The following is a 115,343-nucleotide window of genomic DNA, read 5'->3' as shown; positions in this document are numbered from 1 at the left end:
TAGCCAAGTTATTATCTCGCCCCCTCCATACTTTTTCTTCCATTGTAACCCATAGAAGGAGCGGAGGCATCCTGAACTTAGCTAGGCTATCACGGTCGCGGCAAACATATATATAGCAATAACAAACGATAGGGAGTGACTGTCGGGATGGCGATTAAACCACTGGCTCTGCAGCGGGGGGACACGGTCGGGATCGTTACGCTGGGAAGTCCGCTCGCGCCGGCGACGATTGACGCTCGGATCGCCTACTTGCAGTCGCTTGGTCTGAACGTCGTTGTCGGGCGGCATATCTACGACGAGAACGGTTTCCTGGCGGGAACTGCCCGCGAGAGAGCGGAGGATTTGATGAGCATGTTCGCCGACCCTAACGTGCGGCTTATTTTGCCGTCTCGCGGAGGAGTGGGCGTGGAAGGGATTTTGCCCTATCTGGATTTCGGGTTCATCCGCAGGCATCCGAAAATCGTAAGCGGCTACAGCGATATTACCGTTCTGCTGAACGCGCTGACGCAGCTGTCCGGAATCGTGACGCTGCACAGCCTGATGCTGATCGATTTCAGGCCGGATACGCCTCCGTACAATTTCGCGCAGTTTTTTACCGCTACGTCCCTGGAGGCAGTGCCGCGCGCGCTGGACAATCCTCCCGGCATACCGCTAGTTCCCAAAGTGCCCGGCAACGTTAGCGGTCCGATCGTCGGTGGCAACCTGACTTCTCTGACGGGCACGCTCGGAACGCCTTACGAGATCGATACGCGAGGCAAAATCCTGCTGCTGGAAGAGGTCCATGAGCCGGTGAATACGGTGTTTCGTTATCTGGAGCAGCTGCGACTTGCCGGAAAGTTCCGGGATTGCCGGGGCATCGTCATGGGCGAATGCACGGGGTGCCAGGACGCTTACGGCAAATCGTACGAGGACGTCATCAACGAGTTTGTCGTTCCGCTGGGCAAGCCGCTCGTAACGGGGCTGGCATCCGGTCACGGCATGTACAAGGCGGCCGTTCCGATCGGCGCCTTCGTGAATCTGAACGCGGACGAAGGAACGCTGACTTGGTTGGAGCCGGCAGTTGCCTATATATAACCTTTTGCATTTTGAAGCAAATAGAAATAAACTTAAGAGATGATATTTGCCTTGTCATCTTTTTAACGCATCAGGAAAGGGGAACACGCATGTCATTTGTCAGCGATATCCTGGAGTTCAACGACCAATTTGTAGATCAACGTCAGTACGAGCAATATTTAACGGATAAATTTCCGGAGAAGAAGGTAGCTATTCTAACCTGTATGGATACGCGGCTGGTCGAGCTGCTGCCCAAAGCGCTGAATCTGCGCAACGGCGATGCCAAGTTCATTAAGAACGCGGGCGCGGTACTGACGCAGCCGTTCGGAAGCGCCATGCGGAGCATTCTGATCGCCATTCACGAGATGGGAGCCAAGGAAGTGCTCGTAATCGGCCACCACGGCTGCGGCATGACGCAGCTCGATTCCGGAGCTCTGGTGAAGAAGTTCAAGGAGAACGGCATCTCGGATGTTGTGCTGGACACGCTCGAAAATTCGGGCATTCGGATGGAAAAGTTTCTGAAAGGCTTCGATAAGCCGGAGGACGGCGTTCGTCATAGCGTCGGCATGATCCGCCGCCACCCGTTGGTACCTTCGTTCGTGCCGGTGCACGGTTTCCTCATTCATCCGGAGACGGGCAAGCTGGAGTGGCTGATCAACGGCTACGAGCAAGCACAAGAGAAATAAAAGCTCTTCGGAAGCGGGCTTCGTCATTTGTTCAGAATTTGTTTATAGCCTTCTAGTATGATAGAGACAAAGTTCTCTACGTTCGGGAGGTTGAACAAAATGGCGAAAATTATGGTCGTCGACGATGCCGCGTTTTTGCGGGCGATGTTGAAGGATATTTTGGTAAAAGCGGGCCACGAGGTTGTGTCCGAGGCGGCGAACGGCATGGAAGCGGTGGACAAGTACAGAGCGCTGCGTCCCGATTTGGTGACGATGGACATTACGATGCCCGTCATGGAGGGCGTGGAGGCGCTGAAGGAAATTCGCAAGATCGATCCTTCCGCCAACGTCGTCATGTGCTCCGCCATGGGACAGAAAAATCTGATCATCGAAGCGATTCAAAGCGGGGCCAAAGATTTTATCGTGAAGCCGTTTCAGTCGAACCGGGTTCTCGAAGCGGTCTCGAAGGCCATCGGATAAGCCGGTCGTTCTGCCGCCGCACATAATTAGCCGCTCCTCATCGGGGAGCGGCTTTTCGATATTCGTTCGGCGTCATGCCCGCAATTCGCTTGAAGACGGAGAGGAACGAGGCGTTGTCCTTATAGCCGACCATTTCGGCGATGGATCCGATCTTGTGTCCGGTGCTTCGCAGCAGCTCGCAGCTTTTCTGAATCCGCAAAGCCTGAAGATAGCTATTGAACGATTGCTCGGTATGCTGTCTGAACAAGCGCTGCAAATGCCGCTCGCTCCAGCGGCTAAGCGTCGCCAATCGCTGCAGCGACAGCGGCTCGGCGAGATGCTGCTCCATGTAGGACAGAAGGTGATCGAACTGCGTCAGCTTGCGCGCCGAGGAGGAGGGGGCATGCTGCCGCAGCCTATGCACGACGATGAGAAGCTGGATCAGCATCGTGTCCAGATAGTCGGAAGACGCCGCCCTCGGCATGGAAAATTCGCGGTGCATCGCCAGCACCAGCCGCTCGATCGAATCGTCGGCATCGGACAAGTAAAAATAGGAAACGGAGCCGTCCCGAAGGTCGGAGATGAATTGTACCAGCTGCGTTTCCGAGACGAAGCCGGCAAGTCTTCCGAGCAGCGCAGGAGAGAAGACGCAGTTGTAGACGGTCAGCGGATGCTTGGCCACATCCACATAAGCGGGACGAAACACGTGCGGCACGCCGATCGGAATATGGAAGAGCTGACCCTTGCGAATCGGGTGAACCTGTCCGTCGATATGGTGGAAGCCGGTTCCTTCGGCAACGAAGGCGAATTCGATAAAGTCGTGGTCGTGCACCGGCGCCTCGAAGTCCTCGGACGCCCGATTGACATAGACGAGCCGGTCGTGGAGGAAGAAGTAGTCGCCCTTCAAAGTATGGATCGGATTCACGCAATCACCGCCTGCAAAATGTCCGAAAATCCCAATCGAAATGTCCGTTATACCCCGATACTTTTCTTGGGAACCATTATATCATAGAGGCAATTCGGCAGTAAGAGAGGAGTCGTGGTTTATCCATGTTGCAAGTTATCGAATTGCGTTGCGAGTACAAGCGGAATCCGCTCGGGATTGAGGTAAAGCGGCCGCGCATCAGTTGGAAGCTGAAGTCCGAGGCTAGGTCGATCGTTCAGAGCGCCTACGAGATCGAGGTTGCGGAGAGCGCGGACTTCGATTCGGCTATATGGGGCTCGGGGAAAATACAATCCGAACAGTCGCTGCACGTCGAGCTGGGCGATTTGGAGGTAGCGTCGCGCAAGCGTTATCATTACCGCGTCAGAGCGTGGAGCGCAAGCGGCGAAGCTTCGGAATGGTCGGAGGCGGCCTGGTTCGAGATGGGCATTCTGGACAAGAGCGAATGGGTCGCAAAATGGATCGGCGTCGTTAAATCGGAGGAGCAGTTGGCGGAGAAACCGGCTTCCTATGAGGAGCGGAGTCCGATGCTTCGCCGAAGCTTTGCGGTCGGTAAGGGCGTCAGACGCGCACGGGCATATGCCAGCGCTCTCGGCCTATATGAGCTGGAGCTGAACGGCACGCGGGTCGGAGACGAGTATTTTACTCCCGGCTGGACGAATTACGAGCACCGGATTCAGGTACAGGCCTACGACGTCACGGCGATGCTGAATGAGGGCGAGAACGCGATCGGCGCGATGCTGGGCAACGGATGGTACAAGGGCCCGTTGGCCTGGAAAGATCATTACTGTCTGTACGGAAACCGGCAGGCGCTGTTCCTGCAGCTGCACATCGAGTACGACGACGGCACGGAAGAGACGGTCGTTTCGGATGAAAGCTGGCGTACGGCGCCTAGCCAGATTCTGATGTCCGAAATTTATCACGGAGAGACTTACGACGCTCGCCTGGAGGTTCCCGGCTGGAGCGCGTCCGGCTTTGACGACGGCAAGTGGGAGGCGGTCGCCGTCGTGGAGCAGTCGAAGGACGTGCTGATCATGCAGGAGAACGATCCGGTACGCAAATTTGAGGAAATCAAGCCGATCGAGCTGATTAAGACTCCTCTTGGCGAAACCGTGCTCGATCTGGGGCAAAATATGGTCGGCTGGATGAAATTCACGGTAAAAGGCGAAGCCGGCACGGAAGTCGTGCTGCATCATGCGGAGGTTTTGGACAAGGAGGGCAACTTCTATATTACCAACCTGCGTGCGGCCAAACAGGAAATTCGCTACATCCTGAAGGGAGGAGAAGCGGAAACGTACGAACCGAGATTTTCCTTCCAAGGGTTCAGATACGTACGGCTGACCGGTTTCCCGGAGACGATTCGCTTGGAGGATTTCACCGGCATTGTGCTGCACAGCGACATGGCTCCGACCGGAAGCTTCGAATGCTCGGACCCGCTAGTTAATCAACTGCAGCACAACATCGAGTGGGGGCTGAAAGGCAATTTCCTCGATGTGCCGACGGATTGCCCTCAGCGCGACGAACGGCTCGGCTGGACGGGGGACGCACAGATGTTCATCCGCACGGCCGCATACTTGCGGAATGTCGCCCCGTTCTTTACGAAATGGAGCCGCGATTTGGCCACCGACCAACGCGAAGACGGCGGCGTTCCTTTCGTCATTCCGAACGTGCTGGACGAGAATTCCCACTCCTCCTCCGCTTGGGGAGACGCGGCGGTCATCTGCCCTTGGACGATCTATCTCTGCTATGGGGACAAAAGAATTTTGGAGGAGCAGTATGACAGCATGAAAGCCTGGGTAGAGTATATCCGCAAGCAGGGCGACAACGAGCTGCTGTGGAATACGGGCTTCCATTTCGGAGACTGGCTCGGTCTCGATTCCAAGCCGGACACCTATATTGGCGCGACCGACCGCGATTATATCGCTACGGCGTTTTACGCCTATTCCACATCGCTGCTGAGGAAGACGGCCGAGGCGCTCGGGAAGGAAGAGGACGCCGCCAAGTACGGCAAGCTGTACGAAGGAATCGTAGCGGCGTATTACGACGAGTTCGTAAGTCCGAACGGCAGGCTGACTGTACCGACCCAGACCGCTCAAGTGCTCGGCCTCGTGTTCGGCATTCTGGACGGGAAAGCGAAGGAACGCGCGGTTGCCAAGCTGATGGAGCTGATGGAGGAAAGCAAATTCCATTTGACGACGGGCTTTGTCGGCACGCCTTACTTGAACTTTGCGCTGACCGACAACGGTCACAACGACGCGGCTTACAAGCTGCTGTTCCAACAGGATTATCCTTCCTGGCTGTACCAGGTCACCAAAGGCGCGACGACGATCTGGGAGCACTGGGACGGCATCAAGGAGGACGGCTCGTTCTGGAGCGCGGATATGAATTCGTTTAACCATTACGCTTACGGAGCGATCGGCGATTGGCTGTATCGTCGCGTTGCCGGCATCGATATGGACGAACGGGTCGCGGGCTACAAGAAGATTCTCATCCGTCCGCAGCCGGGCGAAGGACTGGACTGGGCGGAAGCGCGCCTGGAAACGATGTACGGCGAAATTCGCAGCTGCTGGAAGCGTACGGACGACGGAATGACGCTCGAGGTAACGGTTCCGGCGAATACGACGGCGGAGATTTTGCTGCCCAACGCGACTCTCGAGACGGCGAGAGAGAACGGCTCGAAGCTGGATGCGGCCGATGGCGTTGCCGCCGTTCGGGAAGCGGAGAGCGGAGTGGAGCTGACGGTTGGCTCCGGGCAGTACAGCTTCAATTGGGCAGTAGCTCAGCCGCAAGCCGCCGAGTAGTTCGGGTCATATCTTTTCGGTGCGTCTTGGGCTGTAATCTGCATTGTTAGCATCATTATTTTCTTTGCCTTCATGAAACCTTCATCTAATGTTCATCATACCTTCATGCAGCTTCGGCTCCGTGATGGTATGATTTTTTTATTCTGGGATAACTTTAAGCGAACAACCTTGCCAAATGAAAATGAAAATGAACAACCTCTACTAAAGGATGTGTAAAGGATGCATAAAACAATCATTATCGGCACCGGCCCTGCGGGACTTACCGCGGCGATCTATCTGGCGCGCGCCAACCTGAACCCTCTGGTGATCGAGGGACCGGAGCCGGGCGGCCAATTGACGACAACGACGGAGGTCGAGAACTTCCCCGGTTTTCCGGAAGGCATTATGGGTCCTGAGCTGATGGATAACATGCGTAAGCAAGCGGAGCGCTTCGGCGCCGAATTCCGTTCGGGCTGGGTCAATAGCGTGGATATGTCGCAGCGTCCGTTTAAGCTGTCCGTGGAAGGAATGGGCGAGCTGACGGCGGAGACGCTCATTATTTCCACCGGCGCTTCGGCCAAATATTTGGGCATTCCGGGAGAGAAGGACAATGTCGGACGCGGCGTCAGCACATGCGCGACTTGTGACGGCTTCTTCTTCCGCGGCAAAAAAATCATTGTTGTCGGCGGCGGCGATTCGGCGATGGAAGAAGCCAACTTCCTGACCCGGTTCGCTTCGGAAGTCGTACTCGTCCATCGCCGGGAAGAGCTGCGCGCATCGAAAATTATGCAGGACCGCGCGCGCAACAATCCGAAAATCAGCTGGAGCCTGAACCGCACGCCGCTGGAAGTCGAAAGCGGTCCATTGGGCGTAACCGGCATGAAGGTCAGAAATAACGAAACGGGCGAAGTAGAGACGATCGCGACCGACGGACTGTTTGTGGCGATCGGCCATACGCCGAACACGAAGTTTCTCGGCGGCCAGCTGGAAACGGATGAAACCGGCTATCTGATCGTGAAGCCGGGCTCGACCGAGACGAACGTACCGGGCGTTTTCGCTTGCGGCGACGTGCAGGACAACAAGTATCGCCAAGCGATCAGCGCCGCGGGAACGGGCTGTATGGCCGCGCTGGATTGCGAACGCTTCTTGGAGAATGCCGAGTCTCACTAATCCATATTAAGGATCGGAGGGGGAGCGTTTGGCGTCTAAAAAAGCTTTGATCCTGGGAGCGAGCGGACTTGTCGGAGGGCAGCTGCTGCGGTTGCTGCTGGATGCGCCGGAATACGAACGCGTGACGGCTCTGGTGCGGCGTACGCTTGGGATTGAGCATGCCAAGCTGAACGAAGTTATCGTCAACTTCGACGCGCTGGACAACTATAGCGATCAGTTTCACGTTGAGGATGTCTTCAGCTGCCTTGGCACAACGATCAAGAAAGCCAAAACCCGCGAAGCGATGAATCGGATCGATTATACGTATCCGCTGGAGGCCGCCCGTCTAGCTAAACGAACGGGTGTCCGGCGTTTCCTTGCGGTCAGCTCGATGAGCGCCAATCCCGACTCCTCCATCTGGTACTCCCGCATGAAAGGCAACCTCGAGCGCGATCTCCGCCGCTTGGAGTTGCCTTCTCTTCGTTTGTTCCGGCCCTCTTTGCTGCTTGGTCAGCGTGGGGAATTTCGGTTTGGCGAGCATGCCGCGGCGTGGCTGATGCCCAAACTGGCCTTTCTGCTAGTGGGAAATCTGCGGAAATATCGGGCGATCGAGGGAGCCGTCGTGGCCAAGGCGATGTTTAGGGACGCCCAATTGTCGGAATCGGGCGTCCGTATTTATATGTCCGACGAAATCGCAAGGTTGGGCGATTGACCGCCTCTAACGGTTTGGCAGGCCGTTGTGCGGGCGAATTTGGGCGATTGACCGCCTCTAACGGTCTGGCAGGCCGTTGCGCGAGCGAATTTGGGCGGTTGACCGCCTCTAACGGTCTGGCAGACCGTTGTGCGGGCGAATTCGGGCGGTTGACCGCCTGTAACGGTCTGGCAGGCCGTTGCGGGAGCAAATTCGGGAGTTAGACCGCCTCTAACGGTCTGGCAGACCGTTGTGCGGGCGAATTCGGGCGGTTGACCACCTCTAACGGTCTGGCAGGCCGTTGCGCGAGCGAATTCGGGCAGTTGACCGATAATTAGTCAATCGTAGAAAAATTCGCTTTGCGCACTGTCACAAAATCGTCGGCCTCCTCGTTATATGAGCAACACATAACGAGGAGTGAACGCGATGGAGACCATGACATGCGTTGTCGTAGGCGGAGGTTATGCGGGGATTAATACGGTTAAGGCACTGCTGAAAGCTTCCCCCGCAGAGGCGGTCGGACGTCCGCTGCGTATCGTACTGATGGACAAGAATGCTTACCATCTGCGCAAGGTGCTGTTGTTCCGGGCTGCCGCCGGCGAGGAGGACATTACGATTCCGCTTTCGGAAATGTTTCCGAAAGGAGTAGAGCTGCTGCAGGCGGAAGCGACCGGAATCGAAAGCGTAGAAAAGCGGCTTAGATATAAGGATGCCCGAGGCGCCGAAGGGGAGATCGAATACGATTGGCTTGTGCTTGCGACCGGCAGCGTTGTCCGTCGGCCTAAGCCCGAGCAGGGAGGCATCGCCCTAAGCGGATTAAACGACGCGAAGCGCATTCGCGAGGCCTGGCAAAGCAATCTGCTTCAGGCGGCGGCTTCGAACGACCGGGCCGAGCAGGAAAAACGGATGACGATTGCAGTGGCCGGAGCGGGAATCAGCGGCATCGAGACGGCGGCCGAGCTGGCATATTACGTTCGCGCGGATGCCGAGCGGCTGGGGCTGGATGCGGGCAAAGTGCGGATCGTACTGTATAACAGCGAGAAACGTCTGTTTCCGACGGCTTCGGTAAAAGTCGGTCGCAAGTTGGAAAATGCGCTAACCGCCAAAGGAATAACGGTGCGGCACAGCGTCAAGGTACTGCGCGAAGAGGCCGGCAGATTGACGCTGGCCGACGGCCGCAGCGAACATGCGGGCTTGTGCATCTGGACGCTGGGGCTGCTGCCCAATCCGCGTTTGCGCGAGCTGGGCGTGCCTGTAACCTCGGACGGCCACATCGGGGTAGACGGCAGCTACCGGGTATCGGGGCTTCCCGGCGTATATGCGATCGGCGACAACGCGCGGATCGTCGATCCGGCAACCGGCCGCATCGACGGCAAAACGTGCAAGGAAGCGATCGGCCAAGCGCCGCGGCTGATCAAAGTCATGGCGGCGGATGCGGCGGGACGACCCGCGCCTGTTCACAAGTCTTACCTCGATCTGTTTTGCTTCGGCCTCGGACCCGAGCAAGGGCTGGTGTGGACGCGACAATGGGGACTCGATATTGTGGTGACCGGCAAGCTGGGCTGGAAGATCCGCAAGATGACATGGGATATGGCAAGCTTGATCAAATAACCCGGAGTGGGACTTGCGGCAGGCCAGGCGGAAACGGGGGGACGCATGCAGGAACTCTATGAGCAATACGGAAGACTGTTGTTTACGTTAGCTTACCAGCTGACGGGTACTGTGGCCGACGCCGAAGACGCGGTGCAGGACGTGTTCGTGAAAATATACGAGATTGACTCTGCGCGGCTGACGCAACCGAAAGCATACTTGTGCAAAATGGTGACGAACCGATGCCGGGATTTGCTTAAATCGGCACGCCGGCGCCGGGAGCAGTATTTTGGCGAATGGCTGCCGGAACCGATCCCGACGGAGAACGACAGTTCGCTGGAGGCGATTGTGAGGGGCGAACTCCTGTCGTATGCCATGCTGGTTCTGCTGGAGAAGCTGTCGCCTGCGGAGCGGGTTGTTTTCGTCCTTCGCGAGGCGATGGGGTTCGATTATGCGGCGATCGCCGAGATCGTCGATAAAAGCGAACCGGCTTGCCGCAAGCTGATCAGCCGGGCCCGCGGCAAGATGGGAGTTCCACCCGAGGAGCAGGTTCGGCCGGAGGCGGCAAGCGAACAATGGGTAAAGCGGTTTGTGTCGGCGCTGGAATCCGGTAACGCCGACACGGTCGTCGCTATGCTGGCGAGCGATGTGACGCTTGTGTCCGACGGCGGCGGCAAGGCGATAGCGGCCGTTCATCCGATTCGTTCTCCTGTATCCGTCGCCCGTTTTCTGCTTGGTATCGCCAATCAAATCGCTCATCCGGATAGCGGGATAACGTTCCGGCTGGCCGGGATCAACGGACAGGCGGGGCTCCTTTTCAGCTCGCCGACCGGACCGGACACGATCGTTCTTCTGCATCAGGAGAATGACAAGCTGCAAAATCTATATTTGATCCGCAACCCGGATAAGCTAGCGTCCTTCAATGATAAAAGTTGATGCCGCATCGTTAGCCGGATCGCCGACATACAGAAGGACCGCTTTCCGCCGACGAGGTCGGGGAAGCGGTCCTTCTGTTAATGCGAGCTCAACCTATTACGCATCGGCCAGACGATAGCCGGCGCCTCTTACGGTGGCGATATAGGTCGGCTGCTTCGGATCGTCGTCCAGCTTGCTGCGCAGGCTGCGAATATGAACGTCGATCGCGTTGCTGCCGCCGAAATACGTCTCGCCCCATACTTCGTTCATCAGCTCTTGGCGGGTCATCACCTTGCCTCCGGCGGCAAGAATCGAACGCAGCAGATCGTATTCGGTCTTGGTCAGCTCGATGCGCGAGCCTTGACGCGTCACGGTCATGCGATCGGGATCGAGGGAAATATCTTTAAACGACAGCAGCCGGGAAGGCTCTGCCGCTTTCGCATGTTGCACCGACAACAGTTGGATTTTGGAGATGACTTCGTCGATCGGGCCCGGCCAGACGACCGTCTCTTCCCCAGGGTACGCATCCGTCGTGCCGCTTACGAGAGCCAGTACGGGAGAGGAGCCGTCGGACGGCCAAGCGGCCGAAACCGAAGCCGGAGCTTCCACGGTGCGGTCGACTACGACGATGTTGCCTTGAATCATCGCAAGCAGCGGATCGTCGGCATGATGCAGAAGCAGGACGTCGTAGCATCTTCTGGCAAGCTCGGCGACAAGCGTTCTCAGCGCTGCCGGGCGAGGGCTGACGATCAGAATTCGATCTGTAATCTCGCAGTAATCGCCTTCGGCGGGCAGACTGTCGTCGGTCGTCAAACCGTCGGCCAGCACGGCTTCTTCAATCAGTGGGCGGATTTGTTCGCGCTGCTGCATGATTGGCACACTCCCTTAAACACATACTGCTCGTTCGTAATAGTGTAACCCGTCTGATCCGATATTTTCTCCAGCCACTCCGAAGGAGTCGGGACGAACACTTCGTCGACTTTGCCGCATTCGGTGCAGACGATGTGCTGGTGATCTTCGACGCGTGCGTCGTAGCGGCAGGCATCGCCCTCAAGCTTCAATTCCTGAATAAGGCCTTCGTCGGTCAAATATTTCAATGTATTGTACACGGTCGCATATGCGAAATGGTGTCCGCCGGCCTTTAATCTCCCGATAATGTCCGCTGCCGTAGGATGATCGTCGGACGCGGTCAGCAGATCGTAAATGGTTTTCCGCTGAACAGTCATCGCCCCCGCTTTCCTCATCTTCTTCATCCCCTTTATTTAGATTTAGTTTAAGTTTATCCAATAAGAGGATGGGTGTCAACAAGGCAAAAGGGGAGGGCAGGGGGTCGCAAACCTTAGCGCAAGATGAACCGAATCGGGAAAAAGACGGATTTTTAAACAGAATGGTCGGATTATCGTTCATCGATTATCCGATCTTTATTTTAAACTATGGAGGTAAGATAAAACTTTTTGTCAGACGAGGAGGTCGCGAGGATGGCGGGGCAATGGAAGTTTGATTTCGGAATCGGCGCGGCGGCGGACGGATATACGAAAATAACTGCAGACTGCGAATACGATCCCGAGCGAGGGTACGGCTTCACGGACTTATCGCGGGTAACCGCGCGAGACCGGAAAGCTCCGGGTGTGCTGAAGCGCGATTTGTGCATTCCCGTCGATACGACTTTCCGGGTGGACGTGCCGGACGGCATCACGGAACTTATCGCATCGGGCATCCGCTCATCCAGGCTTTGGCCGCTTGCGATGTATTTGAGATAACCGGGAATGCGAGGAAATGAGTCGGACTTGCTTTACAGCGCTTGCCCAGGATGTCATACTGTCTTGTACTTATTTCGATTGACGGAGAGGACGGCATCCGCCATGCAAAAAGGGTTTATCTCCTTTCGACATATGAAGATCAAAAACAAGCTGTCGCTCCTGTTTGCGCTCATTATTCTGGTTACGTTTTCATTTACGTTTCTGGTACAGCAATATGCCTTTTCCATCTATGATCGGCAGCTGTACGACAAATCGTCGCAAGTGCTCAACCTGTCCTCCGCAGCGATCGAAACGAAGCTTGGCCGCATCGAGCAGATGTCCTACGACATCATCGCGGACATTCAGCTGCAAAGTCAGCTCTTGGCCATTAAGAACGCGGACTCCGAATACGATAAGCATATTTTGAGGCAGAAGGTGATCGACCGGCTTCTGACGTACGCCGGCTCGGAGCCGTCGATCTACTCCATTCAGCTGATGGATTCTCATGGCAAAGAGAACAGCGTCGGCAACGTGACGGAGATAGAGGGAGAGAAGAGCGGACGGATTAAGGCGCTGACGAGCGAGGCGGAAGGAGACAACCTATGGATCTATCCCGACGAGCGAGATCCCGCGCTTATCTCCGCGAGGGAAATTCGCTCGTTCAATAATACGAACTTCGATCTGCAATATCTCGGAACGTTAGTGATTCGGATTAACATCGGGAAGATCGCCCAGCAATATTCTTCCGCGGAAGGAGATTTGATTCTCTTCTCCGGCGAAGAGGTGATTTATCCGAAGGAGCCATTGTTCGGCCTTGCGGAAGTGAATAGCTCCATCCGATCTCCCAAAGGCTATTTTACTCAGAAAATAGACGGCCATACGTATTTTATCTCCTATACGAGATCAGCCAACACGGGATGGACATACTTGAACATTACCCCTTTCAATCAAATTTTCGAACGGGTTATTTTCATTAAAGAGCTTGTCGTTATCGTGTTCGTGGGTATTTTCGCGCTTGTGATCCTGCTCGGAATCCGATTCTCCAGAAGCTTGACTCGTCCGATCGACGGCTTGATTGCCCGGATGAAGATGGCCGAGAAAGGGAACTTCGCCGGGGCGCACCTGCAAACGGTGGACGATTCCCCGATGTCCATGGACGAAATGGGGCTGCTGCACCGGACGTTCCGGCTGATGGTTGAAAGAATCAATACGCTAATTACAGAAAATTACGCTAACCAGCTGCTGATCAAGGAAACGGAGTTTAAGGCGCTTCAAGCGCAGATCAATCCCCATTTTCTCTACAACACGCTGGAATCGATCAACTGGATCGCGAAGGTGAACAAGCAAACGCAAATTTCGAACATGGTAGAATCGCTTGGCTTCTTGCTTCGCAATTCGATAAACATGAAGGAAGAGATTTTGACTCTCGAAGAAGAGCTTGAAGTCGTTAGAAGCTATGTGACGATTCAGAAGTACCGGTTCGACGAGAGGCTGGATTTCAGACTGGAAGTTCCCGAACGTTGGTTGTCCCGCAAGCTGCCGAAGCTGACGCTTCAGCCGATCTTGGAGAATGCGATCCAGTACGCTCTGGAACCGACGATCGGCACAAGCCGCATCGTCGTGCGCGCAGAGTTATCCGATGAAGGACTTATCCTTACGGTTGAAGATGACGGCCCCGGCATGCCGCAGGATACGCTGGCACAGCTGCGGAGCGGGGAAATGAAGGCCAAGGGCAAAGGAATCGGTTTGTTGAACATCGACGAGAGAATCAAAATTGCCTTCGGAGAGCCATACGGAATTCGCATAGACAGCGCTCCCGGAGCCGGTACACGGGTGAACGTCGTCCTGCCGCCGGAAGAGGAGGAGTAATCGGTGTACAAAGTAATGTTAGTAGACGACGAAAAAATCATTCTCGACGGCATCTCCCAGATGATAGACTGGGCATCGCTCGAAACACAGCTGATCGGCACGGCTTCGAACGGAGTGGACGCCTTCGAGAAAGTGAAAGAGCTGCAGCCGGATATCGTGGTTAGCGACATTCGCATGCCGGGCATGGACGGTCTTGAGCTCGTGGCGGCCGTTCACCGATCTTATCCAAGCATTCGGTTTGTGCTTCTCTCCGGCTTCGGAGAATTCGATTATGCCAGCCGCGCCATGCAATACGGCGTTAAGCACTATTTGTTGAAGCCGACCAACGAGAATAAAATCGCCGAAGCGCTGAAAGAGATCGTGACGGAGCTGGAATCGGACCAGCAACGGGAACGATTCGTCAGCACGATCAAGCAAGGGCTGCAAAAGGCGATCCCGCATGTGAAGCAGCAGGTGCTGAAGGAATTCGTTACGAACAAAACTTACGGGAGCAGAGATTGGGATTATTACCGCGAGCTGTTTCAATTCGAGTTCGAGAGTCCCGTCCGCTTGCTGCTGTTTCAACTTGAAGGAGCCGTGGAATTCGAGCACTTGTTTGCGATTAAGAACATTGCCGAGGATTTGTTGGACACGACGCTGCTCAGCACGACGATCGGCGATCATGTGCTCGTTCTTGTCGAAGATACGCTCGAGCTATCGGAGCTCTACCGGAGAATCCATGACATTCGGGATACGTTCCTGCGCTACTACAAGCTGGATGCGACAATCGCCTTGAGCGAGCCCGATGGCATTACCCAAGCGCGCAGTCTGTATCAGGAAACGCTGCAGAGCTTGAACTACCGTTTCTATCTTGGCGAAGGCGGGTTGATTACGCGCAAGGATACCGGAGCGAGGGGACCGGAGGCGACAGGGCATTTCGATTTCGAGGAAGAGAAGCTGACGATGCCGGTGCAGTCCGGCCATCGGGAAGAGGCGGAGCAGGCTTTATCGCAGCTTATGGATGAGCTCATGCGAGCCAAACTCGACATCCACGTCACCAAAACTTATGTCATACAGCAATTCGTATCGCTGCTGCGGCTCGGAGATCCGCAACAGATCAACCGCTACTACGGGCGTTTGTCCGAACTCGTAGGAATGAACACGCTGCAGGCAATTCAGGAGCTGCTTGAAAATACGGTCAGGGAGATCGTCCAATATCACTATGAACGCAACGTCGTCAAACATACGTCAATCGTCCGCAAGGTCATCGATATCGTGAACGAGCAGCTCGGCAACTCCGAATTGTCGCTTAATCAGGTGGCGGGAGAGATGCTGTACATGAACGCCGACTATCTCGGCAAGCTGTTCAAGAAGGAGACCGGAGAGAAGTTTTCGAACTATGTGGTCAAAGCGAGGGTGAAGAAAGCAACGGAGATGTGGGCCGCCAATCCGGAGATTAAAATTTTCGAGATGGCCGAAATGCTTGGCTTCGGAGATAATCCCCAGTACTTCAGCCAGGTGTTCAAGAAGCAGATGGGCTGCACGCCTTCCGAGTATGCCAAGCAGACGGACAACTCTGCTTTTTGAACAAACAGCACGGTTTTTTGGATTACGATTTCGATCCTACCCGATGATAATAAGAAATGTAAGCACTAACAATTTAATCAATCTCATAGGGGAGGATTTAGAAATGAAAAAAGCACTAACCGGCATCGTCCTGCTTGCTCTCATCATCAGCCTGATCGGCTGCGGCTCCGGCAACGACAAAGAAACGGCAAGCTCGGCTCCCGCATCGTCGCCTGCCGAGTCGAAGGACGCTTCCCCGTCCGCATCGGCCAGCGAAAGCAAAGATCCGGTGAAGCTGCGCGTCGCCTGGTGGGGCGGCCAAGCTCGTCATGACTACACGCTCAAGGTCATCGAGCTGTACGAATCTCTGAATCCTCACGTCACGATCGAGCCGGAATACGCCGCCTTCGACGACCACTGGAAGAAGCTCGCTCCTAACGCGGCTGCCGGCAATCTCCCGGACGTCATCCAAATGGACATTTCCTACCTGTCGCAATACGGCGGACGCGGTCAACTGGAAGATTTGACTACGTACACGCAGAACGGCACGATCGACGTCAGCTCGATCGGCGAAGCGTCGCTGTCCGGCGGCAAGCTCGGCGATCAGCTGTTCGCGATGAACCTCGGCTCCAACGCGCTGCTTGCCGTCGTAGACAAGGCGATGCTGGAAGCGGCGGGCGGCACGATGCCGGGCGAAGACTGGACCTGGGACGATTTCGCGAAGCTCGGCCCGGTCATGAAGTCGCAGGGCAAGCTGCTCATGGCCGACCTCCGTCACGACGTATTCTTCCCTTTCTATCTGAGAAGCAAAGGCCAGCATATGTACGCGGCCGACGGCAAAGGCTTGGGCTACGCCGACGATCAGCTGTTCATCGAGTTCTACACGAGATATCAGGACTGGTACAACAACGGCTATCTACTATCCCTCGACAAGTTGGCGCAGAAGAAGGGCACGCCGGAGGACGGCGAGCTTGAGCTGGGCAACGCGGTCAGCACTTGGGGCTGGTCGAACCAATATATTTTGTCCTCTACGGTGGCGAAGCGTCCGTTCGAGATTTTGCCGGTGCCGGGCTGGAACGAGAACAAGGCTTTGTTCCTGAAGCCGAGCATGTACTTCTCGATTGCCAAAAACTCCAAGGTGAAGGACGAAGCGGCGAAGTTCATCGATTTCTGGGTCAACAACATCGAAGCGAACAAAATTATCATGGGCGAGCGCGGCGTTCCGGTCTCCTCCAAGGTGAAGGAAGCGCTGAAGCCGGATCTGACGCCGGAGCAGGCGAAGGTGTTCGACTACGTCGCGTGGTCCGAGCAGAACAGCGGCCAGATGGATCCTCCGAATCCGGTAGGCGCGGTCGAGGTCGACAAGCTGCTTAAAGATACGGTCGAGCAAGTGCTGTACAAGAAACTGACCGTTGAAGAAGGCGCGGCCAAGTTCCGCGAGGAAGCGACGAAAATTCTCTCCAAAAACTAAATCGATTGCGTTTGATCGGGCTCGCGGCTTCCGCGGGCCCGGTTTGCTTTAAAATTTTCGTCATTCGGGAACCTTTTGCAAGCTGCGTTGTCTAACTTATCGAGGTGAGCGGAGTGGCGCACGATTATTTGAAATACGTATCCAGCATGCAGTCCGCTTCCCTGCAGGATCTGATGCGGGAATACGGGACGGAAGTATGGAATTACGCGTTTCTGTTGACGAAAAGCCGGCATGTGTCCGACGACATCGCGCAGGACGTGTTTTTACAGGCGTATCTTCACATTTCCTCCTTCCGAGGACAATCTTCGGTGCGGACGTGGCTTTTTACCATTACGCGCAACAGGGTCATTAACTATAAACGGTCCGCGTTTTTCCGCAAAGTGACGCTGCTCGATTTTCTCTATCAAGCGCCAAGCGTTCCTTCCGCGGAGGAGCAGTTTATGAAGCGTACATATACGGACTCGATCTGGGAATCGATCATGAAGCTTCCTCCGAAATACCGCGAAGTGCTCCTTATGGACGCTCAGTACGAAATGCCGCTGGCGGAGATTGCGCAATTGCTCCGCGTCTCGATCGGGACCGTAAAATCCAGATTGCACCGAGCCCGGGCCAAAATGAGGACGCTAATGGAGGAGGCTGAGAGCGTTGAAGGAAGCTAAACCGGAATGGTATGCGAGGTTAAAACGAGGTCCGTTCGAGGGAAACGTCTTCGATTCGGAGCTGCAGCGGGAAGTGGAGGCGCGTGCTCAGTCGGGGCAGAGTGGAAGAACGGGGAAGACGAGAAGGACGGGAAGAACGCGGCTGAATATAAGGGCGGTTTCTCTGGGCGCTGCGGCGGTCTTGCTCATCGTGTTGGCCGCTCTCGCGACGTCGGGAAGACCGTTCGATTCGGGCCGCCAGGCGAGCATCGGAGGCGGAGGCGAGGAGGAGTCGACAATATCGTTCGGGTATGCCATGGACCAGCTGCGGCTCGGGATGACGCAGGAGGAGGTTCTGCAAGCGCTCGGAGACGATTCTGTAGGCCTGTCTGTCCGTCGAGATTTTCCACAGGAGCATAGGGAGGATCCAAACGATATGTCGACGTGGAGCGCAGTCGATCTATGGCGTTACGACTTCGGCGTCCGGGACGGGTATGAGGTGCGACAGGGTAATGGAGTCGACAATCTTGAGGATGCCTTCGATCTCGACGGAATACGCAGCGGAGAGATCCAGGCGCAGTTGATCATTAATTGGAGGGACCGGAAGGTGGAGCGCGTCATCGCCAAAATGCGCTCCGGCGATGGGACAATCGGCACAACGCGTCTCGGGCCTGTCATCGAACACGATGCGCCTCTGGCGGCGGAGGAGCCGCCGGAAGCAGAGCCGAAGGCTTCCGATAGCTCGCCGGACCCGGAGCTGCCCGCGCCTAACGAGGGGATTCGGGCTGTCGGGAGCTCAGGTGCAGGACAATTCCAGCTGCGGCCGGTGAAATCCGGCGACGAGAGCGTTCAGACGCTTGGAGCGCCGAGCTGTCTCGGGCAGGAAACGGATGCCCACTTCTTCGGAGATTACGAGCTGTTTTTCCATCGACCCTCTGGCGAAGAGACGGTTGTGCAAAGCTTCGAACAACTGGAGATGATTTGGAAAGGGAACGATACCCTCGAGTTTAGGCAGCTGGAGTTTGCGGATATGGAGCTTTTTTTGTTCCTCCCTCGTTACACCGATTGCCACGCTCTGGAATTTTATGCTTACGGCGTCGACAAAGCGACCGGAGAAGCGTCGAATTATACGTTCAGGGACGGAGAGAACGATCTGCCCTATTGGAACACGTCCCCGCAGGAATTGCCGAAGGTTGAGGACGGCATGTTGGTCGTAGAAGGGGGGAGATGGGCCGGGCAAGACGGCGCGGTGCGCTATACTTTCGAGCCTGTTCCCGACAAACATCAGCTCCGATTGGCAGATGAAGAACGAATTCCTTGAAAGTTGAGGAGTTCGTTTTTTTTCTCGAAGTCGGCAAATTGAACAAAAACAACGGTTTTTTGCCTTCAGATGTGCGTTTTCGGGCTTCATAATAAGTATATAAGCAAACGTTTACTTAGGACGTGTATGCAAAATCTGCTGTCCTCGGAGTATGCATACACGCCCTGGCGTGGCTGCCGGTTGACCCGAGCGAGTCCGAACCCGATACTGCCCAAGGAGCTGAAGCCATGAAGCTGCGAGAGAACGACCACGTGGTGGGCTACGCGTTCGCCGCCCCGTTTATCCTGGGGTTCCTGCTGTTTATCGTTTATCCGGTTTTTTCATCCCTTTATTATTCGTTCACGAATTACAACCTGCTGGAGGCGCCGAGTTGGGTCGGCTTCGATAACTACGTCAAAATGTTCACCGACGACGAGAAGTACGCCAAGTCGATCTCCGTCACGCTGAATTACGTGCTCGCCAGCGTGCCGCTCAGACTGGCTTTCGCGCTTGGCGTGGCGATGCTGTTGAACAAGGCGATTGCGGGCATCGGGCTGTACCGTTCCGCATACTACCTTCCGTCACTCATCGGCGGCAGCGTGGCCGTCTCCATTCTGTGGTCGCAGGTGTTCGGCGACCAAGGGCTGGTCAATTCCGCGCTTGGCCTGATCGGTATCGAATCCAGCACCTCGTGGATCGGCAATCCCGGCACCGCGTTATGGACGCTGATCGCGCTATCCGTCTGGCAGTTCGGCTCCTCGATGCTCATTTTCCTGGCGGGACTCAAAAACATCCCGAAGGACTATTACGAGGCGGCCAGCGTAGACGGCGCGAACAAGGTTCGGCAGTTTTTCAAAATTACGCTGCCGCTGCTCAGCCCGATCATTCTGTTTAACCTGATTATGCAGACGATTTCCGCCTTTATGACATTTACGCCGGCCTACATCATCTCGCGTGGAGAAGGCGGTCCGCTTGACGAGACGCTGCTTTACTCCCTGTATCTGTACAAGCGGGCGTTCACATTTTACGAGATGGGCTATGCGTCGGCGATGGCTTGGGTGGCGCTGATCGCGATCGGCCTCGTGACGCTGCTGATTTTCCAGTCCTCGCGCTACTGGGTCCATTACGAATCGAAGGGGGACAGGTGACATGGCGATCTCGCGCAGACAATGGAAAACGATCTCCTATCATCTACTGGTCGGTTTTCTGGCGCTTGGCATGATCTACCCGATCCTGTGGCTGGTCGCCAGCTCGCTTAAGCCGAACGACGAAATTTTCACGACGGCGTACAGCTTAATCCCCAGCTCTCTGGAATGGGGCAACTACGCCTCCGGCTGGGCGGGCTTCGCCGGCAACTCCTTCGGTACGTTCTTCAAAAACTCGTTCATCATCGTCATCCTGTCGACGATCGGGGCGGTGTGCAGCTCGGCTCTGGTCGCTTACGCGTTTGCGCGGATTCCGTTTTTCGGTCGCGGCCTCTGGTTCGGGTGCATGATGCTGACGCTGATGCTGCCTCGCGACGTGACGATTATCCCGCAGTACATTATGTTTTCGGAGCTTGGCTGGCTGCAGTCGTTTAAGCCGCTGATCGTGCCGCAGTTTCTCGGCATCCCGTTTTTCATTTTCCTGATCATGCAGTTTATCCGGACGGTGCCCGCCGACCTCGACGAAGCGGCCAAAATCGACGGCTGCAGCAAATACGGCATTTTCTTTAAGGTCATTCTGCCGCTGATCGTTCCGGCGATGATGACGTCGGCGATCTTCTCCTTCTATTGGACGTGGGAGGACTTCATCCATCCGCTGCTGTACTTGAACCAGCCGGAGCTATACCCGGTGTCGCTGGCGCTCAAGCTGTTTCTGGACGGGGAGTCGCTCAACAACTGGGGCGGGATGTTCGCGATGTCGACGCTGTCGCTCGTACCGGTATTCGTTATTTTTTTCACCTTTCAGAAGTACATCGTCGAAGGCATCAGCACAAGCGGTTTGAAGGGGTAATCTACATTGGGAGGAGCAGAGGATATGCCGGCATTGCAGTTTAACGACGACGAAATCAGAGAGGTAATCGACCGGGTGGTCGAGCGGACGTTCCGCATGGATTTCAGTTGGGATTGGCCCGGAGGCGTGGCGTTCTACGGAGTATGCGAGGCTTACGCGGCTACGGGGAAAATGGAGTATCTGGAACGGGTCAAAGCCTGGGTCGATGAAAATAGGGAGGATGGCCTGCCGAAGCTGTCGGTCAACGGGGTGTCCGTCGGCCATTCCCTGCTCACGCTGTACGAGGCGACGAAGGAGGAACGATACATCGAGTCGGCGCAGGAGATGGCGGAGTTTCTGACGCACGACGCTCCGCGGTTCGGGGACGGCATCTTCCAGCACACCGTCAACTCGGAGACGTACAACTTCCCCGAGCAGGCGTGGGTGGATACGATGTTCATGGCGGGCTACTTTCTGCTGCGGATCGGCAAGCTGCTGGGCCGCGACGATTACTTCAACGACGGCTTGCGCCAGTACCACGGGCACGAGAACGTGCTGCAGGATTCGCGCACGAATCTGTATTACCACGGCTGGGACAACATCGCGGGCAATCATATGTCCGGCGTGCATTGGGCGCGCGGCAACTCTTGGGCGGCACTGACGATGACGCGGGCGCTGGACATTGTGCCGGTCGACCTGCCGAACTTCATGGTCATCGAAGGCTCGCTGCGCGATCAACTGAGCGCGCTCGCTCGGCTGCAGGACGAGTCGTCCGGCCTCTGGCACACGATCCTCGACGATCCGACCTCGCCGCTGGAGACGTCCGGCTCGGCCGGCATCGCCGCCGCGCTGCTGTCGAAGGGGCGACTGTACAACAAGATCACGCAGCGCTCCATCGACGGCATCCTTGCCCGCATCGCCGAGGACGGCACGGTAACCGGCGTATCCGCCGGAACGGCGGTCATGCAGAACGCCGACGGCTACAAGGGCGTGCCGGACAAGCGTATCCAGGGCTGGGGCCAGGGCTTGACGCTGGCTTTCCTCGCCGATGTTCTGAATGTGCGGAACAACCCGTATTGAGCGGGGAAGTGGCTGTCCCTAAACAGAGTTTGAAGCCGCTTTAGCGACATGCAATTCTTGACCTTGGTTTATTTGTACGGTTTCTCCTACAAACATTCATCGTTTGAGCCTGATCCGAGTTGCTCTGTACGATTTTTCGTACAAACGCCTGTCATTTGAGCTTGATTCGAGCTACATTGTACGAATTTCCGCCCTAACTTCTCTGCGTAAGCTGATATGAGCAAAGAGGTCCGCCGTAAAACTTGAAGTGCTTATGGAGCACGCCTTATTACGAGCGCGGAGAAATCATTAGACCGGACCCTGCTTCATCCGACGATTCGACCGGCTTTTCCCCTTTGCCGTCAAGAATAAGCTGCCCTTTGTTCTGAATGAGATCCAACGCTTCGGCGGCCGTTTGTTTGCCTTTTTCCGTTGCGGATAGCTCTGTCGAGATCAAGTTGGTAAGCTGCGTGAACATTTCGTTGGGGATTTTCTCGTAATCCCTGTAGACGGCATCTTCCTTGGGCGAGAGGGCGTAGAAGGCTTGCAAATTGCGTCCCTCTTCGTCGGAGACGAATTTCGTCCTGGCCATGAAGCTGCCCGGTCCCGCCTTTGATTTGACGCGGGCGAATTCGTCCCCGTTGACGTAAGTAATGAATTTCCACGCCGCCTCGATGTTCGGGGATTGGGCGTTGATGGCCAGAATCTGATCCACCGACGTCAAACTGCTGGAATTCGGGTTTTTCGGATCGACGGGTACAGTAACGAGGCCCCAATTTTTTACGGCTTTGTCCTTGAGCGCGGTTTGCGCTTCTTTAATCTGGGAGACCAAGTAGCTGCCGTCGATGGCCATGGCCGTTTTCCCGCTAATGAAAGGATCTTGCAGGAGGTAGTCCTCATAGGTTGTGAAGTTCTGCTCGTTCGGATTGCTAACGTACAGATAGCCGGCCTTCATTGCTTTGTCGGCCATTTCCACCGTCTGTTTCCACGAATCCGAATTCGCCGTCATCTTTTTGCCGGAGCCGTTGAAGTAGCTCAGATCGAGCGAGCCTCCGATCTGCCTGGTCAGGCTCGTCAAATCGGTCATATAGTCGGGCTTCAGGCCGTATATGCGTTCGCTCGATTCTCCGTCGGTCGGAAACCGGGCCGCCAGCTGCAACAGGCTCTCCCAACTCATGCGGTCCTCCGGCAGCGGAACTCCGTATTTCTGGAACAGGTCTTTATTGTAAAAGACGGCACGAGAATAAAATTCCGGAGCCAGCCCTTGCAGCTTGCCGTCGCTTAGCCCCTTTATGTAGTCCAAAATGCCTGGCGCGATGCCTTCGAGATCGAATTTATCCTTCGCGGCTCTCGCTTCGAGGTCGAACAGATAGCCTTCGCCCGCCAATTGTTTGTATTGAGGGCCGTTCAGCATTAACACGTCCGGTTTCTTCTCCTTGATGAATTTCACCATGGCGTCATTGTATGTCTCTCCGTTCTTGGGCTCGATGCCGTTCGTCGACACAACTTCGATTTCGATCTCCGGATGTATGGCCGAAAACAGCATTCCGTACTGATAATAAAATCCATCCTCCGAGTAGAACATCACCTTTACCGCCGTCGTCTCCTGCGTCTCCGCCTTCGGCGCCGCGCTGCAGCCCGCCAGCAACGACACTGCGAGGCCCAGCGACACCGCCATCTTTTTACTCATTGAATAACTCCCTCATTCCTATGTCGTTTCGTTCTACCTGAGTGTAGATGGGAAAGTTAAACAATTTCTCTATAATTCCTTAAGTTCTTCTTAATGTTTTTTATCGCAAGCTTAAATTTATTCGGCATTTCACGAATTCCCTCAATGCTCGAGTAACGAGGACGAGTTGCCAATCGCTGCCTCCTCCATGCATAATGGACGATAAGAGGTGAGGCGAGTGCTGCGGATTTTGGCCGTTATGGACGATGGACGACTCAGGGAGGACATTCCGCTGGAAGAGCTGACGAATGGGGATGTCAGTTGGTTCTGGGTCGATTTCGATTGTCCGAAGCCGGAGGAGATCGAGCTGCTGGACAGCTATTTTCATTTTCACCCTCTTGCGATCGAGGACTGCCAGCATTTGCTGCAGCGGCCAAAGGTGGACCATTACGAGGAGACGAATTTCTTCGTGCTGCATTCGCTGCATCCAGAGACGTTGATGGCGGAGGAGGTCGACTTTTTCCTCGGACCGAGAGGGATCGTCACGTTCCATCTTGCGCCTTCGCAGGAAGTCGAGGAAGCGTGGAAGCGTATGCTGGATCCCAATTTTCGCCGGGGAAGGGATCACAACTACGTGGCTTATCTGCTGATGGACAAGCTCGTGGACAATTTTTTTCCGACGCTGTACAAGATAGAGGATCAATTAAACGAGATTGAGGATCAGGGAGAAAACAGGGTCGACTTGCAGCGGATGACGGAGCAAATCTACGATATCCGGGCGGATCTGCTGCGCATTCGCCGAACGGTGATTCCGATGCGCGATCTGTTGTATCGGCTGCTCAATTCCGATAAAATTCCCGGAGTCAAAGAGCACCACGCTTATTTTACCGATATTTACGACCACCTGCTTAAACTTACCGAGATGATTGAATCCAATCGCGAGATGACGGCCGACCTCCGGGACAGCTACGATTCCTTGCGCTCCAATCGAATGAATTCGATCATGAAGACGCTCACGGTGATGACGACGATTTTCATGCCGCTTACATTTATTGCCGGAGTGTATGGGATGAACTTCGTTAACATGCCCGAGCTGGAGTGGAAGGCGGGCTATTACATCGTGATCGGAGTCATGTTGGCGCTTGGTCTCGGCATGTACGTTTGGTTCAAACGCAAAGGCTGGTTCGACTGAAAGGGGGAAAGGCCGTGAATCGGGAGCTGCAGCAATTCAAGGCGGAGTTCTTTAAGGCGCTTGCGCATCCGCTGCGCATTCGGATTCTGGAGGTGTTGTGCGAAGGGGAGAAAAACGTCAACGAAATCCAGGCGGTGCTCGGGCTCGAGGGATCGGCGGTGTCGCAGCAGTTAGCGGTGCTTCGCGCGAAAAACGTCGTTAGCGGCGTGAAGGACGGGACGAACGTCATCTACTCGCTGCGGGATCCGCTGATCCGCGAGCTGCTGGAAGTCGCCAAACATATCTTCGATAATCATCTTGTCGACGCGATTTCGCTGCTGGAGACGATCAGAAGCGAGTAAACGCGCGCTAAACGAGGCTAATCGCCGAACGGCGAACATGGCCTCGTTTTTTATATGCCGCAGCGGGTTAAACTCGCTTAAAACGGGGCAAATCCATTTTGACTTTCCTCGGCCAGACTCTTATATTCAATATATTCAAATAATCAAATATTCAAAGATAAGAAGGGTTGTAATGAAACTGCAAAGGTTGGGGAGATTTGCGGGTTACAATGTCGGTTCCTTGCGCCGCGATCTGCTTTCCGGGCTGATCGTCGGCATCGTCGCCATTCCGCTTGGCATGGCGTTCGCGATTGCGTCGGGCGTGAGCCCGCAATATGGGCTGTATACGACGATTGCGGCAGGCGTGCTGATCTCGCTGCTTGGAGGCTCGAGGTTTCAGATCGGCGGCCCGACGGGAGCGTTCGTGCCGGTGCTGCTAATGATCGTGCTGCATTACGGGTACGAAAATTTGCTGTTAGCCGGGATGATGGCGGGCGTCATGCTGCTGCTGATGGGGCTGTTCAAGCTGGGGGCGCTCATCCGCTATATCCCCAGGCCGGTGACGCTGGGGTTTACGGCAGGCATTGCAGTCATTATTTTCTCGGGTCAAATTCCCGGCTTTCTAGGGATGGAAGGGCTGGAAAAGCACGAGCGGTTCCTGCCGAATATGAAAGAGATCGCGACGAATCTGTCGCTGATCGACGGCTACAGCATTGCGACGGCGCTCGTCAGCCTGACGGTTATTTTACTTGTGTCGCGGTATGCGCCAAAGCTGCCTGCGTTGCTCGTCGGGCTGCTCTCGGCCACGCTGATCGCCAGTCTGCTGTTCGACGGAAGCGTGGCGACGATCGGGTCCGCTTACGGCGCGATTCCGAGCGAGCTGCCGGCCTTCCACATGCCGGAAATTACGCTTGAGCGCATCGAACAGCTGCTGTATCCGGCTTTTGTTATCGCGATGCTCGGCAGCATCGAGTCGCTCCTGTCCGCCGTCGTTGCGGACGAGATGACCGGAACCCGGCACGACAGCAATCGCGAGCTGATCGGCCAGGGCATCGCCAACGTCGTTACGCCGTTGTTCGGCGGCATCCCGGCGACGGGCGCGATCGCCAGAACGGCGACGAACATCAAGTCGGGAGCGGTTAGTCCCGTATCGGGCATCGTTCATGGCGTTGTCGTGCTCGCCGTACTGCTGCTGTTCGCGCCGCTTGCCTCCCGCATCCCGCTTGCCGGCATGGCTCCGGTGTTAATGGTCGTCGCATGGAAGATGAGCGAATATCGCAGCTTCGCGAAGCTGCTGCGCACGAAGACGGGCGATTCGCTTGTACTGGCCGCGACATTTCTGCTGACGGTGTTTATGGACCTGACGGCTGCCGTTACGGCGGGCCTTGTGTTGGCGGTCGTACTGTTCGTGAAGCGAATGGGCGGGATGATCAAGGTTGACAAGGTGCTGCCCGATCGAGTCGCCCGCCATGGCAAGGTAGCGCCCGAAGCGGTAACGGAGCAGCGGGATTGTCCGCAGATCCGCATTGCTACGGTGGAGGGCGCGCTGTTCTTCGGAGCGGCGGAGTCGTTCGGACGTGCGCTGCATGAAACGGTCAGACAGTCGCATCGCGTGCTGCTTATCCGAATGGGGAAGGTTCCGATGATCGATCTGACGGGGGAAGCCAATCTGGCCGCGCTTGTTGCGGAGTTTCGCAAGGTTGGCGGTGTCGTGCTCGTGTCCGGCATTCAGGAGCAACCGCGCGAGGTGCTGGAGAGGACGGGGCTCGCGGATATGATCAGGCGCGAGCGGTTTTTCTCGCATACGGGCGAGGCGATCGGCTATGCGCTGACTTGCCTGGACAAGGGAAGATGCGTCGGCTGCCGGCAGTTTGCTTTTCGCGAATGCGCGGAGCTGTCGGAAGAGCAGGCTGCACGCTCGGCAGGGAGCGTCGGCGCTCAGAACGCGGTGCGAATGATTTAAGTGCTGGAGTCGGAGTTTCTGAACGAATATATTTAAGCAGGGATGCCTCGAATAATGTTACCTTCTTTTTCCTCTGGAAGCACTGGAACTTCCGGAGGAAGAGGCCTCGTCCTTCTTCTTGGATTTGCCCGCCGCGCCAAGCAGCTTGGCCAGATAGCCGTTTTTTCGGGCTCGATTAGCGTTTGCGGCCGTCTCCTTTTCGGCATTTTCCGAATTGCCGCGATTGGAGTAGCCGATCATCTCCAGAGCTGCCGCAAGCATCTCAAAGTCCGGCCAATCTTCTCCATCCTCGTCAAGAGTGTCTTTGTCGGTAATGTCCAAGGCCGTCTCGTCTTTGCCGATGAACTCGGCGCTCATCCTCTCGGCAGGCATCCGTTTCCTCTTCTGTTCTTCCTCAACTTCCGTTTCGTTCTTCTCATTTTCGCTGCCGGGAAGGCGGCCGATGTATTGTCCGTTCGAATTGCGCGGCTCTTGGGCTCCCGACTGCTGCGGAATGAAGCCTCCCGATTCGTTTCCGGGGGCTGCTGCACCCGTTGAAGGGAATTGCTCGTAGGCTCCCCTGCGGCTCGGGCCGGACGACGGGTCCAGCTCTTCTGTCATCTGCTGCATGGCAGCCCCTTCGCTATACATGGCGCGGAGCATCTCTTGATTGCCGACGGAAGGCAGTATGGGCTGCTGCCGTTGTAGATGCAAGCCTACCGTAGGCGCATTTCTCTGCTGCCTGTGAGACCCGATCTTCGGCGATCCTCGGCTTCCGGTCACGGGCAGGCGGTCTGACACGGCATTGCTTCGATTACGCGTCATGGAAACCGTCTCCATTTTTCAGATATGCTTTCATCGTACTTTTTTTCGCGATTGTCCGCAATCTTTTTCAGGTGGAAGCAGTTCGGTATACCGTATGAATTGAAGGTACAGGAGCTAATTGCGTGGCAGGGGATGCAGCCTACGGTTCCACATTTTAAATACGGCGGATCTCCCGCTTTATTTTCGGCTGCTGGTCATATTCGGGGCGATTAAAGCGGCTTTCCCGGCTTATTTTTCGGAAAATCAGCTTTTCCCGTAATTAAAAAGGAGAATCCGCTTTATTTTCTGTGAAATAGAAGATTTATCCTATATAAGGCGGAGTTTCCGCTTTGTACATTTATCATGCCTCTGGATCATCTTGGCGAAGGTTTCTCTAAAATAAGTTTTGCTGCCTCTCAAATGTTGTCAGTCCGGCTGCTTCAGCATCGTATTGACATAGTAGAGGTTCTTTTCAGGCACAGAAGCTGTGGAAAGCCCGGGTCGAACGCCTACTTGTCCACACCCCCGTCGCCGCTTCGGCATAAGTAATAGGAGTTGCTGTCGGAACGTCGTCCGCATGGACGGGAGAGGGGGAGGCTAACCCTTGAAAGTCGTCATACTCGCCGGGGGCTACGGCACGAGAATCAGCGAAGAAACGGCGGTGCGGCCCAAGCCGCTCATCGAGATCGGGGACAAACCGATTTTGTGGCACATTATGAAAATTTATTCTCATTACGGGTTTTGCGACTTCGTGATCCCGCTTGGCTACAAGGGGGTTCTGATCAAAGAATATTTCGCCCACTACGATCTTCATGAATCGGACGTGACGTTCGACTTCTCGGCGGGGGGGAAAAGGCAGATACATCAGCGCTTGACCGACCCGTGGAAGGTGACGCTGGTCGATACCGGCAAAGACACGTCGACGGGCGGTCGAATCTCCCGACTCGGCGCCTACTTGGCGGACGGTCCGTTTATGTTGACTTACGGGGATGGGGTCAGCGACGTCGATCTGGCCGAGTTGGTGAAGTTTCATCGTTCGCACGGCAAACTGGCGACCGTGACCGCCGTGCAGCCGGGAGGAAGATTCGGAGCGCTGCGGCTGGGCAAGGAGGGGGTCGTGCAAGGCTTTCGGGAGAAGCCGAAGGGCGATGGCGGTTGGATGAACGGAGGTTTCTTCGTGTTCGAGCCGGAGGCGCTGGCTTACATGGGAGGAGACGATACGATGCTGGAACAGGAGCCGCTGGAAAGCTTGGCTCGAATAGACCAGCTTGTGGCTTACCGTCACGAAGGGTTCTGGCATCCCATGGACACGCTGCGGGATAAAATGACGTTGGAGACGCTGTGGAAAACCGGCGGCGCGCCGTGGAAGGTATGGCGGTCATGAAAGCGGCCAAGTACATCGTGGATTACTTGGTGCGGCAGGGCGTTACGCACGTGTTCGAGATGGCGGGCGGGGCGATCGCTCATCTGCTCGACGCACTGGCCGAACGCGAGGACATCGCGGCGGTGTCGATGCATCACGAGCAGGCGGCTGCGTTCGCCGCGGAGGGATATGCGCGAGCGAGCGGCAAAGTCGGCGTGGCGATGGCGACGAGCGGCCCGGGAGCGTTAAATCTACTGACGGGAATCGGCAGCTGTTATTTCGACTCCGTTCCTTGCGTATTCCTGACCGGGCAGGTGAACACCTACGAATTCAAGTTCGACGATCCGGTGCGTCAGAACGGTTTTCAGGAGACCGATATTGTGAGCGTTGCGCGCCCGTTGACAAAGTATGCGACATTGGTTACGAATGCGAGCAGGTTGCGCTTCGAGCTGGAGAAGGCGTGGGCGATCGCGCGATCGGGCCGGCCGGGGCCGGTGCTGCTCGACATCCCCATGAACGTGCAGCGCGAGGATGTCGATCCGGAGCTTATGGAAGGGTATTCGGATTTGGCTGAAGAAGAGGAAATCGGGTGTACGCTTTCGGTAGAGGAAGTAAGACAGGCTGCGGCAATGCTGCGCGGCGCATCGCGGCCAATGGTGCTTGTCGGCGGCGGCGTCCGTTCGGCAGGAGCAGTGCGAGAGCTGAGGGCATGGCTTGCCGAGACTGGAATTCCGGCTGTCTGTTCGCTAATGGGACTGGATGCGATCGAGACGGACTACGAGTGGAACTTGGGACTCATCGGTTCATACGGCCATCGATACGCCAATCTGGCCGTGGCCAACTGCGATTGCTTGCTTGTGCTCGGCTCCCGACTGGATACGCGGCAGACGGGTACGCGACCGGAAACTTTTGCCCGCGGGGCCAAAATCATTCAAGTGGAAATCGATCGGGCGGAGTTGGGCAGGAAGGTAAAGCTTGATTTGGCGATTCGCGGCCATCTGAAGCCTTTTATGAGCACGTTGGCAGCGGTATGGGGGGAGGAGGCGCAGAAGGGGGATTGGTTGCCCTGGAAAGACAGGCTAACGCGCTATCGAAAGAGATATCCGACTGGAACGTTTGGAGGATCGGGGAGCAAGATTGACTCGAGTCGGCTGATGAAAGCCTCGGATCGTGACATTGATCCGAATCGGCTGATGGAGCGTCTTGGGGAGGCGCTTGGCACGGATGCGGTCATTTGCCTGGACGTCGGGCAGCATCAGATGTGGGCGAGCCAGTCTCTACCGGTTGAAGGCGAAGCAAGGCTGCTGAACGCAGGCGGTATGGGGGCGATGGGTTTCGGTCTACCCGCCGCGATCGGTGCGGCGTTCGCCTTGCCCGGCAGAAGGATAGCGCTCGTGGCCGGGGACGGGGGGATGCAGGTCAACATTCAGGAGCTGCAGACGGTTGTTCATTGGCGGCTTCCGATTTCCGTCTTTGTGTTGAACAACCGTTCCCTGGGTATGGTGCGACAATTTCAGGATTTATATTTTGCGGGGCGGCAGGCCTCTACGGTATCCGGATACAGCTGCCCCGACTTTGTGAAGGTGGCTGAAGCCTACGGCGTTGCGGGGGCAAGGGCGGCCTCCTGGCCAGAGCTGAACCGGCTGCTGGAATCGTTGACTGCCGCGTGCATCGGCGATCCTTTTGTGGCGGAGATCGCCGTTTCTCCGAACGCAGCCGTACATCCGAAGCTCGGCGTAAGCCGCCCGATCGAGGATATGGAGCCGCTATTGAGCAGACGCGAGCTGCACCGTCAGATGATCGTGCCGCCCTTGGAGGAGCCGTAAGCCGGACTTCGGCTTACGGTTTTATTTTGGCTATTTCGTCAGGGGATAGTCCGGTCGCTCCGGCGATCGTGTCGATATCAACGCCAAGCTGCAGCAAGTTGCCGGCGACTTCGGTTTTGGCTTGCTGGACTCCGAGTTTTTTACCTTCTTGCAGGCCCTCTTTTTTTCCTTCTCGTCTTCCTCGCTTCAGCGCCTCGGGAATAAACGTCTTAATCATCTCGCTTACCTCCTTCTCCGTTTGCTTATATTCTCCGTAATGACGGTATAAGTAGTTCAGAATATTCCGCAGCACCTGCAAAATCTTATCCAAGTCTTCAAGCCGTAGCCGACGCTTCCTGCGCAACTCCCGAAGCACTTCCACTGTTTCCTCGATCGTCGCTTTAAGGTTCTCGAATTCTTGAGCGAACAGTCGTTGCTTCTCTTCTTCCGTCCGGCGGCTTGACGCAATGCGGCGCATCCGTTTGCGCGAGCGAAACACTTGCAGAGGCAGCAGCGCGAACAGCTTTCTCTCCTGCATGTCGCGGGGCGTCAGCGTCCAGAGCTTCAGCACGGGCACCGTGTACATGGTCTCCGTCTCGTCCGGCAGACGCAATCGGACGCGCAGCTCTTCGCCGATCGCTTTGTTTTGCTCCAGAAAAATCACGAGTTGCTTGGGGAAAGCGACCAGTTGCACGCCGTCCTCCGCCTTTCCTTCAGCTAGCTCCAACGCTTTCTCAAAGCCATATCTGAACATGCGGATGACCATCGACCTGCTGTTTAGTGTCTGAAACTCGACATGATAGTGAAAAACGCCGCGAATCGTATCCAGCTTCATAAACAGATCGCCGATGATGCGATTGTAATCGTCCGAATCGAATTTGGCGTTGCCGTAATGAATGGATTTTACGTCGGCTCTGGTAAAATTCTCGTCGAACAATCCGTTAAGCAGCTGCAACTGCAACTGCTTGGAGAGTCGGAACAGCACGCTCATCATCTGATCGAGCTTCAGCCGTTCCTTCTCATGCTGCTGCTTCTTATCTGGATTCTTTGCCTTCATTATACACCACATCCCTTCTGTTCCGCGATTGTTCGTCAACGCAAAGAAAGCACACCCCGAGCGCGTTGCCGCGCTATCGGAGTGTGCTTCACTCGTCGCCTTCATTTTAAACTCTGGATAAATTCACTATAGTCTATCCGCTTTAGCGAATCAAGCCGCGATTAATCGTTAAGTAGCGGCCTGCGAGTTCTCTGAACAGATCCTCCTGTTCGCGTCCGGAGAAGGCTTCCTTCGGAGCGATCCAGAATTGCGTCTGATCCAGGAAGAGGAAGTAGTACCGGTCCGTTTCGCATACTTTTCTAATGTCGTTCCAAGGAACGGTGTTGTCGAGATCGTCGGATTTCAGACGGAGCGAGCGCTCGTCCGCAGACAAGGTGAACGGCTTGGCGTAGCGCGCGTCGCTAGCGAATTTGTTCGGCTGGACATAGCATGTGATAAAGTAGAGCAAGGCCAGCAATACGAGCACGAGCAGGGCGATCCATAGCATGTTCAAGTTGGACTTGGTGAAGTAAAGGACAATCTCCAGCAGCACGATAGCCAGTCCGATTCCGTTCGAAACCCAAAATCGGAGCGAATGATGATGATAGTCGCGGATCGCTTTTGTCATATGCTCGCTGTATTTATACGTAATATCGACCAAAACGGTATTCCTCCCGAAAAAAAATTGCGGCTGCGGTCAGACTCAGGGCAACGAAGCTTTCGCTTCCTGCAGAGCGGCAATGATACGTTCCAGTTCCTCGCGTTCCTCAATTACGAGAGAGACGTATCGTTGACGATACCCGCTGCTCGACAGCTCGATGCGGACAAGTCGTTTGTCGCTGTCGGCGCTAATATCGATTTCTTCCGTCGAATAGACCATACGGCTTGCCACGGAACCGACCTCCGAATTCATAATACTAAACTATAGCACATTTTGCCCGAATAGACAGGTCTGAAATTGGTACGTACAAGTAGGGGCTTATGCTATAATGACTCTATGCAATAACGGATTGGCCGCTCAACGAGGAGGAACCGATAATCGTGCAATCGCCGAAGTATATACAGCTTAAAGAACAATTGCTGTCCTGGATCGCATCCGGACGATACCGCCCGGGGGACAAGCTACCGTCGGAAAACGAGCTTGCGGAGCAGTTCTCCTTAAGCCGTCAGACGGTAAGGCAATCGCTCGGAGAGCTTGTACAGGAAGGATGGCTGGCCCGCGAACAGGGCAAAGGAACTTTCGTCGGCAGGCAATCTCCGGAGCGGCGCGTATCGTCGGGCAATCGAACGGTCGGGATCATTACGACGTCGATCTCGGATTATATCTTTCCGTCCATCGTCCGGGGAGTGGAATCCGCGCTTAAGGATAGAGGCTATCGTTTGCTGCTTTCCAGCACCGATCATCGCAAAGACAGGGAGCGCGAATGTCTGGAAATGATGCTGGGCCATTCGGTGTGCGCGTTGATCGTGGAGCCGACCAAGAGCGCGGAGGGAAATCCGAATTTCGATAATTACATGGCGATCGAGGATCACGGCATTCCGATGCTGATGATCAACGAGCGGTATTCGGATTTGGACAACCCCAGCGTCAGGTTGGACGACGACGCAGGCGGTTATATGGCTGCGGATCACTTGCTTGGATTGGGGCATCGGCGGATCGCCGGTTTTTTCAAGACGGACGACATGCAGGGCGTTCGGCGAATGAAGGGATTTATTCGCGCTTGCCGGGATCGCAAGCTTCCAGCCGATGCGAGCCAGATCGTCAGATATTCGACCGAAGATAAAGGCGAACGGCCGCAGCGCATGCTCAGGGAAATGCTGCTGGCCGAGCAGAGACCGACGGCGATCGTGTGCTACAACGATCAAATGGCCGTATCGCTGCTCGATACGGTCAGAGAGCTTGGCCTAAGAGTTCCCGAGGATCTGTCCATGGTCGGCTACGACGATTCGTTCCTGGCGACGGCGACGGAAATTAAGCTGACGACGATCGAGCATCCGAAATCCGCACTGGGGGAGCGGGCGGCAAATCTGCTGATCTCCTTGCTGGAGGACGGCAAGCCTCTACCCGACAAGGACGTGCTGTATGCGCCAAAGCTAGTCGTTCGCCAATCCGTCTCGGAAAGACATTGACGGAGGATCTCGACACACCTGTACGTACAAGTGTATAATCTTTCTAGGGAGTTCAGGGTGGGGATTTTAATAAGCCTCGTCCTTCTTAGGGAGGAAGTGTTATCACTTGTTAGATCAACTTAAGGAACAGGTGTGTCGGGCCAATGCGGAGCTGCCGAAATACGGCCTGGTTACGTTCACTTGGGGAAATGTAAGCGGCTTCGATCGGGCGTCGGGCCTTATGGTCATTAAACCTAGCGGGGTTCCGTACGAAGAGCTGAAGCCGGAGCAGATGGTCGTCGTCGATTCGGACGGCCGCGTCGTTGAAGGCGACTTGCGCCCTTCCTCGGATACGCCGACGCATCTGGTGCTGTATCGGGCTTTTCCCAATGTGGGAGGCATCGTGCATACGCATTCCCCCTGGGCGACGATCTGGTCGCAGGCAGGGCAAGGAATTCCGGCGCTCGGAACGACGCAGGCCGACTATTTCTACGGGTCGATTCCTTGTACGCGGCAGATGACGGACGAGGAGATTGGCGGCGAATACGAGGCGGAGACGGGAAATGTGATTGTCGAAGCTTTCCGCGGCCTCGATCCCGATCGCATTCCCGGAGTGCTTGTGAACAGCCATGCGCCGTTCGCGTGGGGCCAGAATGCGATGAACGCCCTTCATAATGCCGTCGTATTGGAGGAAGTGGCGAAGATGGCCTACCACACTCGGCAGCTTAATGCGGGAGTCGCCCCGATGGGCCAGGCGCTGCTCGACAAGCATTACTTACGCAAGCATGGCGCGAATGCCTATTACGGCCAGACCGGAGATTCGCGCAGTTAGTCATCATCCTATTCTTTTGTCAGGAGGTTACTCATGAGCAAGAAATATGCGATTGGCGTCGATTACGGCACGCAGTCCGGACGAGCGGTGCTCGTCGATCTGTCTAACGGTCATGAAATCGCGGACCACGTTACTCCTTATCCTCACGGCGTTATCGACGAGAGGCTCCCGACTTCCGGCCTCGAGCTGGAGCATGATTGGGCGCTGCAGCATCCGGACGACTATCTGGAGGTGCTGCGCCGTTCCGTCCCGGAGGTGCTTCGGCAATCCGGAGTTTCGCCCGCCGATATCATCGGGCTTGGCATCGATTTTACGGCGTGCACGATGCTGCCCGTCGATGCGCAAGGAGTGCCGCTCTGTCTTAAGCCGGAGTGGAAGGACAATCCCCACGGGTGGGTAAAGCTGTGGAAGCACCATGCCGCGCAGGACGAGGCGGACCGCCTCAACGCAATCGCCGCCGAGCGCGGAGAGAAGTTTCTGCCGCGTTACGGAGGGAAAATATCGTCCGAATGGATGATTGCTAAAATCTGGCAAATCGTGAACGAAGCGCCTGAAGTGTATGAAGCGGCGGATTTGTTCACGGAAGCGACGGACTGGGTCGTATCCCGGTTGACCGGGCAATTCGCGCGCAACAGCTGCACGGCCGGCTACAAGGCGATCTGGCACAAACAGGACGGCTATCCGAGCAACGACTTCTTCAAGGCGCTCGATTCCCGTCTGGATAGATTGACGGAAACGAAGCTTCGCGGCGAGATTTTGCCGCTTGGCTCGAAAGCCGGCGAGCTGACGGAGGAGATGGCTAAGCTGATCGGCTTGAATGCGGGCACGGCCATCGCCGTCGGCAACGTCGACGCGCATGCCGCGGTGCCGGCTGTTGGCGTCGTTACGCCGGGCAAGCTGGTCATGGCGATGGGGACGTCGATCTGCCATATGCTGCTCGGTACGGAAGAAGTAGCGGTCGAGGGCATGTGCGGCGTTGTCGAAGACGGAATTATTCCGGGATATATGGGTTATGAGGCCGGCCAATCGGCGGTGGGCGATATTTTCGAATGGTTTGTGGAGGAAGCCGTTCCGGCTTATGTGAAGGAAGCGGCGGACAAAGAGGGCGTCGGCGTCCACCAATGGCTGACGGAACGCGCGTCCGCGTACAAACCGGGGGAGACGGGGCTGCTCGCTCTTGATTGGTGGAACGGCAATCGTTCCGTGCTGGTGGATACGAATCTGACCGGAGTGATCGTCGGCTACAGTCTGCTTACTAAGCCGGAGGAGGTTTACCGCACTTTGCTGGAGGCAACGGCGTACGGCACGCGCAAAATTATCGACGCCTTCCACAGCAACGGAGTTCCGGTGGAGGAAGTGTACGCTTGCGGCGGACTGCCGCAGCGCAATGCGCTGCTCATGCAGATCTATGCGGACGTGACCAACCGCGAGATTAAAGTTGCCGACTCCAAGCAGACGCCTGCGGTCGGAGCGGCGATGTTCGGCGCGGTCGCCGCCGGCAGCGCAAGAGGCGGATACGACAGCGTCGTCGACGCCGCGAAGGCGATGGCTCGGGTGCGTGAGGAATCGTTTAAGCCGATTCCGGAAAATGTGGCGGTGTATGAAAGGCTGTACCGCGAGTACAGCGAGCTGCACGATTATTTCGGACGCGGCTCTAACGACGTGATGAAGCGTTTGAAAGCTCTTAAAGATGAGGCATCTCGCTAAAGGCGGGCAGTTGTGAAGGAAGCCGTTGTCTTGTTGCGCTCAGCAACAAGACGGCGGCTTTTTTGGCATTCGCTATTTTTAATGTCCGCATCGCACAAAAACTTGACTCCTCTTTACAAATACTCGGCCGGATTTGATCGCTAAAATAGATTTATACGAAACAAGAAAAGGAGAGGTTATGTCGTGAATTCCCTGAAGCGCAAGTGGAAAATCTATGTCATCCAGCATTCTCACACGGATATCGGCTATACGCAAAGACAAGAGAAGATCGAGCAATACCAAGTAGATTTTATCAGACAAGCAGTGGCCGTCTGCAACGCATCCCATTCAGGAGATCGTCCGGAGTGGGAAGGATTCAAATGGACCTGCGAAACGTTCTGGGCGGTTGAGAAGTTTCTGGAGCAGGCAACCGAGGAAGAAAAAGAGCAGTTCGTCTCCGCCTTGCGCAGAGGCGATATTGAACTATCCGGCAGTTATCTCAACATGACGGAATTGATTGATTACGAACTGCTGGGCGTCATGCTTGCGAAAGCCGGGAAATTCGCAGAGCCTCTCGGACTGCAAGTGAGATCGGCCATGACAGCGGATATCAACGGCTATAGCTGGGGGTACTCGCAAGCGCTGGCGGATGCCGGCATTGAACATTTGCTATCGTGCATTCATACGCATCACGGGATGTTCGCCCTCGGCCGCAAGCAGTATCCGTTTTATTGGGAGACGCCCAAAGGAAATCGGATTCTCGTATGGAACGGCGAGCATTATATGGTGGGGAACGAGCTTGGCCTCAACCCCGATGCCACGTTGTCCTATACGATAAGAGACGAATGGTCCGTATGGGGCATAGCGAAAGACCATTGGACGCTTGCGGAAGCTCGAATTTCCCGTTATTTGGGGCAGCTTGAGCAAGAGGAGTATCCGTATGATTTTACTCTCGTGAACGTGATGGGGTTGCTCACGGATAACGCGCCGCCAAGCGGCAAGGTGATGAGCTTTATCAAGGAATGGAACCGGAAGCACGGAGATCAAGTCGAGATTGAGATGACGACGCTTAACCGTTATTTCGATTTATTGAAGCAGCGGCCGGAGACGATTCCCGTTTATCGCGGAGATTGGCCGGACTGGTGGTCCGACGGCGTTGCCTCGACCGCGATGCATACGCAAATCTTCAGAAACGCGCAGCGGACATTAAACGTTGTCAAAAATCTGGACCCGGATCGTAAAGTCGTCAAGCCGGATACGATCGCACAAGCGGAATATCAATTGATGATGTATGCCGAGCACACCTGGGGATACCATTCCTCTATCTCCGAGCCGTGGCATCCGATGGTGCAAGAGCTTGGGGTACGGAAGGAAGCCTACGCGGGCAATGCGAGCAGACTGGTCCATACCGCTTTGGACGATGTTCTGAAGCAGCGGGGAGACGCGTTGCTAAGACCGGATCGGGGCTTCGTCTATAAAGTCGTCAATCCCCACGATTTCCCTGTCGAGGATTTGGCATTTTTCTACCTGGAGGGACAATGGGAGGCCGATTGCTTCAGAGAGGGCTTTGAAGTTGTCGATGAACAGACAGGCACGGTCATCCCGCATCAGCAGGAGGAAGTTAGCAGAGGGTACCAAATTGCCGTTCAAGTCCAGCTTGAAGGAAAGGAAGAGAAAAGATTCTCGATTCGCAATGCCTCGAGCGCGAAGACGCGTACGACAAGCAGCACCCGATTATGCGGCTCCGACGGAATGTACGATATGGCCGACTTGATTCCCCTGGGTCTAAAGGAGCCTCTTCAGCTGGCAATAGCAGAAAACTACATTGAATCTCCGTTTGTGCGTATCGCGTGGAAGACGGGCGAGGGGATCGTTTCCTGGATCGACAAGCAATCGGGCAAGGATTGGATCGACCCCGCTCAAGCTTGCGGAGCGTTCACTCCTGTCTACGAAGTCACCCGCGGTGCGGCCGGAGATCAAATGAACGTTCGGAGAACGATGGGAAGAAATCGCAAAGGGATCGATGCCGAGCGCTCGATCGGGGTGTTGTCCGGCGTTAAACAAATCACGAACGGACCGATTTACGGTATCGTGGAATTGAAGTATCGCGTCCAAGGAATGAGTCATTATTCCCTGTTCCTTAAAGTTTACAGAGAGCAACCCCGCGTGGACGTGTCGGTTCGCATTCATAAGGACAGCGTCTGGGAGCCTGAGAACGTCTATGTGTCTCTGCCCTTTAACAAAGCGGACAACGGGGAGCTATGGTTTGAAAAAGCGGGAGCTAACGTAAGGCCGGGCAAGGATCAAATCCTGGGGACATGTACGGATTTTTACTGCATTCAGGAAGGACTGGCCTTGATTGCGCCTGACAACGGACTGCTGATCGCGACTCCGGATACGCCGTTAATGCAGATCGGGCCGCTCGAATACGGACAACGGCTTGTTCATGGACAGCAGCAAGAGAACGACCGGCAATCTTTATATGCATGGGTGCTCACGAATTATTGGGAGACGAACTTCAAAGCCACCCTCGGGGGATTTTACGAGTTCCGTTATATGCTGCAATGGGGCAGCTCGATTGACAGTGTGAAAAGAGCCGTTCAAATTTGCCGTAGCTTAAACACGGGGACGGTTGCGTACCGCACAAAATAACATTAGGAAAGCAAAAAGGGACCGGCACTCGTTGCTGGCTCCCTTTTTGCTGAATGGAATTGCAAAGCTAGAGAACCTTAAGCCTTGAATAAACAAGAGGGTTCAGAGGGCTAGCGGCTAATTCGCCCGGCTGGCAGCCCGGAAGCCAGTTTTTCAGATCGTTGCGGCGAGCGTTGCTGTCCGGTTCGGCGACTTGGGTTCCGTCTGCGAAATAGATGATCGTCATCACTTCGCGCATCGTCTCCGTCGGATTGCCCGGAGCGCTGTGCAGCGTCCAGCCGTAGTGGAAGGTGGCGTCTCCGGCGGCCATGGCGCCGTAGTTCACTTTCGGCAAGCCTTTGCCGTCCACGTACTGCTGCAAGGTTCGATGCGACTCGTCGGAAATTTCCAGCTTGCTGATATAACCTTGGCGATGGGAGCCGGAAGCGAACGTCATGGAGCCTACCGTTTCGGAAATCGGGACTAGCGGCATCCACATCGTAATCGTTTTGTCCGTATCGAGCGGCCAGTAAATTTGGTCTTGATGCCAGGGAGTATGGCCTCCTCCGGGTTCTTTGAAGAGCGCCTGATCGTGATAGACTCGAACGCCGTCGACCCCCATCAAATCCGCCGCAATTTTGGCAAACCGCTTCGCCAGAACGAAACGGAGCACCTCCTCGCTTTGCTGCCACAGATTCGCAATTTGAATAAAAGCTTTGCCGTAGGTATCGCGTTCCTGCACCGGTTTATCGTGGTAATTCAGCTTCTTCACCCAATAACTAATTAACGGTTCGTATACGTCGATTTCTTCGGGCTTCGCCACTGCGCGGAGATGAATGTGCCCGTTTTGCTGGAAAGCGCCGATTTGCTCTTTTGTCAAATGATACTGATCGTCAAGACCGGGTAGAGATGCAGGCTGCTCCGTCATCTCCGCATTCTTCTGATCGTTCATGTGGGAATTCTCCTTTGATTATAGTTGTTTATTTAATTATGATTATAGAAGAATTCCCCGGAATAGCTTTGCCTAAGTTGATTGAATGTTTGTCAAAAACAACTGTGTTTAGCCAACGGAGGAACGAATCCATGTACGATTTAGGAGAATTGATAGCGGAGAAACCGATCGTCCCTTACATTCGCGAATGCGACTATGCCGTTCGCAAGAGTTGGGTTATGCCGGAGCGCCGGCTGCTTGATTATTTGCTTGTATACGTTCAAGATGGCCGCTGTCGCTTCAAAGTGGACGGTATCGATTACAATTTCAGAGATGGCGATTTTTGCTTGATCCAACCGGGCAGCTTGAACCTGCTTGAAGGGCTTACGGATACGGTTACGCCGTTTGCCCATATGGACATTTTCTATCAGCCCGAACGGGAACAAAGCTTTCCTACCAGGGCTGGGCAAATCGATTTGTCCCCCTACTCGAATTTGCTGCAGCCGAGGTTGAATGACGTATACGGCATCGAAGTGCCCGTTAGACTCCAGCCGCAACATCCGGTCAAGTTCCGCGATACGTTCCTCCATTTAGTAGAATGTTGGCAGCACAGGGAGCCGCTGATGCAGCTCAAGGCTCAGCATGCGGCGACAGAGCTGGTTATGGCCGTAATCGAGGAGCATCAAGCAGTCCATCAGCCGATGCGCCCCTCACCGCAATCGTTTAATTGGATCATGCCTTATTTGTCGCTGCATCTCGACGAACCGTTGTCCATCCGCGAAATGGCCAAACGCGCCAACTTATCGCCATCCCGATTCAGCGCCTTGTTCAGGCAACGGTTCGGCATGGCTCCTTATCAATACTTGCTGGAATTGCGCGTAAGCCATGCGAAGGAACTTATTGAAACGACGGAGCTCTCGCAGGAAGAGATCGCCTCGTACTGCGGATTTGCGAATATTCATCATTTCTCCAAAGCGTTCAAGAAGAAGACGGGCAGACCGCCGGGGGCGTTCCGTCGTTTGCGCTAAACAGAGGGAAAGTGTAGCAGCAACAATAGCGACTGGTTCTAGGATGCTTGACCGCTCCTGCCGAAGAGAGCGATGATCAGGCATCGGCTTCAGCTGGCTCCAACAGGCTTTTCCTCCATACCGTCGGCGGCTTTCCGTAGTGTTTTCGAAAGACTTTGGAAAATTGCAGCGAATCCGTATACCCGACTGACCGGGCCAATTCCTCGATTTTCAAGTCATTTCTTCGCAGCAGCTCGCAAGCCATTTTCATTTTCTTAAAGCTCTCAATGATCTTTAGAAGGTACTCGCTTTACTCGTATTCGAACACCAACGGGAAGTCCGGTAGTACCGGATCAGGACATCGATTGCTTCGTCCGTCCGAAGGTAGGTAAGCGCCTCTGCTGCATAGGCCCGGACGTAACGATCTTTGCTATGGAGAGCGCGTTCCAACGAACGGACGACCTGCCCGGCATCGCCGTCTCTGCCGGTACGCAGCAAGGATAGTGCCGCCGTATAGCCGATCTTGTTCATAATATAGCTTTGATTGCTTATATCCTTGTCGTCCGGATTCGCAGCATTGTTTTCGCTAAGGAGAGAATCTTCCAATACTTTCGTCAAGGCGGGAACGACATGCCCTGAAGCATTGCCGATCATGCCCAATGCTTCGATCGCATTTCGGCGAACCCATTCGCTCCCATCCCGCAACCTGGCGATTAACGAGGGGACCGCCTCTCCGGCGGAAGCTCCGATCATGCCAAGCACGAACGCCGCTAGCGCCCTACGCTTGGCATCCTGATGTTCCAGAACTTGGAGCAATGCCGGCACGGCCCCCGCACCGGCTCCCTGCAACCCGTAAGCAGCCCGTTCGGCGACCAAAGTCGTTCCGCCAGCGATATGACCAATCAGTTCTTCGATCCCTGCGGGTCCCATGCGGCCAAGCGCGTGGGCGGCATTCAAGGCGGTCGTTTCCGCCGGATCGTTCAGAAGAAGTCCTAACTCGGAAGCGCAAGATGACGCAGCTTCTCCAAGCAGTCCCAGTTCGTCTGCGGCCCGCCCGCGAACGGCTGCATCCTCGGCTGCAAGCTCTCGCCGAGCATGCGACAAGCGGGTCGCGTCCGGCTGTTTGAATTCTTGTCTTGCTTTACGTTCTCCCCGGAGCCAATCCCATACGTCCTGCCAAAGGTTCAGATGGAGCGCGGGCGTACCTTCCGGGACAATCATCTCCTTGCTTTGATGGTTCCAGCTCGGATATTCCGGCTCATGAAGTCGGACAAACTGGAACTTCAGCATGTAGCGATCCAGGTCGGTCACATTAAGCGTTGCTTTATGCCACAAGTCGAAATGGACCAAAACCATCGTTCCCGCCTTGCCCGTCGGCAACAGCGTCTCGCCCCGATCGCCGATAAATTTCTCATAGTATTGCGTGCCCGGCATGATGGCTGTCGGACCCAGCTCTTCCGTAATGTCGTGGGTGTAATAGAAAATCATCGCCCACCATGGCCGGTGGCTGCGCATGGAGGACCAGTAACCGTCCTTGTGCCATTGTCCGCCGCCCGGCTGCTGGTTTTTCGGCTGGTTGTAATGACAGTGCCGGTGAGGATGCATATAGTAGTCGGGCCCCAGCACGCTGGTCAAGGCGCCTCGGACGACCGGCGTATCGAAAAATTGCTGAATGTCCGGAACACGCGGCAAAATGTTGTTGCCGGGGTTTCCCTCTTCGTGGAAAACATGATAAATTTCGTTCATGACGCCCTGATGAAGCTGAAGCGGCAACTCGTTCTGAAGCACGAGATAACCTTTGGCAATGAATTGCAACATTTGTTCATCCGTCAACAAATACTTGCTATCCAACATAGTTGACCTCCCCCTTAAATGCAGCTCATATTCAACAACATTGTAGCAAGCGGCGATTGTTGTGTATTTACAGAAGCGTCAGTAATTTATACAATCGTCCTATCAATTGTTCGAATATTTAGCTAGTGGAGGAGCGGTTGAGAGGATGGATTTCACCGGTTTTCACCCGTATGTGTATTACGCAACCCGGTATCCTTTTTCCAGAGGGCAGGCGAGCCGCAATCGGTTTTGCTATGCTTCCTCGCTCTATTTGATTAGCGAAGGCAAAGGTAATCTGCATACATCCGGGCGTTCTTATGAAGTGCTTCCCGGCTCCCTCGTTTACATGCAGGCGGGACAACCGCACGATTGGATGGCCGACAACCAAGAGCCGATGGTCCATGTCTGCTGTTATTTCGATTGGGCTTACATGGATCGACGGATCGTCTCTACCCACCCCAGCGTAATCTGCTACGACCAAGCTCAACTGCAACCGTCCTTAATCGGACCGGCATTTCCTCATTTTATCCCCGAACACATGAGAGTGGAAAAGCTGCGGACATGGATCGATATGTTCGAGAAATTTTATACGGATAACGAGTATACCAACGAGCGGACGTTCATGCGCAGCCTAAAGATCCAGAGTCGTTTTCAGCAGTTTATCGAGTATTTCCTCGCTTTTGCCCTTAAAGAGGAGCACATTCCCGATCCCCGCATGTACAAATTGCTTGAACGTTTGGAACAGGATTTGGTGCGGGGAAATCTGCAGCCTCTGGCAGTCTACTATAATGAACTGCACGTCAGCCGAGGCTACTTCTTCGAGCTGTTCAAGCAGGCAACTGGATTGCCACCCGTGCAGTATATCAACCAATATCGGATTAATCGCGCGAAGGACGATCTGAGCTTTACGAATCTGAGCGTCACAGAAATCGCAGAAAAGCACGGTTTCTCGTCTGTGCATTATTTTTCTAAGCTTTTTCGCCAGCTAAGCGGCAGATCGCCGCGAGAGTTTCGTACAGCTCCATATGAAGTGTAAGAAGTGCATATCTCACCTAGAGACCTAATCATGAACCACAACATTTCCAATGGATTGAAAGTTAGTCGGAAAATCGTACAAAGCAACTCAAATCAGGCGCAGACGACGGAGGTTTGTAGGGAAAATCGTACAAAGTAACTCGAATCAGGCGCAAACGGCGGAGGTTTGTAGGGGAAATCGTACAAATCGAACAAAATGAAGGGTTGTATGTCACTTGAGCGTCTTTGATGATTGTGCGTATATCTGCTGGTAATTAACTGAAAGCGTTATGGGTCGTGATTAGCCTAGAGACTGCCTCATGCGGCCCTGAAACGGGTACGTTGCATTTGTAATTAGGAAATATTCAATTTATACTAGGGCGTGTATGCAAACCCGCTCAGAGGTTTCTTTCACCGCCTTTTCGCCGCCTGCTGCGTCACTTTTGCTTGACGTACCTCCGGTACGCCTTCACAAAAGTTCCTTGCATGGAACGAAAATTCGGCCAAATCTACTATCCTCGGAGTATGCATATACGCCCTAGGAACCGATGAAATTGATTACGCTTTGCATACGAAGACGAATCGAAAGCAATCGATCTTATTCTAAAATCCGGCAGGGGGACTGAAATCATGGCAGTCAGAATGGGAAGCGGTACACATATCTATGAAGTCGCAGTTGGTTGGGCCAAGCTGCCGGACAACATTCGTTTAGGTTACACGCACGGCATCGTTACGGATTCCAAGGACAACGTCTACGTGTTTCATACGAATGCTCCTTCGATCGTGAAGTTCGACAAGAACGGTAACTACCTCTCATCTTGGGGGGAGCAGTTCGAAGGGGGCGCCCACGGTTTTCTGCTGCATGCGGAAGGCGGGACGGAATACTTATATGTGACAGACGTTAATCAAAGCTTGGTGGCGAAAATGACGCTCGACGGAGAAACGCTGTTAACGATACGCACACCGGATATGCCGGAAGTATACGACGAGGAACGCAAGTTTGTCCCGACGGATGTTGCCGTTGCGCCAAATGGCGATATCTATGTGGCGGACGGTTATGGCCAAAGCTGGATTCACCAATACAACGCATCAGGTGAGCGCATTCGTTCTTGGGGCGGCAAAGGAACGGAAGTCGGTAAGCTGGACTGCCCTCACGGCATATCAATCGATTTGCGTCACGAAGAACCGGAAATATACGTCGCAGACCGATCTAATCATCGGATTCAAGTGTTTACGCTGGAAGGGGAGCATAAGCGCTTTATCGACGAGAACATGGATATGCCCTGCAGCTTCTATTACTGGAATGATGAAGTCTATTTCCCGGATCTTCATAGCCGGATCACGATTCTCGATAGCCATGACAATTTGATCACGCATTTGGGAGAAGACTTGCAGGCAAAGAGCCAGCAAGGCTGGCCTAATGTTCGTCTAGACTACTTCCGCGACAACAGGTTCAGCTCGCCGCACGGCGTATGCGTGGATTCAGAAGGCAACGTACTTGTTGCCGAGTGGACCGAGTTTGGTCGTGTCACGAAATTGATTCGAATTCACTAGGCGCATTACGGCGTCTCTCTATTAAAGAAACAGGCCGCGAATCTCGATGCATGCGAGAGTCGCGGCCTGTTGGCTTTTAATAGAGCGGATACTGAACCTTGCCGTCCTCGCGGATGTATCGACACTAGAGAAATTCATAGATCGGACCGCGTCGAATATCGGGCGATTGCAAATCTTAAGAAAAAAATAAAAAAATGTCGAAATCTGATGCAACCTTTTCCTTTTTCGATTGTGTATATAGTGAACAACAACGAAAAGGGAAGGGTTGATGACGATGAGACAAAGCAAAATTAAGAAAGCAGCACAAGGTTTACTGGCGACGATTCTGGTTGCCGGCATCGCATTCGGGCCGTCTGGAGAAGCCGTCCGGGCCGCCGAGGCTCAATCCCCGGCAGCATCCGGAGTGATTGCGTTGACGTCTGCGCCTCCTATTGAACCATTTAGTGTATTTGATTCTACTCATTTGTATTTGGACAATGGAGTTAGTGTGATAACCCCAACTACTGGAAAAGTAACCGTATCTGCTACGACTACTGCATTAACAACGGTCGACTCGATCGGCATTATTTTTTACGTTGAAAAGTGGAACGGAAGCTCATGGGGAACAGTGGGATCCGGATCCACAATGGGAGGAAATTCGCAAGCCTACTACCACAATACGCTAAGCAAGACCGTTGACGCTGGCTACTACTATCGAGCTCGGACAATTCACTGGGTCATTCATAACGGCAAGTACGAACAAGGTGAAGTGATTACCAGTTCTGTCCTAGGAATATAATGGGTTTTATCGAAGATTGGATTAAGGCAACGAATCCTCAACCTAACGCAGAAGGAGTTCCCGAAGATACATTGATCGCGATTTCCTTCCATCAAGAGATCAATCGTAATACGCTCAATATGAGAAATGTTCTGATTCTGGATGGAAACAACGGCGGCCGTTTGATATCCAGCCGATTTTTATATCGCTATGAATCGGACAAGCGGACGTTGTTCATCTATCTGAAAGAAGAGTCGGAACGGCTAGGGGCGGGGAATGTGATTGAGGTCATATTGACAGGGAGAATCTCTAATATTAACCATAAAAAAATGGAGATTCCGTATCATCTGAGGTTCACTACAAAATGAACAACGGCGCCAGTGTCTGCGATAGACGGCGCCGTTCTTTTTTTTGCTACTTGCTGCGCATCCCTTCGTAAATTAGGGCAAGTTCTTCACCTGTGAATGTACCGCTTATAGCGAAGTGGATACCATTGGTAATTGTCTCCAACGTACTTGTTCCACCTTCTCCCGTTATGAGAATGGCTGGTTCATCATCTAGCTGCAAGCTTTGAACGGCTACGTTGTCCTGAATATTTTTGGCTCCTAAGCCCGCACCGGAACCGACCCTCTGCATAATGACGGATAAGCTGGAGTCTAGATTTGAGCGAAATCTGAAAATGGCATAATCGGACTTTTCCTTATCTTCGGAGAAGTACAGGGATGCATGATCAAATGAAAATCCCGCCGGAAGATAACCGAATGCCGGAGCGCGAAAAGACAACAGGCTGCTTGCTTGAGCTTCCGTAACGGTTGCTACGATAGTCGAATCGTTGAGTCTTTCGAAAGACAGTCCTTCCAAATGCGCCGGAGGGGGCAAAGTTTTCGCTTTGGAGGGCTCCGTCTCGTCGGACCGGCCGAAAATCAAGTTCATCAGTCCCGACGGATATTCTTTGATCGACGCGTAAATCGGTTCGATCGCTTTGACTGCGCGGTCATTGCCGAATAGGAGCGCTCCAAGCGACAGAGAACCCGCGACGATTGCCAGCTTGGACAGGATGGAGCGCATGCTCCTTCTGCGGCGTCTGGCGTTTAAGCGGCGCTGCACCTGCTGCCAGGAAGCTTGGTGATCGACGGTCAGATTGTCTTCGCCGGACTCGTGAGCGGCTTCAAACGCGGCGTCGAACAGCCGATCCATTTGCGCATTATTCATCGCGGTTCCCCCATTCCTTGAACAGTTTGCGTTTGAGGTAGCTTCGAGCCCGGTGCAGCTTAGTTTTGACTGCGATCTCCGTATCTTGAACCTCTAGTGCAATTTCCTTGTAAGAAAGACCCTTCTTCCATTTCAGTTCGATCAGCGTGCGCTGCTCGGGTTTCATTCCCATCAAATGCCGGGAAATTTGTTCTTCCAGCGATTTCGCTTCGACTTCCTGCTCGACCGATGCGGCCGCCGCGTGCATGTACGGTCCTCCGTCCCACGTGAGTTCGAGACTGATATCGTTTTTCCATTTTTTTTGCTTGCGTATGTAATTTATCGTCAAGTTTTTGGCAACAACCTTAATCCATGCCTTGATGTGCTCCTCGCTTTCAGCGGGCGGTGATTTGGCCAGCGTCTTCATGAACGCCTCTTGAATAATGTCCTCGGCAGAGGGATGGTCGTTGATCATATACATGATTGGCTTATATAGGAAATGGTAAAACTCACGATAGATTTCTTCTTGTAGCGCCGCGTTCAGCGTATGAAAACCCGGTCCGAGCAGAAGGAGCAAATTTCGTTGCATACGAGCTTCACCCTATTCCAACGTCATGATGTTAAACATCGGTCAACCCTTTTCCCTAAGTGTAGTCGAAATAAAGGGGCTAGAGAAGCTAATTTTGTAAGCAAAACGGTTGGAACGGGGCTTTGGGCCGGATATTTGTCTAATACTTGTCCCGATTTAATCCAAAAATTTACCTCCGATCCAAAAAAATCTTCTGATTGATAGGAGGATAGAGGGGGAGAGAGGAACTGTGAGGCTGCTGTCCTATAAGCGGAGTTGCATAATGGTCGTTAATTAAAGAGGTGTATATACCTCAGGACCTGATCATGATCTATAACACTTCCAGATAATTGCTAGATGGTACCGGTATAATCGTTGATGACGCTTTAGTGACATACAGTCCCTGATATTGATTTATACGTTTTTCCCTACAAAAGTTCGTCGTTTGAGCCTGAGTAGAGCAGCTTTGTATGGTTTTTCGGACAAAAGTCCGCGTTTCTCGCCTGATTCGAGCTGAGTTGTACGATTTTCCGAACAAAACAAACTTCCCTACGTAAACTTTTTTTGGGCAAATAGTTAGACTCGTAGTAAAGGTTAAATTTCCAGAAGACTGGAAGCGTTGTGGGACATGATTAGCCTGGAGACTGCCTCATACGCTCCTGAAACCTTGTCACGGGTTCACCCATTCAACTTTCAGGAGCGTATCGCATGGAGGGAAGTATATACACTTTCGCCTTGTTTATCGATTATCTTTCTGAGCGACTTAGTCGGCTTAGGGGCCAGCCCCGAAACGGGGATACAGCAAGGCTGCATATTCCGAACTACGGCGGAAGAATGCGGCGTGCTCGAACTGCAGGCCGATTCAGTCGTCTTACAGCGAATAAATGCGGCATGACGCGGCTGCAAGCCGACTGTATCGGCTTCGAACGGAAACGCATTTACTTCTGCGCGCAACTGCTCAGAGCGGAACCGGGATCGCGCCTGTCGAAGAATAATAGAGCTCCAAGCCGACGATGCTCCCCGGTTCGGCGGGAGAATCGAGCAGCGTCTGCGGTATGACCCGGCCGTTGTACCGAAGCCGGACTTCAACCGGACCGGAGATCGGGATGCCCGCGACATTGCGAATAAATCCGTTAGGCCCGAATTCGACAAGTCCGGTCGAGGCGAGCGCTTGACGAATCGTGATCCCCGGGTAGAACGGCGCATAGTTCGTGTAGTCGACCCTAGGGAAGGCGGTTCCCCCCGTAATCCGAACCGTCACGAACGCAGGAGGCACGGGTTGAGGCTGAGGACCCGGAATCGGAATCGGGATTGGAATGGGAATCGGGATCGGTCCAGGCCCCGGAAACGGTGGAAAAGGTCCGGGAAACGGTGGAAAGGGTCCCGGAAACGGCGGCGGAGGGGGCGGGAAAGGTCCGGGCCCGGGAAAGGGTGGCGGTGGCGGCGGGAATGGTCCGTGACCCGGTCCGCCTCCAGGGCCGTGACCCGGTCCGCCTCCAGGGCCGTGACCCGGTCCGCCTCCAGGGCCGTGACCCGGTCCGCCCCCGGGGCCGTGACCCGGTCCGCCTCCAGGGCCGTGACCCGGTCCGCCCCCGGGGCCGTGACCCGGTCCGCCCCCAGGACCGTGGCCCGGCCCGCCCCCAGGGCCGTGACCCGGCCCGCCAAGCAAGTTTCGTTCCTGCTCTTGCGGGAATACCCACCATGGAATCGGCCGGGTCGTACGAGGCTCCGTATCCTCATTCTGATGCAGATGCACAATTTCCTCTTTGTTGGTCTCTTTTTTATTCGTTTTGTTCACTGTGCTCTTGGAAAAGTTCGGCGCTGACAGCTTGGCCTTCGGATCAGCGGGCGCTTTGCGCAGCAGCGGCTTGACGTCCGTCGATCGTAATTTCGCCATTGTCGTTCCTCCTCGCTCTGGGCGTATGACGTTAATGCAGGATATGCGCCTACCTGATCGCGGGTGCAGATGCCATGTTTCGTTCTACTGCAAACCGTTCGTTAATTCGGGGGCAAGCCCCAAAAAAATGTAAAACGAATCCAGAAAAATTGTTGACAGAAGAGAAATGGCAGATTATATTCTAGATGAAAGCGCTTTTCTAAAATGTAACCCGTTTCACTAGAGATGATTAAGGATGCTTCTTTAGACAGCATCCTTGTTATTTCGACATAATGTAACCGGATTCATGAAACGGGTTTCATAAACGAAGGGTTTTAATAAAGGCAAGTACTTACGGGTTTCCTGCGTTCGGGAAAAAGGAGGAAAACGAATGTTGCCAAGCGTTGCTTCCGTTCAATTGTCTCAAGAGGCTCTCCGGATTCGCGGACAGGCGAAAATCGTCCTCTGCGCTTCCGTCTTTTACTTCCGAATCCCCCGAGAGCGGTGGGCGGAACGGTTGTCCGCGCTTCGGGCGCACGGGTACGAATGCGTCGACGTTTACTTTCCCTGGAACTATCACGAGGAGTCGGAAGGGGTATGGCGCTTCGACGGAAACCGTGATGCGGGCGCCTTTCTGGACGCCGTACGCGAAGCCGGTCTGCTTGCTGTCGCAAGACCGGGACCGTACATTTGCTCGGAATGGGACGGCGGCGGTCTTCCTGCTTATCTGCTGGCCGAAGAAGGCATTTGCTTAAGGGATAACGATCCCGTCTATCTTCGGCACGTCTCTCGCTGGTACGATCTTATCTTGCCCGTTATACGCGGACACCAGCTGTCCGAAGGGGGCCCGATCATCTGCGTGCAGTTGGAGAACGAGCTGGACTTCTACGGCTGCCAAGACCCTGCCGGCTACATAATGGAGCTGCGGGATATGGCTCTTGGGCACGGCATCGACGTGCCGCTCATCGCATGCGCCGGTCAAGGCGGATTGTTCGAGGCGACGGGCGATGCGCAAGGCGTCGTCCCGACATGCAACTTTTATCCGAACGACCGGGACCCAGAGTTTGAAGAGAAGGCGCTCGGATACCGGGAGCGGCTCGCAGAGCGGAACTATCCGCTGCTTGTGACCGAGACGAACCGTTCCCATTTCCTGCTGCGCAGGTTGCTGGGCTGCGGCGCCAAGATGCTCGGCCCGTACCTGCAGGTGTCGGGAACGGATTTCGGCTTCTCGAACGCGACAAATAATTGGGGAAATCCGCTTGCATTCCTGACCTCCGACTACGACTTTGGAGGAATGATCTCGCCCGAAGGCCGCATTCGTCCGGAGGCTTACGAAGGCCGGTTGCTCGGAAGGCTGATCGATGCGTACGGCGAATCGCTCGCAGAGGCGGTTCCGCTGAACGGAGCCTCGCCGTTCAGCTTGGGGGCAGGAGCGCCGAAAGCCGTGCTGAATCCCCGGGCGCTCCGGCTGAGCCGCGGAGGGCAGCTCGTATTTGTTCATCATGCAGGCGAGAGTACCGGAGATGAGGAAGAGGCGCGATATTCGCAAGTTCCGTTGCTTCTTCCCGACGGAAGGGAAACGGCGATCCGTCTGGCAGCTGGGCAGTCGGTCGCGCTGCCGGCGAACGTGCCGATCTCCGCATGGGGGACGCTGCTGCATGCGACAGCAGAGCTGTTTCTGCGACAGGAAGACGAGATGGGGCTTCTGATCGCATTCCATGCGGACGGATCGGGCGAACTGGCTTTCCGCGATTGCGTTGAACCCCTTGTCTGGGAGACGGAGGAAGTCGAGCTTGTGGAGGAGGAAGGCCGGATACGTTTTGCGTTCGGGGAGCGGAGACCGGCATGGATTCGCGCCAAGGCTCCGGACGGAGCTAGCTTGACGCTGGCGATCGTCGACAGGGCCACCGCTCTGGAGGTCGAGCGGATCAAGGCGAACGGAGAGATCGACACAAGGAAGCGCGAGCAATATGCCGACCAGCCTGTCGACACGCCCCTTCGGTGGACGGCGGTCCGGGTCGATCCTTCGGCGCCTCCCGGAGGAGCGGAATTCCGTTCCGTCCCGCATCTAAACTTCCTTGAAAAGCATGGCATCTACCGGGGCTATGCCTGGTATGAAGCCGAGCTCGGAAAAGCAGCCTCGGGCGAAAGCAAGGGCTGGTTGCTTCGCAGGGCGAGCGACGTTCTGTCGCTCTACGTCGACGGCGCGTATCGTGGAACTTACGTTCCCTGCGGCTCCGACCGCTACGTGGAATGGCCGGAAGCGGCGACTCGCAAGCTGACCGTCAGGGCGGAGATATGGGGGCATTCCAACTTCCACGACGTTCGCCAGCCCGGGCTCGATATCTCATCTTCGAAAGGGTTAAAGGACATCGTGTCCGTCGTCAGGGTTCATCGGCTGGGAGGCAACTGGCGCACGCGATACGTCAGAGGGGCGCAACGGGAACGGCTCGCCGAATGGGCAAGCGCGGAGCTGGACGACCGCTCATGGCCGATCTCCGGATTCGGGGGCTGGCTGTCAGCGGAGAGACCGGCGCTCGAATGCTTCAGACGTTCGTATCCGGCAGCGTCGGACGCGGATTCTTGGACGATTCACTTCCAGGGACTGCAGGGCCTTATTCGCCTTTTCGTGAACGGAGCCGACGCGGGAAAGGCCGATCCGTACGACCCCTATTTGGATATTACGCCGTATGTCGTTCCGGGCGAGGAAGCGCTGCTGGCGGTTTTCCTGGAGCGCACGACGGAAACCGGGGCGGGAGACGTGCTCGTCTATGAAGGCAACGCCGCCGGGAAGTGGCGGTTGGCCGCGGCAGGCGAGCCGGAGCTAGCGGCAGAAGCGCGCCTCCGATCCGCCGAAGCTTCGGGAGAAGCTGTCCGCTGGCCCTGCAAGTTAGAGCCTGGAGAGGTACGCTGGCTATTCGCGCCGATTCCCGCCGCTCCGAGCATCGAAGGCTGGCGCGTTATCGTTCACGGAACCGGCCTAAAGCTGAGCGTCCTGGTTGGCGAACGCCTCGTCTCGCGTCTGTGGCTCGAAGGCGGAGAGGAACGTCCGATCATGCGAGGGGGAGATGCGAGCTCGTTCTGGATTCCCGGTCCTTGGTTAGGCGACGGCGGTTCGGGGGAAAGGCTGTCGCTTCTGCTCGAGGCGGTCGATGCTCATGCGGCCGGCTTGCTTGAACGGCTCGATTTTATACCGGCCTGACCATTCCGGAGGAGGTGCCGCCGATGCTGTTACAACGGCTATGGACTCATCGCACGCTGCTGCTCATGTGTTGTCCCGCCATCGTATTCTTCCTCGTTTTTGCCTACTTGCCGATGCCGGGCCTGTACTTGGCTTTCATTAAGTACAACTACACCGACGGGATTTTCCGCAGTCCCTTTGTCGGATGGGAAAACTTCCGTTTTCTCGTCATTAACGGAGACTTGGCGCGTCTGACAATCAACACGATTTTATACAATCTGGCATTCATCCTGCTGGGCAACGCTTTGCAAGTATTCGTAGCGGTACTGCTCAACGAGCTGCGGAGAAAATGGTTCAAGAAAATCGCCCAGACGTTTCTCTTTCTGCCCTACTTCATCTCCGCCGTGCTCATCGGGCTGATCGCGTACAATTTTCTCAGCTATGACTACGGGGTGTTGAACAGCATTCTCGTTTCCCTAGGGCTTGATCCCGTCAAAACGTATTCCAATCCGCACATCTGGCCTTTCATCATCGTCATCGTATACCTATGGCAGACGACGGGCTACGGCTCGATCATTTACTTCGCGGCGATCATGGGCCTCGACCACGAGATCGTGGAGGCCTCGGAGATCGACGGAGCGAACGCGCTGCAGCGCATCGTTTACATCGTCCTTCCCTGGCTCAAGCCGACCTTCATCATCCTGCTTCTCTTCTCTCTCGGCGGCATCCTGAAGGGCAACTTCGGTCTTTTCTACAACCTCGTCGGAGCCAACAACACGATGCTGTACCCAACCACCGACATTATCGAAACCTACGTTTTCCGCTCGTTGATGAACAATTTCAACTTCTCCACGGGAAGCGCCGTCAGCCTGTACCAGTCCGTCTTCGGTTTCGTAATCGTCGTAACCTGCAACTGGGTCGTCCGTAAAACATCCCCGGACCATTCTTTGTTCTAGGAGGGCGAAAGTGATGGAACAAATCTCCCGAAGCATTCGCTCGGGCGCCTCGGAGCGCCTCGTCCGTCTCGTCGGCTATGTCTTTATCGGCGCATTCGCCCTCGCGTGCGTGCTGCCGTTCGTGCTCGTCCTAGGTACGTCGCTGACTACGGAACGTTCGATCCAGTCGAGCGGCTTCAATTTCTGGCCGAAGGACTTCACGCTGTTCGCGTATCGGATCGTCTTCGAAAACCCGAACCTCGTCATCGGCGCCTACATCGTAACGATTCTGCTCACCGCCGCCGGAACCGTAATCGGACTTTTCCTCGTTGCTATGACCGGGTATGCGCTGCAGCGGCCGGACTTTCCATACCGGAACCGAATTTCCTTCCTGATTTACTTCACGACTTTGTTTTCCGGAGGCCTCGTCCCGTTTTATCTGTTGATGACGCAGTATCTCGGTCTGAAGAACAATTACCTCTCAGTGCTGCTGCCCGGCCTGCTGACTCCGTTTCTTATCATCATGATGAAGGCGTTCGTACAGTCGATTCCGCATGCGATCACCGAATCCGCGAAGATTGACGGGGCGGGGGATTTCATGATTTTCCGCAAGCTGATTCTGCCGATGACGACTCCGGCTCTGGCCACGATTGGGCTGTTTATCGCGCTCGGCTACTGGAATGAATGGTACAACGCGATGCTGTTCCTGACCTCGGACGTGGAATACCGGCCTCTCCAGCTGTTTCTGTACAACGTGATCACGAGAGCGGATTTTATCCGCAACTCCTCGGCCGCTTCCAACGTTCCGCTACGCGACATGCCGCTCGAATCGATGAAGATGGCTACGGCGATCGTAGCTACGGGTCCCGTCATTCTGTTTTACCCGTTTGTGCAGAGGTATTTCATTAAAGGACTCACCGTCGGCGCGGTCAAAGGTTGAAAACCGCCCCGACGGCGGCAAGGCCGAAGCAAGGTGTGCCGGAGACGCCGTCAGGCGAAGCTCCTTCACATATTGGTGAAACCGGTTGCAGAAATGGCGTGGAAAATTCGAAGTTCTAGGGGAGGAAGAAGGATGTTCAGAAGCAAAAAGGTTCTGTTCGCGGTATTGTCGCTCGTTCTTGTCGTCGCTTTGGCCGCATGCAGCGGCGGGAAGGGAAACAACGGAAGCAAGGGAAGCGCCGAGTCGTCCGGCAGCCAATCGCCGTCCGCTGCAGCATCGACGGGGGACGGAGGCGTAGATACGTCGAAGTTCGTGAAAATCAGCTACCTGGTGCTAGGGGACAAACCGACCAACGGCCAATTCGAAAAAGTGTTCGAGAAGGTCAACCAGCTTATGCGGGAGAAAATAAATGCCGAACTGGAATGGAAATGGATCGAATGGGCGGACTGGCAGACGAAATACAACCTGACGCTCGCATCGGGGGAACCGATCGACCTGATCACGATAGCGACCGACTGGCTTGATACGTGGAACAACGCCCAGCGCGGCGCGTTTATGAATATCGACGATCTGCTGCCGACATACGCTCCCCGGACGTGGGAATCGATCCCTTCGGAGGATTGGGAGGAGAGCAAGTTCAACGGCAAGATCGTGCTAATACCCGAAAACGACTTTACCCAGTGGGTAAACCACGGCATCTATTATCGCGGCGATTGGGCAAAGGAGGCCGGGATCAACGAGCCGATCAAAGATTTCGAGATGCTTGGCAAGTACCTTCAGTACGTGAAGGACAGCAAAGAAGGCGTTGTGCCTTGGGATACGCAGTCGGGCGGCATCGGGCCCTACATCGGCTTCACGCAATCGTACATGGATATGCTGGAGCTGCCGATCGGCACCGGCTATATGCCGGTATTTCACGCCAAATCTTACGACGAGAAATATACCGCCACTAGTCCGATCTTCGACGACGTGTTCCTGAATATGGCGACGATGATGAAGGACTGGGCCGACAAAGGTTATTGGCGCGAAGACGTCCTGAACTACAAGGGGGATACGAGATCGCTGCTGAGAGCCGGATTGACCGGCACGGACCAGCATCATACCCAGACCTACGCTTCGCTGCGGGTAAACATGGATAAGGATCAGCCGGGCTCGGAGCTGCTCATGTTCCCGTTCTCCCGTACGCGCGGCAATCTTCCGGAGCTGTCCATTACCCATGGAGGCACTTCCGTTGGCGCGCACAGCAAAAATCCGGAAAGGGCGCTTATGGCGTATGACTTGATGCGCAACGATAAGGAAATCTATCAGCTGATCAACTTCGGACTGGAAGGAGTCCAATACGAGCTCAAGGACGGCAAAAGAGTGCTGCCGGCCGGCTACGACGAGGCCCGCGACGCCTATTACTCCGATTTCTGGGGCGGACGCGTCGATCGTTTCGAAATTCCTTCGGACACGGTGTGGGACGGCATCTCCACGCTATACCAGGAATACGACAGCTACAAGGAGCCTTACCCCTACGGCCGATTTATTTTCGACAAATCCAAGATCGACGCCGAGCTGACGGCCATCTCCCAGGTGACGGGAGAGTTGGGGCCGGCGATCCTCTGGGGCAAAGCCGGAGATCCGGCCAAGGCGGTGGAAGAATTCCGCGCCAAGCTGAAAGCCGCAGGGTACGACAAAGCGATTGAAGAAATTCAACGTCAGCTGGACGAATTCAAGAAGCAAATCGAATAAATCGAACGGCCGTTTCGTTCCCGGATTTTACTTTCCATTACTAGGAAGAAAATGCTATGATGAACGAAAAAGTCGGCTGTGCTAAGGATGGATGGTTTTGAAGCAGGTAACGATCTACGATATCGCCCATGAAGCAAGAGTCTCGGTCGCAACGGTGTCGCGAGTGCTTAACAACACCGCGCCAGTCAAGAGTGCGACTCGGGACAAAATTATGGAGCTGATTCACAAATACCAGTTCCAACCGAATGCCCTTGCCAGAAGCCTGTCGAAAAAAGAAACGGGAACGATCGGCGTCATCGTGCCGGACATTACGAATCCGTTTTTTCCGGAGGTGTTCTCGGGAATCGAGCAGGAAGCCAGGGACAAAGGATATACGTTCCTGCTGTGCGATACGACCGGCAGCTACGAGCGGGAGTCTCAGTATTTGAACATTTTGCGGGAGAAGCAGGTAGACGGCATTTTGTTTATGGGGGGGCGGATCAATCTGTCCCGCTGCAGTCCCGAGATGGCCGAGGAGGTGCGGGAGGCTGCGAGTCGCACGCCGCTCGTTCTCATTAACGGCAACCTGCCCGGAAACCCGCTGCATCGCGTGTATATCGACGAGACCAAAGGCGCCGAGATGGCGACCCGTTATCTGATCGGACTTGGACATCGGGAGATCGCGTTTATCGGCGGACACGACAATATGTCGACGACGGCGCAGAAGGTTCGAGCGTTCAAGAGGGTCATGCAGGAGAACGGCCTGGATATTCCCCGGGAGTGGGTGCTGAACGAGGATTTCTCGATCGAATCGGGGAAGCACCTTATGAAGCGTCTGCTGGAAGGGCTGCGCAGACCGACTGCGGTGTTTTGCGTGAACGATTTTACGGCGGTCGGGGCGGTGAAATCGGCGGCCAGGGCGGGCTATCGTATTCCGGAGGATCTATCGATCATCGGATTCGACGACATCCCGCTCGCCACCGCGATCAATCCGGAGCTGACGACGGTTTCTCAGAAGATGGAGACGCTCGGCCGGATGTCGGTCCAGGTGCTCCATAAGCTGATCGGCAAGGAGAAGGTCAAGAAGCAGACGGTTATCGAACCTGAGCTGATCATCCGTGAGAGTACGTCGCATCGTTGATTTTGAGGGGCGATGAGCCGAGTGTCGTCAACAGGTTAGCGCTACAACTTGGGCCTCTCCGCGAATCAGGCGACTAAGACGACTCAGGCGACTCAGATTGTATTTTTGGTAAAACCGAGGCTTGGGGCCGAGACTTCAGTGCCATCCGAGCTGTGGAGTGCGGGACGGGGGAGCGGAGGCCAAAAAAGTGCCTCGACTCAACCCGCGCCGGAGTGTGAAGGCCAAAAAAGTGCCCTGACGATGGCGGAATGGGGGAGCGGAGGCTAAAAAAGTGCCTCGACTCAACCCGCGCCGGAGTGGGAAGGCCAAAAAAGTGCCTTGACGGTGGCGGGATGGTGCAGCGGAGGCCAAAAAAGTGCCCTGACGATGGCGGAATGGGGGAGCGGAGGCCAAAAAAGTGCCATAATGTCCAACGACCGGGGACGCACCGTGCGCTTAACCTGAAAACATAGAGGATAAGCTTCCGGCTGCCCTCGAAGGGGCTGTCCCATAAGCAGAGTTGCTTTGAGAAGATCGATAGATAAAGCAAGGGGGATGTGCCTCCCTGGAGATTGCCTCATACGCTTCCGAAATTACCCTGTAACGGGTTTACCTATTCAGGTTTTAAGGAGCGTATAGCATCTGAAGGAGGTACACACCCCTTTGCGCCTTTATCAGCGATTATCTTCCAGGCAACTTGGTTGGCTTATGGGTCAGCCTTTTCGTTATTTCTTAAGAGCGAACGGGAATCGCGCCAGTTTCGGCAGGAGAGTCGGGCAGCGACTGCTTGATGCCCAGGCCGTTGTAACGAAGCCGGACTTCGATTCCTCCGATGATCGGGATGACCACGATATTGCGAATAGAGGCGTGAGGCAAGAATTCGACAAGACCGGTCGAGGCGAACGCTTGACGAAGGCCCCGTTTCCTCGGTTGGATGCAAATATCGGATCATGGAACAACAAAAACGGTTGAACCGGCGTCTAATAGATAAATAACGAAGTTAACTAGCTAGGGGAGTGGGGAAGTTGTTGAGAAGAATGGCCGGAATCGCAGGCTTGGCGGTCATTTTGTTCGGAGTTGCGGGAACGGGGCACGGACAGGGTCAAGCGATTGCCGCAGAGGCGGACGTTGCCTGGAAGTCGGCGACAGATCAAGTGTATCTCATAGAGGAGCAGGGGAAATATGGATTCATTAACGGCAGAGGCGAGATTGTGCTCGAGCCGGTGAACGACAGTCTTGTATACAATACGCAGACCGGGGGCTCCGTGTATTATGTCGAAGACGGCGCCGCGAGGAAGCAAACCTATTTCGACTTGACGGGTAAGAAGCTGTTCGAATGCGCGTTCAGGGCTTGCGGAATTCCGTCAGACGGATTGGCACTTTATATGGAGAAGGTTCAGACAGCCGACGGGACCGCCGCCACCCGGTACGGTTATATCGACATGCAGGGGAAAATAGCCGTTCAACCGATTTACCATAAAGCTTTCAATTTTTCCGAAGGTCTGGCTCGAGTGAATCAAGGGAAAGCCTCCGGGTATATCGATACGAAAGGCAAGCTGGTCACTCCCTATCGATTTAGCCAAACGTCAGACTTCTCCGAAGGAATGGCGGCTGTCAGCTTGACGGTAGGCGGCAAATACGGATATATCGACACTTCCGGCAAGCTCGTCATCCCTCCCCGATTCGACTACGCCACGCCTTTCTCCGACGGAGCGGCTGTCGTTAGCGTAAACGGCAAATACGGATATATCGATAAGACGGGCAAATACATTCAGAAGCCTCAGTTCACCATGGCGCAGCCTTTCTCCGAAGGGCTGGCATTCGTGGAGCGCAACGGGGGAAGGTTCTATATCAACAAGAAGGGCGAGAAGGTCATTCAAAATATTACAGCCGGAGGGCTGTTCTCCGGCGGTTTGGCCCCGGCCAGTCGCAGGTACACCTACGGCTATATCAATAAGTCCGGCACGTTCGTGATCAAGGATCAGTTCGAATGGGGCAACTCCTTCAAGGGAGATCTGGCGGAAGTCTATTTGCCCAGTTCCGAATCGCCGGGCTACGTGAGAGGATTTATCGACCGCAGCGGAACAATCGTATGGCCGCACGATTATAAGATTGGACAATAGTGGGAGAAAAAGAAAGCGGTAAAACGCTTTCTTTTTCTTATTGACAATTTGAATAGTCCCCGCTTATAGTTTAATTAAACGTTTAACCGAAGGGGGTCTGAGTGGGAGGAGATCATGAGGAAAATTACGATAAAAGACGTAGCCCGCAACGCCGGAGTATCCATCGCAGCCGTATCGTATGTCCTCAACGGCAAGGAGAGCAAAGTGTCGCAGGACACGATCGCGAGAATCCACGAATCGATCAAGGAACTGAACTACATTCCGAGCATTACGGCAAGGGGATTGGTCAAGAACACCTCGGAGCTGATTGGCGTCATCATTCCCCAGACAGAGGACCATAAGCAGCTTGTCTTCGAAAACCCGTTCTACAGCGAGATGATCAGCGCAATAGAAGCGGTTGTTCGGGAAGACGGTTACCACATCATCCTTGCGGGCGTCGACAAGGGTAAAACGTATCTCGATATTTCCACCTCGCGCAACTTGGACGGAGCCATCATTATGGGCATCTACTCCGAGCAGCTGTACGAAGAATGCAAGCAAGCGAACATCCCGATCGTGCTTATCGACAGCTATGTGAACGACAGCGACTTCACGAACGTCGGCATCGACGACGAGCTGGGCGGTTATATGGCCACGAAGCATCTGATCGATAACGGTCATCGCAATATCGGACTCGTCACCGGCATGATCCGCAAGGACGGCGTTGTGGAGAAAAGATTTCTCGGTTACAAGCGCGCTTTGCAGGAGGCCGGTTTGTTCTACAATCCGGACTACGTGTTCGAAAATTCGGTCAGCTACACGCACGGCCGCAGCTCGGGAACTTTGATCGCGGAGAAATATCCGGAGATTACCGGAGTGTTCGCCACGGCGGACATGGTGGCGTTCGGACTGATTCGCGGCATCAAGGAAGCCGGCAAGGAAGTGCCCGAGCATATTTCAGTCGTCGGTTTTGACGACATCTCGATGGCGCATATGTTTTTGCCGCCGCTGACGACGGTTAGACAGCAAATTTTTCTCAAAGGCGAAACCGCAGCGAAGCTGCTGATCGACCAGATTCGCAAAAAACGCGGAGCGAAGGCGCACGGCAAAAAAAGAACGAACATCCCGTTGGAAATTGCGGATCGGGAGACGGTGCGCAAGCTGCATTAAATCTAAAGCCGTGCTTCGCAAGCAAGCGAATCAACCGTAAGACCGCAAAAACGGTCGATCGGTGTCGAAAGTTAAACGCTTAATCTCGCCTGTCCATGCAAGAATGATCTTCAAATTACGAAATAGGGGGATTTATTCGATGGTTAAGACTGGATTGTTGAAGGCGCTTTCTTTCATTCTCGCAGCGATCATGATCGCATCTCTGGCCGCATGCAGCGGCGGCAAATCCGACAACGGCAACGGCAGCGCAAGTCCGAGCCAAGCTTCGCCAAGCGGATCTTCGTCCGCACCTACTTCCTCGGACGAGATCGTCACGGTCAAATTCGGCAACTTCTCCGGCGCCGGGGACACGGCGAAATACCTGGACCAGATGAAAGCGGAGTTCGAGCAAGCCAATCCGAACATCAAAGTCGAAATCGAGACAATCGCATACGGCGACTATTTTACGCAGATGCAGACCCGGGTAGCGGCAGGGCAAGCGCCTGACGCCTACGAGCTAAACTATGAAAATTTCGTGTCCTATGCGAAGAAGGGCGTGCTGCTCGATCTTAACCCTCTCTTCGACGCGACGCAGTTCGATAGATCGACCTTAAACGAGCAGGCCTTGAACGCCTTTTCCTCCGACGGGGTGCAGTATGGCATGCCGGGCAGCTTCTCCAACGTTTTGCTGATCTACAACAAAGAATTGTTCCAGAAAGCGAACGCCGAGCTTCCGACCAAGGATTGGACCTGGAAAGAGTTCGACGACGCTGCGGCGAAGATCCGCGCCCTCGACAAGAACACGTTCGGCGTATTCCAGCCGATTCAGTTCCATGAATTTTATAAGCTTGTTCAGCAGAACAACGGCAGCTTGCTTAACGCCGACAAAACCGCGTTCACCGTCAACACGCCGGAAAACGTGGAAACGCTGCAAAGGCTCGTCGATCGGGTGCTTACGACAAATGTCATGCCGACGCAAGCGCAGCTTAGCGGCGTAGGGGATTGGGATTTGTTCAAAGCCGGTCGCCTTGGCATGATCGTTACCGGCGTATGGGCCTTCTCCGATTTCATGCAGAACGTCACATTCGATTGGGACGTGGCCGTCGAGCCGGGCAACAAGAAGAAAGCGACGCACTTTTTCTCCAATGGACTGGTCATCAACAAGGACAGCAAAGCGGCTGAAGCGGCATTCCAATGGATTAAGTTTCTGTCCTCGAGCAAGGAAGCGGCGAAAATCCGCGTCGACGCGGGCTGGGAGCTGCCGGCCGTCACCTATCCGGACGTACTGGAAGCATATCTATCGATGACGCCGCCGGCGAACCGCCAAGCCGTATTCGATTCGCTGGACTACCTCGTTACGCCGCCGGTTATCGAGCAATTCGGAGAGATGTCGGACATTCTGGGCATTCATCTGACAGCCGCCTCCGAAGGGGCGAAAACTGCGCAGCAAGCGCTTGACGACGCGCAGAAGGAACTGACCGAGAAAATCAAGCTGTAACACGCGTTCGATATCAAGAAACGACGCGGCTGCCTCCGGTTCGTAAGGTCTGATCCAGGCTAACGTTCGCGGTCAGGCAGCCGCTACTTCTTAACGCGAGGTGTTTCGAATTCATGCTCACTCAACGAAACCGGAGAAAATGGCTGACGATCATCCTGTTCCTGCTGCCCTCCTCGATCGGGTTGCTCGTATTCAGCGTGATCCCGATTGTCTACTCGCTCGTCATCAGCTTCACGGACTGGAACGGGTTGAATCCGTGGAACCTTGCGGCGGGGACGCCCGACTTCCTCGGCTTCGGCAACTTTAAGGAAATTCTGGCGGGAGAGGAGTTCTGGCGCGTACTCAAAAACACGATGTACTATATCGTGCTGTACATCCCGCTCATTCTCGCCGCTTCCGTACTGGCAGCCGTGCTGCTCAACAATACGTACAAGGCGATCGGCCTGTATCGGGTCGTCTTCTTCATCCCGGTGCTGACCTCCTGGGTAGCCGCGGCACTCATCTGGAAATGGCTGCTCAGCGACGATTACGGCCCGGTCAACGCGATCCTCGGCTTCGTCGGCATCGACGGTCCCGCTTGGCTTCAGGACCGGACATGGGCGATGCCGGGCATCGTGTTCGCCAGCATTTGGAAGGACATGGGTTTCTTCGCTCTCATTATGCTGGGAGGCTTGCAAGGGATCAACCCGACGTATTACGAGGCGGCCAATATCGACGGTGCGAGTTTCTGGAGCCGGTTCACGAGAATTACGCTGCCACTGCTGTCTCCGATGCTTTTTTTCGTGCTCGTTATTTGCATCATCAACTCGTTCCAGCTGTTCCCGCAGGTGATGATCATGACGCAGGACGCCGGCCCATACGGCTCCACGCAGGTGATGGTCGAGCGAATCTACAAATACGCGTTCAAATATTACAAGATGGGATACGCCTCGTCGTTCTCCTGGATTTTATTCGTCATCATTTTCGTGTTCACTATCGTGCAGATGAAGCTGCAGAGGAAGTGGGTGCATTATGACTCGTAGCCGATTCGTTCAGCCTCTGCTGTTCTATGTGTTCGCATCGATTCTGGCGGTGTTCGCGCTCATTCCTTTTTTCTGGATGGTCAGTACGTCGCTTAAGAGCAAGGGCGCACTAATCAGCATTCCAATTGAATGGATTCCGGAGAAAATCTCGTTTGAAGGCTATAGCAAAATTTTCACCGTGTTCCCGTTCGCCAAGGCAATCTTCAATAGCTTGTTCATTTCGGTGGCCAGTACGGGCATCGTGCTCGTATCCGCGCTGATGGCCGCTTACGTTTTCGCCAAGATCGAATTTAAGGGCCGCGAGGCCGTATTCGCTCTGTTCCTGGCGACGATGATGGTGCCCGGCCAAGTGACGATGATTCCTGTGTTCCTCGTGCTGAAGGAATTCCAACTGCTCAATTCGTTTACGGGGCTTCTTCTGCCCAGCGTGTTTAATCCGTTCGCGATTTTCATGCTCAGACAGTTCATCAAGACGATCCACAACGACTTCCTGGACGCGGCGTTTATCGACGGGGCTTCCCAGCCGAATATCTTCCTGCGCATTATTGTGCCGCTGTCGATGCCGATTATCGCAACGCTTGGCATCGTGACGTTCATGGGGGCGTGGAACGATTACTTCTGGCCGTTGATCGTGCTGTCGGACAGAGAATTGATGACCTTGCCGCTGGCGCTGAGCTCGCTTAACGGACAATACGGCAGCGAGTACAACACGTTGATGGCGGGCAGTCTGATCTCCATGCTGCCGATCATCGTGCTCTATATGTTCGCGCAAGGCTTCTTCAAGGCCGGACTTCAGATGGGAGGAATCAAGTAATCGATGAACAAGACGAGACAGATGCTGCGCGATGCGCTCAGAGACGGGGCGCTGCTCCGGTTCGGCGGAATGAAGATGGGGATCGTAAGGGAAGTCGGACCATGGCTGGAAAAGGTTGCGGAGAGTCTGGCGGCTTCGGATGATTCCTCCCCCCGCGAAAAGGCCTATTGGCTTTGGATTGCCGGGGAGTATATCAATCGCGGTGGGGAGCGGGAGCTGCTAGAGCGCTACTCCGGGCTGATCGAAGCGGGAATCGCAAGCATCGCCGACGCTTGGAACGCGGCAGATTCGCACTGGCTATGGGACGAAGGGCCGGACGTCTATTTGAGCAACCTTGCTCTCTATTACGCCGCTTTAAGATCGATAGGCAACGTCTATCGGTCGGATAAGGCGCAGAAGCTGTGCAAGGACATTCGGGAAGCGACGTTCGCTTCGTTCATGCACGGCAAGCATTTCGTCAGCCGTAAGGGAACGGACGAAGTGTGGCCGGACATCGTGGCCGCCGCCGTGCCGTTCGGTCTGCTCAGCGCCGGCGATCTCGCCATGCTGGAAGCGCTTGTCCGCCTTGACGAAGCACGGACCGAGTCTGCCGAATCGGCGGGGCTTCTCTCCGCCTATTATAGCGAAGTCGGAGGGATCGGCCGCGCCCGCACGCTCCGCGACCAAGCGGCGGCTCTGTCTGGAGGCGAAGCGAACGCTTTCCTCGCTTGGGCCGAGGACCAGCTTGCGATCAAGTCGCCGGGTTTTGTCCCGGGAGAGTCGCAGGATGGGGGAGATGCGGGCGTACGCTTCATCCATGCGCCGGTCGGAGGGGAAAGTCCGTATCAGGCGGGCAACAACGAACGCTACCCGAGGTTGGTCGCGGTTGGAGAACGGGTCGCGATTCGGACATTCTCCGCGCCATTTCGGTCCAGCGACGAGATCGCGCTGGAAGTTGTTGCGGGAGTAAGCGCACCAACCTTCCTAAGCATGCAAGCCGTGGAGAACGAAGCGGGCGAACAGTATTGGGAAGCGGAGCTTGCGCCATTCGCGGAAACGGAGCAGGTGCGCTATCGGTTCGTCCGCGATCCGGAAGGTGCGGGAGAGGCGTCGGATTGGTATTCGTTCGAAGTGCTGCGCTGGATGAATCTGTCCCGGGCGACGGGGATCGCGCAGGCGGAAAACGGCGACGTAACGGTTCGTTTCGAGCCGGTGATAAAGGCGGGCCCAGTGCCTTGTCTGAACGCACGAAGCCATCCGAGCGGTGCGGTATCGTTCCGGCTGGAACTGATCGACGGGGATAACTCCGGCTCGGAGGCGCGGAAGACATGGAAGACGGAAGGGCGCTGCCGCGTTGGAGGCGCGGAGGTGAGCGTGGAAGGCGGTCGGTTCGCCGCAAGCCTGTTCGATGCAGAGGGCAAGCGCGTGTCGGCCAGCTATAAGCAGGAGGAAGCGGCGCCTTTCCAGGCGTTGATCGATCGAACGGGAACGGTCTATAAGCTGAGATTAAACTTCGCTCTGAAGGACGGGGAGCGACTGTACGGCATGGGAGAGAGATTCGCCCGGATGGAATTCCGCGGCTGCGAGCTGGACAATTACGTCTTTAACCAATATAAGGATCAAGGCTTCCGGACGTATATTCCGGTGCCTGTCGTCTATAGCTCCGGCGGATACGGCCTCTATCTGCAGAGCTCGCTCTATTCGGTATTCCGGTTTGGCACCGTACGCGAGGATCTTATGCAGATCGAGGCGAACGTCGGGCCGGAGCGGCAGACCGTCGATTATTGGCTGTTCGCCGGCAAGCCTCTCGAACTCGTCGGTACGTTCGCCGAGCTGACGGGCAAGCCAAAGCTGCCGCCGAAATGGGCGTTCGGCCCCTGGATGTCGAGCAACAACTGGGACAGCGAGCGAGAAGTGGACGAACAGCTGGCGCGTACGGCGGAGCACGCCGTCCCGTCTACCGTCATGGTGCTGGAGCAGTGGAGCGACGAGTCTTCCTTTTACATTTTCAACGATGCGGGGTACGAGACGAAGTCGGGCTCGGAACGATTTGCATACGATGATTTCAGTTTTCCGGCTTGGGGGAGATGGCCGGACCCGCGCAAGCTGGTCGAGAGAATTCATGGGCAGGGCATTCGCGTCCTGCTGTGGCAGGCTCCGGTGATGAAGTTTATGGACGGCATCGCTCACATTCAGCGGGATGAGGACGAGCGATACATGGTTGAACAGGAATACGAGGTACGGCATGCGGACGGCAGTCCTTACCGCATTCCGGATTACGAATGGTTCAGAGGAAGCCTGGTGCCGGATTTCACCAATCCGGACGCCGCGGACTGGTGGCTCGGCAAGCGCCGGTATTTGCTGGAGGACATCGGCATCGACGGCTTTAAGACGGACGGCGGGGAGTGCATCTACGGCTCGGAGCTGCAGTTCCATGACGGGCGCAGTGGCGCGGAGATGCGCAACGAATATCCGAACAACTACATCGCCGCCTTCCAACAGTTCGCGGACCGTTATGTGGATGGAGGGGCGATTACGTTCAGCCGCGCAGGGTATACGGGAGCTCAGGCGATGCCGCTGCACTGGGCGGGCGACGAGAAATCGACGTTCGAGGCGTTCCGCGCGACGATCGTCGCCGGACTAAGCTGCGGCCTATCGGGCATTCCGTTCTGGGGCTGGGATCTGGGCGGCTTCTCGGGAGACATTCCGACGGCGGAGCTGTATGTCCGCTCGGCCGCGATGGCCGCGTTCTGCCCGGTGATGCAGTACCACGCCGAGAGCAAGGGACAGTATAACATGGACCGTACGCCGTGGAACATTGCGGAACGCACGGGGCGTCCGGAGGTTCTGTCCCTGTACAAGCGGTTCGCAGATATCCGCATGAACCTGCTTCCGTACGTGTGGGAGCAGGCCCGGAAGAGCGCGTCCACGGGATATCCGTTGATGCGGGCGCTGCTGCTCGCTTACCCGGAAGATGAAAAATGCGCCCACCTGACGACGCAGTATCTGTTCGGAGACAGCCTGCTCGTCGCTCCTGTAGCGGAGGAAGGAGCCTTGGAGACCGAGGTTTATTTTCCGGAAGGCCGTTGGCTGTCGCTGTTTAATGAGGATATTATCGTCGGTCCTCGGACGGCGGAGGTCGAGGCAGGCTGGTCGGACATTCCCGTCTATATGAAGGAGAACGCCGTCGTGCCGCTGAATCTCGGCGCTGTCCGCAAGCTGGCCGACGATGTGGGCAACGCAGTGGATCGTTATGCGAATCTCACCTTGATGATCTATGCGACGGATAGCCTGATCTATCGCTTGGAGGACGAAGCGGGCTGCTCCATCGGTCTGACCGTCTCCAAGAGCGACGCAGCGCTAAAGATTCGCGTCGAAGCGGAAGGCGGGGAGGCTCCGGTAACGCTGCTATTCCGAGGACTGGAGCGGGATGTCGTTCAAGTGACGCAGGAAGGGAATAGCTGGCGGCGAGCAGGCTCGGTCGGCGATCTGTCCGCAGGGAGCTGGCATGCCAGAACGGGCGAGACGCTCGTCTGCGCGGGGCAAGGCGTTTCTATTTTCACGATCGAGTTGGGCGTAGAGTAAGCCGGAGAAAACCGGTTCAAGAAAGGAGGTGATGCCTGGGCTTGGCATCTTAGGGGGAGCTGTAATCGCTAGACCCGCAGCTTGCAATCCACTAATAGCGAGGAGCGAGAATGATGATCAGACTGAAGACGATCAGAAGGCGGCTTGCTTATCCGGTAATGGCGTTGCTGTTGTTCCTGTCTTCCGTTCCGAGTGCGTTCGCAATTGATGGAGTATTTCATAGCCCGTACGGGCTGGAGGATCGGTACGTCGCGGAAGTGACGGAGCGCTATCCGCAGGACCCGATTGCGGGAGAGAACGTCTATATCAAGCTCAAGACTTGGCCGATCGAACCCGGACAAGCCGTCTGGGTCACTTGGACGAAGAACGGCGTGCCCCAATCCGTCATTAACGGCTCATGGAAGTACAACAGCGGCGGAGATACGTATTGGGAAGTCGCGCTGGGCAGCTTCGCCAAGGGCGATGTCATTAATTATACCGTTCGCGCCGACCAATACGGCACGAACCAGAAGACGATCGGTCCGTTCGAATTTACGGTTACGGACTGGGAATCGGTAGCCAGCGTTAGCGGCTATACGGACAGCTCCAACCACGTCGTGTTCAACGCGGTTCCGAATACGGGCGCGTTGTCGCCCAAGCTGAACATCTCGTTCGCGGCGGACGACGTTTTCCGGGTGCAGCTGTCCCCGACGGGTACGGGCAGCTTCGATACCGGGCTGTCCAATTATACGCTGACGGATCACGGCTCGTATTATACGGTCGCGACGTCCGAGCTTGTGCTGAGAGTGGACAAGTCCCCTTTTAAGCTCAGCGTGTACGAGGAGGACGGAACGACGCTGATCGCCAAGCAGTACGACAGCACGGTCAATCGCAATATGGCTTGGCTGACCGACGGCAGCTCGATTATCGACAAGGTCGAGGACAATTTCTATTCCCCGTCCGACGAGAAGTTTTTCGGCTTCGGCGAACGGTACGACAACTTCGACAAGCGGGGAGAAGACATCGAGACCTATATCTACAACCAATACCTCAACCAGAACGAAAAAACCTACCTCGCGATCCCTTACTTTATAAGCTCCAAAGGCTATGGCATTCTCGCTAACAGCACCTACTACTCCAAGTTCAAAATGGCGACGGTTCGCTCCGATATGTACGGATTTACCGTAGATACGGGCGGCAGCGCGAACTCGATGCTGGATTACTATTTTTATTCGGGAGACAACCTGAAGGACGTCATCGACAATTATACGGATACGACGGCCAAGCCGACGCTGATGCCGAAATGGGGCTTCGGATTGTGGCTGTCCGCCAACGAGTGGGACCGTCAGTCGGAAGTGAACACCGTGCTCGGCAATCTGAACACGTACAACATTCCGGCGACGACGCTTGTGCTGGAGCAGTGGAGCGACGAGGAGACGTTCTATATTTGGAACGAAGCCACCTATACGCCCAAGGCTGGCAGCGATGCGTTCTCTTCGAGCGATTTCACCTATGGCACGAAATGGCCCGACCCGGAAGGGATGGTCGACGACATTCATACCGCAGGGCTGAAGGTGCTGCTCTGGCAGACGCCGGCGATTAAGCACACAGGCTCTCCGTATGCGCAGAAGGATAACGACGAGTCCTATATGATCTCGCAAGGCTATGCGGTAGGAGACGGCAACGGCGGAGCCTACAAAACTCCGGACGGCTGGTTCGGCAGCAGCCCGATTCTGGACTTCACAAACTCCGCGGCGGTCAATTGGTGGATGTCGAAGCGCTCCTACTTGTTCGACGACATCGGCATCGACGGCTTCAAGACGGACGGCGGGGAGCTGGTATGGGGCAAAAATACGACGTTCTCCAACGGCAAGAAGGGCGACGAGATGCGGAATCTGTATCCGAATCTGTACATCGGCGCTTATTACGACTACGCCAAGCTCAAGCGCGGGGAGACGATCTCGTTCAGCCGGGCCGGCACGACGGGCGTCGGCGCGTACCCGGCATTCTGGGCGGGCGATCAGGAGTCGACCTTCGGCACGATGAAGCAGTCGATTCTGGCAGGCTTGAATGCAAATATGTCCGGCGTCCCTTATTGGAGCTGGGATCTTGCCGGCTTTACGGGAACTTTCCCTTCCTCGGAGCTGTATAAGCGCTCGGTGGAAATGGCCATATTCGCGCCGGTCGTCCAGATTCACTCGGAGAAATCCAACCCGCCGGTCAACGAGGAGAGAACGCCGTGGAACGTGCAGACGCGCAGCGGCGACGGCACCGTCATCAACCATTTTGCCAAGTATATGAACATTCGGATGAACCTGCTTCCTTATATCTACAGCGAAGCGACGAAGACGAGCGCCACCGGCGCGCCGCTGATGAGAGCGATGTTCCTCGAATATCCGGACGATGCAAACTCTTACGATCCGGACTATCAGTATCAGTATTTGTTCGGGGATAATCTGCTCGTAGCGCCGATTGTCGATCAAGGCGTCACGAACAAGGATATTTATCTGCCGGAGGGAGAATGGATCGACTTCTTCTACGGCGCCGCAAGACCGGGAGATCGGGAAATCTCCTACTATGCGGACGTCGACAGCATCCCGGTATTCGTGAAGTCGGGCTCGATCATTCCGATGAACCTCAATTCGAATTATGCGCTGGGAGGCACAATCGGCAACAGCATGACGAGCTATACGAATCTGACTTTCCGGGTTTATCCGGACGGCAGCACGTCCTACGATTGGAACGACGACATCGGCGGCTCCGTCAAGACGATCTCCTCCGACGAGGAGTACGACTTGAATCGAGTTACCGTAACGCTTCCGGCGATCAGCACCGCAAGCACGCTGCAGGTGTACACGACGAAGCCATCTTCCGTTACGGTCAGGGGCTCCGGGCTTACCGAGTATGGCAGCTTGAGCGCGCTGAATTCCAGCTCGCAAGGCTGGTATTACAGCGCTGCGGAGAAGTTCGTCTACGTGAAGGTCGCTTCCGGCGGCTCTACTCGCACCGTCGTTCTGAACGGCGTCCACAAGTCGGAGTACGAGGCCGAATACGCGACGCAGGTGAACGTATCGACGAATACGAACCATACGGGCTATACCGGAACCGGCTTCGTGGACGGATTCGCCAGCACGGGCGATGCAGTACTGTTCGACGTGTATGTGGATGCGGCGGGCTCCTATGATGTCGACTTCAAGTATAGCTCCGCGGCCGGCACGGCTTCCCGGCAAATCTATGTGAACGGCTCGAACATTCAGACGCTCTCGATGCCGGCGACGGCGAACTGGGATACGTGGGGCACGGCGACGGCGACTCTCACGCTGAATGCCGGGCACAATACGATCTGGCTGCAGTACGATCACGGCAATTCTCAAGGCATCAATCTGGATAACATTACGATCAAGGAATAGGGAGCAGGAACAGGGAACAGAAATAAGGAAGCCCGCGTCACGATCCGAATTGCGAGAGTTCATCCAATGGGAGAGGTGGGTATGTTCTTATGATCCGAAAGATGATTGGCAAGAAGTTGAGGAAAGGGTTCCTCGTTGCGCTGACGTTCAGCTTGGTGTTGTCGGTGATGACCGTTTATCCGGCGGCGAAGACGAACGCTTACGTGAGCGCACTGGGCAATGTAATCGGCGTTTCCGTAACGGGAGATGCGCTTACGCTGACGATCGACAACGGCGCTGAGCCGAACGACGACATTCTGGAAATTTTGGCGGCGGACCTTAACATTCTGAAGGTGAATTACCGTCCGAACGGCGTCGCTTCAAGCGCCAGTACGCCGATGATCGATCCGAACCGCACGTGGAGCGCGGTAGGGGCAACGATCGATACGACGGGAGATCCGATTCTGATCACAACCTCCGTGATGAGAATCGAGATCGCCAAAAACCCGGCAAGGATGACGGTCAAGAAAGCCGACGGAACGACGCTGCTCTGGGAGCCTGCCGGCGGAGGCGTGTTCTATGACGGGGTCAGGTTCCAGCACTCGACCGGGCACAACATGTACGGCATTCGCAGCTATAACGCCTTCGACGGCGAGGGCGACATTTTGCGGAACGATAGCGATCATGCGGCGCATGCCGGGGAGCAGGGCGACGCCGGAGGCCCGTTCATCTGGTCGACGGCCGGCTACGGCGTTCTGGTCGACAGCGACGGCGGGTATCCGTATACGAACTCGACCACGGGACAACTGGAATTCTACTATGGAGGAACGCCGACGGAAGGACGACGCTACTCCAAATCGAATGTGGAGTACTATATCATGCTGGGCGATCCCTATCAGATCATGGGCGCGTATTCGAAGATTAGCGGAGCGGCTCCGCTCATGCCGAAGTGGTCGCTCGGGTTCAGCAATTTCGAGTGGGGCATCGATCAGGACGAACTGGAGGAGATGGTCGAGCTCTACCGGGCGAAAAATATTCCCATAGACGGTTACGCGCTGGATTACGATTGGAAAAAGTACGGCGAGGATCATTACGGGGAGTTTAAGTGGAATACGGGGAATTTCCCCGATGCGGCCACGAATGCGCTCAAGAGCGATATGGACGCCAAGGGGATCAAGCTGATCGGCATTACGAAGCCTCGCGTCGTTACGCTGGATTTCGGCAACAACCGGACGGATCAGTACGACGATGCGCAAGCGGGCGGTTACTGGTATCCGGGGCATTCCGAGTATACGGACTATTTCATTCCCGTTACGGTCCGCAGCGTCGATCCTTACAATGCGAGCGCCCGGACGTGGTTGTGGCAGAACTCCGAGGAAGCGCTCGACAAGGGCATCGTCGGATGGTGGAACGACGAGACGGACAAAGTTTCTTCGGGTATGGCGCAATATTGGTTCGGAAATTTCATGACCGGCCATTGGTCGCAGGCTTTCTACGAAGGCCAGCGGGCGTACACCGACGACGCGCTCCGCGTATGGCAGACGGCGCGCACGTATTACCCCGGCGCTCAGCGATACGCGACGACGCTGTGGTCGGGAGACATCGGCATCCAGTTTCAGAAGGGCGAGCACGTCTCGTGGGCTGCGGGCATGAAGGAGCAGCGCGCCGTCATGCTGTCCTCGGTCAATCTGGGGCAGGCCAAATGGGGAATGGATGCCGGAGGCTTTAACCAGGAGAACGGCACGATCGGCAATCCGACGCCCGAGCTGTACGCCAGATGGCTGCAATTCGCGGCGATGACGCCGGTGTTCCGGGTGCACGGCAACTACAACCAGCAGCGTCAGCCTTGGTATTACGGTTCGACCGCGGAGGAAGTCAGCAAAAGCGCCATTCAGTTCCGCTACTCGCTCCTGCCTTATTTGTACGCCTATGAGCGGAAGGCATACGAGAACGGAGCGGGACTGGTCCGGCCGCTCGCGTTCGATTACCCGGCGGACGCCAATGTCGCGAATCGGACAGACGCTTGGATGTTCGGGGACTGGCTTATGGCCGCTCCGGTCGTCGACAAGCAGCAGAAGAGCAAGGCGATCTATTTGCCGGCGGGGACGTGGACCGACTATTTCCGCGGAGTCACCTATGCGGGCGGACAGACGATCCATTACCCGCTGAACTCCGAGAGCTGGACGGACATCCCGTTGTTTATCAAGCAGGGTGCGATCATTCCGTCGCAGCAAGTACAGGATTATGTCGGCCAACGAGTCGTCGATACGGTGAACGTCGACGTATTCCCTTCAGCGACGGCAACCTCGTTCGCTTATTACGAGGATGACGGCAAGACGTACGATTACGAAGGCGGAACGACCTTCGAGCAGACGTTGACCGCTCAGGACAACGGCGGAAGCGGGTACGCGTTTTCCGTCGGAGCGAAATCCGGAACGTATGTGCCGGACGTCGATTACTATTTGGTGAAGCTTCACGGCAAAGCCGGCACAGGCGCAACGTTGAACGGCAGCGCGCTTGCCTCCTACGCCGATCTGAACGCTTTGAAAGCGGCCGGAGGGGAAGGCTGGAGCACGGGCAGAGACGTGTATGGTTTGGTCACCTACGTCAAAGTGGCCGCGGGTGCGGGCTCGGCCAAAAATGTTGTCGTCACCGGCAGCGGCAGCGGCAGCGTTGCGTCTACCGCTTATCAATACGAGGCGGAGGAAGCATCGCTGTCGGGAGATACGACGGGAACGACGGCCGGCGTCAACACGAATCATTCCGGTTATGCCGGCAGCGGGTTCGTGGACGGCTTGGACGATGCCGGCGCGGCGGCGACGTTCTATGCGGACGTCCGCACAGGCGGCGATTACGAGGTGGCTCTCCGCTATGCCAATGCGACCGGATCGGCCAAGACGCTCAGTATTTTCGTCAACGGTGCGCGTGTGAAGACGACGTCGCTCGGTCAATTGGCAAACTGGGATACGTGGGGAACGCAGACGGAGACGCTGCCTCTCATGGCGGGACGCAATGCGATTACGTACAAATACGATGCCGGCAACGGGGATACCGGTAATGTGAATATGGACTATATCGCGGTGTCCTTCGATCCGATTCAGGCCAAGTACGAGGCCGAGAACGCCAAGCTGTCCGGCGGTGCCTCCACGAACGAGGACCATTGGTTTTATTCGGGCTCGGCCTTCGTAGACGGCTTCGGTTCGTCGGGCGCTTCGGCCGAATTCCAGGTGGAAGTGCCAAGCGCCGGCAGCTATGAGGTAGCGCTGAGATATGCCAATGGCTCAGGCTCGGCGAAGACGGTCAGCTTATTCGCCAACGGCGTAAAGGATAGTCAGCTCAGCTTGTCCAGTCCGTCCGTGAACTGGAACGTCTGGCAGGACAAGAAAGAGACGGTCAGTCTGAACGCGGGTACGAATACCGTAACGGTCAAATACGATACGGGGGATACGGGCGGCGTTAATCTGGATCGCATATTGGTCTCGCCGACGGCTGTTGTTCCGGCAGCTTCAGAGACGAATCTGCTGGACAATCCCGGATTTGAGCGGAACACGGCCTTTAACAGCAACTGGGCGGAATGGCATCCCGGCGGACAGGCGCTCGCTTACGGCATCGACAGCGGCAAAGGGATGAACCCGCCGGAAGCGCCTTCGACCGGCTGGCAGCGCGCGTATTTCTATGCGCCCGGGGCATATAAGCAAAGCATCCATCAACAGGTGGATGTTCCCGTCAACAACGCCAACTACAAGTTCGAAGCGCGGGTGCGGCTGAGCAATACCGCTCCGACGACGGCGCGCGCCGAAATATCCAATCACGGCGGCAGCGCGCAGTACTACAACATCTCCAACGACGGCGTCTGGAAGTCGATCCGCATCGACAACATTTACGTGACGACCGGCGTCGTCGACGTCGGCTTCTACGTCGACTCGCCCGGCGGGACGACGCTGCTGATCGACGACGTTCGCCTGACTCCGCAATAAGGGCATTACGGAGAAAACCTCAGTCTCCTCCTCCGGTTCCACAGGAGGCTGAGGTTTTTTTCTTCGTTTGAACGGGAGAAAGCTGGAGTTTAGAAGCCGAGGCTCGATTCAATAAATCTCAGTATAGATCAATTATATATTTGTATAGATCATTGTTTTAATCGGGTTGGCCACTTAAAATTTTTGATTAAAGCGGGTAAATGACTAGGGACGCATGGCTTGGAGAGCTGTAGCAATGCTTCGCATTGCCTGTCGCCAAGCACTTTTTTTGCACAATAGGGAAAACGTTTTCAAAATCGGCGAGAGAACGTATTCGAGGTTTGCGTCGAAGACCCAAGCACGGAAGGGGGCTTGAGCCCGGATTACGAGGGTACGGCAGTATTTTAAAAATCGAAAGTTAATTCAATCGGGTTGATTAGCGACGTGTTTGTGGAATTTTCTCGGCGGATATCCCGTTATCTTTTTGAATTGCCTGCAGAAGTGCTCCACATTTTGATAGCCGCATCGAGAAGCGATCTCGGCAATGCTCTGGGTGTTATGAATCAAATATTCTTTAGCTATTCGTATTCGGCTGTTAATCACATCGTCCATGCAGGAAACTCCGAAGGTTTTCTTGTAGATGCTCTGGAGGTAGCCAGGGCTGATTTGCAGATAATCCGCCATTTTCGCAATTGTCCAGTAATCGCCGGGATTGTTTTGAATGGATGTGCGAAGCCGCAACAGATTGTAGTATTGAGGCGTAATGTCCTCTTGGGAGATGGATTCCAATAGTTTATTGAACAAGGTTCTCAACAAATAGTCGATGGAGGATTTTTTGTAATCGCGATTAAAGTTATGTTCAGTGACCAACAGTTCAAATAGTTTGGAGCAGTATTCCGGATCGTTCAAGGAAAAAGGAATGCCGAACGGAAGCGGCAATTCCGTAATATAAGCTTCCTCCGATTCGAATCGGATCCAGTCATTGATGAAGGAATCGCCGCAGGTCTGGTAGTAAACTTTCTGTAACGGACGATACAGAACGGCGCTGTGAGCAGGGTATTCCTTGAGGGCGCCATTGACCCAGAATTGTGCGGGGGTTTTGGTAATGACCAATAGCCAGTGAAAGCCAACGGGAACGTCGATTACAAAATGGCCAGAGTGCGTTGTATTGCATTCAACATAGTGAATATGGGTCATCCGTATCCCTCCCGGTAGCATGTCTTTAATATACCATAAGGAGGCGATGACACCTTGAACGGCACGGGAATTTCCGACGCATACATGAGTGCTGCTGTAAGCGGCAAGCAAGGCAAAGTACGGGAGGTCGTGTATCCGGTAAAACACTACATCAACTCGTCCCGCCAACTGGTGACGGAGCGGGAAATCGATGCAGGGGAAGCGGGAAGGGCGACGGTTGACGGAGCGGCCATTCATAAATCCTGCAGCGTCTATCTCCCGGCGGGTTACGAACAATCGGATTCGCATACCCGTTACGATGTGCTGTATCTGCTTCACGGTGTAGGCGGAGACGAATACGAGTGGCTGCGCGGCGCAGGGAATGAGGATGGCCAATATATCTTGTGCAATCTGTTGGACAATCTCATCGCTGACGGCGCGATCGATCCGCTTATCGTTGTGATGCCTAACGGAAGAAGCTCGCATGACTGGACGAATTGTACGTTCAACCCGGAAGGGACCAATATGCTTGGCTTCTACTATTTCGATTATGAGCTGAGATACGATCTGATTCCTTTCATAGAATCTACGTTTAACACTTATGCGGATATTCGGGACAGCGCTCCGAAAATGGTTGAATACAGTCGTATGCACAGGGCAATTGCAGGTCTGTCCATGGGCGGCATGCAGGCATTGAATCTGATCCTTGGCGGTCACCGATGCGATTCCGCAGCGCTTGCAGGAAAGGAGAGCGTATGGAAGAACGGGCTAACCGCGACGGTTCCCGCGCGAGGGATGACCGATCTGTTCGCTTATGTAGGCGCGTTCTCTAACGCTCCCACTTCGAGCAGCGGCAGGTTTCTGGGGGCGAGCATCGCTTCGAGCGGCAACAGGCTTAAATTGCTGTATATGACATGCGGAGATGCCGATGACATATCGCTTGATTGCTACGAGCAATCGGCAGACGGGCTTGCAGATCTTGCGGGGGATTATCTCGATGAGCATTACCGGGTCACAATCAAGGACGGCGTTCATGATTTCAACGTGTGGTACAACGGAGCGTATCATTTTATTAAAAAAATAAGTCAAGCGAAGAGCGATTTGCAATGAACGTGTTCAAGGGCAAGATTTACATTTATCCGTCGCACGATACCATCGACCCTTATAAAGGATAAGCTTGCTTGCCGATCCCTTGCTGCAGCGGCAAGCGGATCGGCCAAAAGCATTTATTTCCATGGTATAATGGGGATTATTTTCATAATGAGGGTTATTTTCGGAGGGAGAGGATCCCAATCTTCACCGTGCTGCTCGTTGACGATGAACCGCTTGTATTGGAAGGTTTAGCGTTCATGATCGATTGGGAAAGCCATGGCTTCCGTATTTGCGGTGAAGCATGCGATGGGGAAGAAGCGCTTAATCGAATTCAGGAGCTGAGCCCCGATCTGGTCGTGCTGGATATTAGCATGCCGGTTATGGATGGGCTCCAGTTGGTCGAGCACTGCACGAAGGTGCTGAATGTGCCGTGCCGGTTCATCATTCTGAGCGGACACGACGATTTCGCCTTCGCCCAGAAGGCGATGACGTGCGGAGTGCTCGATTACTGGCTAAAGCCCATCGACGTAGAGGAGATTAACGCCACACTCGGAAAACTGAGCAAGGAGTGGTCGCATCCAGGCAGGGAGGAAGCGGGCTCGCCCCCTGCGGCTCTGCCGCTGGCAGCGGCCTGGACGGTGCTGGATGCCGATGATCCGTTGTTCGCTGCGGAGGACAGTCTGTTGCTGGCCATTCAAGCCGGCGACGGGACGGCGATTGACGAAGCGGCCGGAAGGCTGTGCAGCCAAATGGAGCTTTCGTTCAGAGGGGATAGGGAGGCAAGCAAAGCATTCTTATCGAATGTGTTGTTGGAATTGATCTGGAAAGTAATGGAGGGAGAAATGACAAGCCCGGCTCCGGATGACGAACACGCGCTCTCGCTTCCGGTTCTGCCGAACAGGCCAGAGCGCTGGCCCGATATTTTAGCGTCGTTTGCCCGCGAGACGGTGGAGCAATTGACGCGGCAGAAGGCGATGACCGGTCCCGTAGGAGAGGCGGCCCGGATTATCCGTGAGCGCTACCGTGAGCCGCTTCAATTGCAGGCCGTTGCGAAAATGCTTCATTTTCAGCCCGCTTATTTGGGGCAGTTGTTCAAGAAGCAGACGGGGATGTCTTTCCTTGATTACGTTCACCGCACGCGCATCGAGGCAAGCCGCAGGCTGCTGCGGCGAACCGATCTGAAAATTGCCGATGTAGCCCGGACGGTCGGATACGCCGATCCCGAACAATTCGCCGCAAAATTCAAGCAATGGATGGACATGCCCCCCTCCCAATACAAAAATGGCTGATTCGAAGGAGGCATCCGTATGCGCAAGCCGATCGTTTGGCTCAGCTTTGTCAACAACATTCCGCTCAAATGGAAGTTCACACTAATCTACCTCCTTTGCGTCCTGCTGCCGATTTTAACGATCAATGTCCTCTTCTTCCGGCAGATGTCGGAGAATATTCAGACCCGGGAGCAGAACAATCTTCAGATAACGATCGAACGCGCAGCCAAGAAGACCACAGATATGATCGAAGGCGGAGTAACGCTGAGCCATTCCATTGCGACCGACCGTAACTTGTACGAAGTATTGGATATGGAATACGCCGATATTGTCGATTTCTATGAAAGCTTCAATAACGTGTTGAGCGGCAAGATGAGACCGTTTATGTCGGCCTACACCTATGTCGAGAATATTTCGGTGTTTACGGAAAATCCAACGCTTGTGGCGGGAAGCAGTTTCTTTATTTTGGACGAGGCGGCGAAGCGAACTCCGTGGTATGAAGCGGCTTCCGCGTCTCCGTCGGCAGTCAATGTGCTTATGTATACCGATGTCGATCCGATGAACGCGAAAGCAAGCAAAGGCTATTTCAGTATCGTACGCAGACTTAACGAGTACCCGATGTTCGGACGTTATGCCAAGTATTTGCGCATTGATCTTAAGCTCAGCAGCTTCGACGAGATTCTGGAGCAAGAGGAGCCGTACATGACGCTCAGCATGCTGGGACCGCAAAATCAGGTGCTCTTTCCCTCCTCTCAATATTTGCAGAAGGCCGTATTGCAGGACAACCATGGGGATGACGGCTTGCTGTTTCGCAGCCCCCTCGGAACCCCCTCCTATATCCGTGATTGGAAGCTTGTCGGTATAGCGGAAGAGGACCGCTTCCAGACGGCTGTCCAGAGCTCCAAGCACTTTATCTGGATGTTGGCTGCGATCAGCACGCTGCTGCCGACTTCGCTTATCTTCATCATGCTGCGTTCCTATAATTACCGGATTCGCCGACTTTCCCGCCATATGGAAAAAGCAAAGAACGAGAAGTTTGACCTGATTGTGCTGCGTGAGGGGACGGATGAGATCGGCGGGCTGATTCGCAGCTACAACCGGATGGCGGCTCAGATCGAGTCGCTTATTAACGATGTGTACAAGCTCGAAATTCAACAGAAGGATATGGAGCTGGAGCGGATTCGCGCGGAGATGAAGCTGCTGCAAAGCCAGGTAAATCCGCATTTCCTGTTCAACACGCTGAATGCTCTGCTCGTCGTCAGCGCCAAGAACGGCTATACGGAAGTCACCGACATTATCCGCAACTTGTCCCAAATGCTTCGTCGGATGCTCAGTTGGACCGATTCCCCCGTCACGCTGCAGGATGAGCTTCATTTTACAGAAATGTATTTGAAAATCGAAAAGTTCCGGTTCTCGGACCGTTTTGACTATGTCTTTAACATCGAAGAGGAAGCTGCAGGCTGTCTGCTGCCGAAAATGTGTATTCAACCGATCGTTGAGAATGCGTGCAAGCACGGGCTGCAGGCGGTGAAGGGACAGCGCGTTATTCGTATTGAGGCCCGGCGCACGGATGCTTATTTGCAAGTGCAGATTGAAGATAACGGCAAAGGCATGAACGAGGAACGGTTAACTGAAATCCGAAGTCTGATGAACGGAAGTCTCGATGCGGACGAGAATGTGGGCATTCGCAACGTTTATAAGCGGCTTCGGCTTCATTACGGGGAGCGCGTCGATTTCTATATCGACAGCCGAACGGGCGAGGGGACTCGAGTCAGCTTTCGGATTCCTGCCCTGCCCTTGAATGAAGGAGGGATATGACGTGTATACGGTGCTGCTGGTAGATGACGAGCCTTGGGCGATCGAAGGTTTGCAGATGTTCGTGGATTGGGAAGGGCTCGGCTTTCGCATCTGCGGAGTATGCGAGAACGGCGCCGAGGCGCTGGCAACGGCGCGCGAGTTGATGCCGGATGTCATCGTGACGGATATTCGGATGCCGGAGCTGGATGGCTTGGAATTAATCGGACAATTGCAAGGGGAGGGTGCAGCCCCTGCTGAATTCGTCGTGCTTAGCGCCTATAGTGAATTTGCGTTTGCCAAACGCGCCATGCAGCTCGGGGTTCATCACTATCTGCTGAAGCCGATTATCGGAGATGAGGCGGCTGAGGTGCTGACCCAGATTCGCATGCGGCTGGATGTCCGCAGTACGTTACGGAGTGCGGCGAACAGCGACGGTGAAGAGGCGTCGCTGCCGACTCTGGCTGTGCAGCGGATGAAGGACGTACTACAAGCGATCGAAGATGCGGACAGAGGACGGGCAGCGATCGTTATCGACAGCTTGTTCCAAGAGCTGGGCAGTCGATCGGCCGAATGGGTGGAACTGTTCGCAGGCTCTTTGACCATCAGATGCAGCAAGCTGATTCGCGAATCCGGCGGCGATCCGGGTCTGCTGCTAAGCCCCCAGCCCGATAGCGAGCCGGCCTCCGTACAAATGCGTATTCTCTCGTATACGGAGCAAGTGATCGCAGCGCTGCAATCGCTACGCGAACGCAGGCCCGGCAACACGATGGCAGAGATAGACAGGTTTATTTGCGAACATTATCGCGATCCGCTGTCCATCAGAGACATAGCGGCACGATTTTACTTGAATCCCGTTTATTTAGGCAAGGCTTATCAGGATAAATTCGGCTGCAGCATACTCGAACGGATGCATGATTTGCGGATTGCCGAGGCGTGCGAGAAGCTGCGCGGCACCGCCGAACCGATCAACGCGATTTCAGAGCGGGTCGGGTATTCGCACTATCATCATTTTTTGCAGCATTTCGAACGGCGTACGGGCAGGAAACCGGCGGCATACCGAGCCTTGATAGGCGATGTTTGGAGAAGCGAACCGCTGCTGGAAACCGATTTTTGAGGGGGGTACACATTTAATCTGTGAATTGTAACCGTATACAGGAAAGCGCTAACATTAGAGACAGCAAGACGAAAGCGCGCCGTCTTGCGCCATATCCGCTAAGGAGGATCCAACATGGGGGTTCGCACTAGAAAAGCAGCTTCAGGATTGTTCACGCTGGTTTTGACGTTCAGTATGGTTGCGGCAGGTTGCTCCAAGAATGGCAATAATGAGGGCGGTTCGTCGTCGCCATCGGCATCGGCATCGCAGAGCCCAAGCGCTTCCTCGGGCGAAGCCAACTCGCCTGAGACGAAAATCGAGCCGTTCACGATCTCTTTGTTTACGGCTGCTACGGGGCCGATCCCGACAGACGACAACAAAATCTACAAGGAAATTAAAGAGCAGCTTGGCGTGACGCTGAAGGAAGAATATCTGGTCGGCGATATCGAGCAGAAGCTTGGCGTTATGATCGCCGGCGGCGATTACCCGGATATGATTACGGCAAATCCGAAGCTGACAGCGGCCAAAGCGGTCATTCCGCTGGAAGACCTGATCGAACAGAATGCACCGAACTTGAAGAAACACTTTGGAGCAGTATGGGAACAATTGAAGGACCCGGAAGACGGCCACATCTACTGGCTGCCGAACTACGGGGTTTATCAGGGCGACTTCAAGCCGACGGATTATATGGGACCGGCCTTCTATATTCAGAAGGCGATTCTCAAAGAAAACGGCTATCCGAAAATCCAGACGTTGGACGAATACTTCAAGCTGATTGAAGATTATGCGGCCAAGTATCCTCAGATCGACGGTCAACCGACGATCGGGTTCTCCTCGCTCGCCTTTGACTGGCGCGACTGGGGGCTGCGCAACGCGCCGCAGCATTTGGCAGGCCATCCGAACGACGGAGGCGTTCTCGTCGATCCGAATACGAACGTTGCGACGCTATTCTCCGCCACGGATACAGCGAAGCCGTATTATCACAAACTGAACGAAATCAATGCCAAAGGGCTGATGGATAAAGAAGCTTTCGCACAGAACTACGATCAGTATTTGGCGAAGCTGTCGAGCGGCCGCGTACTGGGGATGTTCGACCAGCGCTGGAACTTCGGGCAAGCTCACGATTCGCTCGTCTCCCAAGGCAAGGTCGAACGCACTTATGTTGGATTCCCGCTCGTCTACGACTTGAACACGAGGGACTACTATCTGGACCGTCCGCCGATCAACCTGGGCAACGGCTTCGGCATCACGGTTAATGCCGAAGATCCGGTGAAAATCATCAAGTTCATTGACACGATGCTTTCGGAGAAGTGGTCGAAGCGTCTGAACTGGGGCGAAGAAGGCGTCGATTATCTCGTCGGCGACAACGGACTCTACTATCGGACGCCGGAAATGCGCACACAACAAGAAGACGTTACGTGGAAGCAGAAGTATAAGGCGGAATCGCTCTGGGGCTACCTGCCTAAATTGGAAGGCAACTATGCGGACGGCAACGCCGACGGTCCGGGTAACCAGCCGGACGAATTCTTCTCGGGATTGAAGGACATCGACAGAGAGTTGTTGAGCGCCTACGGCTTCAAAACGTGGACCGACTTCTTCTCGACTCCGCCGGAAAACCGCGTGTCGTATCCGGCATGGAACATTGATCTCATCGAAGGCTCCCCGGCGAAAGTCGCCAACCAGAAGATGAAGGATCTGGACTTCAAGTACTTGCCGAAGGCGATCTTGAGCCAGCCGGACAAATTCGAAGAAGTATGGGCCGAGTATGTCGCTCAAATGGGCAAAGTGGATACGCAAGCTTATTTGGATCGAGTTAACGAACAACTCAAATGGCGCGCAGACACTTGGACGAGTAAATAAGACGAAGGAGGCGGAAGGTTGGAGCGATTGTTCCGGCCTTCCGCTCGTTCGAGACAGGAGGCGGAAGCGATGCCGCAGCATAGCATTCACAAGGTTGAAGTCGCACCCCGGTCCGCTCCGCGGACCGAAACGTTCTGGAGGAAGATGGTCCGTCAGCGACAGCTGATCATCATGTCTTTTCCAATGGTGGCTTATGTTCTGCTCTTTGCCTATGGTCCCCTCTGGGGCTGGCTGATGGCGTTTCAAAACTTTAAGCCGATGGCGGGAGCAACGATCTTTGAACAGAAATGGGTCGGACTGGATCAATTCAAGTTTCTATTCATGGATGAAGGTTTTATCCGGGTACTGCGCAATACGATCGCGATGAGCTTCATCTCGCTTATTCTCGGATTCGTCACGGCCATCGGCTTGGCGCTGCTGCTTAACGAAATCAAGAAAACGGGCTTTAAGCGGTTGATCCAGACCATCTCGTATCTTCCGCATTTTCTGTCGTGGGTTATCGTGACCGGTCTCGTCTCCATGGCGTTATCCACCGAAGGCGGCATCGTGAACATCGTGCTCGTGAAGCTGCACATCATCAATGAACCGATTCTGTGGCTGGGAGAAGGCAAGTACTTCTGGGGAATCGTAGGAATGACCAACGTCTGGAAGGAAGTGGGCTGGAACACGATCATCTACTTGGCGGCCATTGCGTCCGTCGATCCGTCCTTGTACGAAGCGGCGGAGGTAGACGGAGCAGGGCGCTACCGTAAAATATGGAATATCACGCTGCCTGGCATCAGGCCGATTATCGTTATTCTGCTCATTATGAACGTAGGCTGGATTCTGAACGGCGGCGGTTTTGACATTCAGTATTTCCTTGGCAATGGACAAGTGCTCGACTGGTCAGAGACGATCGACATCTTTGTTCTGAAGTACGGGCTCAAACTCGGAAACTATTCGCTCGGCGTCGCAGCCGGCATATTCAAAACCGTAGTCAGCATCATTCTACTCTACTGCGCGAATTTAATCGCCAAGCGTCTCGGCGAAGAGCGACTTATATAAGGAGGGCTCCGCATGCAAACGACCATCAGAAAGTTCAAAACGGAGCCGTTCCTGTTCCATACGCTCAACTTTTTATTCATGATATTCGTGGCGATTGTGACGTTATATCCGTTCCTCAACACGCTGGCAGTCTCGTTCAACGCAGGGCTCGATACGACGCGCGGCGGCATCTACTTGTGGCCGCGGGAATGGACGCTCAAGAACTACGAAGCGGTGTTTGCGACCGGGAAAGTATACCACGCATTCTGGGTGTCGGTCGCCCGGACCGTGATCGGAACGGTGGTCAGCGTCTTCCTGACCGCTATGCTGGCGTACACGATTAGCCGTAAGGAGTATATGTTCCGCAAGTCCGTCACGCTGATTTTTATCCTTACGATGTATTTCAGCGCCGGCCTTATTCCTTCGTATTTTTTGATCAAGGATTTGAACTTGCTGAATACGTTTCTTGTTTACATTCTGTTTCCGGGAGCGGGAGCGGGGCTGATCAGCGCATTTAACATGCTTGTCGTCCGCACTTATATTCACACGCTGCCGGAAAGCTTGAACGAATCGGCCAAAATAGACGGCGCAAGCGACTTCCGGGTATTCTTCAGCATCATTTTGCCGATGTGTACGCCGGTTATCGCCACGATCTCGCTGTTTACGGCCGTAGGTCAATGGAACACGTGGTTTGATACGTTCATTTTCGCCTCGTCCCGGCAGGAGCTGAGTACGCTTCAATACGAGCTGATGAGGCTGCTGTCTTCGTCTGTGAATTCCAATGCCAATCCGAGCTTGTCGTCTACAGCCGCCAAGGACACTGCAACGATGATTACGCCGTTGTCGATCCGGGCCGCCATTACGATGGTTGCGTCTGTGCCGATTCTGGTTGTGTATCCGTTTCTGCAGCGGCATTTTGTTTCGGGATTGCAGCTCGGAAGTGTGAAAGAGTAGTGCCAAAGTAAGCGCCCGATCTAGAAATGGAGGGGAATTTAACCAATGTCAAAGCAAATCAACAGAATGCTCGCGTTTCTCTGTTGCTTGATAATGCTGTTTACGCTAGTGCCTACCGGCGCTGCGGCCAGCTCAGAAACGCAAGCGCCGCAAATCACTGTTGTATACGATATGCAGAAGGATACCGGGATCGAAGGTAAAGCTGGCGATACCGTTGTTACCGCGTTTGACGGTTTACAGATCAGCGGTTCTCCCACCGTTACCCTTAAAGACGGCGATAACGGCAAGAAATCGCTCTTGGTGACCGGAAGAACGCAGAACTACTTCGGATTGGACATCAAAGGTTCGCTCTTTACCGATCTTGATGAGAAATATACCATTACGGTCAAAGGCCACCTTCCTGCCGGCGTTTCCACAAGTAACGCCATCCTGCAAGCTACGGGCGACAAGACCGACACAGGACAATATTATGCGTGGTTGATCAATAAAGCGGTTGCCGCAGGCGACAGCTTCGAATTAACTACGACTAAAAGTATCAACGAGATCATCAATGGAAACGGCAAGAACTTTGCCAGATTACAGATTCAATTACAGGAAGCCGGCAAAGACTTCTATATCGATGATATTACCATCACGATAGAAGACACCGGCAATGGGGATAACGCCGTACTGTTCAACGAAGATTTCGAGAACGATACAGGTACATTCCTACAAGACGGCGACGTTGCGAATGTTGCGGTCTCTACCGAATTTGCGGTTAGCGGCACACATAGCCTTTTAGTTGACTCGCCGTCGCCTGCGCAAGACTACGCCGGTGTTGTCCTCAACAACGATAAGCTTAATGCGCCGGGTATGCAGCCTACAGGTAAATATCGCTTTACTGCGCAGGTTTATGCCGCAGGCCCGGCAACGGGAACTCCAACAATAGGAATACGCGTGGATTCGACGACAAACGGTTCCGATTCATGGGGGGGCATATTTAGCCAAAGATTTAATCTGACACGCGGGCAATGGACCAGTATTTCGTTTGACTTTGAGGTTCCGGAAAACCACGAGATTGTCAAAAGAATCGGATTTATCAATGCCGCCAGACAAACAGAGCTCAAGTATTATATTGACGATGTTAAATTGGAGATGTTAAGAGTGCCTGTTCCAATTGTGCCGCTGGAGTGGGAAAGCGGATTGCCTTCGCTCTATGAAGCTTACCAAGACGACTTCCTGTTCGGCAACATCATGGAGCCTGTAACCTTGGATAATGCCGGAACTCTCGAAATGTATAAGCATCATTACAATGCGGTGTCGGCTGAGAACGCGATGAAGCCGGAGAGTCTGGTAAATAATAACGGGGAGTATAACTTCGCAAATGCTGACAGATTGGTAGATTGGGCACTCGCTAACCAGATTAAGGTTCACGGACATACACTGGTATGGCATGCCCAGTCGCCGACCTGGCTGACGAGAAACGCTTCCGGCCAACCGCTCACCCGCGCGGAAGCGAAAGCTAATCTGGAAGCGTATATCACAACCGTAGCAGGGCATTACAAAGGCAAAGTCATTTCCTGGGATGTTGTTAACGAAGCCGTTTCAGGCGGGGCGAATTCTCCATGGAAGCAAGCCTATGCCAACGGAGCGGATACATCTGTAGGCGAAGAAGGCGACGATTACTTATACGACGCGTATGTATTCACCCGTCTGGCAGATCCGGGCGCTACTTTGTATTACAACGATTTTAATGAACACTTGTCTCTGAATCGTCAGCAAATCTACAATATGGTCAAAAAATACAATGACCGTTGGAAAGAGGATGTACGGAATACGGATCAGGACCGTCTGCTTATCGAAGGGATCGGCATGCAGGCGCACTACTGGACCGGCGAGAGCAGCTCTCTTATCGATAACGTAACCGCAGCGATTGATCTATACAGAACGCTCGGCGTTAAGATTAGCGTGTCTGAGCTGGACATTCCGGCAGGAAATGCCGGCACCACAAAGACAGCCACCGACGCGGAGAAGAAGATCCAAGCTATTCTATACGCGCAGCTATTTGAACTCTACAAGCAGAATGCGGATATCATTGAGCGTGTGACCCTGTGGGGCAGAGAAGATGCGAGCAGTTGGCGCGGCGGCAACAACGGCGATGCTTCGCCATTGCACTTTGATAACAAGCTTCAGTCCAAACCGGCTTTCCAGGCCATATTGGACCCGGTAAAATTTTTAGAAAACACGGAGCTTCCGGAAGTGTACGTCCCCCCGACAGCAAACGCTGTGTATGGCACGCCTGTATTGGGTGAGAACGATCCGGCTTGGGCAACGGCTCCGGTGATCAACGCGAACAAACAAGCAGTGGGTAACGCTAATGCAACAGGAAAAGTTAAAGTTCTGTGGGATGAGCAAAACATGTATGTCCGTGTAGAGGTCACCGACAATGAAGTTGATGTTAGCTCGGCAAATGCGTGGGAGAGGGATTCCGTTGAGGTGTTTTTAAGCGAAACCAACTTCAGGGGAGGCTACAGCGGAACGCAGGGCAACCAGTATCGTGTGGATGCCGACGGCGGAACCTCGCAAAAAACAGATGCAAAAGGCTGGGGCATAGATTCGGGAGAGGGCTACTCCTTTGCTGAGCGCACGAGCTACGGCTATCTTGTGGAAATGAAACTCCCATGGCGCGCAGAAACCGCTCCGGAAGAGAATGGGGTTGTCGGTTTTGATATTCAAATCAATGATCCGCCTCCTGCCGCCAGCAGACCGCAAGTCACTTGGAGCGATCCCGATGCGAATGGTTATAACTCCAGCATCAATTGGGGCAATCTCAAGCTGGCAGGGCAACAAAGCAGCATTTCCTATACTGTGACGGTTGTCAACGGAACAGGAAGCGGCAATTATAACACAGGCGAATCGGTTCAGATCACAGCAACAATCCCTGGCGGAAAGAGATTTGTCAGATGGGACATTAACCCGGACGTTACATTTACAGGTGGCAGCCGAACCAGCGGAACGGCGACGTTCACAATGCCAGAGAATAACGTTACGGCGACAGCGGTATTTACGAACTCCGCCGGTAACACGGGGCCGTCGTCGTCACAACCTTCAACTTCGACACCATCAACACCATCGGTACCGTCGACATCAAGCGATTTGATCACACCGAATGATATTTCGTCAGGCATTACAATTGCTGAAGGCAAAGTCGGCGCGGTTGTTGAAGCGAACCAATTGAGTAAAATGATCGGCAGTAAAAGCGAGCTGGTTATTACAAATGGACGTTATCAAGCAAGCTTTGACGCCGGACAGATGAATGAATGGGGACTTAAAGCGGACTCCAAGGTTACAATCATTTTTGCGCCAAGCCAGGTCATCATCAAGGATAATGTCATTAATAAATGGGCAATGACGGATAAGGTGAATGAGACGCTTCTGAAAGAGGTCTATGATGTCATTATTAAAATAGACGACCGGACGGTTGGTAAAACCAAGACGCCGACGAAGGTTACGATTCATGTTTCCGACTTCAATCTGACCGACGAGCAGAAAGCTAACTTCACCGGCATCATTTTTGATGAAAAAACGCAGTCCTATCGTCAGTTAGGCGGCGAGTTTTCGCCAGATGGCAAAACCTTTGAATTTTACACCTATGAAACAGGCGTGCATGGAGTGATTGTTTCGGACAATTTGTACAAAATCAACTTCAAAATTGGCGACCAAGTATTTTCGAAAAATGGAGAGCAAATGGATAATGACGATGCGCCTTATATCGCCGGGGGCAGGACAATGATGTCGCTCCGTGCGGTAGCTGCAGCGTTGGATGCGTCTGTGAGCTGGATAGCGGGTACAAGAACCGTTGTGATTACTAAAGGCGGCGTAACCTTGAGACTTGTTATAGACGAGCAACTGCCTGACGGTATGGGTTCTGCCACTTTATCTCCAACTGGCCGCACATTTGTGCCAATTCGGTATATTTCAGAAAATCTTGGCGCTAATGTAGTTTGGAATGCCAAGAAGAAAACGGTTGATATTTACAAATAAGCCCCCAATAGCACAGTAAAAACCTTGCCGATAAATGAAGGCAAGGTTTTTTACTGTGAAATCAATCCCCTGATCTGTCGTCTCGGCGATTTAATTTCCTGCAAAGGGAACTTTCTCCGGTCTGGCTCGTCCTATTTCTTGGGAGGGATCGGAAGTGGCCTTTGATTACTTAAAGCATATGACTTGCGGGATGGACAAGCACGCCCTGTTCGACGAGCTCATGATGACTTACGGCAGAGACGTATGGAACTACGCCTATTTCATAACCAAGCGCAAGGAGCTTGCGGAAGATATCTCTCAGGACGTATTTGTGAAAGCTTACGAGCATCTGGACTCCTTCCGCGGCGGCTCAAGCATAAAATCCTGGCTCTTATCCATTACGCGCAATACCGCCCTCGATTATCTCAAAACCGCCTGGATGCGCAGGGTGCAGCTGTTTCCCTCCTGGTTCCGGCAGGATTTCCAGCGTTCCGCAGAGAGCGAGTGGTTCGGCAGCGAAGAGAAAAATCGCATTTGGAGTCTCGTCTTGGAGCTGCCGCGCAAGCAGCGAGAAGTGCTGATCCTCTTTGCCCATTACCGCTTGTCTATGAAAGAAATTGCCGAACTGCTGGATATTTCCGAAGGCACGGTCAAATCCCGGCTTCATCGGGCAAGGCAATCGGTCGGCTCGAGCTTGTCGGAGAACGCCGAAGAGAGGAGCGAGCGCTTATGAACCGGAACCGGAACGACTGGGAAAAAGAGCTGTCCGAAGCTCCGCTCGGAATCGGAGGCTTCAACGAACGCACAATGCGAAAGATTAAGGAGCGTGTTACCGTGCCCGCCACTCGTAAATCTAGATTCCAGCCGGCCTTTGCCGGGGCTATGGTCGTTCTGCTTCTCGTATCCGGCTGGTGGATGAGAGATTCGCTATCGGGCTGGTTCGCCGGCAAGGAGGGCGGGGAACCAGCCCGGACCGACGCCTGGGATCAGGAGGATGTCGTTCTCAAAATCCAATACTACGACCAAGCCAGCTTCATGAACGAATTCGGCCTCCCGTTCGTCGTACGGCATCCGAATGCGCAGATTGAAGTCCCGCCTTCTCCGGAATCGACGGACCCGGAGAATTATAAAGTGTGGCTTCAACAGTACGAACCGGATTTGCTCCAAGTTCCGCTATTTTTGGTCGATTCCCTCTCGAAGGAGGGGCTCATTCAGCCGCTGGACGCTTGGGCCAAGAGGGACGGCTTCAAACTGGACGACTTCCACGCACCTGTTATCGGTACGATACGGGAGGCCGGAGACGGCGCTCTGTACGGATTGACGCCCTATTTCGAAACCTATGCCCTGTACTATAACAAAAGCTTGTTCGACCGCTTCGGCATTACACCTCCGGAAGACCGAATGACGTGGAACGAGGTGCTTGAGCTTGCCGCCCGGTTCAACGGGCAGGAGCAGTCCGGACAGCCGATTTACGGGCTGGCGACGGATAGGGGAATGTCGCCCTTCGAGCTGATCCGGAGCGTCGGGCAAGCGGACGGACTTCGCCTAACCGACGCCGATCTGAATCCGACGATCGACTCGCCTTCGTGGCGGAACGTCTGGGACAAGGTGACTAGCGGATTTCGGGATGAGTGGATTTTTGAAGGGGTGTGGCCGTCCTCTGCATCGGACGGTCATATCTCAATGACCGATCTATACAAAGCCGACCCGTTCCTGACAGGGCATGCTGCAATGACATTCAGGCCGAGCTATTACCGGGAGGACGTATTTTCCGCTGTCGATCAGATCGGATTCCGGGACGAATGGGGAATCGTCACCCAGCCGGTCTCGTCGGATCGCTCCGATATTGCCTCCGAATTTTCGATTTCGATGGTATACGCGATCAACGCGAAGTCCCCGAACCAGGACGCCGCATGGGCGATGCTCCGCTATATGACAGGGCCTGAGCATGCGCAGAGCAATCGGAGCAAGCATTACCGGGCCTTGTCTTCGAGACCTCCGGCTTCGGAAAGTAATCCGACGACCGGAGAGAGCGCCTTCTACAGGCTGGGCGTCGACAGCTCTGCCGTTCTGCGAGACGAGGAGTCGATGTACAGACCGCCCAATCCGTCTTTTATCCAATCCGTACTAGCTGCAGGAGAAGAAGAAGCGCGCGGGACGATTATGGGAAGCAAATCGCTGGAGCAAGCAGTGGACAATTTGCAGAAGCGAACGGAAGAAATCGTTGCCTCCGCGAATGCGACGAAGGAAGAGCGAAAGGAGAATAAGCAATGAACGAAATACGGAATCGGGCGCGGCAAACGCTGCTATGGGCGGTTACGGTCGCCGCGCCGGCCGTCCTGCTGTCCGGCTGTCAGTCTGAGAACAAGCCGGAAGCGCCCAAAGAGCTTGTGCTGGGCGTAATCGATGAAGACATTTACAATTATCAATTTCGGGCTATAATCGAAGGACGTTTTCCCGACTGGAAAATCACGCTTGCGCCGATGGGCGACCGCAAACTGTATGAGATGAGAGGGGGGGAAGCCATTAAAGTATTTAACGAATACCTGGAGCTTAATCAACCCGATCTGTTCATTATGACCAGTTTGATGTATCAGCCTTTGGCAGACGCTGGGGCATTTAGGGATTTAGGCCAGTGGGTGTCGCGGGACGCTATGGACTTGAATGTATTTTCTCCCGGTATGATCGAACAGATGAAGGACAACGAAGAGGGCAAGCTGTTCGGGCTATCGCCAAGCTTTCGAACCTCCGTCCTGTATTACAATAAAACGATGTTCCGATCCTACGGAATTGAGGAGCCTCAGGAGCGGATGACCTGGAGCGAGGTGTTGAGTCTGTCCGACCGATTTACGCAGGATGCGTCCTTGGAGGAGGGGAGCTACGGCTTCTACGAGCCGTACATCAGGTCTCCTTTCGATCTGGTTCAGGTCGTGGCCCAGACGGAGGGGCTGAGTTTTGTCGATACCCGCAATGGCGGAATGACGATGCAGAGCGAGGAATGGAAGCGGATGTGGCGCATGGTCGCCGATTCCTATCGCCGCGGGTCGCTCGGGTTAAACGGCCGAAAGCAGAAGGTCGTCGACGGCGTAACTTATGTCGGCAAGGAGGAGCAGGAAGCCTCCGATTTGTTCTACAAAGGCAAGGTGGCCATGACCTATGGGCAAGTCGATCTGATGCAGAAGCTTAAGGCGAAGCCGCCGTCCTTCGAATGGGGCGTGCTTCCGGGACCGGTCAGCGAAAGAGATCCCGAACGAACCTGGTGGTTCAATTCCGACTACATCTTCGTCGTTCCGACCGTCGCAAGCCGGCCGGAATCGGCCTGGAATGCGATCCGCGAGCTCCATTCGGAGCCTGTCGGCAAAGTTTACGCTTCGGCAGGCACCGACCTGTCGTCCTTGAAGGATTACCCCAAATGGAAAAACGATCTCGACTACGAGCCCTTTTACCAGCAAAAAGGATGGCCGAAGCCGCCAAACTTTTTAACCAGCGTCATTCCGACGGAATTTTACCAACCGTTCAACAAACTCGTCTCCGAGCAGATGGAGGCTACAATTTCAAACCAAATCACAACGGAAGAGGCGCTTGAGGCGTTGCAGCAGGAAGGCCAGAAACTGCTCGACGGGTCCGTTCCCGCTAGCAAATAAAGGATGTTCAAGCGGTTTGGAGAGGTGTCGGGATGGAGCTTCCGACATCTTTTCCTTGCCCGTTTTTTCTTATTCAAAAAGCCTGTAAAACGGAGGGATCCGGGTTAAAATAGAAGCATCCCATGTTTTCGTAACGGAGGGGAGCAGTATGTCGATTCTCGCATGGATGATCGGGAGCGCTGGAGCATTTACGGGAAGCGCCGCGGCAGCGCTGTACGGGATTACGGTGAAGGCGCAACGGCCTCGGCTGGTTCCGAATGAGGCTTGCCCTCCGGCACCTTACGAGGAAGCGGATTGGAAAAGCGGAGGAGCAACGTTGAAGGGCTGGTTTATGCCGCAGCAGTCCTCGTCCGCGCCGGGACCGGCTATCGTCGTTGCGCACGGCTGGAGCTCCAATCGTTCGCGGGTAATGAGGTATGCGCTTCCGCTCCGCGAGCAGGGCTATTCGATTCTGATGTATGACGCTCGCAGCCACGGGGACAGCGATTACTATAAAACCCCGACGGGCCTTCAGTTCCGCGACGATCTGCTCTCGGCCATCGATTGGCTGCTGCGGCGGCAGGAAGTCGACCCGGCGCGAATCGGCGTCATCGGTCACTCCCTTGGCGCTTTCGGGGCGGTGCTTGCGCTGGATGCGGGCGCCCCGATCGCCGCGCTTGTTACCGACTCGATGCCGGTCAGACTGTCCACGATGATCGGCGCCGAGCTTCGTCGGCGCAAGCTGCCGCAGTTCCCGCTGGCGCAGCTCGTTCCGAACGTGATGCTGTGGCGCAGTCGGATTCCGCGTTCGATGCTGAAACGGGCCGATCCCGTGCGTATTCTGAACGACAACGCGAGTACGCGCCGAACGCCGGTGCTGCTCGTTCACTCGCGCAAGGACGGTTTTATACCTCCGGAAGAGCTCCAGCTCATTTTATCCCGCACGCCGAATCATCCCCACTTGTTCGTAAATGCGGAGGGACATAGCGCTTCGGATCGCGATCCCGCATTTTGGCCGACAGTGACGACCTTTTTCAGCCAATCGCTGCATTCGCTTGAATAAAAAAAGTAGGCTAGCGGCAACGGGCCGCTAGCCTCAAGTTATATATTATTGAAAAGGGGGGTCATGTTTGTATTGTACCCCCTGAACATGAAGAACAGATGAAAGTCATATTACGGTTCGATTACAAAAACGATTGACCCGATTGCTTTCCGATCGCCGGGCAGTACCGTGTAACCGTAGACGTTATGGTCCGGACCGGGAACGGAAATCATACAATACGCCATATTCCGATCTTTCGTCCAGTGTAGATACAGCATCAGGCTTGCTTCGCCGGCGGCCAGGTCTTCCTGACCGACCGCAGCTGCGTTGACCGGTTGCTTAAGGCCTGACTGCGCGTAAGCGTAGGCCCAAACTTCGGATCCGTCCAACTCGTCTGTGAATTTGTAAGGCTTTTTGCCGAAGGCGGTTAGCGCTTTGGCGGGAGTCAGACCGTTTTTTACATAATGGAACACGATACTTGCATCTTCGCTGGGAGGCGTTAGTTCCTGTTCCTCCAGCTCCATGCCGATCAGTCCGGCAGTGTCGACGGCGTTGCGTTCCCGGACTCTGTCGTAGACGGTAGCGCCCTCGTTATTGACCGTATCGGGGTTGACGCCATGCTTAAGTAATTGTTTGAACAAGCGGGGGTCGTCTACTGCATAATAGAGTGCCGAATTTCCGAACCGATCTGTCGCGTTCGGATCGGCCCCGGCTTCCAGGAGCGGGACGCAGGCATCCGGCAACAGGCTGCTGGCGGCAACGAGCGCGTGATCTCCTTCGGGGTTCCGGGCATTCGGATCGGCGCCGTGAGCCAGCAGCAGTTCAACGATTTTCAGAGATTTCTGACGGCCTGCCTGGAGCAGCTCAGGGTCAGGCATGTCCGAAGGCATATCGGCACGGTAGATCGCAGCTAGCAGCATCGGTATGTCGTAAGCGTCGTTCGCGTTCGGATCGGCTCCTTGCTGCAGCAGCCGTCCGACCTCCTCTATATCCCCTTCAAATATTGCATCTCCCAGCGCCTGTTCTCCGTCAGTCTTCGCCGTCTGCTTATTGCCGCTTACGGGGTTGCCTTCGGTAGCGGGTTCAACGTCTTTCTCCGTGCTCGCTGTCGCCGGCTCCTTCAATTTCTCTTGATTGGCGCGGAAAAACTCCATCGCTTCAAGCAACGTGGAATCGCGTCCCTCCTTCGAGGAGAAGTACATCAGCACCAGTTGGGTCCAAAGCTCGGCTTCCTCGTCCGTGTCGGCGGATACGGAATACACCTCTTGTCCCTGATCTCTCCAATCCTTCAGAATTCCGCGAACCAACACAAGCATCCGGTCGTACCCGACTGTTTCCTCCCAGTCATTCGCCAAAATTGCCGTCGACAGCTTGAATAAGCTGTCGCTTTGCACGCTGCGTTCCTGCTGCGCGCCGGAAGAACAACCGACGAAAGCGAGCATCAGCGCAATCCACGCGACTCCCCATAATTTACGCATCTTAGTTCTCTCCGCCATCTCCTAATGATTTTCGAAATCTATTGTAACGTTATTACGGAAGTTCCCCAAGACAAAAAAAGGAGGCCAGCGGCATCGGCCGCTAGCCTCAAAGTATATATTATTGAAAAGGGGGGTCATGTCTGTATTGTAACCCTTGAACATGAAGATCAGATGAGAGTCATGTTACGGTTGGATTACAAATCGTGCGGGATATCGCATAATCCTCGGTCAGACGGCTATTTCTTCCGCAGCAGAGCGGGAAGCACGAAGGCGTTGATCGTCGCATGAAGCTTGTCCGTTCCCGTCTCCGGATGTCTGACGGCGTGCAATACCGCGCTCTCTATAAGACCGAGCATGGCCGACGCCGCCAGCTCGTAGGGCAGCTCGTTTAATTCCCCGTCCTCGTGGCCGCGCCGAAGGACGTCGGCTACGAAGGCAATGTAATCGCGCTTGCGTCGGACGATTCGTTCCAGAATGTCCGGCTCGATCCCGTTCGTAATCTCGTTGGAAATAATATGAACGAGTTCGCTATATTGCAGGAACAACTCGACGTGCCTGCGAACGATGCTTTCGATTTGCCGGTCGGCCGGCGCGTCTTCCGCCAGCTCCTGGCGGATTTTCTCCGTCAGCATGGCGAAGCCGTCGTTAACGATTGTCTCGAACAGCTCGCCTTTGCCCGAGAAATGATAGTAAAGCGTGCCTTTGGCGACATTGGCCTCTTTGGCGATGTCGTCCATGCTCGTGCGATGATAGCCCAGCTCGGAGAAAAGCTTAATCGCGGCATCGACGATTTTGTTTCTGCTCACCGGTGATCGGTCCCTTCCTGCGCAGCGGTTATTTTCCCCAGTATAGCATATCCGCGAATTAGGGCGTGTCTGCAAACCCGCTCAGGGGCAGCTTCACCGCCTTTTCGCCCTCTGCTTCGTCCCTTTTTGCTTGATGTGCAATTTTCATTGACAGGACAGGGTTATCCGCCTTATGATTGAATTGAACTGACTGGTCAGTACAAATTTGAAAGGGGAATGGACATGAATCAAAATGAGGAAGCTAGAGTCAGCTTCAAACCGGAAGTCGGCAAGCGAGGCGAACGCGTGATGATGACGGTCGAGTACGGGGATGAGGGAGCGGCTCTGGATCGATCGGTGCTGCGAATTCCCGCATACGGAATTTACGATGTGATGAAAAAGGAGGGCGACCGTTCGTTCTCGTGGTCGTACGCGATTCCGTGGGAGGCACAGGTAAAGACCTACGAAATTGAACTGTACGCGTTGGATGCGAACGGCAACAAGAGCGCGGTGACGAAGGTTCATTTCCAAGTGACCGCCTAATGCCGAAACCTCATCTGCTATAAAGGAAATGCGCATTTCTTCCCGGTTCCCTTCGAGCTTCGGGCATCGCTCTACCGGATGACTTTCTCACACAGATTGTAGGAAAGAAACGAGGAATCAGCCGTAAATCCGCGAAGGAAACATCGCGCGCGATCTGCGGCTTTTTTTGTCGTTCAAGGGAAAATCCAGATTAAAACTGTCGGTAAAGGACCATACTGGGCTACAAGAATGCCATTCTTGTGGGTGACCGATATGAACAACAATAAGATATGGAAACGGTCCAAGTCCGCGGGCAAGAGAACAAAGGAACAGCCCGCAGATAAGCGGATGCTGCTGTCCAGCCTTCAAGATAATGTTCGAACGGTCGTTAACGATCTTGGCGGAAGCAGCGATATCGTCATACGCGAAGTTATGCTCGCAAGCGGTGTCCCTATCGCGGTCCTCTATACGGACGGTCTCGCCGATAAGCTTGCCATCTCCGATTTTATATTGGAAGCGACCATGCTCGACGACCGCTTGCCTGTTTCGGAAGGCAGACCCGAAGTTTCGGATGCGCTGGCGGCTCTAAAGAAATATATTCTGGCGACCAGCGAACTGAACGAAATCGATTCCTTCGGAGAACTGTACAAGGCTTTATTATCCGGGGAGAGCGTAATTCTGATCGAAGGATATACGACCGCGATCGCGGCCGCAACAAGAGGCTGGAGAGATCGCGGCATCGCCGAGACGACGTCCGAATCGGTCGTGCGGGGACCGAAAGAAGCTTTTACGGAAACCCTGCGGACGAATACGGCGATGGTCCGGCGCAAGATCAAGGATCCGAATTTGCGGCTGGAGACGAGACAGGTCGGACGCGTTACCCAGACCGATGTCGCAATTATGTACATAATGGGAATCGCCGCCGATAAGGTGGTGGAGGAAGTACGCAATCGTCTCGATCGCATTGATATCGACGGGATCTTGGAAAGCGGCTATATCGAGGAGCTGATCCAAGACGACACGTATACGCCGTTCCCGACGGTCTACAATTCCGAGCGGCCGGATGTGATCGCCGCAGAGCTGCTGGAAGGGAAAGTGGCCATTCTAGTAGACGGCACACCGTTCGTGCTCATCGTTCCGGCGTTGTTTGTTTCCTTCCTGCATTCCGCGGAAGATTATTATCATCGCTCCGATGTCAGCACGCTGATCCGCCTTTTGCGTTATCTCGGCGTATTTATCGCTTTGTTCGGCCCGTCCTTGTATGTCGCCATCACGACCTTCCACCAAGAGATGCTTCCGACGCAGCTTCTGATCAGCTTGGCCGCGCAGCGGGAAGGCATCCCGTTTCCCGCCTTCATCGAAGCCATCATGATGGAGGTCGCATTTGAAGTATTGAGGGAAGCAGGATTGCGGATGCCGCGCACGATCGGGCCGGCGGTATCGATTGTCGGCACGCTCGTGATCGGGCAAGCGGCAGTCGAGGCGAGCATCGTATCCGCGGTGATGGTTATCGTCGTGTCGACGACCGCGATCGCCAGCTTCGTGTTTCCATCGTACAGCATGGCCAATACGATCCGAATGCTGCGATTTCCTCTGATGGGCCTCGCGGCCAGCTTCGGTCTGTACGGCATCATCGTTGGTATCTTCGCTCTTACGCTGCATGTATGCAGCCTGCGTTCGTTCGGTGTTCCCTATATGAGCCCGTTTGCCCCGATGATTATGGCCGACCAGAGGGATGCGATATTCAGGCTCCCCCACTGGGCCCTGGTCTCCCGTCCGCGGCTCATTAACAAGAACAACGTGAATCGCCAGCAAGCTCCGAAAGAGGCCAAGCCGGAGCCCCCGAAGCCATGAAAGGCGGAGGCTTGGCAGTGACCAAGACAACGGCTCTGTTGTTGCTTCTAATGTTCCTGACCTCTATTATTACGGGCTGTTGGAATCGCCGCGAGCTTAACGATCTTGCGATCGTAGCGGCGCTCGGGATCGATAGGGTGGATGACCAATTTCTCGTAACCGTTCAAGTCGTCGATACCAGCGAAGTCGCGACAGGGAAAGGAACAAGCAGCGGCCGATCGCCGATTACGACCTTTCATGCGAAGGGGGATACCGTTTTCGGGGCGATCCGCAAAATGACGACGGTAACGCCGCGTAAGCTTTATTTTGCTCATCTGCGGATTATGGTGATCGGCGAGCAATTAGCGAGACAGGGGATCGCCAAGACGCTTGATCTCATGTCGCGCGACCAGGAGGGGCGAACCGACTTCTATATCGTGGTGGCGAAGGGGACAACCGCTCATAACATCGTTAACGTTCTAACTCCCATTGAGAAAATTCCGGCGACGAAAATGTTTACGTCCCTGGAAGTTTCGGAGAAAGCTTGGGCTCCTACAGTATCCGTTCAACTGGATGAGCTCATCACGAATATCGTGAATCCCGGAATCCAAGCGGCTTTAACGGGCATTGTCATTCAGGGGGACGAGGCGGAAGGCAAGAAGAAAACGAATCTAGAATCGCCGGATACGAAAGCGCAGCTGCAATATAAGGGCATCGCCGTATTCCGGGAAGATAAGCTGGTCGGATGGCTGAACGAACCGGAGAGCAAAGGCTTCAGCAATATTACCGACAGGCTGAATAGCACGGTCATTGAAGCGTCTTGTCCGGAGGGCGGGAGACTGGGGATCGAAATTATTCGAGCCAAGGCGAGCATTAAAGGCAAAGTGAGAAACGGCGAGCCGGAGGCGGAAGTGACGATGTATATGGATGCCAACGTAGCGGATGTGGAATGCAAGCTGGAATTGACCAAGACGAAGACGATTGCCGAGCTGGAGAAAAGAACCGCGCAAATGGTGATCGGACACTCCGAACAGGCCCTGCAAAAAGCGAAAAAACTGAGGAGCGACATCTTCGGCTTCGGAGTGGCGATGCATCGGGCGAACCCGGGTTATTGGAAGACGGCAAAGGATGACTGGGATCATATTTTTGCGGAGCTGCCGGTCCGGTATAAGGTTCACGTGAAGATTAGACAGATCGGGACAGTCGGGGAATCGTTCCTCAACGATTTAAAGGAGTAAGGAAGCCGATGCTTGCGCTAACGGGAATCGTTGCGGTGGTCGCGTTTCTTGTTTTTCTTGAGGTCCCTCCCTTGCTAAAAAAGAGGCAAATCAGGGAGCTATGGGTTTTTTCGCTATTGCTAATCATGGGAACTGGAATAAGCATTGCGCTGAGCTTGCACATCGTGATTCCGAATCCAATCGATTGGATCAATTACATCTATAGTCCGGTTGGCCGATTCATCGAGAATGCGCTTAGAATTAGCAGGTGACGCCTGGCAACAAGGGAGAGGCTTGGACATGATCAGGAAGGAAAAAATAAGCGTTCGGCAATTCTGCTTGATCGTCGCTATATTCGCCATAGGGACGCCAATACTTGTTATTCCCGCAGAGCTCGCCGCTATTGCCAAGCAGGACGCTTGGATCGTCCCCCTGATCGGAACCGTAATCTCCCTCCCTTTCATTGGTCTGTATGTTGCCGTCGGCCGGCTTGCTCCGGACAAAACATTAGTCGAAAAGTTGGAGTGGCTGCTTAGCAAGTGGATTGGCAAAGCGGTGATTCTCGCCTTCGCTTTTTTTTGCTTCGTGAACTCTTCGGAGTTGCTGTATTACATCGGAAACTTCATGAGTACGCAGTCGATGCCGAATACGCCGCTTCTGTCGCTGAATATTTTATTTGCTCTTATTATCGTCATGGGAATCCGGCTCGGGATCGAAACGTTGGCGCGTACCGCAGAGCTGATGTTTGTATTGTTTATCGTGTTGTTTATTATTTTGGTCGTGTTTGTGTCGCCTCAAATCGAGTTCGATCGCATTCAACCCGTCCTGGAAACGAAAATGAATAGCTTAACATGGGCTACCTTATATTTTATTAGCGTCTTATCGTTCCCTTCGTTTGTGCTGCTGATGATTTTTCCTTCCTGCGTCGATAGGCCGAAGGAGGCGAGCAAAGCTTTTTATAAAGGGACGATAATCGGCGGCGTCGTTATCGTCACGATTATCGCTTTGTGCATATTGGTGCTTGGCGTCGAGATCACGTCCATTCAAACCTTTCCCAGCTACGCGCTCGCCAAAAAAATCAATGTCGGTCATTTCCTGCAGCGGATCGAAATCGTGATGGCCATTATGTGGTTTATTTCGATTTTTTATAGGCTGACTTTTTATTTCTATGGGGCCGTCGAGAGCCTGGCGCAAGTGTTCGGGCTAAAGAATAGCAAATCTATTGTGTTTCCGCTCGGACTGCTGATGGTCGCCATGTCGCTAGTCGTTCATCCCAACATGCAGCACGACATCGAATACACCCATGCTTGGATGCCATACGGAGCGACCTTCGGCCTGTTGCTTCCGCTGCTGTTGCTGGGCGTGTACGCCGTTCGTAAGAAAAAGCTCTAACAAAGGGCTCAGCCCCTCATATACCGTGAAGGCGATACGCCGTATTTCTTCTTGAACAGACGGGAGAAATAGCGATAATCGTTATACCCGACCCTATCGGCGATAAGCTGCACGCCCAGATGGGGTTGTTGCGTTAAAAGCTTGGCGGCCCGCTGCAGCCGAAGCGTATTGACGTATTCAATCGGCGTTAAGTTAAAGTGCTTCTTGAAAGCTTTAATAAAATAGTTCGGATGAAGATGGACAAGGTTGGCCAGCTCGACCAACGTGATCTCCGTTTGAAGATGGCTGCGGATATAGGCGTTGATTTTGCTTGAGAAGTCGTTCTCGTTCGCCGGCAATATTTTGACCAGGTCCACCCGTTCCAAGAAGAGCTTCAAGAGCTGCAGCAAGGCCGTTTTCTCGGTCAAGGCGTCGAGCGGATTCGCAGAAAGATCGGTCTGCGCCAACGTTTCGAAGATCGGAACGATTCGCGGCTTAGGGATCGTGCATCTGACGGTGTCCGGATGATAGATCAGCTTCCGTTCATGATCCAGATTAAGGTTAAAGTGCGACCAGTATTTGAGCACCGGTTTCTGCGGATTGTGGAAATAGGTGTGCTTCGTATGCGCGGGGATGAGAAATAGCTCCTCGGGCAAAGGCGTGAAGACATCGCCTCCGATAATGAGCGTAGCTTCGCCTTCAATGAAATAATAAAACTTGTTGAACGAATATATGCAGTTCTTTTCTCCCCAATCGGGAGCGCAGACATTATATCGGCATACGAGGTTGTGAAGAGTGGCGCGTTCGAAGCTATTCATGTTTTATTCCTCCGAAGGGATGAGGGCTCTTCTCGGAACATACCATATCGGCTTAATATCGTCCACATCCTGCTTCATTTACGCCCTTGGATTCGCCAACCGCATTGCTATAATAGCCTTGAAACGGCTAAATTGCGGAGGTGCGGCGGGTGAAAAACTTTCACGAGAACTACTTGGGGACGATAGACGAAGTCATTCGGCAAGGCGCTTATAAGGACAATTGGACATCCTTGAGCGAATATCCGGAGCCGCTCTGGTATCGGAACGCGAAGTTCGGCATTTTTATTCACTGGGGCGTCTACAGCGTACCCGCTTTCGGCAACGAATGGTATCCTCGCAATATGTATTTGCAGGGAACCCCGGAATATGAACATCATCTGACAACGTACGGGGAGCCGAAAGACTTCGGCTATGCGGATTTCATTCCGAGCTTTAGAGCGGAAAAATTTGATGCGGACGAGTGGATTACCCTGTTCAAAGCGGCCGGAGCGAAATACATCATGCCCGTAGCCGAGCATCATGACGGTTTTCAGATGTACGACAGCGAAGCGTCGGAATGGAATGCGGCCAAAATGGGGCCAAAGCGCGACATTGTAGGGGAATTGAGAGAAGCGGCGGAGAAGGAGGGCATCGTCTTTACGGCTTCGAGCCATCGGGCGGAAAATTACTGGTTCTTCGGCGGCGGTAGGGAGTTCGATTCCGGAATTCAAAAGACGACGTTCCGGGAGCCATACGGCTATGCGGCTCCGCTGTATTCGACTGGCGATATCTCGGCTACGCATGACATCTATTCCACGTCTCCGACTCGGGAGCATCTGGACGATTGGCTTGTCCGCACATGCGAGCTGGTCGACAAATACCGGCCGAAGATCGTCTGGTTCGACTGGTGGATCCATAACTTGGCGTTTAAGCCGTATCTCAAGAAGTTCGCCGCCTACTATTATAACCGTTCGCAAGAATGGGGCGTTGAAGTGGCGATAAATTACAAGTATGATGCTTTCGCCTTCGGAACGGCGATATTCGACGTGGAGAGAGGGCAGCTAAGCGACATCCGTCCCCGGCTATGGCAGACCGATACGGCTATCGCCAAAAACTCTTGGGGCTACACGAACAACAACGACTTCAAAAATCCGGTCGACATCGTCTGCGATCTGATCGATATCGTCAGCAAAAACGGCTGCCTGCTTTTGAACGTCGGTCCAAAATCGGACGGAACGATTTGCGCCGAGGAAGCGGAGGCGCTGCGCAGCATCGGACAATGGCTGGAGGTTAACGGGGAGTCGATCTACGATACGACCTATTGGAAAATCTACGGCGAAGGATCTACTAAAGTGCCGGAGGGAGCGTTCACAGACGCGGACCGTGCTGCATTTACAAGCGAGGATATCCGGTTCACCTATAAAGCTCCCTATCTCTATGCCAATGTGCTTAGCTGGCCGGCAAACAACGAGGTGCTCATTAAAGTGTTGAAGGCCGGTGGCCCCCTGTTCGAGGGCCACATCGCCAATGTAGAGCTGCTAGGATTCGATCATCCCGTTTCGTTTCGGCGAAGCGCTGAAGGCTTGGAATTGAGCGTGAACGGCAGCATCGAAACGGAATATCCCGTTTGCCTGAAAATTACGCTGGATTGAGCGATATTCGACGATTGCAGCTAAGATTGCGAAACCCTCTATTCATTCAGGTTGGAGGCGGGGGCGGAGGCGGTTCGTGACAACGACAGATATTAACGATAGTTTTTTCTGACTGAGATTGCATCTGGGATTGCAACTGCAGTTGCGTTTGATGTTGGGCCTGAATTTGCGCTTGAATTTGCGCAAAAAATTGCGATTGATGCTGTTGCTGGATTTGTTCCTGGGTTTGCAGCTGATTTGCTAATTGGTTTTGAGCTTGTTGTTGGGTTTGCGTTTGCTGCTGCAGCTGCGACTGCACTTGCGTCTGGTATTGCAGCTGTGCCTGGGCCTGTGCTTGTAACTGCGCTTCGAGTTGCCGCTGGGTCTCAGCCTGTGCTTGAATTTGAGCCTGGAGTAATTGAATGGTTCTGCTTGGAATGATACATCTCTTAGCAGGTTTAGGATGAGGTCTGCTCCTGCACTTTCTTGCTGTTGATGTTCTTTGAATCGCCATGTTCTTGGAACACTCCAGTCTCAAATGAGTTGAATACGTTGTACTGAACTATAAATATGTCCCGGACGGTTTGCCGGACAAGACGAAAGACGGGGGAGATTCGTACATTTGTTGGAGAAGCCATGAATTTCTGAATTGGCCGTGCGTAAAAGGGAATCCGCCAAGCGGCGGACATTGATTTCTTAAGATCGGCTATAGTATTGTTGGAGTTATTCGATCCTGTAATGAAAGGCTGGGGGAAAGATGGGCACGATTAAAAGGGATTGGCTCGATCTGTCCAAGTCGTTCCCGCTGCAGGTGAGCGACAATATCGGTGTCGTGCCTGACTTCAACCGGCTGCATTGGCACGACAGTCTGGAAATCAATTACGTCAAGCAAGGCGAAGGCATTTATTTGATCAACGGCCGAACCTACACGATGCGCGAAGGAGACATTATCCTGCTCGGGCCGAACGATCTGCACCGGGCGTTCGAGACGCGGGACCTCGTGCTGCAGGTTACCGTATTCGACTCGGCGCTGTTCGCCGCCGATCAGCGCTACGAGCCGGATATTCTTGCCCCGTTCACGGAGATGAATATCCGCTTCGACAATTTGCTCGACCGCGATAATCCGGCTATCGGCGAGCTTCGGGGGCTTTTGCTGGACATGCAGCGAGAATACCGAACGCGAGCCGATTCCTATCGAGCCGTTATGCGAGCGCAGCTCGCGCGGTTTCTGGCCTACGTGAACCGCAATTTCTCCAAGGCGCCGGTCGGTTCCGCGTCGCGGCTTCGCGGGAAGCAATCGCTCGCGCGATCCGTGCTGCAAGCGATCCACGAGGATCCGGTCCGCGCCTGGACGCTCCAAGAATTGGCCGATATCGCCCATCTGAGCCCGTCGCGCTTCAGCGCGATTTTCAAGCAGACGGTCGGCACCTCTCCTCTCAATTACTGCCTGCAGATTCGAATCGGACAAGCGATTCAGCTGCTGGAATCCACGGAACGCAAAATCATCGACATCGCCGCGGAGTGCGGCTTCCATAACCTGTCCAATTTCAATCGGGTGTTCTCGACCCATGTCGGCCGTACGCCGAGTCAAGTCCGGGAAGGCCGACAAAAGCAGTAAGATTGCATTAGTCCCTAGTCGTATTGGCGAAGAACCCTTCCTCTCGGGAGGGTATTCTTAAGTTACGCAACAAAAGCCATAACGAGTTAGCGGGTGTTGAACATGAAATACATCATCGGATTGGATCAAGGCGGTACGAAGACAGTCGCCGTCGTGTCCGATCTCCAAGGACGTTTGCTCTCCGCGGGATACGCGGATGGAAGTCTTCATAGCTCGAACGGCATGGCCCATAGTATGGAGCGGGCAACCGAGGCGATCGGCGAGGCGCTGAAACGCGCGAACGCGGCGCCGGCAGACGTTCTCTGTCTTCACTCGGGGATGACGGGCGCCGACTTTCCGTACGAATACGAGCTGCTGCGCGAGGCGTTGATCGCCGCGACGGGAATCCCGGACGTGCGAGTCGAGAACGATTGTATCATCGCTTATCGCGCCGGTACTTCGTCCGCGACCGGAGCCGTGCTCTGTATCGGAACCGGCACGAATGCGGCGGTCGTACGGCAGGGCGCGCCGCCCTTCGTCTACGGCTACCATATCCGGGATGAAGATTCGGGCGGGGAGGCGCTGGGCAATTTGGCGCTGAGAGCCGCGCTCGATTCGGAGGTCGGGCTGGAGCGGGCGACCGACTTGAAACGGCTGATTCTCGGTCGCTACGGCTTGGACAATACGGACGAGCTGATGGAAGGTTGGATTCAGGGCAAGCTGGGCTCGCGCAAGCATCTCGTGCCGCTTATCTTCGAGGCGGCGGAAGCCGGAGACGAGGTTGCCGTCCGTCTCATCGTCGAGTTCGGCACACGCAATGCGAAATACGTGACGGCCGGACTTCGGCATTATGGCGTTCCGGCACAAGAGGCGGAGATCGTCTTGTCGGGCAGTCTCTTCAAGGCTCGTTCTCCGTTGCTAAGGACGACGGTGGAGGAAGAATTGAAGAGACATTTTCCAAGCGTTCGGATTATCCATTCGGTCTACGAGCCGGTCGTCGGAGCGGCCTTGCTGGCTTTGGATCGCTTGAACGGCGAACAGTATCCGCTGGATAGCCGGCCTCTGGCCGACTCTGTTAGGGAACTAGGTCTGATTCGTTTACCATAAACACGCACAACAAGGGAGAGATTCGACAATGGCAGCAATCAAAATGGTATACATCGGCGGAGGCAGCACTCGTGCGGCGGGCACCGTGGCCAGCTTCATTCACCAGGGAGACAATTTCAAGGATTCCGAAATCGTGCTCGTCGACTTGAACGAAGAGCGTCTGGAAATCGTGCGCAAGATGGCGCAAAAGATGGCCGACATTCAAGGCACGAACATCAAGATTACGGCAACGCTCGACCGCAAAGCCGCGCTCCAGGACAGCGACGCCGTCTTGACCAGCTTCCGTCCCGGCGGCTTCGAAGCCCGTTACCTGGACGAGAGCATTCCGCTTAAGCACGGCTTTATCGGCCAGGAGACGCAAGGCGCGGGAGGTTTCTTCATGGCGATGCGCTCGCTGCACGTCCTGAAGGGGATCGTCGAGGACATTGAAGCGATCAGCCCGAACGCATGGCTGTTTAACTACACGAACCCGGTTAACATCGTATCCGAGGCGATTACCCATCACAGTCCGATCAAGACGGTATCGCTCTGCGAAGGTCCGATTATATTCCCGCAGTGGATCGCGGAAACCGCGGGCCTCGACCCGGCTCATCTCGACGTCTCCATGATCGGCCTTAACCATAACTGCTGGTCCAACCGCCATCTGTACAAAGGGCAGGACATCATGCCGCTGCTCGCGGAAGCCTACGAGCGATTGAAGGACGACCCGTCGGTCAGCCGCCATCAATTGCGCATGCTGAAGCTGGCCGTGACGATGGGCTCGATTCCCGCCGACTACTTCCAATACTTTTATTACAAGGAAGAAGTGCTTGAGCAGCTGCAAGCGAAGCCGACGACTCGTTCGCAGGACATTCTGGCGAAAGTTCCGGATTATTGGAAACACTATACGGAACAAGCGGAGAGCGCGACTCCGGAGCTGGATCCGAACCGCTCCCGCGGCGGCATCCACGAGCTTGAGCTGGCTTTCGACGTGATGGACGCCGTGTTTAACGACCGCAAGGAAGTGTGGACGTGCAACGTGCCGAACAACGGGGCGATCGCGGACTTCCCCGCCGACCGCGTCGTCGAAGTGCCTTGCTTCGTGGACCGCAACGGCATCGCGCCGATCGCGCAAGGCCATATGCCGCAACAAACCGCGGGTCTCGTGAAGATGCTCGGCGAATATCAAGCGCTGACTGCGGAAGCCGGATGGAGCGGCACTCGCATCGACGGAATTCGCGCGCTGGCCAGCCACCCGCTCGTGTACTCGATCGATCGCGCGGAGAAGCTGTACGACGAGATGGCGCAAGCTCACAAAGCCTACTTGCCAGAGCGCTTGCTGAAATAAGGGGGAGCCGACATGACGAATTTGAAACTGATCGTTGTCGAAGACTACGAAGCGATGAGCCGCGCGGCGGCCGAGTGGCTGGCGAACATCGTCGGCGAGAAACCGGACGCATCCGTCGTGCTGGCGATGGGCAACACGCCGATGGGGATGTACGAGCGGCTGGCGGACCTCCGCAGCGAGGAGAAGGTCGATTTCTCCGCTATCCGCGCTTTCCAACTGGACGGCTATCTGGGCATTCCGAGCGACGACCCGCGTTCGCTCGAAGGCTGGCTGCGCCGTTCGGTCGTGGAGCCTTGGAAGCTGAGGGAAGACCAGCTAGTTCTGCTGGACGAGAATACGGACGATCCGGCCCGCACGGCGCGGGAATACGAGCTTGAGGTCGAGCGGGCCGGAGGTATCGACGCGACGATTCTCGGGCTCGGACCGAACGGACATCTCGGTTTTAACGAGCCGCCGTCCCGAGCCGATTCCCCGACGCGCGCCGTTACGCTGACGGAGAAGAGCCTGCACAGCAATGCCGCCTATTGGGGCGGGCTGGACCGCGTGCCGCGCGAGAGCATTACCGCGGGAATGGACGTGCTGCTCGGTTCGAGGAAAATTTTGCTGCTCGCTTCCGGAGCGGGCAAGCGCGAGATCTTGAAGGCGACGCTGCACGGGGCGATCGACGAGAATGTGCCTTCCAGCTTTTTGCGGACCCATGGCGACGTAACGATTATCGTCGACAAGGCCTCATACCCCGACGAATAAAGCAAACGAACTTATAAGTTAACCATTCAGGCATTCCCCGGTTGCGTCCGGGGGGTGCCTTGGCCGTTTCCGGCCGGCAAGGAGAACGACATGACACCGAACAACGATCGGGCGAGGGCACGCTGGAGACGTCTGCTGCTCGCCCCCTTTCAGAGCAAGATTCGGAACCGGCTGCTGCTGTACATGCTGCTGCTGTCTTTGCTTCCGATCACAGCGGTTTCCTATATGGCGATCTCCCGGTCGGCCGGCGCGATGGAGCGGGAGATCGTCGATCTCAACCGGGAACAGCTCGCCACCGTGAGCGAATACATGTCCGAGAAAATCAGCCAACTCAACGAGATGCTCTCGTCCATCGTCATCGACGACAAAATCGCGGATCGGATGAGCCGGCTGGACAACGACGATATCACGCAGTTTTATCGGGCCAACGATTATATAACGAACAAGTTATCCTCCGTCTACTATGCCAATCAGAGCGTGTTGAACGGCGTTCTTCTGTACGTGGTCAACATCGGCAAAACCTATAGCGCCAGCGCGTACCAGGAAGGCATCCGCAGCGACCGTTCGCTCGAGGAATATTCATGGACATCGTTCGAGCTGGAGCATAGCCATCTGGAATATCGGAACGACGCCGCTAAAGCAGGCTTTACGATCATGCGGCCGATCAATCGGTTCGAGGATCGCAAGCGGCTCGGCAACGCCGCCCTCGACGTAAAGTGGAGCATGATGGACCGCATGCTAAGCGTGCTGTTCGACGACGGATCGGAGGTCTATCTGCTCAATGATGTCGGAGAAGTACTGTATGCCCCTTCGTCGGCCGAGGGGGCGGCGGGCTTGGCAACCGATCTTGCGAGCCGCTTGGCCGGCCCGTCTTCCTACGAGAAAATCGGGGATTTCTACGTCTTTCGCCGTCCCGTCCCCTATACGTTTTTTACCGTCGTGAAAGTGATGCCTAACGAGAAGGTCGTGCGAAGCGGCCGGGAGATTATCCGCGCCAGCGCCGGCATTGCCGCCGTATTCGTCGCGGCCTCCTTGCTGCTATCCATCTTATTCGCCTACAAGGTCACGAATCCGATCACGAACCTGGTCCGCTATATGCGCAAGCTCGATTGGATCAAGTCCGACTATGTGGCTGACCGGAAGCGCAAGGACGAAATCGGTCTTCTGGAGAACAGCTTTCAGACGATGGTCGCCAACATTAAAGGACTGATCGAATTCGAGTACGAGGCGACGATCGCCAAGCGCACGGCCGAAGTCAAGGCGTTGCAAGCGCAGATCAATCCGCATTTTCTGCAAAATACGCTCCAGCTCATCAGCGGCATGGCGCTGGACAAAGACGCTCCGGAAATTCATCGGGTCGTGAAGGCGATCGGGGGCATGTTCCGCTACAGTATCCGCAATCGGCCCGACGTCACGACGCTGCGGGAGGAATGGCGGCACATGCGCAACTACTTATATATCCAGGAGACGAGGTTCCCGAGCAAGGTGGTCTCCGAGGTCGAGCTTCCGGAAACGTTCGCAGGGGTGCCGATTCCGCTGCTGACGCTGCAGCCGCTTGTCGAAAACGCGTTCGAGCACGGATTCGGGCAGCAGCTCGGGGAATGGCGCATTCGTCTTGGCGTCGAACGGGAAGGCGAGACGGTCGTCGTCCGCATCGAGGATAACGGCGCGGGCATGGATGCGACGCGGCTCGCGGAGATTCGCCGTTCCTTGGAGGACAACGGAACGCTGTTCCGGGAAGCCGAAAGTCTCGGTCTTCGCAATGTGGATGCCCGGATCAAGCTGCATTTCGGCAAAGCCTTCGGACTGCGTATTGAGAGCGAACAAGGCGCGGGCACTCGAGTAAGCATCCTGCTGCCGGGCGACGGTGTTAAGGACGAACGGGAGAGCGAGCTGCGCGGAGAACGGACGAACGCCAGATCGGACAATGAGGAGGGACAGCCATGAAGGCCGTCATTATCGACGACGAGGTCTGGAGCCGCAAAATGATCCGGAGTCTCGGCCGATGGGAAGAGCTGGGGATCACGATCGTTGGCGAGGCGGAGGACGGGATTGCCGGTTGGGAGCTGATTGCGGCAGAGCGTCCGGATATCGTGCTGCTCGATATGCGAATGCCCGGCATGGAAGGAACCGAGCTGATCCGGCGGCTGAACGAACGGGGCATCGACGCCAAGGTCATCGTGATCAGCGGGCACGCCGACTTTCAATATACGAAGCACGCCATCGACTACAAGGCCTCGACCTATATTCTGAAGCCGATCGACGAGGACGAATTGAACGATGCGCTGGCTAACTGCGCTCGTGAAGTGCGCAAGCGCGATGCGCTCCGCAACGACGAGCTGCTCACCGTTCATTATGAGAACAAGGAGCTGACGGAGCTGACTTCCCGGGCTAAGCGCGAGCTTGGCCGCTACCTGCAGGCGGTCGACGCTCATGCCGCCGATCAGGCGTTCCGCAAACTGCGCGAGGAGCTGTCCGGACTCGGAGCGGGAGAGGCTGGCGTGCGCAAAGTGTACGTCGAGCTTTACCTGCTGCTCGAGGAATATTTGACCCCGTCCGGAATCTCCATTCAGGAGCTCGCCGAGCGGACGCTGCGTACGGACGCCGATGCCGAACCGGACGAGTCTCTGCGCAGGCTTGGCGATCTCTATCTGACCGCCATCGAGCGAGAATCGGACAGACGCAAGCCGAAGGACAAGCTGGACCTGGAGGAAGTGCGGAAATACATCGACCGTCATTACGATGAGCCGATCAGTCTGGAGACGGTCGCGGACGCGTTCTACGTGAGCAAGGAGTATCTCAGCAAGGCGTTCAAAGCGAAATTCGGCGGCAATCTGACCGATTACGTAATCGGTCTGCGAATGGGGAAGGCTAAGGAATTGGTCTGCTCCAGCGATCTGAAGATCAAGTCGATCGCTCAGGCGGTCGGCTACGAGGACGTTACGTATTTTAACCGGCTGTTCAAGAGCCATTACGGGGAGACGCCCGGCGGGATGAGGGACAGGATGTCTGTCGCGCATTAATATTATCCTAGCTCCAAGGCCAATATCCTCTGATTTCAGGCCCTGCTGCCCTTGCTATACTGAATTCAGATCAGATTATCCCCTTGACTAAGGAGGTTTCACCAAAATGAGAAAGTTATCTCTTGTGCTGGCGGCGACGCTGATGGCCGGCACCCTGTCCGCCTGCGGCTCGAACGGCAATACGAACGACAGTTCCCCGGCAGCGTCCGGTAACGGCGATACAGGCAAGGCGAAGGACGTTGACCTGAAGGTATTCGTCAGCCTGCCCCGGTTCAAAAACCAATTCGAACAGTATTTCGAGCAATTTAAGAAAAAAGAGCTCGCCGAGAAAAACATCAACGTCAAGATCAGCCTGGAAATGCCGAGCGCCGATACCGCCGATCAGATTCTGAAATCGCGGATGTCCGGCGGCGACAGCCCCGACGTCTTCACGTTACACGCGGTGAACGACATTCCCGGATTTTACCGCGCCGGATATTTGGAGGACTTGAGCGATCAGCCGTTCGTCGGCCAACTGCTCGAGGGCGTGAAGTCGGGCGTCACCTTCGACGATAAGGTGCTGGCGGTTCCGCTGGAGAGCGTCGGATGGGGGATGCTGTACAACAAGAAAATTTTCCGCGAGAACAACTTGAAGCTGCCGGAGACGGTAACCGAGATGAAGCAGCTCGCCGACGAGCTGAAGGCGAAGGATATTCAGCCGTTCATGATCGCGCTTAAGGAATCCTGGATGGCCGAGAGCTTCCCGACGCTGGCCGTCGGCGCCTTGAACAGCTCTGCGAACCCGGGGTTCGTCGACCGGATGAACGAGGGCACAGCTTCGTACGCGGAGCTGAAAGGGCTCACGGACACGATGGACATGCTTCGCGATTACGGCGGCAAGAAGGTATTCGAGCTTGACGGGGACCAAGCGACGGCGGAATTCGCCCAAGGCAACATCGCGATGTGGCCGGCTCAAGGTCCATGGTTTGCGGAAGCGATTCTCAAGAACGATCCGGATTTCGAGCTCGGCGTCGCGCCGATGCCCATCAACGACGATCCGAAGTCGACGCTGCTGAACCTGTCCACGTCTACCTCAATCGGAGTTGCACCGGACAGCAAAAATAAAGAAGTTGCGCTTGATCTCGTCAACTACATTTTGGACCAGAAGGACTCCAGCGCGTTTTACCAAAGCATGATGTTTAATCCGGTCGCTGAAAGCCATACGTTCTCGCCTTACCCTTGGATCGAGGATGTTACGGGCTACGCGTCCGCCGGCAAGGCGTACGACGATCCGCGCATTCCTTCCGGCGTGAAGAACGTCTCCGAGACGCTGTTCCAAGGCTATTACGCCAAGGATATGACCGCCGAGCAGGTCGTGCAAGCGATGGACAAGGCCTGGAAGGACGCCAACGAGTTGAACAAACAATAGAAAGAAGAGGCTGTCCCATAAGTAGTCCATACAAAGATGATCGATAAAAGAAACGAGTGCATGTGTCTCCTGGAGTGAGCAGCGGAGGGAGATACATGCATGGCTACCTTCTCTGTCGGTCATCTTTATGTATGACTCCTTTGCTTATAGGACAGCTTCTGAAATAAAGGAGGGTATCGAATTGACGCGAACGATTCGCCAATACGCCTGGTTCTTCGCTTTCGTCGCCCCGGCGCTGCTGGTGTTCCTCATCTTCATCGTCATTCCGATGCTGGGCGGCATGAGCTATAGCTTTACGAATTGGAACGGTCTGGCCAAGTCGTACAAGTTCGTCGGATTCGTCAATTACATCGAGGCGTTCAAGGATAAGGAATTTATCCGATCGCTGATGTTTTCATTTAAGTACGTATTTTTGATGGTCGTGCTGCAGAACGGAATCGCGCTGCTGCTAGCGCTGCTCATCGAATCCCGGAAGCGGGCGAAGGGACTGTTCCGCACGATCTTCTTCATGCCGAACCTGATTAGCATGATCATCGGCGCTTTCATGTGGACGTTCATCTTCACGAAGCTGCTGCCGGAGCTTGCCGAGCAGGCGGCTTTCTCTTTCCTGGATCAAGCCTGGACGAGCGATCCGAAAGTGTCCTTCTATTCGATTCTGATCGTTTCCTTATGGCAAGGCGTCGGGTATATGATGATCATCTACATCGCCGGTTTGCAAGGCGTACCGCAGGATATTAAAGAAGCCGCGCGCATCGACGGCGCCAACGGCTGGCAGATGCTTCGCTCGGTGACGCTTCCGATGATCATGCATACGGTGACGATCTGTCTGTTCCTGACGCTCAACTCGGCGTTTAACTCGTTCGACGTCATCTTCGGTTTGACCGGCGGCGGGCCGGCGAGGAAGACGGAAGTCGTCTCGCTGAACATTTTCCAAGAAGCATTTAATTACAATTACCGGTTCGGATACGCCAACGCCAAGGCGATGATCCTGTTCCTGATCATTCTGGTGATCACGATCGTTCAGGTACGGGTCATGAAGAGGAGGGAGATCGAAGCATGAGCAGCAAGGGAAACATTGCGTTTCGCGCCGTATCCGTCGTCATCCTTGCCGTCATGGCCGTCTTCTTCGCTCTTCCGATCTATATGGCGGTCGTCAATTCGTTCAAGACGCAAAAGGAGATTTTCTCGTCCGTGCTCGCATGGCCGAGCAGCTTTGGCTTCGACAACTACATTAACGTTTTTCACAGCATCGATCTGTTGAAAAGTCTGGGCAATTCGCTGACGGTGACGATAATCGGGGTCGTCGGCATGCTGCTGCTCGGGGCAATGGCCGGATATAAACTGTCCCGGACGCCGGGCAAGCTGAGCGGGTTCATCTTCTTCCTGTTCCTCTCTTCGATGATGATTCCGTTCCACGTCATTATGATCACATTGTCTCAAGTAGCCAAGTCGCTGCACCTGCAAGGCTCGACGACAGGACTCGGGATCATGTACGTCGGACTCAGCTTGAACATGGTCATTTTTCTGTATCACGGGTTCGTGAAAGGCATTCCGAAAGAAATGGAAGAGGCGGCCAAGATGGACGGGGCTGGCGAGCTGTATACGTTCTTCCGAATTATTCTGCCGCTGCTCAAGCCGATTACCGTCACCTTGGCGATTCTTAACGTGCTCTACATCTGGAACGACTTCCTGCTTCCGCTGCTCATGCTGACGGACGTGAACAAGTACACGCTTATTTTGACGACGAACAGCTTCTTCGGACAGTATACGAAGGATTGGGGCAGCATTCTTTCCTCGCTTGTCATGACCGCCGTTCCCGTGTTCGCCTTCTTTATCGCGTTCCAGAAGTGGATTCTGCAAGGGATCGCCGACGGCGCGCTGAAGGGATAAGTCCTTTCCGTAAAAATGAAAATGTCGTATGGAACTGCCGCTACTCAAGCGGTGATGCGAGATTGAGGTGGAGAGCTGGACTGGCATATTTGTTCGAAGAGAAGGTGGAGCGGAGGCCAAGAAAGTGCCTCTGCGCCATCCCGACTGTGGAGCGAAGGCCAAGAAAGTGCCTTTGCGCCCTCCCGATCGTGGAGCGAAGGCTAAGAAAGTCACTAGTCATGCATCAAACCTAACATGAAAAAAACGATCTCCATAATTACCTGTATAAGGAATATTATGATTGTTTTCTCGTAGCCAAACGCATTAAAGCTCCTTTATTGTAGAAATGACGCGTTATCCATCATTTCTTCAAAAAAGG

Annotated in this window: 90 protein-coding genes (1 of these 90 running past the window's edge); 70 read left to right on the top strand and 20 right to left on the bottom strand. The window is 54.7% G+C overall.

All coding sequences use genetic code 11. The features are described from left to right. A protein-coding gene (locus tag DFP98_RS26580; protein ID WP_181917959.1) for a DUF4062 domain-containing protein crosses the window boundary here: on the bottom strand, window positions 1-7 show its start. Its footprint begins 1,142 nt before the window's first position; the window shows 7 of its 1,149 coding nt (coding positions 1-7); the start codon lies at window positions 5-7; its stop codon lies beyond the left edge, outside the window. Window positions 8-147: 140 nt separating this feature from the next. Between DFP98_RS26580 and DFP98_RS26575 the strand changes: the two genes are divergently transcribed. From DFP98_RS26575 to DFP98_RS26565, 3 genes are all read left to right on the top strand, one after another. Beyond that, the gene (locus DFP98_RS26575) at window positions 148-1,074 is read left to right on the top strand and encodes a S66 peptidase family protein (protein WP_116063658.1); all 927 of its coding nucleotides are present in this window, start codon (window positions 148-150) and stop codon (window positions 1,072-1,074) included. Between the two features lie 89 nt (window positions 1,075-1,163). Then, the gene (locus DFP98_RS26570) at window positions 1,164-1,739 is read left to right on the top strand and encodes a beta-class carbonic anhydrase (RefSeq protein WP_116063657.1); all 576 of its coding nucleotides are present in this window, start codon (window positions 1,164-1,166) and stop codon (window positions 1,737-1,739) included. A 99-nt stretch (window positions 1,740-1,838) separates the two neighbouring features. After that, window positions 1,839-2,198 (top strand): response regulator, encoded by a 360-nt coding sequence (locus tag DFP98_RS26565; protein WP_116063656.1) that lies wholly within the window; start codon window positions 1,839-1,841, stop codon window positions 2,196-2,198. 37 nt (window positions 2,199-2,235) lie between these two features. On the opposite strand, the gene DFP98_RS26560 is transcribed toward DFP98_RS26565, so the two are convergent. Further along, on the bottom strand, window positions 2,236-3,102 hold the full coding sequence (locus tag DFP98_RS26560) for an AraC family transcriptional regulator (RefSeq protein ID WP_116063655.1): 867 nt from the start codon (window positions 3,100-3,102) through the stop codon (window positions 2,236-2,238). A gap of 125 nt (window positions 3,103-3,227) precedes the next feature. Between DFP98_RS26560 and DFP98_RS26555 the strand changes: the two genes are divergently transcribed. The 5 genes from DFP98_RS26555 (at window position 3,228) to sigJ (ending at window position 10,266) form a co-directional block, all read left to right on the top strand. After that, a complete protein-coding gene (locus DFP98_RS26555) occupies window positions 3,228-5,921 on the top strand; it encodes a glycoside hydrolase family 78 protein (RefSeq protein WP_116063654.1) in 2,694 nt (897 codons plus the stop codon). 219 nt (window positions 5,922-6,140) lie between these two features. Continuing rightward, complete coding sequence (trxB, locus tag DFP98_RS26550) at window positions 6,141-7,070, top strand: thioredoxin-disulfide reductase (RefSeq protein WP_116063653.1); 930 nt, start codon at window positions 6,141-6,143, stop codon at window positions 7,068-7,070. A gap of 28 nt (window positions 7,071-7,098) precedes the next feature. Beyond that, window positions 7,099-7,761, top strand: coding sequence for an NAD-dependent epimerase/dehydratase family protein (locus DFP98_RS26545; protein ID WP_116063652.1), 663 nt, complete (start codon window positions 7,099-7,101; stop codon window positions 7,759-7,761). Window positions 7,762-8,166: 405 nt separating this feature from the next. After that, window positions 8,167-9,351, top strand: coding sequence for an NAD(P)/FAD-dependent oxidoreductase (locus DFP98_RS26540; protein WP_116063651.1), 1,185 nt, complete (start codon window positions 8,167-8,169; stop codon window positions 9,349-9,351). A gap of 45 nt (window positions 9,352-9,396) precedes the next feature. Further along, window positions 9,397-10,266 (top strand): RNA polymerase sigma factor SigJ, encoded by an 870-nt coding sequence (gene sigJ, locus DFP98_RS26535; RefSeq protein ID WP_116063650.1) that lies wholly within the window; start codon window positions 9,397-9,399, stop codon window positions 10,264-10,266. A gap of 96 nt (window positions 10,267-10,362) precedes the next feature. On the opposite strand, the gene DFP98_RS26530 is transcribed toward sigJ, so the two are convergent. Both DFP98_RS26530 and DFP98_RS26525 read right to left on the bottom strand, forming a co-directional pair. After that, on the bottom strand, window positions 10,363-11,115 hold the full coding sequence (locus DFP98_RS26530) for a response regulator transcription factor (RefSeq protein ID WP_116063649.1): 753 nt from the start codon (window positions 11,113-11,115) through the stop codon (window positions 10,363-10,365). Then, window positions 11,085-11,489 (bottom strand): Fur family transcriptional regulator, encoded by a 405-nt coding sequence (locus tag DFP98_RS26525; protein WP_116063648.1) that lies wholly within the window; start codon window positions 11,487-11,489, stop codon window positions 11,085-11,087. The genes DFP98_RS26530 and DFP98_RS26525 overlap by 31 nt, the downstream gene beginning before the upstream one ends. Window positions 11,490-11,723: 234 nt before the next feature. Between DFP98_RS26525 and DFP98_RS26515 the strand changes: the two genes are divergently transcribed. The 9 genes from DFP98_RS26515 (at window position 11,724) to DFP98_RS26475 (ending at window position 21,861) form a co-directional block, all read left to right on the top strand. After that, complete coding sequence (locus DFP98_RS26515; protein WP_116063646.1) at window positions 11,724-12,005, top strand: hypothetical protein; 282 nt, start codon at window positions 11,724-11,726, stop codon at window positions 12,003-12,005. Between the two features lie 63 nt (window positions 12,006-12,068). Beyond that, entirely contained in the window at window positions 12,069-13,853 is a 1,785-nt protein-coding gene (locus DFP98_RS26510; protein WP_246016756.1) for a cache domain-containing sensor histidine kinase, read from the top strand. 3 nt (window positions 13,854-13,856) lie between these two features. After that, window positions 13,857-15,419: a response regulator transcription factor gene (locus tag DFP98_RS26505; RefSeq protein ID WP_116063644.1), complete on the top strand. Its 1,563-nt coding sequence runs from the start codon at window positions 13,857-13,859 to the stop codon at window positions 15,417-15,419. A gap of 103 nt (window positions 15,420-15,522) precedes the next feature. Further along, the gene (locus tag DFP98_RS26500) at window positions 15,523-16,869 is read left to right on the top strand and encodes an ABC transporter substrate-binding protein (RefSeq protein WP_116063643.1); all 1,347 of its coding nucleotides are present in this window, start codon (window positions 15,523-15,525) and stop codon (window positions 16,867-16,869) included. Between the two features lie 113 nt (window positions 16,870-16,982). Further along, entirely contained in the window at window positions 16,983-17,528 is a 546-nt protein-coding gene (locus tag DFP98_RS26495) for an RNA polymerase sigma factor (RefSeq protein ID WP_246016754.1), read from the top strand. Then, a complete protein-coding gene (locus tag DFP98_RS26490) occupies window positions 17,515-18,828 on the top strand; it encodes a hypothetical protein (RefSeq protein ID WP_116063642.1) in 1,314 nt (437 codons plus the stop codon). Before DFP98_RS26495 ends, DFP98_RS26490 begins: the two co-directional genes overlap by 14 nt. A gap of 227 nt (window positions 18,829-19,055) precedes the next feature. After that, window positions 19,056-19,955, top strand: coding sequence for a carbohydrate ABC transporter permease (locus DFP98_RS26485; RefSeq protein WP_116063641.1), 900 nt, complete (start codon window positions 19,056-19,058; stop codon window positions 19,953-19,955). A gap of 1 nt (window position 19,956) precedes the next feature. Beyond that, complete coding sequence (locus DFP98_RS26480; protein WP_116063640.1) at window positions 19,957-20,802, top strand: carbohydrate ABC transporter permease; 846 nt, start codon at window positions 19,957-19,959, stop codon at window positions 20,800-20,802. 24 nt (window positions 20,803-20,826) lie between these two features. After that, on the top strand, window positions 20,827-21,861 hold the full coding sequence (locus tag DFP98_RS26475; RefSeq protein WP_116063639.1) for a glycoside hydrolase family 88/105 protein: 1,035 nt from the start codon (window positions 20,827-20,829) through the stop codon (window positions 21,859-21,861). A gap of 268 nt (window positions 21,862-22,129) precedes the next feature. Here DFP98_RS26475 and DFP98_RS26470 read toward each other — a convergent pair whose 3' ends face one another. After that, a complete protein-coding gene (locus DFP98_RS26470; RefSeq protein WP_116063638.1) occupies window positions 22,130-23,530 on the bottom strand; it encodes an ABC transporter substrate-binding protein in 1,401 nt (466 codons plus the stop codon). A 217-nt stretch (window positions 23,531-23,747) separates the two neighbouring features. Here DFP98_RS26470 and corA point away from each other — a divergent pair, with 217 nt between their 5' ends. The 3 genes from corA (at window position 23,748) to DFP98_RS26455 (ending at window position 26,984) form a co-directional block, all read left to right on the top strand. Continuing rightward, on the top strand, window positions 23,748-24,701 hold the full coding sequence (gene corA / locus DFP98_RS26465) for a magnesium/cobalt transporter CorA (RefSeq protein ID WP_116063637.1): 954 nt from the start codon (window positions 23,748-23,750) through the stop codon (window positions 24,699-24,701). A gap of 14 nt (window positions 24,702-24,715) precedes the next feature. After that, window positions 24,716-25,042 carry an ArsR/SmtB family transcription factor gene (locus DFP98_RS26460; RefSeq protein ID WP_116063636.1) on the top strand — a complete coding sequence of 109 codons (327 nt, stop codon included), beginning with the start codon at window positions 24,716-24,718 and terminating at the stop codon, window positions 25,040-25,042. A 172-nt stretch (window positions 25,043-25,214) separates the two neighbouring features. Beyond that, entirely contained in the window at window positions 25,215-26,984 is a 1,770-nt protein-coding gene (locus DFP98_RS26455; protein ID WP_425455553.1) for a SulP family inorganic anion transporter, read from the top strand. Between the two features lie 57 nt (window positions 26,985-27,041). Here DFP98_RS26455 and DFP98_RS26450 read toward each other — a convergent pair whose 3' ends face one another. Further along, window positions 27,042-27,788 (bottom strand): hypothetical protein, encoded by a 747-nt coding sequence (locus DFP98_RS26450; protein ID WP_116063635.1) that lies wholly within the window; start codon window positions 27,786-27,788, stop codon window positions 27,042-27,044. Window positions 27,789-28,371: 583 nt separating this feature from the next. On the opposite strand from DFP98_RS26450, the gene rfbF reads away from it, so the two are divergent. After that, complete coding sequence (gene rfbF / locus DFP98_RS26445) at window positions 28,372-29,151, top strand: glucose-1-phosphate cytidylyltransferase (protein ID WP_116063634.1); 780 nt, start codon at window positions 28,372-28,374, stop codon at window positions 29,149-29,151. Next, complete coding sequence (locus tag DFP98_RS26440; RefSeq protein WP_246016752.1) at window positions 29,109-30,956, top strand: thiamine pyrophosphate-binding protein; 1,848 nt, start codon at window positions 29,109-29,111, stop codon at window positions 30,954-30,956. Before rfbF ends, DFP98_RS26440 begins: the two co-directional genes overlap by 43 nt. Before the next feature lie 13 nt (window positions 30,957-30,969). On the opposite strand, the gene DFP98_RS39860 is transcribed toward DFP98_RS26440, so the two are convergent. From DFP98_RS39860 to DFP98_RS26425, 3 genes are all read right to left on the bottom strand, one after another. Beyond that, the gene (locus DFP98_RS39860) at window positions 30,970-31,992 is read right to left on the bottom strand and encodes an RpnC/YadD family protein (RefSeq protein WP_116063633.1); all 1,023 of its coding nucleotides are present in this window, start codon (window positions 31,990-31,992) and stop codon (window positions 30,970-30,972) included. A gap of 142 nt (window positions 31,993-32,134) precedes the next feature. Continuing rightward, window positions 32,135-32,632, bottom strand: coding sequence for a YcxB family protein (locus DFP98_RS26430; protein WP_116063632.1), 498 nt, complete (start codon window positions 32,630-32,632; stop codon window positions 32,135-32,137). A 42-nt stretch (window positions 32,633-32,674) separates the two neighbouring features. Next, window positions 32,675-32,863: a hypothetical protein gene (locus tag DFP98_RS26425; protein ID WP_116063631.1), complete on the bottom strand. Its 189-nt coding sequence runs from the start codon at window positions 32,861-32,863 to the stop codon at window positions 32,675-32,677. Window positions 32,864-33,012: 149 nt separating this feature from the next. Here DFP98_RS26425 and DFP98_RS26420 point away from each other — a divergent pair, with 149 nt between their 5' ends. From DFP98_RS26420 to DFP98_RS26405, 4 genes are all read left to right on the top strand, one after another. Next, complete coding sequence (locus DFP98_RS26420) at window positions 33,013-34,101, top strand: GntR family transcriptional regulator (RefSeq protein ID WP_247740876.1); 1,089 nt, start codon at window positions 33,013-33,015, stop codon at window positions 34,099-34,101. Window positions 34,102-34,207: 106 nt separating this feature from the next. After that, window positions 34,208-34,912 carry an L-ribulose-5-phosphate 4-epimerase gene (araD, locus tag DFP98_RS26415; protein ID WP_116063629.1) on the top strand — a complete coding sequence of 235 codons (705 nt, stop codon included), beginning with the start codon at window positions 34,208-34,210 and terminating at the stop codon, window positions 34,910-34,912. Between the two features lie 33 nt (window positions 34,913-34,945). Continuing rightward, on the top strand, window positions 34,946-36,619 hold the full coding sequence (locus DFP98_RS26410; RefSeq protein ID WP_116063628.1) for a ribulokinase: 1,674 nt from the start codon (window positions 34,946-34,948) through the stop codon (window positions 36,617-36,619). 183 nt (window positions 36,620-36,802) lie between these two features. Continuing rightward, window positions 36,803-39,250: a glycoside hydrolase family 38 N-terminal domain-containing protein gene (locus tag DFP98_RS26405; RefSeq protein WP_246016750.1), complete on the top strand. Its 2,448-nt coding sequence runs from the start codon at window positions 36,803-36,805 to the stop codon at window positions 39,248-39,250. Between the two features lie 67 nt (window positions 39,251-39,317). Here DFP98_RS26405 and DFP98_RS26400 read toward each other — a convergent pair whose 3' ends face one another. Beyond that, on the bottom strand, window positions 39,318-40,181 hold the full coding sequence (locus tag DFP98_RS26400; RefSeq protein WP_116063627.1) for a phytanoyl-CoA dioxygenase family protein: 864 nt from the start codon (window positions 40,179-40,181) through the stop codon (window positions 39,318-39,320). Window positions 40,182-40,312: 131 nt separating this feature from the next. Between DFP98_RS26400 and DFP98_RS26395 the strand changes: the two genes are divergently transcribed. Then, window positions 40,313-41,188 carry a helix-turn-helix domain-containing protein gene (locus DFP98_RS26395; RefSeq protein WP_116063626.1) on the top strand — a complete coding sequence of 292 codons (876 nt, stop codon included), beginning with the start codon at window positions 40,313-40,315 and terminating at the stop codon, window positions 41,186-41,188. 76 nt (window positions 41,189-41,264) lie between these two features. Here the strand turns inward: DFP98_RS26395 and DFP98_RS26390 are convergent, their stop codons facing one another. Continuing rightward, complete coding sequence (locus DFP98_RS26390; RefSeq protein ID WP_116063625.1) at window positions 41,265-41,438, bottom strand: helix-turn-helix domain-containing protein; 174 nt, start codon at window positions 41,436-41,438, stop codon at window positions 41,265-41,267. Between the two features lie 23 nt (window positions 41,439-41,461). Beyond that, complete coding sequence (locus tag DFP98_RS26385) at window positions 41,462-43,021, bottom strand: HEAT repeat domain-containing protein (RefSeq protein ID WP_116063624.1); 1,560 nt, start codon at window positions 43,019-43,021, stop codon at window positions 41,462-41,464. Window positions 43,022-43,166: 145 nt separating this feature from the next. On the opposite strand from DFP98_RS26385, the gene DFP98_RS26380 reads away from it, so the two are divergent. The 4 genes from DFP98_RS26380 (at window position 43,167) to DFP98_RS40320 (ending at window position 46,693) form a co-directional block, all read left to right on the top strand. Further along, window positions 43,167-44,036, top strand: a complete 870-nt coding sequence (locus DFP98_RS26380) for a helix-turn-helix transcriptional regulator (protein ID WP_116063623.1) — start codon at window positions 43,167-43,169, stop codon at window positions 44,034-44,036. A 608-nt stretch (window positions 44,037-44,644) separates the two neighbouring features. Continuing rightward, window positions 44,645-45,568: an NHL repeat-containing protein gene (locus tag DFP98_RS26375; protein ID WP_116063622.1), complete on the top strand. Its 924-nt coding sequence runs from the start codon at window positions 44,645-44,647 to the stop codon at window positions 45,566-45,568. Window positions 45,569-45,842: 274 nt separating this feature from the next. Beyond that, window positions 45,843-46,346, top strand: coding sequence for a hypothetical protein (locus tag DFP98_RS26370; protein WP_147310278.1), 504 nt, complete (start codon window positions 45,843-45,845; stop codon window positions 46,344-46,346). Continuing rightward, window positions 46,346-46,693, top strand: a complete 348-nt coding sequence (locus DFP98_RS40320; RefSeq protein ID WP_116063620.1) for an Ig-like domain-containing domain — start codon at window positions 46,346-46,348, stop codon at window positions 46,691-46,693. The genes DFP98_RS26370 and DFP98_RS40320 overlap by 1 nt, the downstream gene beginning before the upstream one ends. Before the next feature lie 46 nt (window positions 46,694-46,739). Here DFP98_RS40320 and DFP98_RS26360 read toward each other — a convergent pair whose 3' ends face one another. The 3 genes from DFP98_RS26360 to DFP98_RS39240 all read right to left on the bottom strand — a co-directional run bounded on the left by DFP98_RS26360 (window position 46,740) and on the right by DFP98_RS39240 (window position 49,981). Then, window positions 46,740-47,537 (bottom strand): DUF4367 domain-containing protein, encoded by a 798-nt coding sequence (locus DFP98_RS26360; RefSeq protein ID WP_116063619.1) that lies wholly within the window; start codon window positions 47,535-47,537, stop codon window positions 46,740-46,742. Beyond that, the gene (locus DFP98_RS26355) at window positions 47,530-48,105 is read right to left on the bottom strand and encodes an RNA polymerase sigma factor (RefSeq protein WP_116063618.1); all 576 of its coding nucleotides are present in this window, start codon (window positions 48,103-48,105) and stop codon (window positions 47,530-47,532) included. The genes DFP98_RS26360 and DFP98_RS26355 overlap by 8 nt, the downstream gene beginning before the upstream one ends. A 937-nt stretch (window positions 48,106-49,042) precedes the next feature. After that, on the bottom strand, window positions 49,043-49,981 hold the full coding sequence (locus DFP98_RS39240) for a hypothetical protein (protein ID WP_181917958.1): 939 nt from the start codon (window positions 49,979-49,981) through the stop codon (window positions 49,043-49,045). Between the two features lie 370 nt (window positions 49,982-50,351). Here DFP98_RS39240 and DFP98_RS26345 point away from each other — a divergent pair, with 370 nt between their 5' ends. From DFP98_RS26345 to DFP98_RS26280, 13 genes are all read left to right on the top strand, one after another. Next, window positions 50,352-53,162 (top strand): beta-galactosidase, encoded by a 2,811-nt coding sequence (locus DFP98_RS26345; RefSeq protein WP_116063617.1) that lies wholly within the window; start codon window positions 50,352-50,354, stop codon window positions 53,160-53,162. Between the two features lie 23 nt (window positions 53,163-53,185). Next, a complete protein-coding gene (locus tag DFP98_RS26340; protein ID WP_116063616.1) occupies window positions 53,186-54,097 on the top strand; it encodes an ABC transporter permease in 912 nt (303 codons plus the stop codon). Window positions 54,098-54,110: 13 nt separating this feature from the next. After that, a complete protein-coding gene (locus DFP98_RS26335) occupies window positions 54,111-55,016 on the top strand; it encodes a carbohydrate ABC transporter permease (RefSeq protein ID WP_116063615.1) in 906 nt (301 codons plus the stop codon). Between the two features lie 132 nt (window positions 55,017-55,148). Continuing rightward, on the top strand, window positions 55,149-56,750 hold the full coding sequence (locus tag DFP98_RS26330) for an ABC transporter substrate-binding protein (protein WP_116063614.1): 1,602 nt from the start codon (window positions 55,149-55,151) through the stop codon (window positions 56,748-56,750). A gap of 97 nt (window positions 56,751-56,847) precedes the next feature. Next, a complete protein-coding gene (locus tag DFP98_RS26325; RefSeq protein ID WP_116063613.1) occupies window positions 56,848-57,870 on the top strand; it encodes a LacI family DNA-binding transcriptional regulator in 1,023 nt (340 codons plus the stop codon). Window positions 57,871-58,874: 1,004 nt separating this feature from the next. Beyond that, window positions 58,875-59,972, top strand: a complete 1,098-nt coding sequence (locus DFP98_RS26315) for a WG repeat-containing protein (RefSeq protein ID WP_147310277.1) — start codon at window positions 58,875-58,877, stop codon at window positions 59,970-59,972. A gap of 114 nt (window positions 59,973-60,086) precedes the next feature. Then, window positions 60,087-61,121, top strand: coding sequence for a LacI family DNA-binding transcriptional regulator (locus tag DFP98_RS26310; RefSeq protein WP_116063610.1), 1,035 nt, complete (start codon window positions 60,087-60,089; stop codon window positions 61,119-61,121). Window positions 61,122-61,260: 139 nt separating this feature from the next. Continuing rightward, window positions 61,261-62,598: an ABC transporter substrate-binding protein gene (locus DFP98_RS26305; RefSeq protein WP_116063609.1), complete on the top strand. Its 1,338-nt coding sequence runs from the start codon at window positions 61,261-61,263 to the stop codon at window positions 62,596-62,598. Between the two features lie 113 nt (window positions 62,599-62,711). After that, window positions 62,712-63,620, top strand: coding sequence for a carbohydrate ABC transporter permease (locus DFP98_RS26300; RefSeq protein WP_116063608.1), 909 nt, complete (start codon window positions 62,712-62,714; stop codon window positions 63,618-63,620). After that, window positions 63,610-64,434 (top strand): carbohydrate ABC transporter permease, encoded by an 825-nt coding sequence (locus tag DFP98_RS26295; protein ID WP_094042141.1) that lies wholly within the window; start codon window positions 63,610-63,612, stop codon window positions 64,432-64,434. Before DFP98_RS26300 ends, DFP98_RS26295 begins: the two co-directional genes overlap by 11 nt. Before the next feature lie 3 nt (window positions 64,435-64,437). Continuing rightward, complete coding sequence (locus DFP98_RS26290) at window positions 64,438-67,998, top strand: glycoside hydrolase family 31 protein (RefSeq protein ID WP_116063607.1); 3,561 nt, start codon at window positions 64,438-64,440, stop codon at window positions 67,996-67,998. A 110-nt stretch (window positions 67,999-68,108) separates the two neighbouring features. Continuing rightward, the gene (locus DFP98_RS26285) at window positions 68,109-71,387 is read left to right on the top strand and encodes a TIM-barrel domain-containing protein (protein WP_246016748.1); all 3,279 of its coding nucleotides are present in this window, start codon (window positions 68,109-68,111) and stop codon (window positions 71,385-71,387) included. Window positions 71,388-71,476: 89 nt separating this feature from the next. Beyond that, window positions 71,477-75,343 (top strand): TIM-barrel domain-containing protein, encoded by a 3,867-nt coding sequence (locus tag DFP98_RS26280; protein WP_246016746.1) that lies wholly within the window; start codon window positions 71,477-71,479, stop codon window positions 75,341-75,343. Window positions 75,344-75,745: 402 nt separating this feature from the next. Here the strand turns inward: DFP98_RS26280 and DFP98_RS26275 are convergent, their stop codons facing one another. Beyond that, complete coding sequence (locus tag DFP98_RS26275) at window positions 75,746-76,519, bottom strand: AraC family transcriptional regulator (RefSeq protein ID WP_116063605.1); 774 nt, start codon at window positions 76,517-76,519, stop codon at window positions 75,746-75,748. A gap of 54 nt (window positions 76,520-76,573) precedes the next feature. Between DFP98_RS26275 and DFP98_RS26270 the strand changes: the two genes are divergently transcribed. The 12 genes from DFP98_RS26270 (at window position 76,574) to DFP98_RS26215 (ending at window position 94,273) form a co-directional block, all read left to right on the top strand. Further along, window positions 76,574-77,608 (top strand): alpha/beta hydrolase, encoded by a 1,035-nt coding sequence (locus tag DFP98_RS26270; RefSeq protein ID WP_246016744.1) that lies wholly within the window; start codon window positions 76,574-76,576, stop codon window positions 77,606-77,608. A gap of 191 nt (window positions 77,609-77,799) precedes the next feature. Further along, window positions 77,800-78,879, top strand: coding sequence for a response regulator transcription factor (locus DFP98_RS26265; protein WP_181917956.1), 1,080 nt, complete (start codon window positions 77,800-77,802; stop codon window positions 78,877-78,879). 18 nt (window positions 78,880-78,897) lie between these two features. Beyond that, window positions 78,898-80,676, top strand: a complete 1,779-nt coding sequence (locus DFP98_RS26260; RefSeq protein WP_116063603.1) for a cache domain-containing sensor histidine kinase — start codon at window positions 78,898-78,900, stop codon at window positions 80,674-80,676. A gap of 1 nt (window position 80,677) precedes the next feature. Then, window positions 80,678-81,769, top strand: a complete 1,092-nt coding sequence (locus DFP98_RS26255) for a response regulator transcription factor (RefSeq protein ID WP_181917955.1) — start codon at window positions 80,678-80,680, stop codon at window positions 81,767-81,769. Between the two features lie 114 nt (window positions 81,770-81,883). Beyond that, on the top strand, window positions 81,884-83,608 hold the full coding sequence (locus DFP98_RS26250; RefSeq protein WP_116063601.1) for an ABC transporter substrate-binding protein: 1,725 nt from the start codon (window positions 81,884-81,886) through the stop codon (window positions 83,606-83,608). A gap of 69 nt (window positions 83,609-83,677) precedes the next feature. Continuing rightward, window positions 83,678-84,652, top strand: a complete 975-nt coding sequence (locus DFP98_RS26245; protein ID WP_116063686.1) for an ABC transporter permease — start codon at window positions 83,678-83,680, stop codon at window positions 84,650-84,652. 12 nt (window positions 84,653-84,664) lie between these two features. Further along, entirely contained in the window at window positions 84,665-85,585 is a 921-nt protein-coding gene (locus DFP98_RS26240) for a carbohydrate ABC transporter permease (RefSeq protein ID WP_116063600.1), read from the top strand. A gap of 45 nt (window positions 85,586-85,630) precedes the next feature. Further along, on the top strand, window positions 85,631-89,608 hold the full coding sequence (locus DFP98_RS26235) for an endo-1,4-beta-xylanase (protein ID WP_116063599.1): 3,978 nt from the start codon (window positions 85,631-85,633) through the stop codon (window positions 89,606-89,608). A gap of 154 nt (window positions 89,609-89,762) precedes the next feature. After that, complete coding sequence (locus tag DFP98_RS26230; protein ID WP_246016735.1) at window positions 89,763-90,320, top strand: RNA polymerase sigma factor; 558 nt, start codon at window positions 89,763-89,765, stop codon at window positions 90,318-90,320. After that, window positions 90,317-91,861, top strand: coding sequence for an ABC transporter substrate-binding protein (locus DFP98_RS26225; protein ID WP_116063598.1), 1,545 nt, complete (start codon window positions 90,317-90,319; stop codon window positions 91,859-91,861). Before DFP98_RS26230 ends, DFP98_RS26225 begins: the two co-directional genes overlap by 4 nt. Then, on the top strand, window positions 91,858-93,231 hold the full coding sequence (locus DFP98_RS26220; protein WP_116063597.1) for an ABC transporter substrate-binding protein: 1,374 nt from the start codon (window positions 91,858-91,860) through the stop codon (window positions 93,229-93,231). Before DFP98_RS26225 ends, DFP98_RS26220 begins: the two co-directional genes overlap by 4 nt. A gap of 148 nt (window positions 93,232-93,379) precedes the next feature. After that, window positions 93,380-94,273: an alpha/beta hydrolase gene (locus DFP98_RS26215; RefSeq protein WP_116063596.1), complete on the top strand. Its 894-nt coding sequence runs from the start codon at window positions 93,380-93,382 to the stop codon at window positions 94,271-94,273. Between the two features lie 110 nt (window positions 94,274-94,383). Here the strand turns inward: DFP98_RS26215 and DFP98_RS26210 are convergent, their stop codons facing one another. Both DFP98_RS26210 and DFP98_RS26205 read right to left on the bottom strand, forming a co-directional pair. After that, complete coding sequence (locus DFP98_RS26210; RefSeq protein ID WP_181917954.1) at window positions 94,384-95,730, bottom strand: ankyrin repeat domain-containing protein; 1,347 nt, start codon at window positions 95,728-95,730, stop codon at window positions 94,384-94,386. Window positions 95,731-95,966: 236 nt separating this feature from the next. Continuing rightward, window positions 95,967-96,536: a TetR/AcrR family transcriptional regulator gene (locus DFP98_RS26205; protein ID WP_181917953.1), complete on the bottom strand. Its 570-nt coding sequence runs from the start codon at window positions 96,534-96,536 to the stop codon at window positions 95,967-95,969. 222 nt (window positions 96,537-96,758) lie between these two features. On the opposite strand from DFP98_RS26205, the gene DFP98_RS26200 reads away from it, so the two are divergent. From DFP98_RS26200 to DFP98_RS26180, 4 genes are all read left to right on the top strand, one after another. Further along, window positions 96,759-97,058 carry a hypothetical protein gene (locus DFP98_RS26200; RefSeq protein WP_116063593.1) on the top strand — a complete coding sequence of 100 codons (300 nt, stop codon included), beginning with the start codon at window positions 96,759-96,761 and terminating at the stop codon, window positions 97,056-97,058. 252 nt (window positions 97,059-97,310) lie between these two features. Continuing rightward, on the top strand, window positions 97,311-98,891 hold the full coding sequence (locus DFP98_RS26195; RefSeq protein ID WP_116063592.1) for a spore germination protein: 1,581 nt from the start codon (window positions 97,311-97,313) through the stop codon (window positions 98,889-98,891). 17 nt (window positions 98,892-98,908) lie between these two features. Then, entirely contained in the window at window positions 98,909-100,108 is a 1,200-nt protein-coding gene (locus DFP98_RS26190; protein ID WP_246016733.1) for a Ger(x)C family spore germination protein, read from the top strand. Between the two features lie 279 nt (window positions 100,109-100,387). After that, complete coding sequence (locus DFP98_RS26180) at window positions 100,388-101,479, top strand: GerAB/ArcD/ProY family transporter (protein WP_116063589.1); 1,092 nt, start codon at window positions 100,388-100,390, stop codon at window positions 101,477-101,479. A gap of 8 nt (window positions 101,480-101,487) precedes the next feature. Here the strand turns inward: DFP98_RS26180 and DFP98_RS26175 are convergent, their stop codons facing one another. After that, window positions 101,488-102,276 (bottom strand): helix-turn-helix transcriptional regulator, encoded by a 789-nt coding sequence (locus DFP98_RS26175; protein WP_116063588.1) that lies wholly within the window; start codon window positions 102,274-102,276, stop codon window positions 101,488-101,490. A gap of 149 nt (window positions 102,277-102,425) precedes the next feature. On the opposite strand from DFP98_RS26175, the gene DFP98_RS26170 reads away from it, so the two are divergent. Then, window positions 102,426-103,907 carry an alpha-L-fucosidase gene (locus tag DFP98_RS26170; protein ID WP_116063587.1) on the top strand — a complete coding sequence of 494 codons (1,482 nt, stop codon included), beginning with the start codon at window positions 102,426-102,428 and terminating at the stop codon, window positions 103,905-103,907. Between the two features lie 46 nt (window positions 103,908-103,953). Here DFP98_RS26170 and DFP98_RS26165 read toward each other — a convergent pair whose 3' ends face one another. Further along, window positions 103,954-104,400 (bottom strand): hypothetical protein, encoded by a 447-nt coding sequence (locus DFP98_RS26165; protein WP_116063586.1) that lies wholly within the window; start codon window positions 104,398-104,400, stop codon window positions 103,954-103,956. Window positions 104,401-104,643: 243 nt separating this feature from the next. Here DFP98_RS26165 and DFP98_RS26160 point away from each other — a divergent pair, with 243 nt between their 5' ends. The 9 genes from DFP98_RS26160 (at window position 104,644) to DFP98_RS26120 (ending at window position 114,985) form a co-directional block, all read left to right on the top strand. Further along, entirely contained in the window at window positions 104,644-105,504 is an 861-nt protein-coding gene (locus DFP98_RS26160; protein ID WP_116063585.1) for an AraC family transcriptional regulator, read from the top strand. A gap of 102 nt (window positions 105,505-105,606) precedes the next feature. Continuing rightward, on the top strand, window positions 105,607-106,590 hold the full coding sequence (locus DFP98_RS26155; RefSeq protein WP_116063584.1) for an N-acetylglucosamine kinase: 984 nt from the start codon (window positions 105,607-105,609) through the stop codon (window positions 106,588-106,590). A gap of 28 nt (window positions 106,591-106,618) precedes the next feature. Continuing rightward, entirely contained in the window at window positions 106,619-107,917 is a 1,299-nt protein-coding gene (locus DFP98_RS26150; protein WP_116063583.1) for a family 4 glycosyl hydrolase, read from the top strand. Window positions 107,918-107,929: 12 nt separating this feature from the next. Then, entirely contained in the window at window positions 107,930-108,664 is a 735-nt protein-coding gene (locus DFP98_RS26145) for a 6-phosphogluconolactonase (protein ID WP_220377172.1), read from the top strand. A 90-nt stretch (window positions 108,665-108,754) separates the two neighbouring features. Further along, on the top strand, window positions 108,755-110,611 hold the full coding sequence (locus DFP98_RS26140; RefSeq protein ID WP_116063582.1) for a sensor histidine kinase: 1,857 nt from the start codon (window positions 108,755-108,757) through the stop codon (window positions 110,609-110,611). Next, window positions 110,608-111,687 (top strand): response regulator transcription factor, encoded by a 1,080-nt coding sequence (locus DFP98_RS26135; RefSeq protein ID WP_116063581.1) that lies wholly within the window; start codon window positions 110,608-110,610, stop codon window positions 111,685-111,687. Before DFP98_RS26140 ends, DFP98_RS26135 begins: the two co-directional genes overlap by 4 nt. A 106-nt stretch (window positions 111,688-111,793) precedes the next feature. Beyond that, window positions 111,794-113,095: an ABC transporter substrate-binding protein gene (locus DFP98_RS26130; RefSeq protein WP_116063580.1), complete on the top strand. Its 1,302-nt coding sequence runs from the start codon at window positions 111,794-111,796 to the stop codon at window positions 113,093-113,095. Window positions 113,096-113,276: 181 nt separating this feature from the next. Continuing rightward, window positions 113,277-114,155 (top strand): carbohydrate ABC transporter permease, encoded by an 879-nt coding sequence (locus tag DFP98_RS26125; RefSeq protein WP_391572995.1) that lies wholly within the window; start codon window positions 113,277-113,279, stop codon window positions 114,153-114,155. Further along, window positions 114,152-114,985, top strand: a complete 834-nt coding sequence (locus DFP98_RS26120; RefSeq protein WP_116063578.1) for a carbohydrate ABC transporter permease — start codon at window positions 114,152-114,154, stop codon at window positions 114,983-114,985. Before DFP98_RS26125 ends, DFP98_RS26120 begins: the two co-directional genes overlap by 4 nt. Window positions 114,986-115,343 lie beyond the last annotated feature (358 nt).

It is taken from the genome of Cohnella phaseoli, from assembly GCF_003386235.1.
GTDB lineage: Bacteria > Bacillota > Bacilli > Paenibacillales > Paenibacillaceae > Cohnella > Cohnella phaseoli.
The sequence above is the reverse complement of the archived record's forward strand: the minus strand, read 5'-3'. Positions and strand labels throughout refer to the sequence as shown.

Excerpts from the sequence above, each read along its gene's own strand:
- DFP98_RS26575 (WP_116063658.1), top strand. The coding sequence starts at position 148 with ATGGCGATTAAACCACTGGCTCTGCAGCGGGGGGACACGGTCGGGATC.
- DFP98_RS26570 (WP_116063657.1), top strand. The coding sequence starts at position 1,164 with ATGTCATTTGTCAGCGATATCCTGGAGTTCAACGACCAATTTGTAGAT.
- DFP98_RS26565 (WP_116063656.1), top strand. The coding sequence starts at position 1,839 with ATGGCGAAAATTATGGTCGTCGACGATGCCGCGTTTTTGCGGGCGATG.
- DFP98_RS26555 (WP_116063654.1), top strand. The coding sequence starts at position 3,228 with ATGTTGCAAGTTATCGAATTGCGTTGCGAGTACAAGCGGAATCCGCTC.
- trxB (WP_116063653.1), top strand. The coding sequence starts at position 6,141 with ATGCATAAAACAATCATTATCGGCACCGGCCCTGCGGGACTTACCGCG.
- DFP98_RS26540 (WP_116063651.1), top strand. The coding sequence starts at position 8,167 with ATGGAGACCATGACATGCGTTGTCGTAGGCGGAGGTTATGCGGGGATT.
- sigJ (WP_116063650.1), top strand. The coding sequence starts at position 9,397 with ATGCAGGAACTCTATGAGCAATACGGAAGACTGTTGTTTACGTTAGCT.
- DFP98_RS26530 (WP_116063649.1), bottom strand. The coding sequence starts at position 11,115 with ATGCAGCAGCGCGAACAAATCCGCCCACTGATTGAAGAAGCCGTGCTG.
- DFP98_RS26525 (WP_116063648.1), bottom strand. The coding sequence starts at position 11,489 with ATGAGGAAAGCGGGGGCGATGACTGTTCAGCGGAAAACCATTTACGAT.
- DFP98_RS26515 (WP_116063646.1), top strand. The coding sequence starts at position 11,724 with ATGGCGGGGCAATGGAAGTTTGATTTCGGAATCGGCGCGGCGGCGGAC.
- DFP98_RS26500 (WP_116063643.1), top strand. The coding sequence starts at position 15,523 with ATGAAAAAAGCACTAACCGGCATCGTCCTGCTTGCTCTCATCATCAGC.
- DFP98_RS26485 (WP_116063641.1), top strand. The coding sequence starts at position 19,056 with ATGAAGCTGCGAGAGAACGACCACGTGGTGGGCTACGCGTTCGCCGCC.
- DFP98_RS26480 (WP_116063640.1), top strand. The coding sequence starts at position 19,957 with ATGGCGATCTCGCGCAGACAATGGAAAACGATCTCCTATCATCTACTG.
- DFP98_RS26475 (WP_116063639.1), top strand. The coding sequence starts at position 20,827 with ATGCCGGCATTGCAGTTTAACGACGACGAAATCAGAGAGGTAATCGAC.
- DFP98_RS26470 (WP_116063638.1), bottom strand. The coding sequence starts at position 23,530 with ATGAGTAAAAAGATGGCGGTGTCGCTGGGCCTCGCAGTGTCGTTGCTG.
- DFP98_RS26455 (WP_425455553.1), top strand. The coding sequence starts at position 25,215 with ATGAAACTGCAAAGGTTGGGGAGATTTGCGGGTTACAATGTCGGTTCC.
- DFP98_RS26450 (WP_116063635.1), bottom strand. The coding sequence starts at position 27,788 with ATGACGCGTAATCGAAGCAATGCCGTGTCAGACCGCCTGCCCGTGACC.
- DFP98_RS39860 (WP_116063633.1), bottom strand. The coding sequence starts at position 31,992 with ATGAAGGCAAAGAATCCAGATAAGAAGCAGCAGCATGAGAAGGAACGG.
- DFP98_RS26410 (WP_116063628.1), top strand. The coding sequence starts at position 34,946 with ATGAGCAAGAAATATGCGATTGGCGTCGATTACGGCACGCAGTCCGGA.
- DFP98_RS26400 (WP_116063627.1), bottom strand. The coding sequence starts at position 40,181 with ATGAACGATCAGAAGAATGCGGAGATGACGGAGCAGCCTGCATCTCTA.
- DFP98_RS26395 (WP_116063626.1), top strand. The coding sequence starts at position 40,313 with ATGTACGATTTAGGAGAATTGATAGCGGAGAAACCGATCGTCCCTTAC.
- DFP98_RS26390 (WP_116063625.1), bottom strand. The coding sequence starts at position 41,438 with ATGAAAATGGCTTGCGAGCTGCTGCGAAGAAATGACTTGAAAATCGAG.
- DFP98_RS26385 (WP_116063624.1), bottom strand. The coding sequence starts at position 43,021 with ATGTTGGATAGCAAGTATTTGTTGACGGATGAACAAATGTTGCAATTC.
- DFP98_RS26380 (WP_116063623.1), top strand. The coding sequence starts at position 43,167 with ATGGATTTCACCGGTTTTCACCCGTATGTGTATTACGCAACCCGGTAT.
- DFP98_RS26375 (WP_116063622.1), top strand. The coding sequence starts at position 44,645 with ATGGCAGTCAGAATGGGAAGCGGTACACATATCTATGAAGTCGCAGTT.
- DFP98_RS26370 (WP_147310278.1), top strand. The coding sequence starts at position 45,843 with ATGAGACAAAGCAAAATTAAGAAAGCAGCACAAGGTTTACTGGCGACG.
- DFP98_RS40320 (WP_116063620.1), top strand. The coding sequence starts at position 46,346 with ATGGGTTTTATCGAAGATTGGATTAAGGCAACGAATCCTCAACCTAAC.
- DFP98_RS26360 (WP_116063619.1), bottom strand. The coding sequence starts at position 47,537 with ATGAATAATGCGCAAATGGATCGGCTGTTCGACGCCGCGTTTGAAGCC.
- DFP98_RS26355 (WP_116063618.1), bottom strand. The coding sequence starts at position 48,105 with ATGCAACGAAATTTGCTCCTTCTGCTCGGACCGGGTTTTCATACGCTG.
- DFP98_RS39240 (WP_181917958.1), bottom strand. The coding sequence starts at position 49,981 with ATGGCGAAATTACGATCGACGGACGTCAAGCCGCTGCTGCGCAAAGCG.
- DFP98_RS26345 (WP_116063617.1), top strand. The coding sequence starts at position 50,352 with ATGTTGCCAAGCGTTGCTTCCGTTCAATTGTCTCAAGAGGCTCTCCGG.
- DFP98_RS26340 (WP_116063616.1), top strand. The coding sequence starts at position 53,186 with ATGCTGTTACAACGGCTATGGACTCATCGCACGCTGCTGCTCATGTGT.
- DFP98_RS26335 (WP_116063615.1), top strand. The coding sequence starts at position 54,111 with ATGGAACAAATCTCCCGAAGCATTCGCTCGGGCGCCTCGGAGCGCCTC.
- DFP98_RS26330 (WP_116063614.1), top strand. The coding sequence starts at position 55,149 with ATGTTCAGAAGCAAAAAGGTTCTGTTCGCGGTATTGTCGCTCGTTCTT.
- DFP98_RS26310 (WP_116063610.1), top strand. The coding sequence starts at position 60,087 with ATGAGGAAAATTACGATAAAAGACGTAGCCCGCAACGCCGGAGTATCC.
- DFP98_RS26305 (WP_116063609.1), top strand. The coding sequence starts at position 61,261 with ATGGTTAAGACTGGATTGTTGAAGGCGCTTTCTTTCATTCTCGCAGCG.
- DFP98_RS26300 (WP_116063608.1), top strand. The coding sequence starts at position 62,712 with ATGCTCACTCAACGAAACCGGAGAAAATGGCTGACGATCATCCTGTTC.
- DFP98_RS26295 (WP_094042141.1), top strand. The coding sequence starts at position 63,610 with ATGACTCGTAGCCGATTCGTTCAGCCTCTGCTGTTCTATGTGTTCGCA.
- DFP98_RS26290 (WP_116063607.1), top strand. The coding sequence starts at position 64,438 with ATGAACAAGACGAGACAGATGCTGCGCGATGCGCTCAGAGACGGGGCG.
- DFP98_RS26285 (WP_246016748.1), top strand. The coding sequence starts at position 68,109 with ATGATGATCAGACTGAAGACGATCAGAAGGCGGCTTGCTTATCCGGTA.
- DFP98_RS26280 (WP_246016746.1), top strand. The coding sequence starts at position 71,477 with ATGATCCGAAAGATGATTGGCAAGAAGTTGAGGAAAGGGTTCCTCGTT.
- DFP98_RS26275 (WP_116063605.1), bottom strand. The coding sequence starts at position 76,519 with ATGACCCATATTCACTATGTTGAATGCAATACAACGCACTCTGGCCAT.
- DFP98_RS26260 (WP_116063603.1), top strand. The coding sequence starts at position 78,898 with ATGCGCAAGCCGATCGTTTGGCTCAGCTTTGTCAACAACATTCCGCTC.
- DFP98_RS26250 (WP_116063601.1), top strand. The coding sequence starts at position 81,884 with ATGGGGGTTCGCACTAGAAAAGCAGCTTCAGGATTGTTCACGCTGGTT.
- DFP98_RS26245 (WP_116063686.1), top strand. The coding sequence starts at position 83,678 with ATGCCGCAGCATAGCATTCACAAGGTTGAAGTCGCACCCCGGTCCGCT.
- DFP98_RS26240 (WP_116063600.1), top strand. The coding sequence starts at position 84,665 with ATGCAAACGACCATCAGAAAGTTCAAAACGGAGCCGTTCCTGTTCCAT.
- DFP98_RS26235 (WP_116063599.1), top strand. The coding sequence starts at position 85,631 with ATGTCAAAGCAAATCAACAGAATGCTCGCGTTTCTCTGTTGCTTGATA.
- DFP98_RS26225 (WP_116063598.1), top strand. The coding sequence starts at position 90,317 with ATGAACCGGAACCGGAACGACTGGGAAAAAGAGCTGTCCGAAGCTCCG.
- DFP98_RS26220 (WP_116063597.1), top strand. The coding sequence starts at position 91,858 with ATGAACGAAATACGGAATCGGGCGCGGCAAACGCTGCTATGGGCGGTT.
- DFP98_RS26215 (WP_116063596.1), top strand. The coding sequence starts at position 93,380 with ATGTCGATTCTCGCATGGATGATCGGGAGCGCTGGAGCATTTACGGGA.
- DFP98_RS26210 (WP_181917954.1), bottom strand. The coding sequence starts at position 95,730 with ATGCGTAAATTATGGGGAGTCGCGTGGATTGCGCTGATGCTCGCTTTC.
- DFP98_RS26200 (WP_116063593.1), top strand. The coding sequence starts at position 96,759 with ATGAATCAAAATGAGGAAGCTAGAGTCAGCTTCAAACCGGAAGTCGGC.
- DFP98_RS26195 (WP_116063592.1), top strand. The coding sequence starts at position 97,311 with ATGAACAACAATAAGATATGGAAACGGTCCAAGTCCGCGGGCAAGAGA.
- DFP98_RS26180 (WP_116063589.1), top strand. The coding sequence starts at position 100,388 with ATGATCAGGAAGGAAAAAATAAGCGTTCGGCAATTCTGCTTGATCGTC.
- DFP98_RS26175 (WP_116063588.1), bottom strand. The coding sequence starts at position 102,276 with ATGAATAGCTTCGAACGCGCCACTCTTCACAACCTCGTATGCCGATAT.
- DFP98_RS26165 (WP_116063586.1), bottom strand. The coding sequence starts at position 104,400 with ATGGCGATTCAAAGAACATCAACAGCAAGAAAGTGCAGGAGCAGACCT.
- DFP98_RS26160 (WP_116063585.1), top strand. The coding sequence starts at position 104,644 with ATGGGCACGATTAAAAGGGATTGGCTCGATCTGTCCAAGTCGTTCCCG.
- DFP98_RS26155 (WP_116063584.1), top strand. The coding sequence starts at position 105,607 with ATGAAATACATCATCGGATTGGATCAAGGCGGTACGAAGACAGTCGCC.
- DFP98_RS26150 (WP_116063583.1), top strand. The coding sequence starts at position 106,619 with ATGGCAGCAATCAAAATGGTATACATCGGCGGAGGCAGCACTCGTGCG.
- DFP98_RS26145 (WP_220377172.1), top strand. The coding sequence starts at position 107,930 with ATGACGAATTTGAAACTGATCGTTGTCGAAGACTACGAAGCGATGAGC.
- DFP98_RS26140 (WP_116063582.1), top strand. The coding sequence starts at position 108,755 with ATGACACCGAACAACGATCGGGCGAGGGCACGCTGGAGACGTCTGCTG.
- DFP98_RS26135 (WP_116063581.1), top strand. The coding sequence starts at position 110,608 with ATGAAGGCCGTCATTATCGACGACGAGGTCTGGAGCCGCAAAATGATC.
- DFP98_RS26130 (WP_116063580.1), top strand. The coding sequence starts at position 111,794 with ATGAGAAAGTTATCTCTTGTGCTGGCGGCGACGCTGATGGCCGGCACC.
- DFP98_RS26120 (WP_116063578.1), top strand. The coding sequence starts at position 114,152 with ATGAGCAGCAAGGGAAACATTGCGTTTCGCGCCGTATCCGTCGTCATC.